Raw genomic sequence first — 115,343 nt, forward strand, 5'->3', positions numbered from 1 at the left:
CAAAGGCCTTTTTTCTAATCCTATTCGGAACGCAAAAAACCTGTAACGGACGGACCATAAAAAAGGCCGCCCGAAACCGCAATATGAAATTGCGCATCTGTACTACTTCTCTCTGTCTCAGTCTTTCAAAGAACTCTTTATCATATATGCCAAACAGGCGACTCACCTGAAAAGCGAGTGCAAAGGTAACAACTTTAAAACAAACGACAAAGAGGGAGATGGAAAATGTTTATAAAATTAACAAATATTTAGAAAACAAACGGAAAATGGAGGGAAGAGAGAAACGCGAAGGAAGAGGAAGGATGACGGACCGAAGGAGGGCATACTATAGGAAAAGGGAACACATATATTATAGGAGAAGGATATATATCAGGAGAAGGAAACATATATATAATGTACGCGAGGAGGAGCGGGACGGAGACGGGGGCGCGGCAGGCCGAGAGGACGACGAAGGACGAAAGCGAGGGGAGACGGAGGGAGGCGCGGGGACAACGAAGGAGGGGAAGGAGACGGCGGAAAGGGCGCACGGGCACCGGAAGGACAAGAGACGGCACCGGCGGGATTTTTAAAAAAAACATTACACAGACAAGCGCATGTAATATTCTCTTACGGTGAATGGCATGTTCATCGCCAGAGAACATGCCATTCACCGGTCATGAACAGGCCATTCACTGAAAGAGAATGACACCCCCTTTTCCGGACCCTGTTTCAACGGACACGAACATCCTGTATATCAGATGGTTACAAAATTCAAGGAAACCACGAAAAGGAAGCTAAGGATATAATAGGATTTTTTATTACAAAACAAAAGGGAAAATGTAGGTTATAAGAAAAACATTCAAGTATTACAAAACGAACAGTCTTCATTTTGCTTATCATGATGACACTCATAAATGCCATATACTGTCATTCGCATAACGGACATTTTCATCAAACCAATGTTTATCGGCATAAGAAAGCAAAGAAATAATGTTTTTAAAGAATGTTGTTGGGATTTAAGAATTAAAACATTAACTTTGCAAATTCAACGCACACACATTTTACATGCGAGATATGCGTGACTATGATTGTAACAACGTCCGAATACTAAAACAAGCAGCAAGCCGAATGCAGAAGCCGGAGGCATCTTGACTATGCAGAGGCAAAACGTTTATTCAAAAACGAAGTTTAAAATAAAAAATCTATGAAGAAAAGTTATCTCAAAGCATTACTGACAACAGCATTTACAATAACATCCGCATCCGGCATGGCACAAATACCGGAAGGATACTACTCTTCACTGAAAGGGAAAAAAGGTGCAGAACTTAAAACCGCCATACACAATATCATAAAAAACGCGAAAGTTCTGGACTACGGCAGCGGGCAAAACCACACATGGTGGGGATTCTATGTCACAGACATGGATGATGACGGCTATGTGATAGACAGATACAGCAACATAAAAACAATGTTCGGAAACAGAGGCTCGGCAGCAGACGGAAAGAACATAGAACACTCCTTTCCCAAAAGCTGGTGGGGGGGCTCTACGCGACAGGCATATAAAGATCTTTTCAACCTTATGCCAAGCGACTCAAAGGCCAACTCATCGAAAAGCAACTACGGCATGGGAGTGGTCAAGGGAAATCCTTCATACGACAACGGATGTATAAAAGTAGGCAACGGAACAGAAGGTTTCAGAGTATGGCAGCCCAACAACCGGTGGAAAGGCGATTTTGCACGTGGGTACATGTATATGGCCACAGCATATCAGGATTATACATGGGAAAACGCAGAAGCCCTGCATTCACTTCAACAGGGCAGCTACCCTACTCTAAAGAAATGGGCATACGAACTGTATATAAAATGGGCAAAGGAGGACTTTGTAGACGAAGTGGAAATAAAACGCAACAACGAAGTGTATAAGATACAGGGCAACCGCAATCCGTACATTGACTTCCCCAACCTGATGGAATACGTATGGGGAGACAGCGTGGACTACGCCTTCGATCCTGCAACTACAATGAAGTCGTCTGATTATAATGGAGGCAGCGGAGAAACTCCGGACGAACCTACAGAGAAAACGGTATATTCATACAGATTCACGGCAGAAAACGGAAACTGTACAAGCGAGACCCAAATACAACCGTCAACGGTGGACGAAGTGTGGACACGCAGCACAAGTTACGGATGGACCGCAACATCATACAACGGCTCCACAAAGAAACGTTCTGAGGCCGATGCCACACTATATACTCCTGAAATAGACCTTACCAACATGCAATCGGCAACAATGAATATAGAGCATGCCGTAAACTTCGCATCGCCAAACACACCGGCACAGATATTATCTATAACCGTGAGCTACAATGGAACGAAAACCGAACTCGACGGGGACATCTGGCCGGACGGCAAATCATGGACATTCAGGAAAGTTGAAGACATAGACCTGTCGTCGTTCTGCGGCCAAAAGGTAAAAATCGGCTTCCGGTACACAAGCACATCAAGCGTGGCATGCACATGGGAGATAAGGAGCATGACTGTAAAAGGCATTACCAAGGGAACAGGCATAGAGTCTGCCGAACAGGATATTGACATGTCAAAGCCATACGAGACCTATTCTCTTGACGGAAAAAAGCTCGACAACGGCAGCCCATACAAGGGCATAGTGATAATAAGGCAAGACGGCAAGAACAAAAAAGCCGTGATGAATAACAGACAGTGACAACAACGACACATACGAAAACAATAATGCCCTGATTCCTGCATGATTAGGAATCAGGGCATTATCATTTATAACCGAAAACAACAGAATCATTCTGCGTCAGGAGCCTTGTCAATCAAATCCATAAACTGGTCGAGTTTCGGTGTGATGATAATCTGTGTGCGGCGGTTACGCTGCCTTGCCACATCGGAACTGTTGTTTGTAACAGGATTATACTCTCCACGTCCACCGGCTGTAAGACGCTTTGGATCCACGCCATACTGGTTTTGCAACGCCTGCACTACGCTTGACGCACGCAAACAGGAGAGGTCCCAGTTGTTGCGTATATTCTTCATTGAAGCGGCAGAAGCGTTCACAGGAACATTATCAGTATTACCTTCGATAAGAACATCGTAGTCCTTGTAGTCCTTGATAATCTTCGCAATTTTGCTCAATGTCTCGGCAGCGCGGTCATTAATCTCATAGCTTCCGCTTCTATAAAGCATATTGTCGGCAAGCGAAATATATACGACTCCCTTAAGCACCTGTACATCCACTTCCTTCATTTCCTCCCTGCTCAAAGAACGGGTAAGGTTATTTGTAAGCACCATATTAAGAGAATCACTCTTGCTCTTCACCTCAACAAGATGCCGGATGTACTGGTTTGACTCATTTATCTGGTCAACAAGCTTCTCTATGCTGATATTATTCTGGCTTGCGTTCGTAAGACTCTTGTCAAGAGAATTCTGCAATGACGCATAGGCCTTTTTCTGCGCCGCAAGCAATTCCTTTTGCGCCGCAAGCTGCTCTTCAAGGCTAACCACACGTGCCTTGCTGGCCGCAAGCTGTTCCTTGGCATCCTGATAGTTGCGCGTAAGTTCCTTGTTCTCTGTCTGACAATTCACCAAATCTTTCTTGCTGGCACAACCTGTAGCCAACAAACATGCTGCCAAAAGAGGCAGAACCATTGTTTTTTTATTCATCTCTTTATACTTTATTGTTATCTTAAATTCATTTAAATTATCCCTTTGAATTTGCAAAGTTATTTATATGACGAACAAAAACATAGAAAGTGATAGCAAATTAATCTTATTTAACGGGAATCAACACAATCATCAATATCGTTGCCTTTATAGGACAATATATACACTGTTATCAGACACCTGTCTTTTAACAACTATAAAGTTGCCTGATACAACAACATGGCATGGATTGCATCCGTGATATAGGAATTTTCCTTTGGCACGCGACAGCCGGAAAACATACATTCTAATAAACAGCTCAGTTGTAATATACATTGTACACATCGCAAAGCGATGTCCCTACTTGTTGGATAAGCATTTTCATACACCCCTAACACCTCCACATTCGCTTCCTGTCTCTCCCCTTTGGGGATTTGGAAGGGCTCTTCCATACACGCTTCCTTTCTGCTCCTATTTTCTGAGGGAGACGGAGGGTGTCTTAGCGATGTCTTACATTTACTGATGAGTCATACATTTATCCGTTGGCCCATCTTTTTCAAATCCATCATCTTGCCGACGAATCGTTTGAATATAAATAATATGGAAAGGCATTATATAAAATAACGCTTCTTTCATATATCAAAAAAATATATTCTTCTTATGCTCTAAAACTGAAATATCTGAAGAACCTTTGCTATTGTTTTGGAATGCTTTATCTTCCACGCGCCATAAAGCTGCCTTATGTTCTGAGGCAACTTGTTCGCATCACGTAAAGCACTGAGAAATTCTCTCAACGGACGCCCCGGTTTTGAATTATCATCACTCATCAATCCGGCACGCTCCAATTCCTTGTTGGCCTCAATCTCATCTATTTCCACTTTACCTGTTCTAAGCATATATGAATCAAGGCAATCCTGGATATTCTGAACATTAATACTACAATTTAACATAAGCCTTTATTTTTAAAATGATTCGATAATAAGTTTATGCAAATATACTCATAAACAGAACACATAACAACTATATTTTTCATATTTGTGAAACATTAACACATTTATTAACAAAAAGTCTTCAAATTGTTATTTATCGAACAATAAACATATACAATAGAACAACAGCACCGGCAAAATATAATATCATTGATTTCATTTAATCGGATTTTTGTATTAACTTTGCAGCAGAAAATTCATAATAATATATAAAAGGTATGATACTTTTTTTCAAGACTCCCCAAAAGAGCGTGATAGCAACTGAGACCAACCATCAGCTGACTCACGAAGAGATTAATGAACTTTGTTGGCTTTATGGAGACGCGACCCTTGTAGAAAGCGATACTATCAACGGTTTCTTCATAGGTCCTCGCCGTGAGATGATCACTCCTTGGAGTACGAATGCCGTAGAGATTACCCAGAACATGAGTCTCAACGGCATTTCACGCATAGAAGAATATTTCCCCGTAAATTCAAAGGACGCGGATCACGATCCTATGCTTCAAAGAATGTACGAGGGTCTTGACCAGGATATCTTTACGATAAACCACCAGCCGGAACCAATCAAGCATGTCGATAACCTTGAGGAATATAACGAGCAGGAAGGTCTCGCATTGTCTAAAGAAGAAATAGAATATCTGCACAAGATAGAGAAAGAGTTGGGACGTCCGCTCACAGACTCTGAAATCTTCGGTTTTGCACAGATAAACTCCGAGCACTGCCGCCACAAGATTTTCGGAGGAACATTTATTATCGACGGACAGGAAATGGAATCAAGCCTGTTTGCAATGATAAAGAAAACCACGAACGAGAATCCCAACAAGATTCTGTCGGCGTACAAAGATAATGTGGCGTTTGCCCAGGGGCCGGTGGTGGAACAGTTTGCTCCAAGCGACCAAAGCACAAGCGACTATTTTGTAATCAAAGACATAGAAAGCGTTATATCGCTTAAAGCCGAGACACACAACTTCCCGACAACTGTAGAACCTTTCAACGGAGCAGCAACAGGCACCGGAGGTGAAATACGCGACAGAATGGGTGGCGGAACCGGTTCGTGGCCCATAGCGGGAACAGCCGTTTACATGACAGCCTATCCGAGACTGCACGACAACGGTTCCGACAGCACAAGAGACTGGGAGGATATCCTGCCCGTGCGTCAATGGCTGTATCAGACACCGGAGCAAATCCTTATAAAGGCATCAAACGGTGCGAGCGACTTCGGCAACAAGTTCGGGCAACCGCTCATCTGCGGTTCTGTGCTCACATTCGAACATAAAGAGAGCAATGAAAAATACGCATACGACAAAGTCATCATGCTTGCCGGAGGCGTGGGCTACGGCACCAAACGCGACTGTCTGAAGAAAGAGCCGCAGACAGGCAACAAAGTTGTTGTCGTTGGCGGTGACAACTACCGCATAGGACTTGGCGGCGGCTCCGTATCCTCCGTCGACACCGGCCGTTACTCAAACGGCATCGAGCTAAACGCCGTTCAGCGTGCAAATCCGGAAATGCAGAAACGGGCATACAACCTTGTACGCGCATTATGCGAGGAAGATACAAATCCTGTGGTAAGTATTCACGACCATGGTTCTGCCGGTCATCTGAACTGCCTGTCAGAGCTTGTCGAGGAATGCGGAGGACGCATAGACATGACAAAGTTGCCTATAGGCGACAAGACCCTCAGTTCCAAGGAAATCATTGCCAATGAAAGTCAGGAACGAATGGGGCTCCTTATCGACGAGAAGCATATAGACCATGTGCGCATGATAGCAGAACGCGAGCGCGCCCCGATGTATGTAGTCGGTGAGACTACCGGTGACGCCCACTTCTCTTTCGTACAGGGTGACGGTGTGAAACCGTTCGACCTTGACGTGGCACAGATGTTCGGACACTCTCCCAAAACCATAATGACAGACGAGACAGTGGAACGCCATTATGAGGACGTAACATATTCATACGACCCCTCCACCGATTTCGGTTCACAACTCGACAACTATGTTGAGCGCGTATTACAGCTGGAGGCCGTAGCCTGCAAAGACTGGCTTACAAACAAGGTCGACCGCTCGGTTACCGGAAAGATCGCACGTCAGCAGTGTCAGGGACGCATCCAGTTGCCTCTCAGCGACTGCGGTGTAGTGGCATTGGACTACCGTGGGAAAAAAGGTATAGCGACATCAATAGGCCATGCCCCACAAGCCGGACTGGCATCTCCCGAGGCAGGCAGCGTACTTTCAGTAGCCGAGGCTCTCACCAATATTGTATGGGCTCCTCTTGCCGACGGAATGGACAGTCTGAGTCTTTCTGCAAACTGGATGTGGCCGTGCCGCTCACAGAAAGGCGAGGACGCACGCCTTTATACGGCAGTAAAAGCCCTGTCTGATTTCTGTTGCGCAATACAAGTGAATGTGCCGACAGGCAAAGATTCCCTCTCACTCTCTCAGCAGTATCCCAACGGAGAGAAAATAATATCTCCGGGAACAGTTATAGTAAGCGCCGGAGGTGAAGTTTCAGATATAAGAAAAGTAGTGTCACCTGTGCTCGTCAACGACAAGAACACATCCATATACCACATAGACTTCTCTTTCGACAAGCAACGCCTCGGTGGCAGTGCGTTTGCACAAAGCCTTGGAAAGATTGGCGATGATGTGCCGACAGTGAAAAATCCCGAATACTTCCGCGATGCGTTCCACGCTGTTCAGGAACTTGTAAAGCGCGGATGGATAATGGCCGGCCACGACATCTCTGCCGGTGGTATGATAACCGCCCTTCTTGAAATGTGCTTCGCCAATACTGCAGGTGGCGCAAGCATAAACCTTTACAACATCTGCAGCGACGGAGATATTGTGAAAACGCTGATGGCTGAGAATCCGGGAGTCATCGTTGAAATCAGCGACAAGCATAAGGACGATTTCTACGCGTTCATGGAAGATACCGGTGTAGGCTTTGCAAAAATAGGATACCCAACCCCCGATAACCGCACAATAACGGTTAAGCTGGACAACTTCGAACACGAATTTGATATAGACAAGCTCCGCGACGTATGGTACAGGACATCATATCTGCTCGACAGGAAACAAAGCATGAACGGATGTGCTGAGGAACGATTTGCAAACTATAAGCGTCAACCTGTTGAAATGAAGTTCAGCAACGGTTTCACAGGCAAGCTCGCACAATACGGCATCAGTGCGGAGCGCCGCAAACCAAGCGGAATAAAGGCCGCCATCATCCGCGAAAAGGGCACAAACGGAGAACGCGAAATGGCATATTCTCTTTATCTTGCCGGCTTTGACGTTAAAGATGTTATGATGACCGATCTCATAAGCGGACGTGAGACTCTTGAGGACATCAATATGATTGTGTTCTGCGGAGGATTCTCAAACAGCGATGTATTAGGCTCTGCAAAAGGATGGGCCGGAGCATTCCTTTATAACCCGAAAGCCAAGGAAGCCCTTGACAAATTCTACGCCCGTAAGGACACCCTATCACTGGGTATATGCAATGGTTGTCAGCTGATGGTTGAGCTTAATCTTCTCAATCCGGAACATGAAAACCGTGCAAGAATGCAGCACAACAACTCCCGCAAGTTTGAAAGCGAGTTTATCAGCCTGAGGATTCCACAAAACAACAGTGTCATGTTCGGTTCATTGGGAGGATGCAAGCTCGGTCTGTGGGTTGCCCACGGTGAAGGCAAGTTCTCACTTCCCGAACCGGAGGATAAATACAACGTAATTGCCAAATACAACTATGAAGGATATCCGGGAAATCCTAACGGTTCCGACTACAATGTCGCAGGTATATGCAGTGCGGACGGCCGTCATCTGGCAATGATGCCTCACCTTGAACGTGCAATATTCCCCTGGCAGAACGCATGGTATCCTGACAACCGCCGCGATGACGAAGTGACTCCATGGATTGAGGCTTTCGTAAATGCGCGCAAATGGGTTGAAAGGAAAATAAGCCAGTAACGGAACCATACTAAAAACAAAATACACATTTTCTTATTAATCTTTAATGCTGCGCCACTGTTCTTATGAACTTCCGGCGCAGCTTTTTCAATTAACAGCACATCGTGAAAGACAATATATACACAGACTGTTTCAAGACATTCTTCAAGATAGGATTGTTTACTCTTGGGGGCGGGTACGCCATGATACCCATTATAGAGTCTGAGATTGTTGATAAACGGAAATGGGTGACAAAGGAAGATTTCATAGATATTCTTGCCATCTCACAAAGCTGTCCGGGCGTGTTTGCCATAAATATAAGCACCTTTATAGGCTACAAGCTCAGAAAAACACGCGGAGCAATATGCGCTACAATAGGTACAGCACTCCCGTCGTTCATCATCATACTGCTTATAGCAATGTTTTTCCGCCAGTTTCAAGACAATAAAGCCGTGGCGGCAATGTTCCGTGGAATACGTCCGGCCGTGGTGGCACTCATTGCCGTTCCAACATTCAATCTTGCTAAAAGTGCAAAAATAGGACTGGCAAACTGTTGGATACCTATCATGTCCGCTCTTGCCATCTGGGCTTTCGGAGTATCTCCGATACTCATAATACTACTTGCTGCCATAGGAGGCTATGTGTACGGCAAATTTATAAAACCAACAGAATAAAAAACGATTCTGCAATTATGATCTATATCTATCTTTTCATAACATTCTTCCAAATAGGGCTTTTCGGATTCGGAGGTGGCTACGGCATGCTTTCATTAATCCAAACCGAAGTGGTACACCGCTGGCACTGGCTCTCCACAAGTGAGTTCACGGATATTGTGGCAATCAGCCAGATGACACCAGGACCAATAGGAATAAACAGTGCCACCTACTGTGGCTATACAGCCATACATAATGCCGGTATGAGCAACACCATGGCCATTCTTGGAAGCGCCACCGCCACGTTCGCCCTCGTACTCCCCTCTCTTATCCTCATGATTATCATAAGCAAAATGTTTATGAAATATATGAACACCCCGGCCGTACAAAGCATATTCACCGGTCTCCGCCCTGCCGTTGCCGGTCTCCTCGGAGCCGCAACACTTCTACTTATGACTCCCGAAAACTTTTCCACTCCAAGTGAAAGTCCATGGCAGTTCTGGATAAGCTGCGCATTGTTTGCAGCAACATTCATCGGCACGATGTTCCTTAAAATCAATCCTATAAAAATGATTGGCTACTGTGCTGCGGCCGGTCTATTGCTATTATACTGAATAAAAAAACTCCAAAACATAACGCATTATGAACATAAAAACCATTATACTGACAACGGCAACAGTACTGTCAGTAAACATACAAGCCCAATCACTCCGCCACACAGACATACCGGCAACAGACACACTAATGGTGCACGATCCTGTGATGGCATTCGACGGAAAACGATATCATGTATTCAGCACCGGACACGGCATACAACACGCCATTTCCAACAACAGGAAGAGTTGGACGCTTGCCGGTCCTGTAATGAGTGTCATACCTCAATGGACACACGACTCTGTGCCCGGATTCAAAAAACACGTATGGGCACCGGACATTATCCGCCACCGAGGCAAATGGTGGATGGCCTACAGCTGCTCCACCTTCGGCAAAAACACATCGGCAATCGGACTGATGTCCGCCGACAGACTTGAGCCCGGCACAATATGGAATGACCACGGTGCAATAGTATGTTCAAAGGGAAAACGGGACAACTGGAACGCCATCGATCCTAATTTCGTTATCGACGGCAACGGTGAGGCATGGCTTGCCTACGGCTCTTTTTGGGACGGCATACAGATTGTGAGGCTCGACACTTCCATGCACATTGCAAAGGGTGAAAAACCGCACACTATCGCAAGACGCAAGACTGACGGGAATGCCAATCCAGTGGAAGCACCTTTCATTTTCAAACATGACGGTTATTATTATCTGTTTGTATCTTGGGACTACTGTTGTCGTGGAATGGAAAGCACCTATAAAGTGGCTGTAGGACGAAGCCGCCATGTTGCAGGCCCGTATACCGGCCCCGACGGAAAGGACATGAACGAAGGAGGAGGTCTTGTAATATTTGAAGGAGACAAGAAAAAACTTGAGGCCGCCGGCCATTGTGCCGTATACCGTTTTGACAATGAAGACATTTTTATATGCCACGGATACAGCATCGCACGCAACGGAGCTTCCATCCTCATAGAAAAAACCATCACCTGGGACGACAAGGGGTGGCCGGTGCTCAAATAACAACGGCATATACTAACCGATTCCTTTATACATAAAACGGTAAATTATCAAATATACTACTGACTTACAATAAAAAAAATGAAAACTTCCGATCTGACAAAGAACATAATAATCGCACTGACACTGGGAATCACGGCAACAGCCAATGCTTATGCAGAAAAAAGCATAGGGAGGGCACAATGGATAACCGGCAACAAACACGCCGTAATGAATGCTGGCAAAGCGAAAGAAGACATGGGTATGCCTCTGTTCCGTAAAACAATTATAATAGATACGAATGTGGAAAATGCCGTGATAAGGGCCTCCGCACTGGGTATCTACGACATTATTGTAAACGGAAAGCATATCGACGGACATCAACTGAAACCGGGATGGACAGACTACCGGAAAGAAGTGACATATCAGTCAACCGACCTCACTCCATATCTTCACAAAGGAAAAAACGAGATACAGGCACAACTCAGCCACGGGTGGTGGAGCGGAGGCATCAGCCGTGGCGTTTACGGCAATAACCCACAGATGGCATTCATGGCCGAAATAGAAATAAACGGCAATATTGTCGCATCGACAGACACCACATGGGAATACACCAATGAGGGACCGCTTATATCTGGTGACATATACAACGGAGAAATCTATGACGCACGCCGTATTCCGTCAAACTGGCTGGCTGCCGACACCATTTGTGACATAAATGCAAATATCATTCCGTTTGAAGGACCGGAAGTGCGCATACGCGACAAACGGCTGTGGCGTCATCCGCAGTCGATAACAGTATACAGCAGCACCATTCCCACAGGAACGGCCTTCGGAATGATAAAAACAGACAGGGTCATCAAAAACAAGAAATTCACACTTCACAAAGGAGAGACCGCCGTGGTAGACCTCGGCCAGAACATGGTAGGCTGGATTGCCTTTGAGGCCAAAGCGCAAAAGGGAGTTACAATGGAGCTTTGTCATGGTGAGATGCTCAACGACAACGGTGACCAAAAAGGACGTCTCGACGACGGACCCGGCGGCAGCGTATGGACATATAATCTTAGAAAAGCACAATCAAGAATATCATATACCTTCAACGGCAACAGCAAAGGAGAGAAATACCATCCGCGACACACGTTCATGGGATTCAGATATGTATCAATAAAAGCCACAGACGATGTCGAGATACGCAGCATAACGGGACAGGTGGTAGGCTCGGAAATAACGGAATGGGGAGAATTCGAATGCTCCGATACTGATATCAACCGCCTTTACAGAAATATATGGTGGGGCCAAAGAGGCAATTTTCTAAGCATACCCACCGACTGTCCTCAACGCGACGAACGGCTTGGATGGACCGGTGACACCCATATCTTTGCCCGCACAGCGTTATACAACTCCGACGTGAAGGATTTCTACCGAAAATGGATGCGGGACATGCGTAACTCACAGCGCGAAGACGGAGCATATCCCGACATAGCCCCGTTTCCGAATTTTTGGGGCTTCGGTACGGGAGCATGGGGAGACGCGGGAGTGATTGTGCCATGGGTCGTATACGACATGACAGGCGACAGAAAGATTCTGGAAGAAAACTACGAGAGTATGACCCGATGGATGGAGTGGCTCGCGACACAGAAAGAAACCGTTCCTGAAAAGAAAGGCTCAACAGATTCAGTAACATACAATTACATAGGCGGAGAACCGAAGACCGGTGACTGGCTTGCATACGACGAACTGGAACGACGCTTCGTGAACATGGCATATTATGCCTATTCCGCACAACTGATGGACAGTATAAGCCGTACACTTGGCAAACGACAGGAAATGATGCGCTACAGAAAACTGTATGACAACATTGCTGAAGAATTCAGAAGAAGATATATGGAAGCCAACGGCGAACTACGGGAAAAAACGCAGACAGCATACATTCTTGCACTCAACATGAATCTGCTGCCCGAACAGTACAGAGAGGCAGCAAAGGATTCACTGCGGATGAAGATTGAGACAAACGGCTACAAACTGTCAACAGGATTCATCGGCACAGGTCTTTTATGCACCACCCTCTCAAAACTCGACATGGACGACCTCGCCTATTCACTTCTCCTGCAACGTAAAAACCCATCATGGCTGTACAGTATAGACCAAGGTGCAACCACTGTATGGGAACGGTGGGACTCATACACCAAAGAAGACGGTTTCCATAAACACCACTGGAACATGAACTCTTTCAACCACTACGCATACGGTGCCGTGGCTGAATGGATGTATGCCTACATGGCCGGCATACGGCCCGGAAAATCAGGATTCAGCCATGTAATACTGAGTCCGCATGCAGACAGACGTCCGGCAGACCATCCCACCATGGCATACCAACCGCGCATCACCTGGGCGCGTGCAAAGACACACACGCCATACGGAGACATAGAGGCATCATGGAAACTAACCTCCAAAGGCCACTATGAATACACATTCCTTATTCCTAACGGAGTTACATACAATGTTGACATACCGGGACTGACTGCCAATGACAAAGTGATTGTAAGACAAAGGAAGAAATAACAGACACAAACTCATTACGACACCATGCACACTGAAAATGACATTTTCAACAGAACAGAACTGCTTGTCGGCAGCGAGACGATGAATGCCCTCAAAGAAAAACGGGTTATAATAATAGGTATAGGAGGCGTGGGAAGCTGGTGTGCCGAATGTCTTGTACGCTCAGGCATACACAACATGACCATTGCCGACTTCGACAACGTCGCCATTACAAACGTCAACCGCCAGCTTATGGCCGTCCAATCCACGGTAGGCCTCCCAAAGGTGGAGGTGCTCAGACAACGGCTGCTTGAGATTAACCCGAACGCAAACATTACGGCCATGCATAAGGCATTCAACGAGGATACTGCGGAAAGTTTCCGTCTCGATGGCTACGACTACATAATAGACGCCATAGACAGCCTGAAAGACAAAGTGCTGCTAATACGCCTTGCCTGCGCTACCAAAGCCAAATTCTTTTCATCCATGGGCGCGGCACTGAAAATGGACCCGCAGAAGATACAGGTCGCAGAGTTCTGGAAAGTAAGGGGATGCCCGCTCGGAGCAGCATTGAGAAGGAAGTTCAAACAGACGAACATGCGTCCGGCAAGAAAATTCAAGTGTGTGTTCAGCGAAGAACTTCTGAAAAACAAAGGAACGACAGACGAACAATGCGACTACAAAGCACAGATAAACGGTTCTGTCGCCCACATCACCGGCATATTCGGCCTCACCTTGGCCGGAATGGTGATAAGCGACATTTACAACAAAAACAAAGAGGAGGAAAAACAACAATGAACAAAAAAGAACTTATGATGAGAGCCATACGCTTGTCGGAAGAAAGCGTAAGAAACGGAGGCGGCCCATTTGGAGCCGTCATAGCAAAGAACGGTGAGATTGTGGCGGAAGCGTCAAACTGCGTCACAATCAATTGTGACCCTACGGCACATGCCGAGGTGAGCGCAATAAGAGCCGCTGCAAAAAAGATGGGTACATTCAACCTCAGCGGATGCGAGATCTTCACCTCATGCGAGCCGTGCCCGATGTGTCTCGGTGCCATCTACTGGGCACATATCGACAAGATATACTATGGCAACAACCGCAAGGATGCGGCCGAAATCGGATTTGACGATGAGTTTATTTATCAGGAACTTGAACTGAAACCGGAAAACAGAAAGAAGCCGTCTGAGATTTTCATGCCAGAAGAAGCAAGGAAAGCATTCGAATTATGGAAGGACAGCGACAGCAAGACTCTATATTGACCTCTACATATATGTGTACGATAACAATAGTTTTGACTTAGGTCAAGAATAAAGGATTTTTCATTATTTCATAGTGGAAATATATTGCAGGTTTAACGCAAACTTCATACCTTTGCAACGTCAAAAGGTTAATAGATTGTTTTAGGTTAGTAGTAATATTTATAGTTTTAGGTTTTAGTTTTTGGTAGAAAGAAAGTTTTCATTAAACGGATAACGCGAGCAGCCGTGAGGCTCCTTGGAAAACAAAAAGGTTAGTATTAGTTATGAAGCCCTGTCCGCTATACTTATAGCGGCGGGTCTCAGACTAAGAAGGCAAAATAAGAATTAGAAAGGATTTTTAGTTAAACATAGGCTTGAACGTCACCGCTCGTAGAGAGTAGTGGCGTTTTTTTACATATACGTACTAAAGGAAGATCCCGCTTTTCCGCCTGACACGTGCCAAAGGCACGTCCCTACATGGAGGATGAAAGCAACAAACGGACGTTTCCGTTGAGCCCAGTTATTCATAGCCTGCGGGTTTGCGTGTCAGCCGATTTTCTACTGCCCCTTTTTCGCTTGGCAAACTTATTTGCTTTCCCCCCTGATTTTCTACTGAGCCGAAATTCTTAATCAGATATATTATAAAAGCGGGCAACATACTATCCGCATGCTGCCCGCAACAATCAGAAAAATGTTGTCTGTCTCCTGCCTATAACAATCTTTTTACCATCAACTACATATAATCATTCTTGTCTGCCGGCCCCGACATGCGGTTCTACGGCTGCGGCATGTACATTCTACGCCTTTGTTCCGGCATTTTTCAACATCAGAATGCGGGATACCCCGGATTTTGAACATATATTCCACCCGAGAAATTATATTGTGCCACAGGTATAGGAAAGTATTCCTCACCTGTCTCAAACGAAGCGTTACCGTAATATATTCGGTTATCCTTCTCAACTTCAAAATATCTGTTCATGGTTTCCTTTGCTATGCCCCAACGGACGAGGTCAAAAAAACGCTCACCTTCCATCGCCTTTTCAAGACGCATTTCGGTCCTCAGAGCCTTACGGGCATAATCCTGATTCCATCCGTCGGCAGGATACAGCCCAATCTTATAATTGGCCGCATACTTTGAAGGATCATCAAAATCTCTCACATAAGCACTGTTCATCGCACGCTGACGGACACGGTTGATAAGCCTGCGGGCCTCCTCAAGACCGTCTCCGCCTATCTCTATCAACGCCTCGGCCTTATAGAGAAGAAGATCCGCATAGCGTATAATCTGCCAGTTGAGCGCAGACGCTCCCCATGGCCATCCGTGAGTGGCCTCTTTCGACTCAGGAGAGAGCCAGAAACGCTTGGTATTATTATACCCATAGACATCGCTGTTGCGTACCCAAAGCCCACATGGCGCTTCCACATAAGTCTTGTAGCGTATTGTAGGGCGTCCCGTAACGAAGTCAAGACGCGGATCCACACAGCCTCCGACATTCTCAAGGGTATATTCCTCACCGTCTTCACTGAAAACCACCTTGCCGTAATCCGGCATACTCTGATAGTCAAATACCGGCAATCCGTCGGCATCAGTCTGATAAGCGTTTATAAGGTCCTGAGAAGGAAGGAAAAAGCCGTCGCCCTGCCACGGGCAGCCCGGCCCCGTCATGGAATTGAGAAGCATGCTCCAATTCACGCGGCCGACACCCCCGGAACCGTCATCTTTTGAAAACTGAATTGCAAACACCGATTCCGGACCATTCTCATATTCCAAAAGGTCCAGTTGCTGAAAATCATCAAGAAGCCTGTAGCCCTGCACACGATCAATAAGTTCCACAACTTCCTTAAGAAGTCCCTTATTTATATTGACCACCATGTTTGTCTGAGGGTCCTGTTCATAAGCCTGATACAATTTCACCTTAGCCGCATAGGCAAGTGCAATACGCCGGTTTATGCGGCCGGTTTCCGTCTGTGACTCAGGCAGGACTTTTGCAGCATCAACAAGGTCACCGGCAATGCGGGCCAAATGCTGCTCACGGGTAAACTCATCATTACGTACCGACGGGTAGTCGCTTTCCGGCAGCCCGACCTCCATATACGGGATACGGTTGAAAAGCCGGACAAGTTCAAAATACCAATGGTCGCGGATGACGCGTATTTCCGCTATCCTGACATTCTTCTCCTTGATTACGTCTTCATCAACATTGCCGAGAGCACGTATAGCTGAATTACAACGTGAAATACCACAGTATACATTAAACCATTTACCGTCGAGGAAACCGTTATCGGGATTGATTCTGGCTGTTTCCATATCATGCACTTCCCATAAATCAGTCTCTCCGCCTCCTCCCTTATAGGCATTGTCCGCACGCACTTCCCCATAGCTCCAGTTAGTAACGGGAAAAAGATGCGGATCGTTCGAATCGGCATAGCGGCATCCGAAAGTGGCATAGGCACTGTTCACGAGCAGGTCTACCGCCTCCGGGTCGTTCATGTTTCCGTCTGATATAATACCCTGTGGCTTATTCTCAAGAAAATCATTGCTGCACGCACTCAAAACCAGACCTGCGACGGCAGCTGTAATCATATTTTTAAGTTTCATTTATTTTATTTTTAAACGTTATTAGAAACCGACTTGAATACCAAATGTATACTGCTTCGGCATGGCATACGGATAGCCGAGACCTTCCGGATCCGCTCCACTGTATGAGGTTATTGTAAATAAGTTCTGTGCCTGGAAATATATACGTGCGTTCTTGATATACAGCTTCTCACGGATTTTCTCCGGAAGAGTGTAGCCAAGCGTAAGTGTCTTCAGACGCAGGAAAGAACCGTTCTCTATATAGTATTCCGACCCCTTGTCCTCATTGTTTGTATTGTCTACCGATGGAGCCGGAATATCAGAACTGTAATATCCCGTACGGAGATAATCGTCATAGGCAGCAGCAGCTTCGAGAAGTTTGGTTCCATGATTGCCGGTCCACAACGGGAAGAAATCGGTATAGTACTTTGAATTGTTCCATGCATCACGTATTATACTGTTGAAGAACATACTGAGGTCGAAGCCTTTCCAATTTGCACCGAGACTGATTCCAAACTGAGCCTTAGGAAGATCGCAGCCTAACCATGTACGGTCGCGGTCGCTGATCTCACCGTCACCGTCGGCATCGGCATACCGTATGCGACCCACAGCCGGAGAACCGAAGCTGACCTTATATTTAGCCTTATACTCATCAACTTCCTCCTGAGTACGGAATATCCCGTCGGTCTTATATCCCATCCATGAGCCGAGAGACTGTCCGACAATGCTCTTGTCCCTGCCGTTTCCTCCGCCCCATGTGTAATATATATCCTCCATGAGATCCGTCACCTCATTCTTCATTGCGGTGACATTCAATCCTATATTATAGCTGAGTCCGTTGGCGAGCGAATGTCGCCATTCCACAGACACTTCCACTCCCTTATTAACCATTGAGCCGCCGTTATACCAACAGTAGCCTCCCTCTCCTATTGTCGCGATATACGGCTTTTCCACAAGCATATTATCCGTTTTCTTATAGAAATAGTCAAACGAAAGCAACAGACGGCTGCTAAAAAACGATGCGTCAAAGCCGAAATTTGTCTGATATGTCTTTTCCCACGTCAGGTCAGGATTAGTGCTGCGCAGGCGCAAGGCGCCCGGCGAGAGAGTATTGCCGCCTCCCATGGCATACGCGGCGCGGTCGAGATCCATCGAGTACTTGGCATAAAAGGCGTCATTGGCTATTATGTCATTACCGTTCACACCGTATGCGCCACGTATTTTCAAGTCTGTGAGCCATGAGCGTGCGGATTCCATGAAGCTTTCCTGAGAAATGCGCCAGCCGGCCGACACCGACGGGAACCAGTCGTAGTTATGCCCGGATGAAAGACGTGATGAAGCGTCCCGGCGAAGCGTAAAGGAAACGAGGTATCTGTTGTCCCAGGCATAGTTCATCTTTCCGAAGACCGAGAACATCGAATAGTTTGAGGCTCCGGAACCGACATTCTTGTTTGCCGTCACATTAGAAAGATATATATAGTCTGTATTTTCAAGCTCAAGTCCCTTACCCTCACCGAACATATCTTCAAAGTGATTGCGCTTGGCTTCAATTCCGAGCAATGCCATGAATGAATTTTTGCCTGAATCAAGATTATACTGTGCGGTATTGGTCCATACCCAGTCCACAGTCTTGCTTGAATACTGGCGCAGATAGTTCGTCTTGTCACGAAGATTCGCAGGCGTAAAAGTCTTGTCTGTACCGTTATGATAGTTCACACCGAAGTTTGTCTTCAATATAAGGTTCTTTACCGGCTCTACAGACATATATACATTACCGAACACCCTCCAGTATTCATGCCCGTTGTTCTTCTCCTCATTAATCTGGCGCATTATGTTCGGAGTGTCGTTAAGTCCGAACGCCACCTGATCGTTATAGTTGCCTTCAGAGTCATAAACCGTTCTTGCAGGATGCATCCTGATTGCATTCTCCTCTATCCCGCCCGGAGCGTTATGCTGGCGCCACCAGTTCACAGTAGCATTTCCTCCCGCACGCAACCGGCTGTCAAGAAAAGCATAGTCCGAACTGAAACGGGCATTGGCTTTCTGAAAATCAGAGCCCTTTATTATACCGTCGTGATCAAGCCAGCTCAATGAGAGTGACGAAGACCCGTTCTCTTCCCCTTTCGAAAGCCCTATACTATAGGTCTGCATCAATGCCGTACGGTGTATTTCTTTCTCCCAATCGGTATTCTGCGGATTCACTGGAACCCCGTTTAGATTGACATACGGCTGCAGTTCCGGTGTCGCCCCGTTGCCGTACAGTTCCGAATTCGGAGTTGTACCATAAGAATACTTATATGCAGACCAATACACCTCGCCCCACTGTGCCGCACTCAGCATATCAAGACCGCTATGGTATGTCTGCAAAGTAAGCGTTGCATCAAAAGTAACCCTGCATTCACCCTTTTTCGCACGCTTGGTAGTGATGATTATGACACCATTCGCCGCCTGGGCTCCATATATTGAGGCGGAAGCCGCATCCTTTAGAACCTGTATGGACTCAACGTCATTACTGTTGAGGATAGTGCCGGGATTCTCGCGGGTCATTACTCCGTCAATGACATAAAGCGGGCCGTTGGCCTCGCCACGGAAAGAAGACGCGCCACGTATGGAAGTTCCTGTGCCGAGACCTCCCGGTGTACCGTCTGTCGTAATACTCACACCGGCCACCCTACCCTGCAGCGCCTGTATTACGTTACCTGTAGGAGTATCCGCCACATCTTTCATCTTCACCACAGATACAGAACCGGTAAGATCCGCCTTTTTCTCGGCGGAATATCCCACGACAACCACCTCATTGAGAAGTTCCTCATTCTCCTTCAGATGTATTGTCATCTGCGGTTCTGCCTTGACACTCGCCTGCACGAATCCCATGTAGGACACTTTCAAGGCCGAGCCTTCGGGAACTGAGATCTTAAAATTGCCGTCAATGTCGGTTGTGGCTCCCGTCTTCGTTGATTCACAAAGAACCGATGCCCCTATTAACGGTTCGCCATCCGTCTTCGAGAGCACCTTTCCGTGCACAGTGATGTTCTGTGCCTGCACTGCAATTGTAATAACGAACAGCAAGATTGCACTGAGGATTGTTTGTTTCATGTTTTCGGTTTTATATTTTTGGTATTGTTAATTTTACAACGCAAAATTAACGCATATAATGAAGGATAAGTATAAAATATACTGCACAGGCTATTAAAAATCAAGCCATGACGAATATTTTATAACGGATGCCGGATTTATAATAGCAAAAAGCAGGAAACGACACGGAATTCTGCAAACCGGCAGGTCTTAAATTTGAAAACGCACGGAAACAAACCGCAATAGGTATGCTTTCAAACTGCGCACAGGCCGTCGGCAACGTCCGTACAGGCTGTTTGCAATACTGTCGGCTATAGTCAGCACATCCGTCGGCTCCAGTCGACATATCAGCCGACTCCAGTCGGCAACTCTGTCGGCTTAAGCCGACAGGATTACAAATAACGGGATTGCGGTTTGAGAATGGCATGATTGGACATTGACATCAGCCTGTTCACGATAAAAGAACAACCTGCTCCCCAAAGAGAACAGGTTGCTTGTCAATATACGTCGGTCTACTATATGTGAATGTCCATACGGCAATGGGAACACGTCTAAGCCTTGTGCCCTATACGCCCGCGCAAGTCAGTGGGAGTTTCACCGAAAGCGCTTCTATAGCATTTTGTGAAATATGCAGGATTGGAGAATCCGACCTTATATGCCACTTCGCTCACCGACATGCCGGTGGTTGTGAGAAGCATGCGCGCATGCTTAAGCCTCAACTGCCTCATCAGCTCTACAGGCGAATAGTTGGTGAGGGCCTTTATCTTCCTGTAGAACTGCGAATGACCCAGTCCCATGCTTGAGGCAATCTGCTCCACACTCAGGTCGGAATTGCCCATCTCCGCCTGAAACACCTTTATAAACGAATCATAGAAACAGCTGTCTATATCCGAAACAGGCATTGCACGGTCCGGCTCTTCGGTTTCGCCAGCGGCCACACCGCCTGCCACGCCACTCTGCCACAAGTCTTTTATACGTTTGCGGTTGGCAATAAGGCTCCGGCATCTTGCCTTCAGCACATCAGCACCGAACGGCTTCGACAAATAGCCGTCGGCACCATTGTCATAACCCTCCGCGCGCTGCTCGTCCATTGAACAGGCCGTAAGCAAAAGAACGGGAATATGTGAAGTGGAGATCTCCTCCTTTATTTTCCTGCAACACTCCAGGCCATCCATTACCGGCATCATTATATCGCAAATCACGAGATCGGGCACATATTTGGCAGAAAGCCTCATACCCTCACGGCCGTCAGGCGCGGTGATAACATTATAGTCATCCGCCAGCAGACTCCGCACAAGGGCCAGCATATCCGCATTATCGTCAACGACAAGCACAAGAGGCTTGCCGGAATCAAAGCCGGCATCTGCCTCAACTGTGTCAAGCTCAATCTCAACATCACGCGTAACGACACTCTTTGACGCCACGGCAGGCGTATCGGCCACATGTCTTACAGGAAGCGTGACAGTAAACACCGAACCTTTATTAATGGCACTTTCCACAGAAATATTGCCGTCGTGCAATTCTACAAACGCCTTTACAAGGGACAGCCCTATGCCGGAACCCTTTGGACGTACACGGTCCGCCTGAAAGAAACGGTCAAAAATATTACCGATGTCGCGGCCGCTTATTCCCTCACCGGTATCCGCCACGCTGAATACGAGACTGTCGCCGTCTGTGGTATATGACACACGTATGGAGCCGTTGTCGGGAGTATATTTAAAAGCATTTGAGATAAGATTGAAGAACACGCGCTCAATCTTCTCTACGTCAATGGCGAGAAAGACACTTCCGCCCTGAGGTGTATCAAGCGTCAGCTTCATGTCACGCTTACGCGCAACGGCATAGAAAGCCTCCATCCATTCAGCCACGACTGCACCGAAATCAACCTCCGAAAGTTTCAGGTCGAGCTTTCCGCTCTCATATTTTCTGAAGTCCAGTATCTGGTTGATAAGTCTTTGAAGTATTCTCACATTCTTGTCGGCAATCCTCACCATGACAGCCTGCTGCTGTGTCAGGTTTGCGGCAGATGCCAGCTGCGCCACAGGCTCCGATATGAGTGTAAGCGGTGTGCGCAGGTCATGCGAGACATTGGTAAAGAATGCAAGTTTGGAGCGCGTCGCCTCCTGAAATTTCTCATTAAGCAGTGCCTGCATGTCACGCTGCTCTTCCAAAAGGCGATTCTGTTCCATCAGTGCTTTCTGATGCCTCTTGCGTTGCCAGAAGGCTCTCAACACAAGGAACAGAACTCCGCAAAGAAGTATCATTATAACTATTGTGGCATAAAAAAGCGATGTCTGCGACGAATGTTTTGTCCAGTAGTCATCTATGCGCATTTTAAGAATATGCATTTTCTCTGTCTCGTCTCTAAGCGTTTCGTTCTGGAGAAGCAGAATGTCGGCATTGGTGTGGTCGACAGCCGACGATACAGGAAAACACACCTCGCGCTTATATGGCTCGCCCTTCAATATGGCCAATGCCGTGCGTATAAGGCGATGCCCTTCGGTAGGATAGAGAAACGTTGCATCGAGCACACCGTCGGCCACAGCCTTTATACCGATGTCGGGCGCGGCATCTATTCCTATTATCTTTATATCACGCCCAAGCTTCCGCGCCACCTCGGACGCACCTATGGCCATACGGTCGTTATGGGCATATATCAGGTCTACATCGTCGTGTATCCTCAGCAGCGAATCGACCAGCGGCACGGCATCCTCCTTATTCCAGTCGGCCGCCGCGCTCTCCAAGATCTCGCCTCCGCCTTTAATGAACTCCTTGGTAAAGCCCGTGTGTCTGTCTTCGGCAGGAGTGGAGCCTTTCAGGCCGAATATCTCTATCGCCTTAGGATGATTTCCGAGCATCTGCAGGGCATAATGTGCCGCCGAGCGACCGATCCCCACATCATCCACACCGAGACGGGCGGTATAGGTGTCTCCAATAATATTACGGTCAAAGATAATGACAGGCAGACCTCTCTCATACACCTCTTTTATTATAGGAGTGAGCGTGGCAGCCTCATTCGGTGAGACAATGATGATATCAAAACCACTGTCGGCAAAATACTTTATATCGGCAATCTGCTTCTTGCTGTCGTCATCGGCAGAGCGTATCTCCACCACAGCGTCTTCATGAAACATTATCTCACGCTTAATCTCGTCATTCATCTTCGTGCGCCAGTCGTCACTGCTGCATTGTGACACTCCTATTCTATAAATCCTGTCTTCGGAACATCCGGACATGACCAGCAAAAAGGCCGCAAAAAGGCCGCATACAAAAAGTCTGTACATTATGTTTTTATTATTTCTCAGGTTTCTACTTGTCTTAGGTGTGTGCAAAGATAATACCGGCCGAACGCAATAAAGCTTATCGGAAATTTCCGGATGAAGTTTATCTTCATGCAAAGATAGTAATACAGGCATAAAAAAGATTGCCTTTAACTATAAAAAATCATCCATGACAGTTTTTTTATAGCCTGTGCAGAATTAATTATAGCCTTTATTGTACTAATATTGTAAAAGACCGCCGTGGCTCCAAGATAGAGAAAGAGGATATCATCATAGACCTGTTCAGGAGAGCCGACGAAGCCGACGGGGAAATCTGCGACACAGACACTTACCGCCGCTGGTTGAAAAGTGTAGAAAGGAAGCCCCTTTCCGCACTATGGCTTCAGGCAGCCGATAGGCACGACGTATATTCCGTCTTCCGGACGGCGATAGGCGTATTCTCCCGTAGCAGTCAAAATCATTTTGAATGCCGGAACTTTCATGCGGGAGGTGTCGATTTGCGCTGCCAGCGCATTGAGCGTCACCGAGCCTTCGTTTATCAGAGATTGTCCGCCGAGTTTTATTTCAATCAGTCCGTATTGCCCGTTACGCAAATGCACCACTGCATCGCACTCCAATCCGTTCTTGTCCCGGTAATGATAGACCTTGCCGTTCAGAGCTTCGGCAAAAACGCGCAAATCCCTTACGCACATCGCTTCAAAGAAAAAGCCCATCGTGTTCAGATCGTTCACGAGGTCGGAAGGGCCTATGCCTAATGCCGCTGTAGCAATCGACGGATCGACAAAATATCGGGTATCGCCGGTGCGTATAGCGGTCTTCGAGCGCAGATTGGGATTCCACGCAGGCATATCCTCCACCACGAAAATCTTTCGCAACGCTTCGAGATATGAAATGATGGTATCGTCGTCGAGTGTTGCCGTGTCGTTGTTCTTCAAATCCTCGCGCAGCGTGGCAATCGAGACCTGCGTACCCTGATGACGCGCGTATGCCCGCATCAGACGTTGTACCCGTTCCGAAGCCCGTTTTACACCGTCCACTTTCGTAATATCTTCTTTCGTCACCGCATCGTAATAGTCGAAAGCCTGCTCCAAAGCCACCTCTTCAGGAAGCCCTACGGCCATCGGCCATCCTCCACGGCAAATCAGAAAAGCGATATCCTGCAATTTTAATGCGTTCCTTTCCAGTATCTTTTCCGGGGCTGTGAACAATGCGGCCAGACTTACACTTCCATTCGATTCACCTGATTCGAACAGGCTCATCGGACGCATTGTGAGCCACGCGAACCGCCCCGTACCCGAATGTTCCCTCTCTTCTTCCGCCTCTTTGTCAGGTACGGCGGAACCGGTCAGGATGAACTGTCCCATTTTACGGCGGTGATCGACGGTATAGCGCACCGCATCCCACAGTTTGGGAACGGTCTGCCATTCGTCTATCAGCATCGGAGATTCACCGGAAAGGGCGGTATCCATGTCGATTTGCAAAAGATTTTTAAAATGCTCTTTCGTGTCGCTTCTTGACAGCAATACCTTACTGGCTGCGATTTCTTCCGCCGTCGTCGTCTTTCCGCACCACTTCGGCCCTTCAATAAGCACCGCACCTTTGGCCTGCAACTTTTTGGCCAGCAGGCCGTCCATTATTCTATGTCTATAACCTTCCATATACCAATTGTTTGTGCTGCAAAGATACGCATATTTTTGCATATTCGGTAATTCGGCTTATATATATTCGGTAATTTGGCGTTAATTTATTCGGATAAATGGCGTTTTTGGTAACCAAGTAAACACCGGCAATCTGCTACTTGAATAATTGGTATTTGGATGTTCCTTGAAAGTTAAACAGACAGGCTTACACCGTAAGAAATATAACATAAAAAGATTGCCTTTAACTATAAAAAATCATCCATGACCGTTTTTTTATAGCCTGTGCAGAATTAATTATAGCCTTTATTGTACTAATATTGTAAATTTGCAGACACAAAGAACAACATCGGTGATGACTCATCAGTGCCATAACCTTTATAAAAACGGTATATGGCCGCAAAAGGAGACATCAACCGGCGGAACCTGAAAACAACCGGTTTGGATTATATAATAAACAAATAAAACCTATTTAAATCATGAACTTATTAAAAAAAGCAGGAATCACAACTATAATGGCGGGGGCGCTGGCTCTATCGGTCAATGCCGGCCCGACAGAGGATATCGAGATTAATCATCTCGGTGTGAACAACACCTTGGTGCGCATAAACGGCAAAGCGCACTATCTGCTTATGCCAGTACAGGAAGCTAACGACGATGCCACCGTGAATGTATTGGTAGACGGGAATACGGCCAAGACCATTTATGTGCGCCTGGCAAAGTCGAAGGTTGACTATACCGTTCCGCTCGACCTCAGCGAATATGCCGGACACGACGTGACGCTGAATATTGTAACATCGCAGAGCCGTTCCACTGTACGCGAGGCAAAAGAGGATGCCTGTTGGAAAAGCCTGAAACTTTCCGACAGCTTCGACACCGCCAACAGTGAAAGATACAGACCGGCATTCCACCATACGCCGCTGTACGGATGGATGAACGACCCTAACGGCATGGTTTACAAGGACGGTGTATGGCATCTGTATTACCAATATAACCCCTACGGATCAAAATGGCAGAACCTGTCATGGGGACACTCATCATCCTCAGACCTTGTAAACTGGAAGCATCATCCTACAGCCATCAGGCCAAACGGTCTCGGCTACGTGTTCAGCGGAAGCTCTGTGATCGACAAAGACAACACCGCAGGATTCGGCAACAACACTATCGTTTCGCTTTACACTTCAGCAGGAACAAACCAGATGCAGAGCCTCGCATGGAGCACAGACAACGGGGAGACATTCAACATTTATCCCGGGAACCCCATAATAACTCTTGAGAGCGAAGCCCGAGACCCAAATATGTTCTACAACAAGTATACAGGCGAATGGAATCTGTTGCTCGCACACGCCCTTGAACACGAAATGCTTATATTCACCTCACCGGATCTGAAGGAATGGACATTGAAAAGCGCGTTCGGCAAGGGACTTGGCTCACAGGAGGGAGTATGGGAATGTCCCGACTTATTTGAACTGAAAGTAAGGGGAAGCGATGAAAAGAAATGGATGCTTATATGCAGCATCAACCCGGGAGGCCCGTTCGGCGGAAGCGCCACACAGTATTTCATAGGCGACTTCGACGGCACTACATTCACTCCTGATAAGGATATGGAGGGAAACGTACCGACAAAATGGATGGACTACGGCAAGGACCACTACGCCACGGTGAGCTGGAGCAACGCACCGGCAAACAGACGCATCGCAATAGGATGGATGAGCAACTGGCAGTATGCGGCGGAAGTGCCGACAAGGCAATTCCGTAGTGCGAACACACTTCCGCGCGATATAGAACTGTTCAAGGCTGAAGACGGACAGGTATATGCGGCATCGGCACCTTCTCCGGAAGTGGCGAAACTACGCGACAAGGTGTTCATAAAAACCGGCAGGACATCCGTCACAAAGAAACCGCGCACATTCGACTTGCCGGCAGCCAACGACGGCATTTGCGAAATACAGATGGATATCGCAGCCAAAAAGGCAGGTAAAGTGACACTGACACTGAAGAACGATACCGGAGACAATGTCGTGATGCAATACGATGTGGCAGCAAACACTGTGTCTTTCGACAGAAGAAACAGCGGAATAACAGACTTCAGCCAGGATTTTCCCGCTGTCACCACGGCACCGGCATTCTCCTCGGGAAACAAAATCGGCTTGCGTATATTTATAGACAGATCAAGCATCGAGATGTTTGAGAAAAGCGGAAAATTTGCAATGACAAACCTTGTTTTCCCCAACAAGCCCTATAATTCCATCACAGTATGCACAGACAAAGGGCGTGCACAAATAGAGAATCTTGTCATTTACACACTTAAAGGAACAAAATAAATACAACCACAGACATGAACACATCACAGAATCATACCACGATACAAAAGACTTCATTAATGCAGATAATACCTGTCATGCTGTGTTTCTTCACCATGGGATTCGTAGACCTCGTGGGAACGGCATCCAACTATGTACAGAAAGACCTTCAGCTCACAGACTCACAGGCCAATCTGTTTCCGTCGCTCGTTTTCTTTTGGTTTCTGATATTCTCCGTGCCCACGGGAATGGTGATGAACAAGATCGGCCGCAAAAAAACCGTACTCATCAGCATCGCAATCACCGCGCTATCGCTCTTCATCCCCGTCTTCGGCAACGGATATTTCATAATGCTCACGGCATTCTCGCTGCTCGGAATAGGAAACGCCATAATGCAGACATCGCTTAACCCTCTCGTCACAAATCTGATAAGCGGTGACAAACTCGCATCGACACTCACCTTCGGACAGTTTGTAAAGGCCATAGCCTCGTTTCTCGCTCCGATACTTGCCGCATGGGGAGCTACAACACTGACACCCACCTTCGGCCTTGGATGGCGCATACTGTTCGTTATATACGCGCTGACAAGCATTATGGCCGTATCCGCACTCGGAGCCACACCCATCGAAGAGGAAAATACGGAAAGGGCATCGGGCACAATGGAATGCCTGAAACTGCTCGGACGACCGTTTATCCTGCTGTGTTTCCTCGGGATAATGTGCCACGTGGGAATCGACGTAGGTACAAACACCATTGCACCGAAAATCATAATGGAACGCATAGGATTACCCCTTGAAGAGGCCGGATTCGCAACGAGCGTCTACTTTATATTCCGCACTGCCGGATGTTTTCTCGGAGCATTCATCCTGCGGTCCGTATCCCCAAAAATCTTTCTCGGGATAAGTTCCGTGACAATGCTTGCCGCAATGCTCATGCTGCTTACATGCGACAGCCTCGGAGCCATCTATACAGGAATAGCGCTCATAGGCTTCGGCAACTCCAACGTGTTCCCCATCATATTCGCACAAGCCCTGACATCGTCACCGAAAGAGAAAAACGAAGTTTCCGGCCTTATGATTATGGGACTGTTCGGAGGAACAGTGTTCCCTTTAGCAATGGGATACGCAGCCGATGCCGCAGGACAAGCCGGAGCCATCGGTATAATGACCGCCGGAGTCATCTATCTGATATATTACACTCTGAAAACAAAAACCTCAAAATAACTTATCGATATGAATGAATTTGTAGTAGGAATGGGTGAGGCGCTGTGGGATGTCCTCCCCGAAGGAAAGAAAATAGGAGGCGCACCGGCAAACTTCGCCTATCATGTGTCACAGTTCGGACTTCCCGGCCGCGTAATAAGCGCTGTCGGCAACGATGCCCTTGGAAACGAGATTATTGAAAACTTCACATCAAAGGGACTGAACCATCTTATAGAAAGAGTGCCATATCCCACAGGAACAGTACAGGTGGAGATAGACCAGGCCGGAATACCTCAATACGACATAAAGGAAAACGTGGCATGGGACAACATTCCATGTACCGATGCAGTAATGAACATTGCAAAAAACACTAAGGCTGTATGTTTCGGGTCACTGGCACAGCGCAACGTGGTGTCACGCAATACAATAAACAGTTTTCTCGATGCCATGCCATCCACGGAAGACAATCTCGTGGTGTTCGATGTAAACCTGCGTCAGGGATTCTACAACAAGGAGATACTGTGCAGCTCGATGAGACGGTGCAACATCCTGAAAATAAACGATGAGGAACTTGTTACCGTAAGCCGCATGTTCGGATATCCCGGCATAGACCTTCAGGACAAATGCTGGATTCTGTTAGGAAAATACAACCTGAAAATGCTTATCCTCACCTGTGGGATAAACGGAAGCTATGTATTCACGCCAGGAAACGTCTCGTTCCAACCGACACCGAAGGTAGAAGTGGCAGACACCGTAGGAGCAGGCGACTCTTTCACCGCCGCCTTCATCGCGTCTGTACTCAAAGGCAAGACCGTTGGCGATGCCCACAGATGCGCTGTAACGACATCCGCCTTTGTATGCACTAAGAAAGGTGCTATGCCTATACTTCCGGATGAGATAAAAGAAATGTAGGCTAATCAGAGAAAGCATAAAGCCGCTTTTACAAACGGCACACATCAAAAAAGTATGGGCAAAGCCAAATATCCGGCTATGCCCATACTTTATTCTTTATATCAGAAATCCCATGCACTGTCATCGGTCGTGTTGAATGCCTCGCTCTCAACTTCTTTCTTGATGTCAGCCGCAGTCATTGTCATGGCATTGCCATCGTCAAGATTGAGATCCAAACCGTCTATTTTAGATAAATCCACCTTCGCATCGACAGGTTTTCCCTCATCTGTGAAGTTTACGGAATAGCTTTCCAACAGCTTCTTCTGCTGTTTCAACGATTTCTTCTGCTTATATGCCATCTCAATATCTTCAGCACTGAGCAGAAGGCCTGCTCCGGCTCCTGTGGCAATGCTTTTGACATCTCCCTTACCGATAAGCCCTCCCAACAAGGCTCCTCCACCAACCTTGGCAATTATCAGCCCTATGGCCTTGTTCAACTTCTTTTGCTGGGCAGCCACCGCCTCCTTGCTTCTCTTATTGCCGAACTGGTCGAAGAGGAACACATGATACTGCTCCGTGCCGTCTTCGTTGAGAACAGGCTTCCCGCTACCATCTACAACCATAACCTTCTTGGCCGTATACACCGGTATGTCTTCCCACTTTATCTTTTTTTTCAAAGAATCGGAAACAACAGAATCTCCTGTCGCAGACAAAGCGGCGGCATCCGGCTTTTTCACAGCAGCGGTATCCGTTGCCGCATCTATTGACTTCAGCGCCTTGTCAAATTTCCTTGTGGCCTTATCCACCTCCTTTGAAGCATTCTCCACTGTTTTTGTGAGTTTCTTAAAGAATCCCTGGGCAGAAACTCCTGTCGCCGTTCCTAACAAACAGAATACAAACAGGACTTTGATGATGTTTAGATTTCTCATTTTCTTTATTATTTAATGACTACTTGACTATTTTCCCGAAACATACATTTTCAGTCGGAACTGCCGCTTGTTATATTCTCCCTCCGACTTGCTCATTATATCCTTCACGTCCATATACATTATCTGTATATCATTGCCATATCCCACAGGACGGAAGAATATCGCCTTAGGAAGATTCTTACGCACAAGATGCAGCTCCAGTTCACCGTCATTCCCCGTTGTCCCAAGCTTCTTGTAACGCGCCGGGGCTTCACTGATAAGTGAACGGAAACGCTTGTCGGTCTGATAACCCTTATATGCCGGTTCGTCTTTGCCATAGTCGGCCCACAACTCCACATTCGCCAACCGTCCCTTCTCGGAGAATCCGGAAAAGTCCTTCACCCATTTAGTCACGGTAAACTTCATATCAAGAGGCATTTCCTCCACAATCTTCTCAAGCGCATCTATACGGCCGGAATAAAAGTCGCAGGGATTATAATTGTTGAGCACTTTCAGAAACTCTATTGCACCGGAAGCATATTTCATCACTTCAGCCTGACTGCCACTACCCTGTGCCTTCATCTGCTTCATACGGCTGAGCGAAAACTTCGCATAGTTCTCATACACAAGACAGGTGTCACAGTCGGCAATGTTGCGTGACACAGAAGGCATAAGCTCTGCCGGAGCGTCCTTGGCCGCCTTGGCCGCAAGAAAATTACGACGTGCGTTGTCGTATTCGCGCAACCCGTACAGACGTGCCCCTTCGCTGAACTTTGCATTAAAATCGGTGACATGCTTCTCTACTATAACCTCACGCAACAGTACTCCCCACACAAACTTTGAGCGCGGACGGGCCTCGCTGACATCTATGGACAACCGGTTGGTACCGGTGGCGAAAAGCTCGATATTAGTCATATCGGCAAACCTTGTTCTCGCTGTGTCCAAATCATTATTCACTTTATCATAATCCACCTGAAGGTCTTCACGCTGCCTGTCATTAAGCGTAGGGGTCTCATATTCTTTCTTTATACTGTCGTTAAGCTTATCAAGCTCTCCCTGCAACCGTTCTATCTCTTTTCTCAAATCCATAATAGGCTTTACCGGAAAGACAATAGAAGTCACGGTTATGCTCTTGTCGGTGGTTTTTCTTGAAGTCTTCACTGTTGCTCCCAATCCTTTCGGACAGTTTATCTGCAGGTCTGCTATCGGCGAGTTTATCTCAACCTCCGCCAGTTCCTGATTTGTTATGACATCATTGGGTGTCGTCTGGTCTTCCATACGTATGGGTTTTTCCACATCCTCAACGATATATGTACGCCAATAATCCGCCGTGGTGCTCGCCACAAAATCTATCTTATCGATGTCTCCGCGCTTGCTTATCTCCACTTTGGGATTTTTTGTCTCCTTACGGTCTACAACGACCTCATATACATACAGTCCGTCTCCATTCTTTCCCTTAGGGGCTATCTGCGGATTTTTAGCATTAGTGATTGTCACTATGAGATCCGCACGCTTCGACAGGATACGGATGCCTCCGGCACCATCGAGATTTACAATCCCGACATCATCCTTCATATCCTTCAGTTCCCTGAACGACATATATTCCGACTGCGCTGCAACAAATTGCACCGACAAGAAAGCGAACAAAGCAAAAATAACTCTTATACGTTTCATTTGTACCTATTGTTTCTTCGGATTCCGCCCCGTATGTATCAAACTGACATTATACTACGGATTACCTGTTCCTTTTATATTGCCTTCAGTTAATAAACAAAAAAACGGTTAAAGATCGAAACCGCCAAGTGTGGAAATATCATCATCAGGCTGTTGCCTCTGACCTCCGACCCATTCCGGTTGCCATGTACGGACGTGAATGATTGGAGTTCCGCCATCCTCGGGAAACTCCCAAAGAAGGAAAAGATATCCCTCGTCACTGTAGTTGCTCGATTTCCACGACTGCCTCATGCGCACGCCATATTTCGTGGGATCGATGTTCGAACGTGTTATACCGGCACACCCTCCTGCCTCACCGTTCTCACCTATCTGGCTGAATTTGACGTCAATCCACTTGTTACGCAGGAACGCACGGCGAAGGTTTGCTATATATTGCTCCTTGTTCTGCTTAGTATATTTCACCTTTGGCGCGTAGCGGTTTCCATCACCGGGCTCACGGCGCTGCACCACAGAACCTGTGATGATAAGGGCATCATCACTGAACATCGCCTCGATGGTGCTGATGTCTTTCATGTTGTAAGCGGTGCGGAATTTCTCTATCTCTTTCAGAATTATCATCTGCTTTTCCTTTTCCACCACAGAGCCGCAACGCTCCATGCTCTCTGCCGTCTGTGCGTCAAGAGCAAAGCGGAAGTCAGTAATGCCACCGTTCCTGTCGAACTCCACGACTGCTTCCTGATATGTGCCCATGCCGAAGGTCTCACCCTCGGGCGTTATTATAAGCGGAATATGGCTCACCATCATTGTTCCGTTGGCAAACACCCAGCAGCGTTCCACCACCTCCTCGTCATCGCAATAAAACGGTGTCACGGCCCAAAGACGCGCCAACGACTTTTTAGAAAAGTCATCCATCTTCAAATCCTTCACCGAAACCACCTGTTTGGCATTCTGGGCCCTGTTTATCTCGGTAAGTACCTTTGATAAATTACGGGCGGCAGCATCTATGGCTGCGGGACGCTCAGTAAACTCGTCAACGGTAAGCGTCACCTCCACAGCTCTTGCCTCTTCCATTCCCGCCCACAACAGGCATAAAGTCATTTGTATAAAAAAGAGTATTCTCTTGTTCATATATTAATATTACATTATTATTAATTATTCACCTTAAACCCTATAGCTCCGCATCCGCTATAGTTCGTCAGTCTGTCGGCATTGCCGGTCTTCACGTTCACACGGTTGTCACCCGGTGTAAGAACTGCCACCACACGTCCGTCCTTGTTGTATATTGCAAGATAATAGATCTCAGGATTGCTCAAAGAGGCATATCGCCCATAATGCACGATCTTTCCTTCTTCCTTAAGACGTTTCACCAACTCGGCCATATCCGCATACTCGGTACATGCAGCCACACTTTCCACTGCCTCGGGATACAGCTGACGCACTGTTGCCGGCTTTACCTCAGCGACCTCAGACGCCTTGTTCTCTATAACCTCCACATTCTTCACAGCCTGTATATCGCTTTTCCTGACGTATAAGAAGCTTCTGAACATATTGCCCCGTGGAAGCTCCATTGCCGTCCAAAGCGAATTGCGGTTGTTTATCACGATATTGGAACCGCGCATCCTGTTCTTTGTAGCCACATAGCTGTTAATCTCTTCGTGAAGCATCTCTTCTGCCAAAGCCTTCGCCTCATCGACCGTTGCGGCAGTAGCCTCGGCATAGATATACTGATTGCTTTTCTTTATACTGCTGATAACCTTCTTTGTCTCAGCATCTGTCTGTGCCGTTATCTCACAAACATAAAAGAGTGTCGCCACTATGGTAACAAGAATTTTAAATGTACTCATATATCAATCTATTTTAAACTGTGTTTTCAATAAACGCTGCGCCTCGGCATGGTCTGAACCGGTTCTGCCTCCGTATACGGCCTGCGGCTTATTCTATGTCCTGAATAAAGAATCTCTCTGTCACGTTCTGCAACGGTATATATGGATAAACAACAGCCTTCACTTCTTCACGCTCACCGCTGAGAATGCCCAGCGGGAAGTCCACAGACAACACATGATTATAGGCCATCCTTTCGTTCAGGGCAAACAAGGTGCCTGTCAGCCTACGGCCATCCGTTTTCTTTATTCCAAAATACAGTTTACAGCCTTGAGCACGGCAAAACGCGACAAACTGCCTGACAGTAACACCGGAAAGCACCGTGTCATCACCATATTTGACTATGGAAAGTCTCATTGGCAACTCTTTGACAGAATGACCTGTAAGCATTATATTCCCCACACTGCGCGAAGGATTCTTCCTGTCGCAATACAGTTCTTTCTCTCCGTTCCTCACCGTAAGATAAATATCACCCCGTATAAGCTCGCTCAGATATTTTCCACCATCCACTATAATAACATTGTCGCCCGCAGACAATTCCTTCCCGTTTAAAGCCTGTTTCCAACCATTTTCCAAAGGCTTCATTCTCATCACATCGCGTTCAAGCATATTCTCCAGCTCCAGGACATCGGCCCCAAGCATAAGCTGACAATCTGCCGGAAATGTCAGGCAAAGTTCTTCCCGTCCTACATTCCATTTCAGCCGGTACATCCGTCTTGTTATCTCTTCGATTGTAAAAGGAGTCTGCGGTGTGACGCTACGCAACATTTGCATGTCACCGCGCACTATCTTCACGTTATCGACGTCCATCCTCAAAGCCGCGGAGCGGCCGTCAAGTTTAAGGTCGAGTTCAAGCACATACCTTTCTATGAAATCAAACACATCCGTACTGCCGTATGAGCCGATAACCCTGTCGTCAAAAATCTTATAACCTATATGCGACACGTCACCGTTTGCATTCGTGCGCACACGGAGCGGCCGGCCGCCATGGCTGACAACACCCGTAGTGTCGATGCCCGGCGGCATGACAACAGACATGTCGAATCCCACCGCGCGGGCTATCTTCTCAAGACGCGAAGTGTAGAAAGCTGTGGCGGCAAATGAGTATGCCGCCATTGCAAATGATATTATAACGGTGAGGACTCTCATGGTTTGACACCGGTGACATCTCCGTCATGATACCAGTAACCCATGCCGCCTGACACACGGCCGTCACGGAAGTCACCTTCAAACTTATCGCCCGGAGAAGCGACAAAATCCTTTGAGGCCACAATCCTGTGCGACTTGGTATATGTGATGGTGCCATGTCCGTGAGGCTTTCCGTTTTTAAGGTCACCGGTATACTTACCGTATCCAAGGTTCACCGTGCCGTAACCGTTCTGAACGCCCGGTGTCTTTGGCTGCTTGGTTTGTCCATTACCGCCATTTGTCCCAACACCGTCCTTCGGATTTTCCTTATCATCTTCCTTTGACAGTCCTTTTCCGTTGTCAACAGGCTTCAACGCGACGGTATCCTTATCTTGAGGCTTTACCGTATCCTTGTCAAGATTGTCCTTTATGACAGTCTCCGGTTCCTGAACCGGAGGCTTTACCTCAGAATCGCCTCCGCCAAGAACAAAGCCTGCCACGGCTCCGGCCACCAGAAGTGCTCCGACACCGGCATATATTTTCGTGCCATGCTTCTGCATGAACGACTTCGGAGGCGGACAGTCCGACAGTTTCTTCTTACACTCCTCACATATAAATTCGTGAAGGGCATCAACCTTTTGTACTTCCTTTGTCTTTCCCTTAGAGCAATTCTGGTTCAGGCATATACCATACCTGAACTGAATTCCTCCCTTATTCATCTTCGTTGCCATTTCTTTTATGAATATTGAATGTTTCTTACTTTAGTTACACATTACATTGTCGGTGGAAGCGGAGGCATAGCCGGTCCTGCCGGTGGCAACGGAGGCATCTGCAGCGTTGCCGGTGCAAACAGTGTCTGCAATGCCGGCACCTGTTCTGCCGGAGTCCATGCCGGCATGCCTTCCATCCATACCAAAGTCCGTGGAGTCAGCTGTCCGTTGGCCACAAGCTGCTTGCAAATGTCCCGTCCGTAAGGTCCATACTGCTGTCCTCCTATAAACAGACGTACCTGTATCTCAGGCTCTACCGGAGGAGGAGGAGGGAGTACGACATCTCCGGGAGGCGGGGGTGGCGTCACATTTCCGATCGGTGGCAATTGCACACCTTGTCCCAATCCCGTTACATCCTGCCCGGACGTAACCTGCGCCTTTCTTTTCTCTTCCTCCACCTTTGCTTTCTCCGCTGCTACAGCCGCTGCATTTTCCACGGCAAACAAAGGCGGCAAACCGCACCCGTCGCCCTCGCTATGCAACAATATGGCGTTACCCAAATCCGTGTTTGGATTACCCGTATGCAGGAACCGCTCATACCTGTCCTTGTAAGTCTTCATCCAGTCTATGCACCGCATCGGATAGCAATATGATATGGTGACAATGGACATTTCATTCTTTCGCGGGCTCTCGGTATTAAATGTCACCTCGGTAAGAGCCGAGCCTTGTGAAAACGAGTTCTTTATCGCATTGTAAAGCTTGTCGGCAAACTTCTTCTGCCCTTCATTCTTGTCGGGCGAAGGAATCGACACCAATATCACCTTCTTATTTATACTTGCCGGATTAGTCGGGCTAAGCAAGTCTTCATTGTTACGCAGACACTGCTTCAGTTCCGATTCGTTGAGTTTCAGATAAACACCGCTCTACTTTACAATTTTCGATGCGAATTCCTTTATGTCGTCATCAGAACGCAACTTCTGCTGTAGTTGCGATATTATATCAAGCCCAAGCACACGGCTTTCGTTGCTCGTCATATTCTCATGTGCCTTCTTGACAAGTTCCACTAATTTCACATCAAACGCATCAATGATTGCTTCTACGTCCAACTCCTCAGCAAGACGTCCGAAACTGATAAACTCGGACGGAGGCAGAATCATCTCACGCAGCTGACGCGACATTTCACCCATTGTGGTCTTGTCAACCTTCATTCCTACCTCAAACTCATCCATAGCCTCTTCCTCACATACCTCAACAATGGCTCCCTTGGGATTATCAAGACCGTTGTTGACTCTGCGCTGCGCCGTTACAAGACGCTCTGTCTCATCAATGGCATCGTTGACCTTCTGAGCAAACGACGCTATGTCCGCATCCATCTTTCCAAGCTCCACAAACACTTTTGCAAGCAGTTTCTTTGCAAACTCGAAAGCCACAAGGCGCGTCTTGCTCACATACAGGTTTGCAAGGTAGCCCTGATGCTCGGCATAGCGGCGCGCTCCCACGTTCACCATTCGCTGAAGGATGCCAAGATGACTCCACTCCGACACATTGGCCTCGCAGAGCTGCATGTATGCCTCATGGTTTTTCTTCTCGGCAACCGAGTTCTTCTCATAGTCTGTGCGCATTGCACCCACACGCTCGAGTAGACGCCTTGAAAGGCTCTGAAGTTCCTGAAGCGAAACATCTCCCAACTTCCATTTATCAAAAAGTCCCGACTCTATATTATGCCTGATCTCTTTTGCCAATGCAGGAATCGCACGCTCCTTGCCTTCATAATACCCCTTTACACCTTTATCGCGGAAAAACTCATCGAAAAGGTTACCCATCAGACGGTCGAGGTCTGTAAGCGGACAGTCCGCCTCCTTGGCCTGATCGGCATAGTTCTGGGCCATCAGATTCCAGTAATTTGCAAAACTCTCATGCTCCTCATCTGTTTTCAACACACGTTCTTCAAGCATAAGGTGCGGCTCGTCAAGCATCCATGCGGCAAGATGCTCCGCCTTGAGATACTTTTCATCATAGTCGATATTCCGCTCTTCATCCACATACCCCTGGCTCTCACGCCAATTGTTGTACTTAAACTGGTAGAGCACGCTTTCTCCCACGGTATATGTAATATGCTTCAGCACACGCAACTCGGGATACACAATACGCTTTATTCCGAAAGAATTTATTTTCTTTGTCCTCGCCACAGGTTTCTGTCCGCTCTCATCCGTATTTTCCGCCTCGCTGAACTCGTATGAGAAATCGTCCATGTTCTCAAAGTTATAGGCACGTATGATATCTTCGTTCACCTTATTCTCGCTGTTGATGAGGAATATTCTGGCAAACACATAGTCACTCACAAGCTTTGGCAGCTCTGTGAACGAGTTTATGGACAGACCGTTGTCGTTCACGTTACTATATATGGTAAGTCCGTCGGCCACTCCCTTGACCCGATCATTATGCAGACGCGCCTCACCGCCTCCTGTAACATCCTGCGGATACCAGCGTCCGGACTGCAGGGCATTAAGTTCGTTCATCGCGGCATAGCCGTTGGGATAGTATCGTCCCTGGTCCATGTCGGCCTTAGGCAGGTTCATTTCCGGCATCATGGCATATACAAGAACCTTTGAGCCGGGGAACGTCTTTCGTGTCTGCACAATGGCGTCGACGATGGATCCCGAACCTGTGCCACCACTGAGTCCGGCAAAGATATGGAAGCATACATGACTTTCATCCTCCGAAGCTTCGCGGCAACGTGCGAATGCATTACGCAAAGCATTGACATACGATGATGCGTTGGCGGCAAAAAGCAGACGGCCGGCACGCCGCTTCTGTCCGGCGGCCTGACCGAGCGAACCGATGGCTGATTTTACAGCCTGCACATTGTTCACTATACCTTTGACCGTAGGAAAACTTTCTATATGATCGAGAATATAGCTGGTGTCTACAGCCTTGATGTTAAGAAACTCATTGTTGGTAAACGAGGCGTCCTGCCCCATCACACGAAAGTCGGCTCTTGCACGCCCGTCCTTGGGCATCATCTCGTCAGTCGAGTCCACATAAAGAAGAGCCACCGGAAATTTACTGCGTTCTTCCTGCGTGGGAAACTCCTCATACATTCGCATCTTGAACGCGCGGAGAATCTTTCCGCCCGTTCCTCCTAAGCCTACCAGAATATGATAGCCGTTACTGAAAGGTTTGTTTGCCATATCATTTCTTAATTATATTATTATCAAAAATACAAAATCACATCTGTACCGGCTACCACACCAAGAACAGGATACTACAGTCTTCTGCGGGAAGAACCCGGCATACGCGGCCCCTTTCCTCCATAAATTCTCGGAATATTGCCTGTACCGACACCCGTTCCTGGCATCACAGGCCTACGATGTCGTACCGTTGTCTTTACCGCAACAGCCATACCTACAACAATAAAGCCCAATATCCACCATACACGGCGGACCATATATGACTTTACGCCTTCACTAACGCTATCGGCAATAATCTGCGGCATGGCTGACAGACTGCCGGCATCAAGCGAACCGACATCCACGAATCTTTTTATAACAGGATATTCGTCCGATATATGCCCGGCTATCTGTTCGGGAGACACACCGGCATTCCTGCCTGCCTCAACACCGGCATCTATAAGTTCTGTGACTTCAACACGAATGTCATCCACATAGCCAAGCACCTTGAAACCACCACATATAAGTATGCACTGCGATGTAATCAACAGTCCAAGCACACCGCATGCAATATATGTGAGAGGAGAGAAACGGGAATTCGAACAAATGACACTTAACAACACAAAGAACAGAGCCATTATTACAATGGCCATGAGCAATCCCCAAATAAAACTGCCAAAAGAGAATTTTATCAGTTCAAAGATTGTCAGCATAATGTATTATTGTAGTTTTTTATTATCAGGTGATTTTGAACAAAGGTAAATAAAAGGTTTTAATATTGTTTAAATAATCATCGTTTAAGATTAGTTTTTAACTTTTAATAATTTACCCCCCCCGAATTAACTTTTAATAACTTTTAAAGTTCATTGAATTTTATCCGTTTTTCTCATCGTGTCAATATTAAAGCAAGTTTGACATTGCACATTTGGTCTATCGAAAACATTGGATTCATTGCTTTCATCCCATGAGTAGGGACGTGCCTTTGGCACGTGTCAGGCGGAAAACATACCACAATGAATAACCCTTAATATGCATTATATATATGTGGTTGTTTTTCTGAAGAGTCTGTTATATAGGCGTTCACCGCTTGACACATGCCAAAGACATGTCCATAATGAAAAAAGATACGTCATACAAAAATTGTTTTTCCTTAAAAACATTTGGAAGTTTAAAATAAAGTATGTATTTTTGCAGCCACTTTTGTTCAAGGCATACGCCATATAACATTAATTTATAAACAAACATTTCAACAGGCCAAGTAGACGATTATGTTTCATTCAATAATTGTCATGGCAAAAAGAAAGGGCATTATGCCCGACAATTAAAAGTCAAAGATGCAAACAAACCGATTTGTAATGTCTGGTCCGCCCCGTATGGGTCAACGGCACTAAAACGTGGAGAAACTGCGGCATTTTATCCGCAGGCTGTTCCGCATGCACATGACATTACATTATCGCGGCATTACGCAGCGATGGTTTATTGCGTTCTTTGACATTTTTGTACCCACACCTGTCTTTTCCAACGGTTGGATTTCCGGTAAGCCAAACAAGCAATGTGACTATCATATTTTCCACGAGTATGGACATTGCTTTGCGATGTAGAAGGCACATCTCTCCCGTATAACGGGACTATACAATCACCACCCTCTTAATGTTTATTTTAAAACCCAATTGTTTTTTATGAAGAAGAATAATACCACCGGTGCAAAACGCGCCACATCAATGCCAGACATTATTCCGGCATACAATTACCCGAACACAGTAAACAATTTCTGCAAAACAAACGAAGACGAAAGCCCTATGGATGACGATGAATTCGAAAGACGTCTTAATGAGTTTATAAAACAGGAATGCGAATCCTTAAAGGACTACATCTCCAATAACGATGATGACAGATATTCAGAAGATGACACCGGCAATGAAGCACAAGACCCAACGACAGAGCATTCCACCGATATCGAAACCGATGACATGTCTGCCGCACAGCGCCTGAAAGCCATGATAGGCCTGGAAAGAGTAAAACGGGAAATTGACGAAGCCTGCACAATGGCAATGTTCATGAACGAACGGAAAAAACTCGGACTTGATAAAAACGGGGAAAACCGCAATCACATGATTTTCCTCGGCAATCCCGGCACAGGCAAGACCACAGTGGCAAAACTCATCGGTGAGATGTATCACGAAATGGGACTGCTGTCTATCGGACATACAATCGAGACAAACCGCTCTAAGCTCATAGGAGAATTTATCGGCCAGACAGAAAAGAACACCACTGAAGCGATAGAGAAAGCACGCGGAGGAGTGTTGTTTATCGATGAAGCATACACTCTTATAAAATCGGAGGAGAATACAAAAGATTTCGGTATCGAGGTTATAAATACGCTCCTCCCTGTTCTTTCCGAACCGGAACCGGACATGATTGTGATACTCGCCGGATATGACGACAAGATGGAACAACTCCTGAAAGCCAATAGCGGACTTAACGACCGTTTCCCAGTCAAACTCCACTTCGATGACTACTCCTCCTACGAGCTGACGGAAATAGCATGCCGAACCCTGTCAGAACGCAACTTCACGCTCACACCCGATGCCGTTTCAGGACTCCGGCAACTGATGGACAAAGCATGTGCCACACGTGACAGATATTTCGGCAACGGCCGCTGGGTGATAAACCTCATAGACCATGGTATAATGAAGAGCATGGCCGCAAGGGTGATGTCAAAGCCACGTAACGGTGACTGCCGCAATCTGTTCAGTGTCATTGAAAAGACAGACATAGAAGAAGCCGAGAAAAACATGCCGGACAACAGAAAAATAAGAATAGCCACGCCAAGACGCATCGGATTCTCCGCATGACAGAATCATTACCCGCTTACAATTCCCGAATGATATCTGCATATAAAAAGAGAGGTTGTGCTTTCCGGCACAACCTCTCCAATAAATCATGAAAACATTATTTCATTTTACATATACGTTATTTCACAACAACTTTCCTTGTCTTTACAACACCGTTGGCATAAACTTCCTTGATGATGTTTATACCCTTGACTGTACCGCTGAGCTGAGTACCGTTGATACTGTAAACCATTGTACGTACAACGTTGCCTGCAGCCTCGCTGCCATTCATAACATCTTCGATGCCTGTTACGTACTTCTCAGACTCTTCGCCATGGTTGAGAATCATGATATCGAATACGTTCACACCAGAACCTTTTGCGGCAAGTTTCACAAATACCTTGTCAGTACCTTCGTAAGAAAGAAGGTTCTTGCGCCATATACGGCTGCTGCCGTCCTTACCGTTATCACCCTTACCGGAGATTGTACCTGTGCTCATGTCACCGATAAGCTGCCACTTGTCTGAATCAACCTTGTCTGCATCGATAGTATCTGTAGCAACGTATAGAGCTGCCGACTTATTGTATCCGCCAAGCAAGGCAACAACGTCAAAAGGACCCTGTATAGCCTCTGTTGTATACAGGCATGCAGACATAGGCTCACTCTTGCCATTACCATCGGAAGCTACACTTGAGAACTGTACGAGATAGTTTGTCGCACGGTCGTCATCATCCTCTGCCGTCTGAGGATTGTAAGCGTTGAAGTCTGCAGGGTTGTGGCTGATAGTAGTGTTCTGCCAGTTACCAGCCTGACCGTATGTCTTATATGCCCATCCCTTACCCGGGTTATGATATGTTGCCTTGTAGGCCGGGTTGTAAATCATATTGCCTTCTTCATCCTCACCTACAGGATTGTCTATATCGTAGAAGTTATATGCGTTCTTAGAACCTCCATAGTATGTAGGCGACTTGCCGTCAATACACCAGTCATCCTTGTTTGCATCGAAATGGGAAACAATGTCGATACGTACCACCTCATCGTCTATATCAACAAACTGGGAAACAGGCTCAGACTGAAGCTTGCCGTTGCCCTCGGCTGTGAAGAATGTGATTGTGGCGTGCTTTGTAAGAACGATAGGCTCTGTATAATTTGAGCAACGCATGCTGTCGGCACTTCCTACATAGTTATACTTGATTACATCGCCTTCGTTTGCAGGGATAAGAGTTACGGTTGTCTTACCGCTCTCTTTGCTCAAAGATACAGAAGGAGCGTCGGCAAGCTCATTGATGGCGATAGTCTTCTCAACAACATCAGCCGCATAATAGCCGTCACCGATTGCAAGTGCCTTCACAACGAGGCTTTCCTTAAGATCGAAAGGCTCTGTATAGAGTGTGCTCTCTGTTGTAGGCTCGCTGCCATCGAGAGTATAGTAGATCTTTGAACGCTTTGTTGAAGTCTTGATAGATACAGTGGTATACTTGTGGTGATACTCCTCTGTAATAGCCGGCTTGTTTGTCTTTGAAACAGCGGCCTTTGTTTCATTCAGCGTCACGATAGCGTTAATAGCGACACTTGTAACACTCTCGTCCGTATCTATATTTGGAGCATAAGCCATCATCATATAGGCATTACGGTCGAGATTGTGTGCATGGAAGACATTGATATCGCCAACCTTTGCAATAATGGAGTCGTTGTAGAAATATGATCCCGGCTCGGCTGTATAGCCTGTTATGTTGCCTTCATACGTCATTGTGAGATAACCATCCTCTAAGATAGAGAAACCGTCTGACTTGAACATATCATTTTCACGTGCGCCCTCTCCTACAAGTGCGCGTTTTGACGTGCTTTCCACCACATTGCCGTAGCCCCATGTCGGATATAAAGCCGGAGTGAAGTTAAGCATAGGAACAAACGCTATCGCGCTCTTTATTGTGCCTACATACGGATTGGTTGCGGGAATAAGGTCGCTGAGAACAACAACGCTATATGTCGCCAGAGAGTCAACAGTTACATTGGCCAGGTCTGTGTTGCTTGCGTTGATGTTTATCGGAACTATCTTAACGTTGCTTATCTTCTCGGGAAGGTTGCTCAGAATTGCAGTCGTGATAACATCCTCATCGGGATTTGTCGTCTCCGAGTCATAGAGGAACGCAACCTGTGTGGCTGTCGGCTCATCTTCCGGCATGTCGCCCACACAAATAATGTGATAGTGCATACCGCTTGTTGCCGTGAGTTTCACGTCAACCGCCTTATCGTTGTTGTTGATAAGCACAACGGTGTCTTTACCCATCGTCTTGAATGTTGTCTCACCATTCTCATCGGCAACACCAGCAGGAGAAACCTTGAAGCCGCGTGCTTCAGTGTCTTTGTGAGAACTGTAGATTATGGTCATCTTCTCTCCCGCGGGAACTTCCTTTATGGTAACGCAGTCTTCTGCCTTACCACCGTTCAACCATACGTGAGGACCGAGTGTGGCATGTTCATACTGCAGACAAAGGTGCTTTGCGGATTTGGCGCCAAACTCAAGACCGGCTGTCTCCGGAATAATCCAGTCTTCACCGTTTAACTTGCACTTCGCCTCACCGGCAGTACGTGCCTTTGACTCGAAGAAGTTGGTCTGTGAAGTCCAATAGCCCACACCAGATGCGGCATCAGCTGCAAGGTTGTCGAGCGTCTCTTGGCTGAATCCCTTTGTGAAATTCCAATACTTAATGGGTTCAGCTGCGTTTATTCCTAATGCGGCAATCAGGAATAACCCTAAAGTAAATAGTTTTTTCATAAAATATTATTTTTGTTTTTAGTAAGACCAGTTATGGTCATCATTAATGATAAATCTACAGTAGAAGTCAAAAACAGATGATAAAAAGGTTAGCCGTTTATGAAAAGCGATGCAAAATTAATAATTTACCAAAAATAAAACAACCCCTCAATGCATATATATTTGATATAAATACATTGTTTTATGATATTCGGATATAAATACGAACAGGCCTGTCAGACAAATACATTTGCTCCCATACAAAGGATTGACAGGTTGTAACAAGGATAGGAGTCCAAAGCATTCGGACAGGTATGTATAAAAACCAGTAGGGAGAAAACACAGGAAAATGGAGAGAAAGGAAGGGTATGTGGAAGCATCAGGCGTGTATGCCTGACACGTGCCAAAAGCACATCTCTCCATGTCGGATGGATACAATGAAATCCAACGTTTCCGTTAGGCCTAATTGGCAATGTAATATATCTGTTCTTCCACTGTACATGAACATCACTTCACGATGTATATATGCCAGGCGTTTGCATTGTGTCATTAACATATTCGGGTGAGCACCGCTATCGCAATGCCCACCCGAATAACATCTTTATGTTTTAAACAGAGCTGTCTGTATTATTTCACAACAACTTTCCTTGTCTTTACAACACCGTTGGCATAAACTTCCTTAACGATGTTTATACCCTTGGCTGTACCGCTGAGCTGAGTGCCGTTGATACTGTAAACCATGGTACGCACCACATCGCCTGCCGCATCGCTGCCGTTCATAACGTCTTCGATACCTGTCACATACTCTTCCGACTTCTCACCGTGATTGAGTATCAATACATCCAACACGTTCCCTGAAGTAGCGGCGGCGGCAACTTTTACAAACACTTTGTCCGTGCCTTCATAAGAAAGAAGAGTCTTACGCCATATACGGCTGCTGCCGTCCTTGCCGTTATCGCCATTGCCTTTGATTGTACCGCTGCTCATATTGCCGATGAGTTGCCATTTATCAGAACCCACCTTGTCTGCGTCAATAGTGTCTGTAGCCACATAAAGTGCTACCTCCGTATTATATCCGCCGATGAATCCGACAACATCAAACGGACCTTGGATAGCCTCTGTTGTATACAGACATGCTGAATACGGGTCTTTAGCACCGTTGGGATCTGTCTCCACACTGCTGAAACTTACAAAATAGTTGCTTACCCTGTCATCATCATCCTCTGCTGTCTGAGGGTTATATCCGTTGAAGTCACCGGGGTTATGGCCTATTGATGTGCTCTGCCATAAAGCCATCTGGCCGTAGGTCTTGAATGCCCAACCCTTGCCCGGGTTATGGTATGTAGCCTTATACATAGGATTATAAATCAGGTTGCCTTCCGCATCCTCACCTACAGGATTGTCTATATCGTAGAAGCTGTACGGATTCTTTCCTATATAATATGACGGTGACGCACCGGCAAGGCTCCAGTCTTCCTTATTTGCATTGAATGATGAAACAACGTCGATACGCACCACCTCATCGTCTATGTCAACAAACTGAGAAACCGGCTCAGACTGAAGCTTGCCGTTGCCCTCGGCTGTAAAGAATGTGATTGTGGCGTGCTTTGTGAGAACAATAGGCTCCACATAGTTTGAACAACGCATGCTGTCTGTGCTTCCCATATAGTTATACTTGATTACATCGCCTTCGTTTGCAGGGATAAGGGTAACGGTTGTCTTACCGCTCTCTTTGCTCAAAGATATTGTAGGAGCACCGGCAAGTTCGTTGATGGTGATGGTCTTCTCAACGACATCAGCATTGTAGTAGCCGTCGGCAACGACAAGCGCCTTCACAACGAGACTTTCCTTAAGGTCGAAAGGCTCTGTATAGAGTGTGCTCTCTGTGGTAGGCTCACTACCGTCAAGAGTATAGTAGATATTTGAACGCTTTGTGGAAGACTTCAATGACACGGTAGTATACTTATGATGATACTCCTCTGATATTGTAGCTTTGGAAGCCTTTGAAACGGCAACTTTGGTATCGTTAAGCATTTCGACGGCATTTATGAACACATCAATGACATTCTCGTCCGGAGCGACGTTCGGAGCATACGGAATCATCATGTAGGCATTGCGGTCGATATTATGTGCATGAATTGCATTGATATCGCCTGTCTTTGCAATGATAGAGTCGTTATAGAAGTATGAGCCGGGCTCGGCTGTATAGCCCAACACATTGCCTTCAGACACAAGTGAAAGCATTCCGTCTTCACCTACATACGAGCCTACAGCCACATCGGATGAGAGGAACAGTTTGCTGCCGCGTGCAGCCTCGCCTACCAAAACGCTACCGGAAGCACCTTCCGCCACGTTGCCGTAACCCCATGCGGGATAAAGACCTGGAGTGAGATTCAGCATCGGAACAAACGCTATCGCACTCTTTATCGTGCTTACATACGGATTGGTTGCGGGAATAAGGTCGCTGAGAACAACAACGCTATAAGTCTGCAAGGAATCGGAAGTCACGTTTGCAAGGTCGGCATTGCCTGCATTGATGTCTATAGGAGTGATTTTCACACCGCCCATTTTTTCAACAAGCTCGGGAAATATCGCAGTCGTGACAACATCATTATCTGGATTTGTCGTCTCAGAATCATAAAGATAGGCTATCTTCACCCTGTCGTCTGCAGGATTATCACCCTCATCAATCTGTACAAGGACAATGTCGCAGCCGCCTCCGACAACTCTCAGCTTCACATCGACAGAGTCTTCGCCTTCACCGACAACTTTCCAAACCAAGGTGTAGTTGCCGTCCTGCTCGGGAGCGGCACCTTCAAGTTTGTTTCCAAGACAAATACCGCCTTCCGGACCGGAGATATACTCCAGATTGCCGTTTCCGGCAACGAATCCTCGTCCTGTAGCCGTAGCGTTTGCCGACTGTGCTCTAAGTGTCACTGTCTGGCCCGGAGCCAGTTTCGGAAGGATAAGCTCCATCTTGGCACGGCTCATACGGAATCCTTTGGCACGCACAAGCATATTGTTGTTCTTGCTGAGTCCGGCAGTACCGATTTCAAGTCCTTCAAGTTCCTTGATTGGAATACCGTTGGCCATGATCTTTCCGGACAGCTTTTTGTTGTCCTTCCATTCTGTAATGACTCCGTCGACCTCCTTACTCATTATCCAGTTCTGCGGACCGGCGACATCGGCATTAAGGTTTTCCTTTGTCTCATCACTGAAAGTCGTGAAGTCCCAGGTTTTCCTTACCTGAGAATTTACTGCGCCCACAGACAATATGAGCGTCAGCCCCAAAGTAAATAGTTTCTTCATAAAAAAAATCAATTATACATTAGTTTTGATTATACCCGTTACGGTATGAATTAATAAATTACATAACAAACAAGTGAACAATAGATTAATCTGTCAGTAGTTTTCTTAAATAAAACCTTTAAATCGCTGCAAAATTAATCATAATATATAAAAAAGGCGTTGCCAAACACAATATATATTTGACAAACGCCTTTATTTTTTGATACAGTCTAAAAAACAGAAATACCGCTACTTCCCTTTATGACGGTTGGCACGCTGCTCACGGTATTTGGCCTTCTGACGCGCGGAGCCGCTGCCATGAGCACCGGTGATATACTGCTTTTTCTTAGCCTTGGTCTTCACCTTCCCACTGTTGCCATTGTCCTTCGGGGCACTGCGGAACACTATGCCTCCACCTGCAATTATATCATCTATGTCACTCATAATCCTTGACTGTCAAAAATTAATTCCATAACAAGAACAGGCAAGGACATCAATGATGAAACAGGCGCACACCTGTGAATGCCATTGCTATATCATATTTATTACATGTGTCGATAACATTATCGTCGCGCACCGAACCGCCTGCCTGCGCTATATATTTGACACCGCTCTTGCGGGCACGCTCGATGTTGTCGCCAAAGGGGAAGAATGCATCACTGCCAAGTGCCACATCCGTGTTCTTAGCTATCCACTCTTTCTTCTCCTCCTTTGTCAGCGGCTCAGGTTTCTCCTTAAAGAACATATGCCATGTTCCGTCACGCAACACATCATCGTAATCCTCGCTTATATACACGTCTATGGTATTGTCGCGGTCGGCACGGCGTATGCCGTCTATAAACGGAAGCGACATCACTTTCGGATGCTGTCGCAGCCACCATATATCCGCCTTGTTTCCTGCAAGACGCGTACAATGGATACGGCTCTGCTGCCCGGCACCGATACCGATGGCCTGGCCGTCCTTCACATAGCATACGGAATTGCTCTGTGTGTACTTAAGGGTGATAAGCGCGATAATAAGATCGCGCCTTGCAGCCTCCGTGAATGTCTTGTTGTCGGTCGGTATATTCTCAAACAAGGCAGGATCGTCAAGCCTTACCTCGTTGCGTCCCTGCTCAAATGTCACTCCGAACACCTGCTTGCGCTCTATAGGCTCGGGAATATAATCCGGATCTATCTTTATCACGTTGTATGTTCCCTTACGCTTGTCTTTAAGTATTTCAAGAGCTTCGGGAGTATAGCCGGGAGCAATCACGCCATCGCTGACCTCACGCTTTATAAGCGTTGCCGTAGCTGCGTCGCAAGTATCGCTCAAAGCCACGAAATCTCCGTATGAGCTCATCCTGTCCGCACCGCGGGCCCGTGCGTATGCACATGCCAAAGGTGAAAGTCCTATATTCACGTCGTCTACGAAATACACCTTCTTCAATGTATCATTCAACGGCAGTCCCACAGCCGCACCCGCAGGAGATACATGCTTGAACGACGCTGCGGCGGGAAGGCCCGTAGCAGCTTTCAGCTCCCTGACAAGCTGCCAGCTGTTAAGCGCGTCGAGGAAATTGATATATCCGGGACGGCCGTTGATCACTTCAATGGGCAGTTCGCCCCCGGTCATATAAATACGTGAAGGCTTCTGGTTTGGATTGCAACCATACTTTAACGCTAATTCTTTCATTTCTATACAGATATAAATTATTTCGGTGCAAAATTAATATAAATATGCGAGATATGCAACTAATGGTTTGCCAAACAATGTCATTCTCCCAATTTCAGTGTCTTGTCGCAATATCCGATAACGGCCGGACGGTGGGTAATAAATATTATTGTCTTGTCATTGTCGCCGAGAATGTTCTTAAGAAGCCTTTTCTCCGTTTCCGCATCAAGCGCACTCGTCGCCTCGTCAAACAGCATGATGCTCCTGCCTCTCAACAGGGCACGGGCCACGGCTATGCGTTGCGCCTGCCCTTCGCTCAGACCGCCCCCGCCCTCGGATGTTTCCGTGTCGAGACCGTCAGGCAGACTCATCACAAAGTCCGCACAGGCCTTTACAAGAACCTCCTTCATTTCCAGCTCCGTGGCGTCAGGCTTTGCAAGAAGAAGATTGTCGCGTATCGTGCCGCTGAGCAGCGTATTTCCCTGTGGAACATAAACGAAATTCCCACGCAGCAACGGTGATGCCTCAGCCGTCCGGCCTGTGGCATCGTAGACGGATATGTCACCGCTTACAGGGCGCACAAGCGCAAGAAGCAGACGTATAAGGGTGGTCTTTCCCGCTCCTGTCTCACCGAGAATAGCGGTACAGCTTCCCGGAGTGAAATCGAACGACAATCCGTCTATCACCTTACGAGAACCGTTATCATATATATATGTGACATTCTCAAGCCTTACACCGCACGGGCTGTCCATCATCACGGGCGCGCCCTGCTCTTCCTCCGGTATTTCCTCAAGCTCCATCAGCCTCTCCGCCGCCGTGAACACACCAACGAAAGCCGGTGCGAGACGTGTAAGGTCACGGGCCGGAGACTGTATCCTGTAAACCAGCTGAAGAAAAGCCGTCATAGCCCCGAAAGTTATCACACCGTCGGCAAGACGCACCGCACTCCACAGAAAGGCGACAAGATATCCTATGGAAAAACCGGAATTGAGAAAAAGATTCGAATAAACAGAGAACTTAGTACGCCTGCGCACATGATTACGCAAAGTGCTCTGCCCGCTATCGAGACGCGACACCATAAGACGGCCACATTCAAGGGTCTTTATCAGCATCCTGTGCTGGACGGTTTCCTGAAGCATGCTTTGCACATGGCTGTCGCTGTGGCGCACACGGCGTGAGAACTTCCGCATCCTCGAAATATAGAAACGGCTTGCAAAAATGAACACCGGCAATATGGCAACGGTCACAACCGCAAGAAAAGAATCCATCTGCAAAAGATAGAGAAAAGCTCCGGCAAACAATGCCGCCACAGAAACGGTATTCGGAACAGTCTCGGTGAGAAATACTACGACAGTGTTCACGTCAAACTCAAGCCTGTTTATCACATCACCGCTATGATAGCGCTCACGCCCCCTCCACTCAGAACGCAACAGCCGGCCGAGCATCTGCCTCTGCATGCGGTTTTGGGCCTTGATACCCAATATGTTCTTAATCCATACACCGGATATATGAATGGCAAAATCGCAAAGTATCAAGACAGCCATAAACCCGACAGCAAAATACAGCGAGCCGGAAGACGCCCCCGACGCAATGTCTATGGCATGCTGCATTGCCCATACCGTGGCAAGGCTCACGGCTACGCCCGCCAGTCCGAGCACGGCATTAAGCAAAGCCTGCCGGCGGTTGCCGCGCCATGCCCTCCACAGCCACCTTAGAGTGACACGTGCCGAATACCGGTGATTGTCCGGCATACGAAAAAGCTTCTTCAAACCGAGCGTCCACATACCTTATATAATATTATATCCTTTAAAAAAGCTCCACTGCAGTAACACATTTATTATATATTCCTGCTGTCAGCACCCCACATCATTTTCTCACGTATGGTACTGAAATACTTCTGACCGCTTCTTTTCACTATGTTCACATTATATGATGCCCTCCGCAATATCAGGCTTGTACCCTCCTTGCACTTCGTCGAACGCCCGTCGATCGCAACAAGGAAGCTGTGGCTGCGACTTTCCACGTCGAGCCTTATCTCAGCACTGTCCGGAATAACAATCGGACGTGTGTTCAGGCTATGCGGCGCCACGGCCGTCAACGCGAATACATTTGTTCCCGGCACTATTATCGGACCGCCGTTTGACAGAGAATAGGCCGTTGACCCGGTGGGAGTGCTGACGATAAGCCCGTCGGCCTGATATGTGGTGAGATATTCTCCTCCGATTGACGTATGTATGGAAATCATCGAGGCACTGTCGCGCTTAAGTATCGCCACATCGTTAAGGGCGTAAACAGAACCATTGAATGCCACATCTGCGTCTGCAGACACATGGATTGCCTTACGGCTGTCTATCATATAGTCTCCACTGTATAAAGAGCGTATACATTCCTCTATCTCGGCAGGACATACATCGGCAAGGAATCCCAAACGTCCCATATTCACTCCGACAATAGGAATCTCCTTATCCCCGACACGACCGGCCGCCTTAAGAAACGTACCGTCACCGCCCATGGAGATTACGAAATCGGCATCAAAGCCATCACCGTCAAACATACGGCCGGAAGATGTGCCCACCATGCCCGTATCCATGAGAAAAGTGTAATATTCCCTGTCTATATATACCTCTGCCCCATACCTTGAAAGGCATGAGATTATTTTCTGTATTGAAGAAGACTTCTTAACCTGATATGTGTTGCCGAAAATAGCAAATCTTAGTTTCCCGGATGTCATAAAAAATACCTTTTTTTTAATATCTTTTCGATTTGCCTTTCATTTATTCGGCAAACATTTAGTAACTTTGCGAAAATTCTTTCCAACAAAGAAAAACAGCCATAAAATCCCACTCTTAGGGCGCAAAGATAGTACAATTAAAAGAGAATACAAAATAAAAGCAAACGAAATATGACAAAGTTAAGCGTTAACATCAACAAGGTGGCGACAATACGCAACGCCAGAGGAGCCAACAATCCCGACATACTGAAGGTGGCGTCAGACTGCGAATTGTTCGGAGCACAAGGAATAACCGTACATCCCCGCCCTGATGAACGCCACATCAGATATCAGGATGTAAGAGACATCCGCCCTATGATAAAAACAGAACTGAACATCGAAGGCAACCCCATAGCCAAGTATATAGACCTGGTACTTGAGGTGAGACCAGCGCAGGTGACACTCGTTCCTGACTCCCACGACCAGATTACATCAAACCACGGATGGGACACGAAAAACAACATCACATTCCTAACTGATGTCATCGGCAGATTCAAGGAGGCCGGCATACGCACTTCAATATTTGTCGACGCAGATGCGGAAATGGTAGGATACGCAAAGAAATGCGGTACAGACAGGGTGGAGCTCTACACGGAGCCGTATGCCGCAAACTACCGCAACGGCCGGGCGGAAGCCATTGCTCCGTTCACCGATGCGGCCATGGCGGCACGCGAGCTGGGTCTCGGCCTGAATGCTGGCCATGACCTGAGCCTTGAAAACCTTCACTATTTCCATCAAAACATTCCGTGGATTGACGAGGTGAGCATCGGCCATGCCATCATCTGCGACGCCCTGTACATGGGCTTGCGGAACACTATCGGGAAATATCTTGAGGCCCTGAAATGACGGCACAAAAAAACAAAGGGAAGCAGAATCCGCCATACAGACAACAATAGAAATACAAAAAAACAACAGCGACAATGAGCAAAGCATTAGTATTCATGGCCGACGGCTTCGAAGACATCGAAGCACTGGCGACAGTCGATATCCTCCGCCGCGGAGGAATAGACGTGACAACCGTAAGCATAACAGGACACAAAGACGTGGAGAGTGCCCACGGAGTGAAAATAACAGCCGACGCGACATTCGAAGAGACGGACACCGGTGAGGCCACACTGCTGATACTGCCGGGAGGGATGCCCGGAGCAGCCAACCTTAACGCACACGAGGGACTGAAGAAAGCCCTCATCGAGCATAACAGACAGAACAGGATGATCGCCGCCATCTGTGCCGCACCGATGGTGCTCGGAGGGCTCGGACTTCTTGACGGCCGGCGCGCTACATGCTACCCCGGATTCGAACAGTATCTCGGCAGCGCGGCATACACAGGAGAGCTGTGCACCACCGACGGCAACATCACGACAGGTGAGGGACCGGCAGCTACTTTCCCGTTTGCATACGCATTGCTCGAACAGCTGACAGACAGCGACAAAACGGCCCAAATTGCAGACGGTATGATGTTTACACATCTGATGAAGACAAAATAACAAGGAATGACCCGCGATTACATAATAATTGTCGCCGGAGGAAAAGGACTGCGCATGGAAAGCGACATTCCGAAACAGTTTCTTCCAATAATGGGAACACCGGTGCTCATGCGCACCATGAAGCGGTTTCACGACTACAGCAACAAGCTTCAAATAATACTTGTGCTGCCTGAAAGCCAACAGGAATATTGGACAGGACTGTGCAAAAGCCATTCCTTCGACATTCCCTATACCCTCGCCACCGGAGGACCGACGAGATTTCACTCTGTGAAAAACGGTCTCGACATGATTCCCGCCGATGCGGAGGGAACCGTCGGGGTGCATGACGGAGTAAGGCCGTTTCCCGACATAGAAGTTATAAGACGGTGCTATGATGCCGCAAGAACAACCGGAGCCGCAATACCTGTGACACCGGTTGTGGAAACACTAAGGCATATCACCTCCGGAACCGCCGACCGCAGTGCATACAGACTCGTACAAACCCCACAGGTTTTCACCGTCGATGTGCTTCGCAAGGCCTACATGCAGGAATATACGGAAACATTCACAGACGATGCCTCGGTGGTGGAACATGCCGGACACCGCGTCACCATGATTGACGGCAACAGGGAAAATATAAAAATCACCACCCCGTTTGACATAGCCGTTGCCGAAGCGATAATAAAAAAGGCATCCTCCACACATTAATATATAGTATACCTCCGGGAACCGGACAAGCCGTAGGACATCACCAATGCATGAATATACTGCAGCAATCAGACAAAAGGCTTTTCTGTGACGGACGAAGTTCGTTAATTTATCTTAAACGGACGATACACCGTAAAATTTTGAAATCTATTTACAGTTTTAATGTATGTAAAATTCTCTTCCGATGAACATGCTATTCATGCTCGATGAATAGCATGTTCATCGCCCGTGAATGGCCTATTCATCAAACGAGAATAGGCCATTCTTTTTGGCACACTTTTTATCAGCCGATAACACACTATATATCAATTCGTTACGTTTATATAAAAACTCACGGAACTCATTTATTTTTACTCTGTGAATTTTTATTACATATCACATCAGTAAATATATATTGCGTTTGACATATACAGCAACATTTTATTCATTTTACCCCGGATTTCCCGTCATGGCAATATTCAAGCAGGATTGACATCGCCCATTTGGATAGCCGAAGAAGTTGGATTGCAGCATTCATCCAACATGTAGGGACATGCCTTTGGCATGTGTCGGAGGGGAAAGACAGATGTTTTACACATGACACGTGCCAAAGGCATGCCCCTCACCATGTATGAGCATTTCCATTTGCAGACACACCTGATGCCTCCACACACCCTCTTACTTTCTCTCCCCTTCTGGGAATCGAAAAGGCTCATTCTCTTTTCTGGGAACCGAAAAGGCTCATCCTTCTTTTTTCATGGGAACCGTAGGAAACTCTTTCACAATATTTTGCGGAATTTGTTTGTATATCTCAGGTATTTTGACGAATTTTGTATATAGAATCGCACATATAATACAACAACTTATATACATTACATAAATCTACAATATAAAGACAATAAATGCCTGACATACTTGAATCGGAAATAAAATACCTACCAGGAGTAGGCCCGCAAAGGAAAAAGATACTGAGCACCGAGCTTGATATCCACACCTTTGAAGACCTGCTGCAGAACTTTCCATATAAGTATGTTGACCGTAGCCGGATATACCGAATAAGAGAAATAACGGGCGAGATGCCGTTCGTGCAGATTGCCGGACAAATTCTAAGCTTCGAGTCGTTCGACATGGGAGCATACAAGAAAAGAGTCGTGGCGCATTTCACCGACGGAGAAAAAATAATGGACCTCACATGGTTCAACGGCGGCAGATATGCCATGAAGACATATAAACCAAGAACAAACTATATCGTTTTCGGCAAGCCGACCGTATTCAACGGACGCATAAACATTGTGCATCCGGAAATAGACCCGGTGGAAGAGACACAAACATCAGGCATGGGCATGCAGCCCTATTACTCCACTACGGAGAAGATGAAAAAACAGGGACTGACCTCACGCTCTATAGAAAAACTCACAAAAAACCTTCTCGACAGACTTAAGAACCCTATTCCGGAGACCATTTGCTGCGATATCCTGTCACGCCTGCATCTCATCTCGCGGGACGAGGCTTTAAGAACCATACACTATCCGAAAAACACGAAGCTCCTGGAACAGGCACGCATAAGACTAAAGTTCGAGGAACTGTTTTTCGTGCAGCTTAATATCGTCAGATATGCCAGCGACCACAGACGCAAGTTCCGCGGCTACACATTCAACCATATCGGTGATATTTTCAACGGTTTCTACCACAATTGCCTGCCGTTCCAACTTACCGAAGCCCAAAAACGTGTGATACGCGAGATAAGGCAGGACGTAGGCTCGGGACGTCAGATGAACCGTCTGCTGCAGGGAGACGTAGGCTCGGGAAAGACACTGGTGGCCCTGATGACCATGCTGATAGCGCTCGACAACGGTTTCCAGGCATGCATAATGGCACCTACAGAGATTCTCGCAGAACAACATCTTGCCACCATAAGACAGTTGCTCGGTGGCATGAACATCACCACCGAACTGCTTACGGGCATGGTGAAGGGCAAGAAACGCAAAGAAGTGCTCGACAGACTTGAAAACGGGGAGATAAATATACTCGTAGGCACACACGCAATTATAGAGGACACCGTACGCTTCTCGCGCCTCGGCCTCGTGGTTGTGGACGAACAACACAGATTCGGTGTGGAACAACGGGCAAGACTGTGGAGCAAAAGCGAGAATCCGCCACACGTACTCGTCATGACTGCCACTCCGATACCGCGAACACTGGCAATGACCCTATACGGTGATCTGGACGTGAGCGTAATAGACGAGCTTCCGCCCGGACGCAAACCCATAGTCACACGACACTTCTACGACAACGGCATGGCAAGCCTTTACAGCGGCATACGCCAACAGATAAATCTCGGAAGACAGGCCTATATAGTATTTCCACTAATAGAAGAAAGCGAGAAAACCGACCTGAAGAATCTTGAGGACGGATATGAAATCCTGTGCCATACTTTTCCGGAATTCAAACTCAGCAAGGTACACGGCCGGATGAAGCCACGTGACAAGGAAGAGGAAATGAATAAGTTTGTATGCGGCGAGACACAGATTCTCGTTGCCACCACGGTGATAGAAGTCGGTGTAAACGTCCCGAACGCATCCGTGATGGTCATCCTTGACGCACAACGTTTCGGACTCTCCCAATTACACCAGCTGCGCGGACGAGTCGGACGCGGTGCCGAACAGTCTTTCTGCATTCTCGTGACAAACAGCAAGATGAGCGACGACACCCGCAAGCGTATTGATATAATGTGTGATACGAACGACGGATTCCGCATAGCCGAGGCAGACCTGAAACTGCGCGGACCAGGCGACCTCGAAGGAACACAACAAAGCGGAATGGCCTTCGACCTTAAGATAGCCGATATAGCACGCGACGGACAAATAGTGCAAATGGCACGTGATGAGGCACAGAGAATAATCGAAGACGATCCGGAATGCAACAGTCAGAAATACGCAATGTTGTGGGACAGATTAAGGCAACTGAAGAAGAATGACATCAACTGGGCGGCCATATCATGACTCCCAATAAAAAGACCTATATAATCAGATTCTGGAAGAATAAAAAAACGAAAGGTAAGGGGCTTACTGTTAAATATCCTTTAGATTGTGTTAATAATACACTTACTTCGGATTATTTTTATTATCTTTGCAAACGTTGATATATTAATGTGAAAACATAATCAAGCATAATTGGATTATTAATTATCTGATTGCTTTCACAACCGAACCTAAGGGCAACTAACCCTGACCAAAATTGTAAATATGAATTTTAAGAAACTTAAAACAATAGCGTTTTTGGCGTTCATGTCTATTTCAACCATCCCCATGTCGGGACAAGACCTCTTGGCACGTCAGGCTCCTATTGACAAAAAAATGAAAGCAGTTGACTCCGTGGCATTACACAGGCTCATTCAGGCCGAACAAATGGAGACACCGTCCGCTGACCTGTATGAGGACTGGAACAACAGATATGCACACCGTGCAACAGCCCTTCCCGACTCATTCAGAATAAATCTGAAGAATTTCTGCATGCCGACACCGAGCCGCGTCATCACTTCCAACTTCGGAAGCCGTTGGGGACGACAGCATAAAGGAATTGACGTAAAAGTATACACAGGAGATACAATACGTGCCGCATTCAACGGAAAGGTGCGAATAGTAAGATACGAAGCCGCAGGATATGGCAAATATGTCGTGATAAGGCACAACAACGGTTTGGAGACCATCTACGGCCACATGTCAAAACATCTGGTGGCAGAGAACGATGAGGTGCGTGCAGGCGATCCGATAGGACTTGGAGGCAACACCGGACGAAGCACCGGTTCACACCTGCACTTTGAGACACGCCTGTGCGGAGTGGCGCTCAATCCGGCACTGATGTTCGATTTCAGAAATCAGGATGTGGTGGACGACTATTACATGTTCCGTAAAAACACATACGAGGGTGAATCAATTGCCGCAAACCGTCTGCGCGGTACAGGCAGCAGAAAATACGGCTCTGACGAGGATGTGGAACTGGCAACAGCCGCCCCGGCAGCAACATACAGCACTTCCGTGCGTTTCCACAAGGTGAAATCAGGAGAGACCCTTTCAAGCATTGCAAAGAAGCGCAAGACGACTGTAAACGCAATATGCAAGTTGAACAGAATCGGGAAGAATATCAGACTAATGCCCGGACAGATACTGAAATACAAATAAAAACTAATTCTACACACAAAATAGACTGTCATACGAGGCTGCGCCCGAGACAGAACTGAGCCTTGAAGGTCCGTACAAAACCTTCAAGGCTCAGTTCTTTGTATGCCCGGCAAAAACCACTCACACACTCATATATTGGCGGCCCGCCTATAAATCAAGGGCTCAGTTCCCACTCCGGGATGAGCTTTTTATTTGCATAAACACATGTGCTTCCACATTCCCGTCCTTTCTCTCCCCTTCGGGGAACCGGAGGAGCTCCTTCCAACATGTAGGGACATCGCTTTGCGATGTGTCAAGCGCGTATAATGAATCAGGATAATGACGCAGTTGCGAAAACTGCCATTACGCCAACAACAAGCTTTTTCATTATGGCATTACCGCCTTAACGGTATCCCGTCTGTATTGAAGTTGCTCCTCAAGCTGTCTGAGAACATTCTCCGCCTCTCCGGCATATCGTCCTTTTTCCTTTTTTAAATCCCTGAGCTGTATTACAGCCTCTTCAATACGTCCGGCTCCTATAAAAACATGTATGCGTAACCATGTGAGGCTATAGATATCGTTTTTGTTAAGATCTTGCATAAGAAGAAGTCTGTCAATGCTGTTCAACGCCTGCCGATACTTACCTTTCTCTATCGATGTAAATATGCCTTGCATAGTATCAACAGGGACTGACGTTCCGCATTCCGCGCCATGATTGCCGGTAAAAGTAATCATACCCTGCCCGTACCTTCGCATCGGGACCAACAAGATCAATGCGACAATGAAACATGCGGCAATGCCTGCAACAGTAGATACGAGCCATATTTTTTTATTCTTGCGTGCGGTGATGTCATGCTCCCATTGACGCATTTTCCGTTTCTTATCAGCCATCGAACAGATATTGTCGGATATGCTCATTTCAAGAAGCACCTCTTCCATTAATTCCGGACTTTTATCCATCTCAGCCTTAAAGTTCCTCTCCTCTTTGTATGTCATCTCACCGCGTACATAGCGGTCGACAACATCCTGTTTTTCAATGTCGTATTCCATATTCCTGCCATTTTTATATGTCTGACGGAACTTTCAGTCCCGCCATTGAAAAAGCCTCTCTTATTCTTGTCTTCAGTTTCTTTACGCACTTATACTTACTTGTTTTCAGTCCGTCGTAAGACGAGTTATTCATGCGTTCCACGAGTATCTCTTCGAGTGTTTTCTTCTCATAGTAGAACATTGTGAGTATCTCCACGCACCGTTGGGGCATTGTCTTTACACATTGTCCCACAATTTTGTCGCGTGTAATGTCGGGATCATCATCGGGAAATATCACTATGTCGGTATAAGAGTCCAATTCAACCGTATTACGGCACTGTCTCAGCCGGTCGTGGTATTTATTAGATACTGTCTGCATGAAAAATCCGGCTATTCCGGTAGGATATACTGTACCGTCCGTTCTTCTGGCGAAGACTCCGTCAGCATCGGAAAAGATGTCTCCTCTCTCCATCTTCTCCCACATTATAATATATGCCTCCTGAAACAGGTCCTTCATGTCGTCAAATGAAAGACCTCCGTATTTTGACGTGTTTTTAAGAAACATCTCGCGACATTTCTCATATAATGAGCATTGTATACGGCTGTCGCGCGCCTTTATGCCCTCAACATATTCGGAATCGGTAAACCCTTTCCGTCGTATTTTAAAAAAATCTGTCATCTCCTTCCCTAAACTGTTGTATGATGCTCCATTATTTCAGACCAATGACGCAATGATATATGCCTGCTTAATATTTGTCGTCCATCATAATCAGACACGACATTACATTCTATATATTAGAGCATTACCTACGGCCTTATATATCATATAAAACGTTTTTATGATTCTATTTATTGTACAGGCCTGTAAACATTTTATTGCCCTACAACTGATATTGCAGACGTCTGTGATGTTTGTATGTCACATACGTGCCACATTCTTCCCTGCAAACATCATTTCCGCACAAGCAACCTGAATGTTACGGAATAACTGTGGTCAGACATATTCAACACCTTTCATTGAATCATCCATATTCATTATGCTTTCCGATAAAGGATTGTAACCCACAACATAAAAAAACCGTGCTTATCCTTTTTCGATAAGCACGGTTGCGTATGCACTGATACCCTCCTCTCGGCCGGTAAATCCAAGCTTTTCCGTTGTTGTCGCCTTTATTGATATATTATCTTCATCTGTCTGAAGAATATCGGCAAGACAAGCTTTCATGGCAGGCACATGAGGGTTTATTTTCGGACGCTCCGCACATACGGTGGCATCGATATTTCCAATCCTGTAGCCCTTAGCGGAAATCAGCCCGTTTGTTTTCCTGAGCAAAATCTTACTGTCTATATTTAACGTGTCGGCCGATGTGTCTGGGAAATGATATCCTATGTCCCGCATATTGGCCGCCCCGAGCATTGCATCACAGATGGCATGTATGAGCACATCCGCATCGCTGTGTCCCAAAAGGCCCATGACATGGTCTATCCTTATACCTCCAAGCCACAGTTCACGTCCTTCCACAAGCTTGTGGACATCAAATCCGAAACCAACTCTTATTTTCATCTTCTGAACAGATCCTTTATTCCATCCATATCAAAGGCAAGAGAAAAACGCAGGGTCTGGTCAAGAGGATTGCTCTGAGCCGTAGATATCACATAGCCCACATCTAACGAGAACACATTCATGCGGAATCCGCCGCCGACAGTGAAATACTTACGGTTACCCTTGCTCTGACTCTCATGGTGATAGCCGGCACGGAGCGAGAACTGGTCGTGATAGACATACTCTGCACCGACACTCCACTGTATCTCCTCAAGTTCTTCCTTGAAACCGCCAGGAGCATCTCCGAAACTCTTGAAAATACCGGTAATAGCTCCCATGTCACCGTATTCCTTTATCACACGGGCTCTATAATCGGCGGAAGTCTCTCCTTCTTCCTGCTTCGGAACAGTGGGCACAAGAAGCTTGTTGGCGTCGGCAGCTATGGAAAAGCGGTTGTACTCATCTACAGGAATCATCAGCGAGGCTCCGATACGCAGGTTCGCAGGCAGAAACTGGCTTGACTCAGCCCCGAAATAAGATATCTTACTTCCCACATTGCTTATATTCATGCCAAGACCGAGCTGACACTCCCGATTGCCCATGTTGAAATAATTATTGTAGTACATGGCCAAGTCAGCGGCAAAAGCCGATGCCGGTGACGAATCGTCCCTATAGTCATAGCGCAAATCGGAATATATCCAACGTATGCCTGCGGCAATGGAAAATGTCTCGCTAAGCATAAGCGAGTATGCCACGTCTAACGACATCTCGTATGGATTTACCGTCATGGCATTAGCTTCAGTGGATGTAGAGACTTCGCCAAGAGAGAAATAACGCAACGAACCGGAAACGGCACTGTAGTCGCCTATTCGGTAGTATCCGGCAACATAGGCGAGGTCGATGTCGTCCACCAACTGCCTTAGCCACGGAGTGTAGTTCAAAGCCACACCGGCACGGCTTATACAAAACGGGTATTTTGCCGGGTTCCAATATTGTGAATTCACATCCGGATCTGTGGCTACACCGACATCACCCATACCGGCCGAACGTGCATCAGGGGCAATAGTCTGCGAGATGACCGCATGCTCCACCGGATTGAACTCGGTAAGCTTGTCATCCTGTCCATACATGGCAACAGTAAGGCTCAGGCACAAAGCAACGGCAGAGAGCCTTTTATAAAAGAATTTATTCATCTGCTTTATTTTGATTTTAAAAACGCAAGTTAAGTTTTAAACGCGAAACATGCGTCATTTATTGCTTAAGACTATCAATTTCTTGGCCTTCGACGTATAAGATCCGTCACCGTTTTCTATTGTGGCACGATACAGGTATACGCCTGTGCCAACACGACGGCCTCCGCCAACGGTCAGATTCCAGTCAACGGTTATGGTATTCATATCAGGAACGACAGAGTCGGAATGCTTCCAGACAGGACGCCCAGACATGTCAAACACCTCAACAGTGACAGCCACCTCCTCACCGATACGGTCCTGAACTATCATAAACGATGTATGCGTCGTTGCAGGATTATTCGTACACTCGACATTCATTATAGTAGCCTCGGCCTTTGACGACACATTGAAGTCAAGCTCCACCGAAGACGAATTGTTGAGCACGTCCCATGCACGGAAAAGCAACCTGTGGGGACCGTCGGACAACTGTGGCAGACGGAAACCTACATTTCCTGATGTATAACTGCCGAAGTCAAAAGTGAAATAATCATTCAACACGAAGGTAGAGGCCATCTTTCCGTCTATCACCAACAGCATGTCATGACCGATGCTGCCGCCCGAAGCATTAATTCCGTCCTCATCGCTTACCTCCGCCATGAAATACGGTGTGGAATTCACTACGTCTCCGTTGCAGAATGCCGAGGAATTGAGATAGCAGTATATCGACGGGCCTATAGAATCATTGCCTATATCACCCGTACCGTTAAGAACAAAACTGTTGTCCACACCGTTTGCTGTCCTTGTCTTGTCCGCATTCACGGCATAAATGCTTATCTGTCCGGTTCCGTCACTATATGTTATATCCTTTGGCACAATGAACTCAAACCTGAAATCACCGCCACGTATGCTGTCGGTTCCGCTGAATACAATGTTCTGACGGTCATAGTAGGAAAACGGCACAGAGGAGCTCTCACTCTCACCCGCATCGTTATGCTTGCATCTTATCAGTTGCCGCACACCTTTTACCTGTGCCGTCACAAGCCCGCTGAATTCGCTGTCCTTCACACCTCCGTCAAGAACGCGCCCAGACACAGCCACCTTCGTACCGGCCTTGAGAAGTATTTCCCTGCCACTGTCGGTGGCTATTCCGTTGATGGTATCGACAACCGCCTTCATCGTGGGGGCGGCCAGAACCAACGCCGGGTCACCAAGAAGTGTGAACTGCAACTTGTTGGCTGTCTTATCTCTCTTAAGTGTATCCAACGGATCTTTCGGAGCATACGAACTTACAAGTGAATCCTTTGCAAGACGTACTGCCTCACCGATGGAAATAGGCTTGCCGTTCCTTTTTGAAAACACGTTCTTCATGAACTCATAGTTCATCTTCTCATTCTCGGAAGCATATACCGTGCGGGTAGTCCCAAAAAACGCCACAGCTCCGCCGGAAGGATTAAGAACCGCCGCCTCTCCTATATTTTCTGTCTGTCCGTCAAACGGTAGGATGTCGCATGCCGCTGTCACCCACAAAGGCAAACGTTTGGTCTTGATGTCTCTGAAATCAGCCAGTTTAAGAACCATCTCATGAGATATGGCATACTCGACACCATGACCGGTATAATTCATAACAAGAGCACCGTTGCTCATATATTGCCGGGCAAGCTTGGTCACCTCCGGATACGTCTTGCCGGTAGACGACGACTCACGTGTATAAGCGTCCCACATTATGCGCTTGATATCAAGTGAGGGATACTTCTTTTCTATCATCTGAGCTATGCCTTCAGCCTGTTTCATGTGAGTATTGTAGTTTCCGTCATCGGCCATGAACACCACAGTATTCTGCCATGCTCCGGCATCAGCATTACTCATATATGCCTCCACCTTATCCACCATTATCCTTGCCTCATCCGGCGTTCTAACAGGAAAACGTCCGACAGCGATGTCCGGCTGACCGAAGAAACGGTTCAAGCCTCCGGTAGTATTCTCGATACGCTCACCGTCATCAAGCAGACAAAAGAAATCGTCCGACACATAACAGTCTGTGGCACTGAAAGAGTTCTCACTCTCAAAACAAGGCAGGAAATCGTCCGGAGAATAACCTTTCCATGCCGGTGAGAGCATCCTGTTGTCCCATGCTCCGTCGCCAAACATCACAAGATATTTAGGCATTTCCTCTTCTGTAGAAGCACGGTCGTAAAGCATCTTCATGTAACGCCGTATGGCGGTGGCGTCAGGTGTCCCGCTGGAAAACTCATTATACAGTTCATCCAAAGGTACTATCCTCACCTTCATATTGTCATGCTTCTCATGCAATGCCTTAAGACGTTCCGCCTGCGGCATGAGCTTTTGGGTGGTAGGCACAACAATCACCATATCTACGCTCGTATCAGCATGATGATTCTGGTTTGTTATGACATAGACATAAGACGGAGACGGGAAAGTGCCGTTCTCCAAATCAGGAAGCGGTGCAGACTCCGATGAATGCAATGTAATATAGTCAAGACGCATGTTGCTTCCATTGACCTGTGTTACGGTCACCTTATTGGATGCCTGCAAATTCTTGACCACAAAAAGACCGGTAGCCACTTCAGCCCTGTCGTATTTCGTATTCGGTGGATTTGCGATACGTATTGTTCCTACCACGCTGTCGTTAATGCTTACCTCAGCCTCTGAACGCAAGTCAGAAGTAAGAACAACCCTCAGCCTGCCGGGACCGGAGGCTGCCGCAGGAACAGTGTAATCATTAGGAACACCAATCTTATACAACCGTGAGTCATACAGATTTCTTCCTCCTGCAAACCATGCGTAATTATCCACCTCATACAAGGTGTTATGATTCTCGGATGCATATTTCAACTCTGTCAGGAAATCATCTTTATCTACTGTCAGAGGCCCTGCATCATCCGATGTAAGAAAATAATATCCGTTATTTGAATAAGGATTCCTCACCCTGTTGTTACTGCTGTCCCAAGATACTGGCCCCCTGGCATAAAAAAGATATTTCCCACCGACAATACATACAGGAACTTCAGGCAGGTCCTTTACCGAACGCATATAGGCATCCGTAAGAACTTCCGGCTGCAAGGCACCTCCGTATCCGTATATCTTCACCTTTGACAAATCCTTGAAACCTGCCCGGCGTATCAATTCATCGGTAATCTGATATACACCGGAAGCAGGTACGCTTATTTTCACCCAACGCCCTGAACGCAATACTGATTCTGACGGATAACGCTCGGTGACAGACGCCTTTCCTTTAAAGCCTGCTCCAGACACACGTACACTGTTTTTAGAACATTGTCCGTTTCCAGAAAAATTACCATCTCCTGGAAAAACGTCACTTATATGGCGTGCCTTCACCGAAAGCTTAAAACTCACAAGTTTCTGATACTTGCCTTCACGGAAAACAAGAGGTACAAAAGAAACACACAACGACCCTACTTTCCTGGCAACAGCCATATCGGAATACACCACAGGCATCTCAGGAAGCGAATCTCGTGTTATATTCTTATATCTTCTGATATCGGTATCGCTCATATCGATAAACTCCGGATAGTCTATCGATACGCTATAAACAGAATCTGCATAGTCGACACCGACCCTATGCATATATGTAAAATATGGCAAATCACCATCTATCCTGACCTGCTGCGCGGTCAGGTTGAAAAAACCTTGGGCTGATGAGTTCACGGCAACGGAAAGCGCCATGATTAAAGTCAGGATAAATCTTATGCTCATTTACAATTAAACTCTAATACTTTACGGTCTTCAAGAAAACCGGTAATATGGTCATCAATATGCACCGGACCGACTCCTGCCGGAGTACCGGTATAAATAATATCACCGGTTTTAAGGGTGAAAAAACGACTTATATATGAAACTAAATAGTCCACCTTGAAAAGCATATCACTCGTACATCCCTCCTGAACAGTGCTGCCGTTTATGTCAAGGCGGAAATGGATAGCCTGAATATCACGGAACTTTTCCACGCCAACCCACTCTCCTATGGCTGCAGAACCGTCAAACCCTTTTGAAAGTTCCCAGGGCTGTCCGGCAGCCCTCAGTTTCCTCTGAATATCGCGTGCCGTAAAATCCACTCCGACCGTCACCGCATCATAATATCTGTGGGCAAAACGTTCCGGTATGCTCTTTCCCAAACGGCATATACGCACAACCAGTTCCGTCTCATAATCTACCTGTTTACTCCAGTCTGGAATAAAAAAAGGCTTATGGTCCTTGAGCAGCGCCGAGTCTGCTTTAGTGAAGACAACAGGCTCCTCTGTCTTATATAACGTTCCGTCAAGCTCTTTATTGTGCAAGAGATAGTTCATTCCTATTGCAAAAATCTTCATCTGTATGATATTTGGATAGACAAAAAGAGTCAAGAAGCAGGAATATCCGACTACTTGACTCTATAAACAATCATTAATAAAACCGAAAGACTTATCGTCTCTGCCTTATCAATATTAATACTTTATTTCCGTAAAATAATTACTCGGCACGAAGTGTGAAACGCTTGAATGCAACAACTGTAAGGTCCTTGTCGGCAGCCTTAAGATAATCTGTTACAGTCTGCTTGCTGTCCTGAATGAACTCCTGATTGAGAAGACAAGACTCCTTGAAGAATTTTGCCATACGACCCTTAGCGATGTTCTGTATCATCTGCTCAGGCAGATTGGCTGCTTTCTGCTCGGCTGTGGTCTTCTTCAACTCACGGATTTCCTCAGCCTGGGCTTCTGTTATAGAGCCTTTCATCACACCCTCGTTGAGGTGCTCCTCATTCTCTGCTATATAAAGGTTGAAACCGGCTTTCTTTAAAGCTGCCTCAACAGCCTTCTGTACCTGCTCCTCCTTAGTCTTCTCAATGGCAACCTTCAGCTCATTGTCCTTCACTTCCTGAGGAACCGAAGCTTCATCAAGAGCAACAGGATTCATAGCAGCAACCTGCATGGCGATGGCATGTGCCTGCTCTTCTGCCGGTTTGCTTGTCTGTACCATTGTGCAAAGTAAGTGGTTGTTCATGTGGTCGTATACAGAAACGTTCTCACCCTCAATGAAACTGTAGCCGTCAAGTTCCATTTTCTCACCGGTGATACCGGAACGTGCCACAACAGCATCCTGCACCTTTGTGCCGTCAGCGAGTGTCAGTTCCTTTACCTCATCGATAGTCTTAGCCTTTGCGGCAACAGCAGCGTTGAGAATATCCTCTGTGAGTTTTATATAATCAGCACCGTTGGCAACAAAGTCTGTCTCGCACTTCAAGGCGATGATAGCGGCAAAACCGTTCTCTGCCTTTACAAGCACACAACCGTTTGAAGTTTCACGGTCACTGCGCTTCGCTGCGATAGCCTGACCCTTCTCACGGATAATATCCATTGCCTTGTCGAAATCACCTTCAGCGTCGGTGAGTGCCTTTTTACAGTCGGAAAGACCGGCACCGCTCATTTTGCGAAGTTTCTGGATGTCTGCTATTGATATAGCCATAATTGTATTTTTATTTTTTTGGTTCGTGAAAATAAATACTTTTGTAAGATGCCGGATTAAGCCTCTGCCGGAGTCTCTTCCTCAGCAACAGTCTCCTGTGCAGGCGTCTCAGAAGCCTTAGGAGCTTCCTTGCGGGCCTTACGCGCACCGCGCTTCTTGCCCTCTGCAGCCTCATCTGACTGTGCTTCCGCAGCTTTCTCGTCAGCCTTCTCAGCCTTACGTTCCTCAAGTCCCTCTGCAATAGCGGCGCAGCAAGCATTCAAGATTACCTCAACGCTATCCTTGGCATCATCGTTTGCAGGAATTACATAATCGACATTCTTAGGATTGGAGTTGGTATCAACAATAGCAAATACCGGTATGCCCAGACGGTTGGCTTCCTTAACCGCAATAGCTTCTTTACATACATCCACTACAAAGAGTGCAGAAGGCAGACGTGTAAGATCAGCTATAGAACCAAGGTTCTTCTCCAATTTAGCACGCTGGCGTGTAATCTGCAGCAACTCGCGCTTAGAAAGGTTTGAGTATGTGCCATCGGCCATAAGTCTGTCGATGTTCGCCATTTTCTTTATTGCCTTACGGATTGTAGGGAAGTTGGTGAGCATACCGCCCGGCCAACGCTCGATAACGAAAGGCATGTTTACGCTTGAAGCCTTTTCGGCAACAACGTCCTTTGTCTGTTTTTTAGTAGCGACGAACAGAATCTTCTTTCCTGATTTTGCAATCTGCTTAAGAGCCTCGGCTGTCTCGTCAATCTTCACTACTGTTTTGTGAAGGTCGATAATATGAATACCGTTACGTTCTGTATAGATGTACGGAGCCATTGCAGGGTTCCATTTACGGCGCAGGTGTCCGAAATGGCAACCAGCCTGCAGCAACATATCAAAATTTGTTCTTGACATTTTCTAATTACTTAAATTGTTGTTTACTTTCTTTTTTATTCTTGTTAGAATCAGCCAACAGGTAATCAGCATAGATATATATAATGTGAGTCCTGAAGGTTTAGATGCTAAACATTGTCCGGCTATCCTATGGATTAACGCTTGCTGAACTGGAAACGACGACGTGCCTTCGGCTGACCCGGCTTCTTACGCTCAACAGCACGTGCATCACGTGTGAGGAAGCCCTGCTTCTTAAGGCTTTTCTTGTCCTCTTCATTGATTTTAACCAATGCACGGGCAATGGCCATACGCAGAGCCTGACTCTGACCTGTAAAACCGCCACCGTCAAGATTTGCCTTTATATCATACTTCTCAACAGAATCGAGCAGCAACAACGGCTGCTTTACAACATACTGAAGTATTGCTGAAGGAAAATATTCCGTTATATCTTTCTTATTGATCGTAATCTTGCCTGTACCTTCGCTTACGTAAACACGTGCAACAGCACTCTTACGACGACCAATTGCATTAATAACTTCCATCATCTTATTTATTTATACTGGTTAATATCTATTGTCTTTGGTTTCTGAGCCTCATGTTTGTGCTCCGTTCCCTCATATACATAGAGGTTTGTCAACAACTTACGGCCTAAAGGACCTTTTGGCAACATTCCCTTTACAGCGTGACGGATAATCTTGTCTACGCCGCCTTCACGCTTGCGAAGTTCCGCAGGAGTGTTGAAACGCTGACCGCCAGGATAACCAGTATAGCGGGTGTAAACCTTGTCTGTCTCCTTCTTGCCTGAGAAAACGACTTTTGCTGCATTGATAATGATTACGTTGTCTCCACAATCCACATGAGGAGTGAAATTGGGTTTGTACTTTCCGCGGATAAGCTTAGCAACCTTAGAGCATAGACGACCTACAATCTGATCGCTGGCATCAATAACGACCCACTCTTTCTTTGCTGTTTCCTTGTTGGCGGAAATAGTCTTGTAACTTAAAGTGTTCATTTTAAATTTTAAATTTTACTACTAAAAAACATGTTTATTTCTTCATACAGCAAACATGCCAAAGACTCATCACCCAAGGCATCACTCACTGTTCGGACAATGATTCACTAACCGCCGCATCCGGCCAAAGATACAACTATTAACACAAAGTCCATGGGGTTCTAAGAATTCCCCGAAATAATCGGACTGCAAAATTATTAATTTTCTCATTATTATAAAAGTCCTTAACACAGGTCTATTCGTTTTTTACGCTTATTTAACAATGAGAAATAAAAAAAGCTTTTTCCTTTATACATTTTTAATATGCAATTCCACGCCTGCACCTTTGCTGTCGGCTCCCATAGGAGGATTGTCTTTTGTAATGATGATATCTATTGAATTGACCTCAGGATAAACAGACAAAATCCGCCGGCTTATCCTTCCGGCCACATGCTCAACAAGTTTTGAGGGTATAGACATCTCGTCTTTTAAAATACAGAATAAATCCGCATAACTTATCGTATGCTCCAAATCATCGTCGACAGCTGCAACGGAAAAATCATACCCTATACGTAAATCAACGGTGAAGTCCGCCCCCACTCTACGTTCCTGAGGCATAACCCCATGGAAAGAGTGAAAACGGACCCCACTTAAAAATATATAACTTGAACTTATTTCCATCATATCACGATTATCCACAACGTGATGCTCCGCAACTAGTACATATCAGGCATCCCTCCTGATAAACCAAAGTCTCATGTCCGCAATTCGGGCATTTCTGTCCCTTAGCCTCCGTCCCGTCAACAATATACTTTTTCAATGCTCTCTCCACACCATTCTTCCAAGTGTTGATACTTTCGCTCTTCAACTGCAAGGAACCGACTAACTTTATAACATGAACAATAGGCATGCGGTAACGAAGCACTCCACTGATTAACTTTGCATAGTTCCAATATTCGGGATTGAACTTCTCGCTCAGTCCCTCAACGGTTGTCTTATATCCACGCTTGTTCTCAAACTGGAAATCATAACGTTTTTTCCCATTTTCGTCAAGTTGCTTTATAATCTTTCCCTTTGTCACTGTCTTTGGCAATACAATGCCCTCCTCATCGTCTTGTAATCCCGTAAATATCTCGTATGGATATCCATTAAGCAAGCCGACGAAAGCAACCCACTTTTCTTTATTATTCTGGAAACGCACCACATCACAGTCGAGCACCTGAGGACGTACTTCCGTCACCTCAGGATGTTTGCACGGAGTGACGGAATCAGATGCCTTCACATCATTCTTTTTATCTTTCTTCTCTACAGCCACCATCACTCCAGAACGGCTTCCGTCACGGTATATCGTACATCCCTTGCAACCTGAGCGCCAGGCCTCAACATACAGCTTGTTCACAAGAGTCTCGTCCACATCGTTAGGAAGATTAACGGTTACACTGATAGAGTGGTCGACCCATTTCTGAATAGCTCCCTGCATACGCACCTTCATAAGCCAGTCAACATCATTTGCCGTTGCCTTGTAATACGGAGACTTTGCCACGAGCTGGTCTATCTCTTCCTGAGTGTATTTCTTTTTAGTGTCTATGCCGTTTACCTCCATCCACTTTATAAACTTATTGTGATAAACGATATATTCCTCAAAACTGTCCCCTACCTCATCAGTAAAGTCAACATGTACTTCTGTATCATTGGGATTAACCTTACGCCTGCGCTTATACACAGGCATGAAAACCGGCTCGATGCCGCTTGTTGTCTGTGTCATAAGACTTGTTGTGCCAGTTGGTGCAATCGTAAGACACGCAATATTTCTACGTCCATACTTCACCATATCATCATAAAGTTGCGGATCGGCTTCCTTGATTCTGTTAATAAAGGGATTGTTCGCCTCACGCCCTGCGTCAAACACTTCAAACGCTCCGCGTTCACGTGCCATATTCACTGACGAGCGGTAGGCTGCAAGCGCAAGAGTTTTATGAATACCAACAGAAAAATCCGTAGCTTCCTGTGTACCGTAGGTATATCCAAGCGCAGCAAGCATATCACCCTCAGCGGTTATACCGACACCGGTACGACGACCCATGCCGCTCTTACGCTGTATTTTTTCCCATAAATGATATTCTGCACCTCTCACCTCCTCACTCTGCGGATCGGCATTTATCTTTTCCATTATCTTCTCGATCTTTTCAAGTTCGAGGTCTACGATGTCGTCCATTATACGCTGTGCCGCCGCAACGTGGCTTTTAAACAGTTCGTAATCAAAACGGGCTTCCTTTGTAAATGGATTCACGACATACGAATACAGGTTTATACTTAGCAGACGACATGAGTCATACGGGCAAAGCGGAATCTCACCGCATGGATTGGTGGATACTGTACGAAAGCCGAGATCGGAATAACAGTCAGGAATACTCTCACGTATTATAGTATCCCAGAAAAGCACTCCGGGTTCTGCACTTTTCCATGCATTGTGTACTATTTTCCCCCAAAGTTTACTCGCGTCAATCTCTCTTGTACACTTCGGAGCCTCACTGTCTATCGGAAACTTCTGCACATACGGCTGGCCGTTGACAGCAGCCTCCATAAACGCATCGTCTATCTTCACAGACACATTTGCTCCGGTCACCCTGCCCTCCGTCATCTTCGCATCTATAAACGCCTCGCTGTCAGGATGCTTGATACTCACCGACAGCATCAAAGCACCACGGCGGCCGTCCTGGGCTACCTCCCGGGTAGAATTGCTATAGCGCTCCATAAACGGCACAAGACCTGTGGATGTAAGGGCCGAATTGTTCACAGGTGAGCCTTTCGGACGTATGTGCGACAGGTCATGTCCTACTCCGCCACGGCGTTTCATCAACTGCACCTGCTCCTCATCTATACGCATTATGGCTCCGTATGAATCGGCATCACCGTCAAGCCCCACCACGAAACAGTTGCTAAGTGAGGCAATCTGATACTCATTTCCTATACCGGTCATAGGGCTTCCTGCAGGAATAATATATCTGAAATGATCAAGCAGGTCGAACACCTGTTTTGCTGTCATCGGATTCTCATACTTCTCTTCTATACGCGCTATCTCATTGGCAATGCGCCAATGCATGTCTGACGGAGACTTCTCGTATATATTGCCGAAGCTGTCCTTCATAGCATACTTATTCACCCACACACGAGCAGCAAGTTCGTCACCGCCAAAATAAGGCAAGGAGGCTTCAAAAGCCTCCTCAAATGTGTATATCTTATCAGAATTCATCGTTAAATTAAAAGGGGAGTTTTTATTAATTGTGTACAAAGTTATATTATTTCCATGATATGAGGAAATATTTCAGAGAAAAAAGTTCACGGCTCATATTCCGTCAGTCCGGACAGTTTCTCGCACATAAGACTTCCACTCACCCTACGTCCCCTTAGTGTACGCACAACAGAAAATCCCTCGAAATAGGCATCATACCCTACATACCATCCATGCCATGGAAGACCTATCCTACGGATTTGCATCTCAATCGTCTTATAATACTTCGGATTGACAACAGTTATCATACACTTGCCGTCTTTCAATTTAAGTGCAAGAACAAGAAACTTATCATTATGTCCCATATTCTTCAGGTCAAGGCTTCCAGCTTTTCCACGTACGGTTATCCGCCATCCGAAGCTGTTTATACGCTCCATTTCCTTTCGGAACACTTCCCCATGCGGAGACGTGTCCTTTATTCTCTTATAAGCTATATAATAGTGTATCATCTCATGAAGAAGTACATTCTGATAGTCTTTCTCTGTCATACGGTAGGCCGAGGACAATCTTATCACACAATCACACAGTCTGGTACCTCCCAATAGCCATGTCTTCTTACGACGGCATGAAAATGTCCCCAAAGCTGAGCGCGCCTTGCCTATCTTCAATACCGGCACAGGAAGACAACCGTCAAAGTACATGGCATTGAACCTGTTGAATTCCTGTAACATATAGCCAACAGTTATCTCAAACGACATAATCATAATTCTTTTTCTATGTTCTGCATATAACTGAACCTGTTAGTCATTACACGGTATATACAAAACAGCAAAACAATAAAAACCCATATATTAAACCACATACATTAAATCCGACAAGTCCTTGGATTTCATCAGCGTTCATCCGACATGTAGAGACGTGCCTTTGACACGTGTCATACATATTTTCACGGATATATGACAAAACACTGTACACATCGCAAAACGATGTCACTACCCGTGACATCGTTTTATCATCCGACTTGACGGAAACGTACAGGAAACATGATTCTTAATCTTTATCCCCGCCTGTAATCTTCAATATTCACGTCAACACGGTCTGCCTCTGTCACCTTCCGAATCGGGCGGCATGGATTTCCTGCCGCAAGAGTATAAGGAGGTATATCGCGGGTTACAACGCTTCCGGCACCAATTACCGCCCCATCACCGATGGTAACACCGGGAAGTACGGTCACATTAGCGGCAAGCCACACATTATCGCCTATCGTGACAGGAGACGCTTTCATTACTCCTTTATTACGCTGATCTGGCAGAAGAGCATGCCTGACAGTATAGACACCGCAGTTAGGCCCGATGAACACGTTGTCACCTATTGTCACAATAGCCTCATCCAATATTGTAAGGTTGAAATTTGAAACAAAGTTGTCTCCAATAAAAATATGCTTTCCAAAATCGCAACGGAAAGGAGAATGAACGGTAAAATTCTTGCCTATACGGCCTAAAATTCCACGTACAAGTTCTTCACGCTCCTCTTCGCAATCAGGAGAAATGGCATTAAGCCGGAAACAAAGAGTTTCCGTTGTCCGCAGCATTTCCCTTATCTCGGTAGAAAAGCCATAGACCCATTTACCGGCATGTAAATCGTCAAGAAGTTTCATAAACAGATATCTTATATAGTGTTTAACATCACCATTCAAGCACAAGTGTTTGGCGCGGACGCAACCGCACATCGGCAGACAGGTCGTAATACCGTCCCGTAAGCACATCCTTCACTTTGGCGGCATCCCCGATTATCTCGGCATAGCGTCTCACTGTCATAACAGCCGGTTTGCGAGTACCGTTAAGAACAGTCATAACGGTGCGTCCGTTATAAGTTCTGGCTATTACATATACACCGTTAAACGGAATGAATTGGGTCTGCTTTCCCTTCACAACCACATCGTTGCCCTGACGCCAATGCAAGAGACGACTAATCCAGTTAAACATTGCATTCTCCTGTTTCGTACGTCCCTCCGGTGTAAATGCGTTATGGGAATCGCCATCGAATCCTCCGGGGAAATCCTTGCGTACATTGCCGTCAGTAACGGCCTTTGTCCCGTTCATCATAATCTCCGTTCCATAATACAACTGTGGGGTACGGTTTACGGTCAGAAGTAATGCAAGAGCCTGCTTAAGGGCTGTCGAATCATGCCCGTCACCAAGAAAACGGTCTGTATCGTGATTCTCGATAAACGCCATCACCCCCGACGGGTTGGGATACAGATAGTCATAAACAAAACTGTTGTATATCCGGTTAAGACCGTTCCACCATGCATCCGTTTCCTCATTCTTGGCCATATTTATCTTTTCAAAGAAGCTGAAGTCCATCACTGTTTTCAGATTGCTGTTTATCTTCGCCACCTTTGAATCCCTTTGCCATGCGGCAGTATAGGCCGGCTCTGTGACCCATATCTCACCGACAACGTTGAAATTAGGATATTCACTGTTTATCTCTTTCATCCATCCGGCCATAGCCTCCGCATACGCATACGGATATGTATCCATACGGATACCGTCTATACCGACAGTCTCTATCCACCACATACTGTTCTGTATGAGATATTTCATTAAGTGGCCGTTACGCTGGTTCAAATCCGGCATTGTCGGCACAAACCATCCGTCAACAGTCTCACTCATATCCACCTTGCTGGCATACGGATCGAGCACAGGCGTAAGTTTATAGCTGGTCTGCAGATAATCCCCGTTTTTCGATGCCGCTACATCAGGAGCCTCCCCACCCTTCACTGCCGCAAGCCATTCCGGCTTATTGAACCAATCCTTTGAAGGCATGTCAGCAACCCACGGGTGGTCGTATCCGCAATGATTGAATATCATATCCATAACCACTTTAAGTCCTTTTGAATGAGCTTCGTCTATAAGCCGGCGATACTCCTCATTGGTACCAAAACGTGGATCTACCTTATAATAATCCGTCGTCGCATAGCCATGATATGTGCTTTTTCCGTTATTATCCGGTGAATCATTCTCAAGAACGGGAGTAAACCACAAAGCCGTCACGCCAAGTTCTGTGAAATAATCCAAATGCTGGCGTATGCCCTCCAGATTTCCTCCATGACGCAATGAAGGCTGCGTGCGGTCAACAACATATTCGGTCTTCATAGGTATTATTCTCCCACGCATTTTCTTTGTCGGACTTACCGCTGAGGCAAAACGGTCGGGCATAAGCATATAAAGTACATCTGCATTGGTAAAACCAATACGCTTCTCACCGCTCATCTCACGCCTTTTCAACTCATACTTTATTTTCTTTCCTGAAAAGTCGATGGTCATTTTGCCCGGCTGTGCACCGGCAACATCAAGGTATACAAGAAGATAGTTCGGGCTGTCAAGACGTACCAGACTGTCTACTTTCACACCCGGATAATCTATAGTGACATCGTAAGATGCGATATTCTTACCGTAAACCATCAGTTGAAGAACCGGATTTTTCATTCCCGCATACCAGCAGGCAGGCTCTATACGGTCGATATTCACTGTTGCTGCTCTCATAACAAATATCTGTAACACAAGTGTCACAAGAAATATAACTCGTTTCATACTGCTTATATTGTATTCTATCAATTCAATAATAAGCTTATGCGTTTCATCACTGTTCTATATATTCAAAATCATTCAAGACGTATTCTGCGACCCCACTTTGTGGCTTATTCTCTTCCGCTGTTTTTTATAAGCGACGTAATGTTCTCATTGAATCCGTCTGCCGCCATAAGCTGCTCCAATGTAAGATGCATCCTATAACGCCAATAGTGGCGTGGATTTGCAGGGATATTTATACGTTCCGCATCTGCATCCGCCAGACGTATGCTCTCGTCAATGGAAAGCCAGTCCTGCAAGGACAGCAGACATAGCATCGACGGACAGCTGAGATGCCGTGATACAATTTCGCCTGCCAGCCATCCCGGCAGCGGATGTGGTGCACTGCCACTACGATGCAGCATGGTATTGAAAAAGTCCTGAGCACGTGCCGCATCCTCGTCCCACCACTGCCTTAGGGTTGCCATGTCATGAGTTGATATTGTACACACCGACCGATAGGGATTACGCGACAGATGACCGAACCTTACAGACGGATCTTTCGGCATCGACTGTATCTCAAGGCTCAAGATCCTAAGTTCATTCATCACCGGGGCCACACATCCGGGAACCATTCCCAAATCCTCCGCACATACAAGCATTCTTGTCGCCTGTGTGAGTTTCGGAAGCTTCTTCATTGCCTCACGATACCAGAAGTCATCGTTTCTACGATAGAAATAATCATTATACAGACGGTTGAAGGCAGCTTTGTCCGAATCCCATAACGATTCGTATATATAATCAAACTGAACGGCAATACGCGGATGGAACAGGCTGTCATTCTTGTGGTCACGCACAAACAGCACATCGCTTATAAGTGCATAAAGTCCGTTGCGAAGCCATATATCCCTCTCATCCGTCTTTCCCTTAAAGGCAGCCTCTACCTTTCGCTGTGTATCATATTCTGGCTTCATCTCATAATTGTCACCGCGACGGTTAAGATAAAGCTCCTTTACTTCAGCGGTGCGGCCGGGAAACATTCTGTCAAGAACCCATTCTGTGATAAAAGGTCGTGTGAACAGCTCTTCCCTGAACTGCAATCCGTAACTCTCTATCTCTTCACGCGTCATACCTTGCGACGGAGAGAACTGTCCGAGAAGTCCGTGTATAGCATTCACCGGAATTTCCCATATACGGAAAAATCCCAAGACATGGTCTATACGGTAGGCATCGAAATATTCCGCCATTTTTCTGAAACGGCGCACCCACCACGAACATCCGTCTTTCATCATCTCATCCCAGTTATAGGTAGGGAATCCCCAGTTCTGTCCGTCTGTTGAAAAAGCATCCGGTGGCGCACCGGCCTGTCCGTTAAGGTTGAAGTATTTGGGATCCACCCATGCCTCTACACTCTCGCGGCTTATGCCAATCGGGATGTCTCCTTTCAATACCACGCCTTTTTGAAGCGCATGATTGTGGGCGGCACGCATCTGCCTGTCGAGATTAAACTGTACATAATACCAGAAAACCGCATTGGAATACATATCAGTGGACGGGTCGGCAAAACTCTCACGCTCCTTTTCCGAAAGACTTCTGTGATCCGGCCAGTCATTAAAATTTGCCGTACCATACAGGTCTCTGTAATAACAGAACGCGGCGTATGGCACGAGCCAGTCTTTGTTTGATTCAAAAAACGCCTTGAACTCCGCACTGCTTACAGTCTCACTGCCTTTTTCCTCAAACAATTCTTTTAGGAATCCTGTCTTTGCGTCATTAACACGTTCATAGTCTATCCGGGGCAGTGCGTTCAGTTCCTTTGCCAGATCATCATAGTATTTCTGACGTTCCGGACTTTCAAGAGCCGGCAACTGGCGCAAGTCGGTATACTGAGGATGCAAGGCAAAGATGCTTATACTGTTATACGGATATGAATCCTGCCATGTATGGTTTATCGTAGTATCATTTATCGGGAGCACCTGTATTATGCTCTGATGTGTTTCCGCAGCCCAGTCAACAAGCATTTTAAGGTCACCGAAATCACCCACGCCGAAACTTCCCTCAGAACGTAAAGAGAATACAGGAATCACCGTGCCGGCTCCACGCCACGGATATACCGGCATGACCGCCTGATGAACACTTATAACAGCCGCACTGCAGGGGGGTATCTCAGGCAAATGCAACGTACGGTTGAAACACGACTCCCACTTGGGAGCAGTCTCATTGTCAGAAGGCAACGCCACAAACTTAAATTCCATATCCCGACAGGTGAAAGCGGCCGCATCAAGACAAGCCATCCACTCATTGACCGAATGTTCGGTCATCGGTACGGCACGTCTTGTGTCCCATCCACCGAGAACCGAACCGTCGCCTACCAAAGCAAGCCTCTCACCCTTACACAACTGGGGGGCACGCACCTTAATGCAAAGGGTTCTGGAAAAATCCACCGGCATGCAGTCTGTTATCTTATGACCGGCAACGGCATCGGTGAAGGCGGAACTATACAGATATGCATCTTCGGGCATGTCAATCCAATAATCCGACACGCTGTAGTAATCTGCCTTAGCCGGCAAATCAAGACGATGGGGAGCCACCAGCCACTCTGTACGCAGAACATCATCACCGCAAACAACGGAATAATAATACTCTATAAAATCTCCCTGAGACAACGGTACGTCAATCCTGCACGACCAGTTAAAGCCGTCTGACGTAGACAGTACATATTGGGAATCAAGTGATTTTGAGCTCGAACCTGTTATGTTAACCACTAATATTTCACCGTATTTTGTCGTATATGACAAATTGAAATCTATATTCATAGGAATAAGTTGATTGAATTTATGCGGGTAAAATTACAAAAATATATCTTTTAGGCCAAATAATAGATAAAAAAACAGGCGGAGTGCCGTGCAAAACGTTTGCACACATGACAGTTCGCACCTACACCACACCGTATACTCCCTCCTGTTACCGATCCCTTATTATAGAAAGCATTTCGGATGAAAGCAATGAAATCCGACGTTTTCGATAAGCCAGGCGAGCAACATCAAACATGTTTGAACACTTAAATGGAATACTGATAATAAAGAGTCCGCGCCATAATCTCCAAAGGAATTATGGCGAGGACTCTTTATTGTTATATTTCTGTTATTGCTTATTATTCATTAACTACCGGTTTGTACTTTGGAACGAGAGTCTTCATGATTGTCCAACCTATAAGGTAAGCAACGGCACAGAAGCAGAATACAATCATGTAGCTTGCAGGCTTTCCTTCAAAACCGAAGAATGTGAATGCGCTTCCCTGATTCTCTGCGTATGTGAACAGCTTGCCGGAACCGTAATTAATTAAGAATGATGCGATACCGCCCACCATTGCGCCTATACCTGTGATTGTCGCGATGGTGCTCTTCGGGAACATGTCACCGACGGTGGAGAAGAGGTTTGCCGACCACGCCTGGTGTCCGGCTCCTGCAAGTCCGATGATTATTGCAGGCCACCATGCCGGATCAATCGGAGAGCCGCTCCAGTCAGCCAACGGCTGGGCGAACATTGCAAATATGGGGAAGAACGCAAACAGAAGCATGGCGCGCATACGGCCCGCATAGGCTCCCATCCCTTTTTTCTCTACAAAGTATTTTGGCAGGTAACCACCGAAAATAGACAGAACGGTTACGATGGCGTAAAGCACGAATATAAGCGCCTGCCCCATTGTTGACGATGATTTATAGCCAAACTGGTCTGAGAAATATGCAGGAGCCCAAAACAGGTAGAACCACCATACACCATCGGTCATGAACTTTCCTGCCACGAACGCCCATGTCTGACGGAAAGTAAAGCATTTTACAAAGCTTATCTGCGGACCTTCATCGTTGGCATCTTTCGGATTGATATCTTCCTCTGTGTCCTGATTGATATATGTAAGCTCTGCATCATTTACATGTGAAGACTTGTTTGGCTTTTCATACAAGAACACCCATCCGGCCATCCATACAAAGCCAAGGGCACCTATAATGATGAATGCCATTTCCCATCCGAACTTCTCTGCAAGAGGCGGAATGGTGACAGGAGCTGCCAAGGCACCTACAGATGCACCTGCATTGAAAATCGATGTGGCAAAGGCACGGTCTTTTTTCGGGAAATACTCTGCCGTAACCTTGATGGCTGCAGGGAAGTTTCCTGCCTCACCGGCAGCAAGCACACTCCGGCAAAAAAGGAACAGGTAAACACTCATCGTGGCAATGGCCAAGGCCGTGGCCGAGCCTGCCTCAACGGCACGGAGGGCCTCGATGGAATCAAGTCCTTCATATTTCATTGTCACCCAACCGCAGCCGGCATGGAGACATGCGCCTAAAGACCAGATGAAGATTGCCCAAAGATAACCTTTCTTTGTGCCCATCCAGTCGATGAACTTTCCTGCGAAAAGGCAGAATACCGCATAGAGAATCGAGAAAACACCGGTGATAATGCCGTAATCCTCGTCTGTCCAATGGAACTCAGGTGCGATGAAGTCCTTCCATGTCAAGGACAGAACCTGACGGTCCATGTAATTCACTGTTGTTGCAAAGAACAACATTGCACAAATGACCCATCTGTAATTGGTCATTTTAGTTGTTTTTAATGAATTCATTTGCTATAAAGATTGTTTTTTAATATGTTTTCAGTCTATCAGTATGCTTGCAAAGTTAATGTTTTTTTCTTGTTTTTCAAAAAGATGGCTTTGATATTTTGAGGCAAAGACCTATAAAACGTGTTTTTTACACCTGTCACGACATGAATTTAATGATGGATAATCAAAAAGAAGAGCCTGCCGGGCATATTTGCAAATCCCGTCAGGCTTCACTGCCATATCCTTCTAAAATCATTTGTTGCATTCATCCAACATGTAGGGACGTGCCTTTGGCACGTGTCAGGCGGGAATCACCATCCAATGAATAAGCCCTGTTTGTAATATACACTGTAAACATCGCAAAACGATACCCCTACTCCGAGGAAGAACCAAGACATCACATAGCCCGTCTGTTTATACCGGAAACGTCCGCTTTTCTTCCTGTGGGTACAATATATGTCAGTCCTGATAATACACTTTTTTCACACGGCTGCTTACACCTGTGAAGACCTCGTATGGTATTGTATCAAGCGCATCTGACAGAACTGTAACAGGAAGATTGGCTCCGAAAATCTCAACCATGTCACCTTCCTTGCAGTCAATGCCTGTTACATCCACCATGGCCACGTCCATACATATATTCCCAATGTAAGGGGCTTTCTTACCGTTCACTATACAGTAGCACCGGCCGTTGCCGAGCTTCCGGTTCAGTCCGTCGGCATATCCGATTGGTATTGCGGCGATGACACTGTCGCGGTGGAGTTTTCCCTTCCGGCTGTAACCCACGGTATCTTCCTTAGGTACGTTTCGCATTTGAAGAATCGTAGTCTTAAGTGTACTCACTGTGCTGAGTATTCTGTTGTCGCGGCTGTCCACTCCATATAGTCCCAGCCCCAGACGGCACATGTCAAGCTGCCGTTCCGGAAAATGTTCTATTCCCGCAGAATTTGATATATGACGCAGTATCTTGTGGCTGAATGCAGCCTGAAGCCTTTCGGCTCCTGTTATGAAACGTTTGAACTGGCACTCGGAAAACGTATCGAAGTCATCACTGTCTGCCCCCACGAAGTGCGAGAACACCGAGCGTGGTATTATGGCATTCTGATGTTTGAGCCTGTTTATAACCTCATCGATATCCGTTTCGGGATTGAAGCCGAGACGATGCATGCCCGTATCAAGCTTTATATGTACCGGGAAACCTGTCAGTCCTTCTCTTTCAGCTGCTTTTATCAAGGCTTCCATGAGTCTGAAACTGTATACTTCCGGTTCGAGGTCATAGTCAAACATGGTCTTGAAGGCAGTCATCTCCGGGTTCATTATTATGATATTACAGGTTATGCCGTTCTTTCTTAACGTCACACCCTCATCGGCCACTGCCACTGCAAGATAGTCCACTCGGTGGTCTTGAAGGGTTTTTGCCACTTCCACGGCTCCGGCTCCGTATGCGTCGGCTTTCACCATGCACACTATTTTTGTGGAAGGTTTCATAAATGAGCGGTAGTAGTTGAGATTGTCAACCACCGCATTGAGATTTACTTCAAGTATGGTTTCATGCACTTTTTGTTCAAGCAGCTCTGTTATACGGTCGAAACCAAATGCACGGGCACCTTTTATGAGAATCACCTCATTATGAAGCTCCATGAACACATCGCTTCTCACAAACTCCTCAACAGTGTCGAAGAAATACTTCTCGTCCACCTTTATCATTTCCTTTTGTGATGCAAGCCGGCCGCCTATGCCCACAAACTTTTCCACTCCGCGTTTTACGGCAAGATCTGAGACTGTACGGCACAATATGTCGTACTGCATTCCGCTTTGACAAATGTCGCTGAGGATGAGTGTGCGACGGCGTCCTTTGTGGTCGGGACGTCTGTTCATAAAGTCGAGTGCGATGCCGAGTGAGCTGATGTCGGAATTATAAGAGTCGTTTATAAGTGTGCATCCGTGTCTTCCTTCTTTCACCTCAAGACGCATTGCCACCGGCTCAAGCCCCGACATGCGCCGGGCAAGGCTGTCTGCATCCACACCGAGGGTAAGGGCCGTACAGGCACATGCCAAAGAACATTCCACAGAGGCTTTGTCGATGAAAGGAAGCTCGTATGCTCCTGCCGTACCTTTATATATATAATGTATTAGCGTAGACGCATCTTCAGTTGTGACTGATTCGACAAACATCGCCGATTGTCTGTTCTCACGGCTCCATCCAATCTTTTCCCCCTTGAATCCCGAACATCTGAGGCAACGGCCTGCTGTATCGTCGTCAGCGTTATATACAATCACGTCTGCATCATGAAAGAGTGTAATCTTTTCCATGCATTTTTCATCTATGGAACGGAAGTTTTCCTGATGTGCCGCACCGAGCGAGGTGAGAACCCCCACAGTAGGCTGTATGATGTCGTGTAATGCCTGCATTTCCCCGGGTTTGCTTATTCCGGCCTCAAACAGTCCTACCTCCGTGTGCTCATCGAGTAGCCATACCGACAGCGGCACGCCTATCTGCGAATTATAGCTGCGCGGTGAACGGCTGACCACCATTTGCGGTGACAACAGCTGATAGAGCCATTCCTTGACCATTGTCTTGCCGTTTGAGCCTGTTATGCCCACTATTGGAATGTCAAACTCGTCGCGATGACGTTCTGCGAGTCTTTGCAGGGCTGCAAGTGTATCTACAACCTTTAGGAAATTTGCATCCGGATAGTCTGCGGAGGGATTTTCAGGAAGATGCGTAACAACAAAGCTACGTACTCCGCGACGGTAAAGTTCGGGGATATATCGGTGTCCGTCATTGCGTTCCGAAGTAAGGGAGAAAAATAAAGTCTCCTCCGGAAAGCAAAGTGAGCGGCTATCGGTAAGTATCCATCTTATATCAGCATCGGTATCTCCGATACGTCGCGCTCCGATGAGCGTGGCAACTTTCTCGATAGTATATTTCATTTCTGAATATTTTTACAATGCAAAGTTAGGGTATTTTTCTGATAAATCAGCCACTTTACGCATAGTTTTATCCCAAAAGGCCTTATACTCTTCCGACTCCGCATTGAAAGGTTTGTGCCCGATGGCATCCTTTATCGGACGCCATTCATTGATGAAGCATCTGGCGGCATCGCTGAAATATGCCTCTGAGAACAGCTGCCATATATATTCCACCGCCTGGTCCGACGGATGAAGCATATCCTCACGATAGAAACGGTAGTCGCGCAGTTCGTCGTTCATGATTTCGTATGCGGGAAAATATGTGCAGGCAGGATTCTCCTTCACGAGCATATCGGCAGCGAGAAGCAGTGTCGCCTTTGACAGCCGGCTTCCGTGAAATCCGTATTTCGCATATCGGATGGGGCTTACCGTTATTATTATCCGGATATTGCTATTGCGGTTCTGCAATATCTCAACAGCCTTTAAAAGGCATTTCACGCATTCATCTATCGTAAGTTCCTCCTCATTAAAAAGCTTTTGCGGACGTTTGCGGCAATTGTCCACAATCTCACCGGTTTCCTTAAGCCTGTATATATGGTTTGTACCAAGTGTGAATATGGCTGTCTCAGGCATAAATTCCGTGTCGTCTGTCATTATCCGCTCAACGGTGTGCATTATACTTACAGGATTATACATCACACCATACGGATTCACCTTTGCACGGAACTTATCCTCTTGAAACCTTTTTCCGAGACTGTCAGCGAAGCATGAACCTACAAAAAGCATTTCTATGTTCGGCCCTATACTGAATGTCGGCCGGGGAATGTCTACCTTTGTTCTGAATTCCATTGTTCTGCCTATAATGTCAGCTTCTGCTTACCTGAAGTCCGGTCTTACTTAGCGACATATCCACAAATCTTGCATTAGGATTGTTGCGGTTGTTGTTTATTATTTGTCTTATACGCGCGGCGGCTTCAGGATCTTTTGCCACCATGTAAAGATAGCCGCCTCCCCCGGCTCCAGGCAGTTTATAGCCGAGACAAAGGTCATCGACCAGATCTGTTATGTTTTTCACTGCTACAGGATTTGTGCCCTTGTCGAGAGACTGATTCTGTGCCCATGTTCGTCTCACAAGCTGTCCCATTCTGTTGAAGTCGTTGCGCTGTATGGCCTCATACATATCCATAGTATGTGCTTTCATGTCGCGTAGCATCTCGAGCTGTGCGTTGTGGTTGAGAAACATTCTGCGCACTATTTCCGAAAGAATGTTCTTTGCGGTACGTGTTATTCCGGTATAGTACAGCAGATGACACTGGGCATATTCCTGATTGGTGTATATGTCATCCGGAAGCCATCTTACGAGTGGTGTCTGTTCGAAACCCTTGTTGGTCTGAAGCAGTTTCACACCTCCGAGGACGCCTCCGAACTGGTCTTGCCATCCGCCTCCGGTGGTCAGCAGCTGTTCGAGAATAAGCGTGCGTTTGCATATTTCGCTTTTGTCCCAAGCCAATGAACAGAAGTCGTTGAGTGCTCCCAGCACAGTGGATGCAAGGATGCTGCTTGTGCCGAGACCGCTGCCCGCAGGTATTGCCGACAGTAGAGTGAGTTCTATTCCGCAACCGAAGTTCATCAGTTGTTCTTTCAACGACGGGTACGTGGTCTTGCAGAATTCGGGAAGGAAACCGGCCAGAACGAGTGCGGCCTTTGGTATTGAGAACGGGCTTCCCACGTGCATGAAATCGGCAAGCTGCTCGTAGGTGTCGACAACCTCAACAGCCCCGAGGTCGATGCTTCTGAGTATGATGTGATGGTCTGCACACGGGCGTATGTATGTCTGCAACGGTGGCTGTCCGTTGAGTTCTATTGCGAGGTTTATCACGTTGCCACCCTCCATCAGGCTGTAGGGCGGTGTGTCTGTCCATCCTCCGGCAATATCGATGCGCACAGGGCTGCGTCCCCATACAATCTGGTCGGCATATACCGACATGCGCGGTTCCTGGCGTTCGGAGTGTATGGTTTCGGTAAGTCCTTCACGTAAGAGTGCAAACGCTTTCTTTTCCTCATCTTTTCCATCACCTCCGTTAAGACGGTGCAGTTCCGATCGGAACATGGCGTCGTGTATGCGCTTGAGCAGCGGGGCGTCGTCAGCCAAAGGAGCCGGTTCGGCCACCGCTGCTGCGGCAAATTGCCGTGCCGCATCGTCAAGGTCAGTCTGATAGAACACACTGTGTTCATGGTTTGCCGCAAGCTCGGCCCAGTTTCTTTTGCGGAATGCCTTGCGCTGTGCGACAAGTCTCGGCAGGTTGGCCTCGTTGGATATGTCTTCCGCACTCATCATTGTATAGCCTTCGGGTGTATTCCCACTGAGCATGCATGCAAGAACAGTTTCTATTTCTTCGATGCCGTTTACCACAGGGAAACGTTTGTCCTGCTGTTCTGCACCGGCAAACTTGTCGTCAATCATGTAGGGACGTACTATATATGAAGTGCGGCCATAAGGAATGATGTCTATACATTGTCCCGGGCTCAACCTTATATTGAAGTCGTTTTCCGGCATTCCGGTTATTATATTGTCATGAGTGACGGTCCATCCTTTTCCGACGTTACTGTTTTCTATCCATAGGTTTTTGGTTTCCGAATCAAACTTAATGTCGGTGACGGAGTTTTGTATGAATATCGAAGGATGTGGCTTCCTGCCGTGATGCATTATCTCACGTTGATCGTTGACAATGTTCTGCACCGCAAGTGTGGATGAAATCATCTCATGGCTTGTGCCGTAATGATAGAATTCTCCTCCGGGCAGGGGAACAATCTCAACTTTCAGTTCCTTCAATTCAGGATCGTCAATCAGCGGATCGGTTCCGAGACAGCATCCGAATTCCGAATACAAGTCATAGTTTATTATGTTTCCGTCTTTTTTCGAACGCTTCATGAGAAGTTCCATTGCCTTGTCGCTAAGCATCCATACCCCGATATCGGTAAGATAGAATCCTTTCTGCAATACACCGTTGAGTGTTTCCACAGAAGGCTTCTGCAGCATTTGCTTGAGTACATTTGGCGAATGACGGTCGGAAACGAACACTCCGTGGTCGGTGGCGACAGATGCATCAAGCCATAGACCGTAGCATACCACATCCGCCTCAGGCACTGCCGGAAGTTGCTGTGCGGCGCGTATCAGGACGTCACCGCTTACTATCATGGTATTGATATTGTCGGGTGCCAGCCTCATCATTCTGTCGAACAGCGGAAGCTGAAGGTCGAGAAGGGTCTGGGACAGTTTCTGACCGCGCTCCCACCTGAACACCGGCACCGGTGTCAGTATCTTGCCAGACGGGGCGTATGCCGGCAGACGACGGCTTTGTCCTCCCGCATGGAGAATGAGACGCCGTTCGGAACTTATCCAATCCGACATGCTCATCCCCTGACTCCTGCCCCATGCCTCATAGCACTGTTCCATTAGCCATGTAGTGCCACCGCCGCTGCCCAGTTTGCGGCCCACGGGGTCGTTGGTGCAAAAGTATTCTTCGCGTGACGTTCCTGTTATTTCGTGAAAGCACCCCACGAGGTTGGGGGGAAGTGATAATAGTTTTTTCATAATTTGTTGCTAAAATCTGTCTTTTCCTTAAGTTGTATTTCTATACGGATATCGCATATATTTACAGATTGCAAATATACTCAAAAATCTTTGTTTTTACCGCAGTACAACCCTAAAATGTTGAATTTCATCCTACCTTTTTCGCCATGGCAACATTCAAACATGTTTGATATTGCCCACCCGGCTTATCGAAAACGTGCAGCAACACTATCTCACATAAACTTCTGCCTCTTCAATGCCTCAATGAATCCCTCCGACATCGCCTCACAGTCTTTCTTCGTATATCTTATATCGGTAAAAATCTGCGCAAGCGTCTCCTTATTGTTTATTCTCACAAACTCCTGATTTTCCGGAAGCGCCTCTTTTGGAGAATAATACTTATCTATATCCGCGGCAGAATAGTTTGAATATTTCTCACTGTGTATGAAAGACTCCTCGGGCAGGCGGTCGGAAAGAGCAGGTTCCTCGGCAGGCCATCCGAGAGTGATTGTAGCCACAGGCATGACAAGCTCGGGAAGCTGTAAAGTATCTATAATCATCTGCGGCATATACACCGTTGTACCAAGAAAACAAAGTCCGAGACCTTCCTCTTCAGCCAGATTACAGAACGTCTGCGTATAAAGCAGCGCGTCTGTGGCCGCATTTATGAACGACAGCATATTGTCGTAACCCGGTTCTGCCTTACGGTTTCTGCACCAGATGCTCGTGCGGTTGTAGTCCGCACATATTGTAAGCACTACGGGAGCCTCTGTCACCATCGGCTGATTGAAATGTGCCGGTGCAAGCCTGGCTTTCATCTCATCCGAACGAGTCACCACCACGCTATACAGCTGCAGGTTACCCATTGTCTGTGTGCGTGCGGCCTCTGAAAGCAACTTGTTCAGCAACTCTTCGCCAACCTCTTTCTTTGCATATTTACGTATGCTACGTCTTGTGTTTATTGTTTTCATTGTGTATGCTTTTTAATGTTTATCAAATAATATTCCCTGCCGGCAGAGAACACTCCACTCCTTTTGCCATGCAAACTTACGGAAAAAAAGCGAGAATGACAGTCTGATAATAATGTTTTTAATTCTCAAATGTCTGTTTACCGGCTTTTTTACTACCTTTGCATAGGATAAGCTGCACCCCAGCAATTTGAAGCAAGCTTCATTGCACCCGCCATACTTTATTACACATACAGCAATATCATACTATAAAAACGGAAGAATTGAATGAAAGTTCTGATTGTAAACACAAGTGAGAATACCGGAGGAGCCGCCGTTGCAGCCAACCGCCTGACGGAGGCCCTGAACAACAACGGGGTGAAGGCGAAGATGCTCGTACGGGACAAGGAAACCGATGACATCACCGTTACCGGTCTTCCCAAAAGTATCCGCACAAAGTGGAATTTCCTATGGGAACGCTTAGTGATATTCATCCGGCTTCACTTCTCAAGGAAAAACCTTTTTGCCGTAGACATTGCCAACTGTGGCACAGACATAACAAAACTGCGTGAATTCAAGGAAGCCGACATTATACATCTGCACTGGATAAACCAAGGCATGCTTTCCCTGAAAGGCATACGCAAGATTCTCGGCAGCGGCAAGCCCGTTGTATGGACCATGCACGACATGTGGGAATGCACGGCAATATGCCACCATGCACACTCGTGCATGAAATATACCACAACATGTGAGAAATGTCCGCTGACGTCCGAAATCTCCATTGGCGACATGGCCAAAGGCGTGTTCAGGAAAAAGATGCGGATGATGGAATCCTCACGAATACATTTTGTGGCGGTCAGCACATGGCTGGCCGGCAAGGCACGCTCAAGCTCACTGCTGCGAAACCAGCCCATAGAAACAATACCCAACTCTCTGTCGCTTTCAAAATTCAAGCTTCTCGACCGCAACGACTCACGGTCGTCCCTCTCCATAACGGAAAAATATGTCATCGCCTTCGGAGCCGCACGCATAGATTTCCCGGTAAAGGGCTTTTCCTATCTGAAAGAGGCTCTTGGATATCTCGTAGGCGAGATGGGGTATTGTACGGATGATGTCCGCCTGCTGCTTTTCGGAGCAGTAAGGAATGCCGACACACTCACAGGAATCCCTGTCAAGTATACCCACTTAGGAGTTGTAAAGGACGACCATACCCTGTCGCAGATATATTCGGCGGCAAATGTTCTTGTATCGTCATCTTTATATGAAACTTTCGGGCAGACGCTGATAGAGGCCCAGGCATGCGGATGCATACCCGTGTCGTTCAACAACAGCGGACAAACAGACATCATAACACACGAAAAGAACGGCTATCTTGCGGAATATCTTTCCGCCAAAGACCTTGCCGCAGGCATCGGCTGGGCATTCAACACGAACGTTTCAAGAAGAGAACTGCGCAAAGAAGTGCTCGGAAAATATTCGGAAAGCAACGTGGCAAACAAATATATAAAGCTTTACGAGAGAATAAAAAACGAAAAAACACTTCCATGACATGGTGAAAATCACTTACGTTACAATAACGTTCAACGCCGCACACTGCCTTGAACGGACACTCAACAGCGTGCTCCGTCTTGAATACAGGCATGTAGAGCACATAATTGTAGACGGTGCCTCAACCGACAATACGCTGCGCATGGCGGAAGACTATAAAACCGTATCCGACAATGCGGATAACGGACACACAGTGAAAATCATATCCGAACCCGACAACGGACTTTACGATGCCATGAACAAAGGACTCGGCGCAGCAACAGGCGACTATATATGTTTCCTCAACGCAGGTGACTTCCTGCCGAAGGCTGACCTTATAGACACCATTATAAAAAACAGCCGGATGGAGGAAAGCGTGTCACAGATGTGGCCGGGAGTGATCTACGGCAATACCGACATTGTGGACAATAACGGAAACTTCATACGCCACCGCCGCCTTTCACCTCCCGAGAAACTGTCGTGGCGTTCGTTTATCCATGGAATGCTTGTCTGCCATCAGGCTTTCTATGCCCGCACCGACATCGCCCGCAAATTCAGATACGACATGCGATACCGCTACTCTGCCGATGTTGACTGGTGCATACGTGTGATGAAAGAGTGTGCCAGGCTGCATCTTCCGCTATCAAACACACATGCGCTGCTTGTATGCTATACAGAAGAGGGACAATCCACAGTCCATCACACGGATTCACTAAAGGAAAGATACAGGGTCATGTCAAGACACTACGGCCACATTCCTACTTTTCTGATGCACTGCTGGTTTGCCCTGAGACAACTGCTGAAGCGATAAACGCACCTACCCTTCCGGCATATTCCTCCGGATGGTCAAGACAAGCCCTTGCATGTTCCGTTCCAGGAGCAACCCAAAGAACTTTATTGCCCGGCTTTGCCTCATAGAGCCTATATACCATCCATGTGGGCACAAATGTATCCTTGTCGCCATGGATGAACATCATCGGACGCCTGCATTTCCTTACCTGGCTTACCGGTGACGCCTCTGTGAAGCCCCATCCGTATTTCATCCTGCAAAGCATATCGGCAGTATACATAAGCGGGAACGAGGGAAGCGAGAATTCGTCATGAAGCTCATTCCTGAACTCATCCCACACACTTGTATATCCACAATCTTCCACAAAACATTTTATGTATTCGGGAAGATTCTCGCCTGACACGCACATTGTCGTGGCAGCTCCCATGGACACTCCGTGTATTACAATCTGCGATTTTCCTGTACTGTCACGGAACATCTCTTCGGCCACCTCGGCCCAGCGTATCACATCCTTTCTGTCTTTCCATCCCATCTGTATGCTTTCTCCGTCACTCAGGCCATGGGCGTTCAAATCGGGCAACAATATATTGTAGCCCATCCGCTCCTGATACATCCTGCCGATATAAAGGAATGTGACATGACAGTCCTTATATCCATGAACCACTATTGCCGTACGGCCGCATGCAGAGTCGCCTCTCATATAAACGGCATGCATACGCCGGCCGTCAACGGAAGTTATGAATGTGTCACGCAACAGACCGTTGCCCCTGACGCTGTCTGTCCATGCCTTCATAAACGGGGCACGCCCATACAACACCTGCAACGCGCTGTCTATATCACGACGGTTGGGATCAGGGTCAAGCGAATAACCGAGCATATAAAAACTACCTCCCATTATTACCGAGACTATAATAACGGCTAAAGCCGATATAGCAATATATGTCTTCCTTTTCATAAATTCCTTCATTTAGTATAAAATTCCACGTCCGTCCATAAACCAATACAAATTTAAACAAAACGACGGAATTATCTGCGGCATGAAAAACAATTTAACGCAAGTTCCGGCAAATTCAGAGTTCACTCCATAATTAGAATCCAGCGTTTGCGACCAAACGGATAACATGAAGTATTAGGTTCTTACCTGAGTATGGACATGCCTTTGGCATGTTTCAGGCCGCAAAGTGCCTGTCCGCAAACCTTCCGACTTAAGTCAGACGGGTTTCCGACTTAAGTCAGACACCCTTCCGACTATAGTCAGAAAGCTTTCCGACTTAAGTCGGAAAGTTGAACATTATGCTCTTCTGGGTTTGAAAACAGCCGCTTTAAAATAAAAAAACGTGTAGTTTCCAGTTTGAAAACGCCTCTCCTAAAGAAAGAAACGATTATAAAAAACATCATTCTTAAATATTTTTATTACTTTTGCGGAATAAAAAACCTACTAACAAAAAAATGATGAACAAAGAAAACGGTTTACTGACCAAGAACGGTGTCAGCCTTTTGATTCCCTTTATTATGATAACATCATGCTTTGCCTTATGGGGCTTTGCAAATGACGTGACAAGTCCTATGGTGAAAGCATTCTCGAAAATATTCAGAATGAGTGTCACCGAAGGAGCCTTAGTGCAGGTGGCCTTTTATCTCGGCTATTTCGTTATGGCATTCCCTGCCGCACTGTTCATTCAGAAATATTCGTTCAAGGCAGGCGTACTCACAGGCCTGGGCCTGTATGCCACCGGTGCACTGCTGTTCATTCCTGCAAAATTCGCAGGAATATACTATCCGTTCCTGCTTGCATATTTCATCATGACCTGCGGCCTGTCATTTCTCGAAACAAGCTGCAACCCGTACATCTACTGTATGGGAAGCGATGAAACCGCCACACAGCGACTTAATCTCGCACAGGCATTCAATCCTATAGGTGCCGTATCGGGAATGTATGTGGCAATGTACTGTGTACAGGCAAGGATTAATCCGTTGAGTTCGGCAGAAAGGGCCACCCTGCCTGCCGAAGAGTTCAACGCGATAAAAGACGCAGACCTTGGCGTGCTCATCCAGCCATACGTATTTATAGGACTGTTCATTGTGTTGCTGTTCTTCGCAATAAAATTCACAAAAATGCCAATGACCGGCGACACACACACCGGGAAAAAACTCACACAGTCGCTCAAAGAACTCTTCAGGATGAAGAACTACCGTGAGGGAGTGGTTGCACAGTTTTTCTATATCGGGGCACAGGTGACATGCTGGACATTCATTATCCAATACGGCACACACATACTGATGAGCGAGGGCATGGGCGAGACCGAGGCGGAAATCCTGTCCCAGAAATTCAACATCGCGGCGCTTCTGCTCTTTACCTTCAGCCGCTTCATCTGCACATGGTTTCTCAAATACATTCAGCCCGGACGCCTGCTTTCCATTCTTGCCGTGCTCGGAACAATAGCCACAGCGGGTGTCATCCTGCTCACAAACCGTGGCGGACTGTATTGTCTGGTGATTATCAGCGGATGCATGTCGCTCATGTTCCCCACGATATACGGCATTGCGTTGCGTGGAGTGGGCGACAACGTCAAAATAGGAGGTGCGGGACTCATTATGTCTATTCTCGGAGGTTCAGTATTTCCTCCGGTCCAGGCCGGAATAATCGACTGGGGAGGCACGCTTCTCGGTCTGCCGGCCACAAACATCTCGTTTGTCATTCCATTAATATGCTTCATCGTTGTGGCCGCATACGGCCACAGGGCTTACATCAGACATAACATCAAACACGACTACAACGTATAAGCACGGCTTTCATACACCGTGACATGAAAATCCCCCGAAGGTTGAGTGGGTTCAACCTTCGGGGGATTATTCTTTCCTTTGTTTTCACCAAACAGGACTGACAACGGGTCACCCGACAAACCAGGGGGAGTTTCGGCTCAACAGATAAGTCAGGGGCATTCTTTGTTCACCCGATAATCGGCAGACACGCAACCCCGCCGGCTTTGAATCATTTGGCTTAACGAAAACGTCCGTTTGTTGCTTTCATCCTCCATGCAGGGACATGCCTTTGGCACGTGTCAAGCGGCAAACAATCACACCCTCAGTTCATTATAAACTATTGTACACATCGCAAAACGATGTCCCTACTCGGGGAAGAAATGAACGCCTATCAGGCGTTGCCTCCGTCAACCGGCTTCTGTGCCTTACGCTTTCTAATCTCGAAGAACACCAGCAGCACAATGACGGCCAACAGAAACGCATAAGCAACGTATGCAACGGTTTCCGTAATGTCTATGGACTTAGGCTTAAACGTGAGCACAACCGTGTGACGGCCAGGCTTCACCTTCAAAGCGCGCAGAATATAGTTCACACGTCCCAACTCTGCCTCCTCACCGTCTACCGTGGCCGTCCATCCCGGATAATATATCTCCGAGAACACCACCACTCCGCCTTTACGTGAGTCCACATCGTAGGTAAGCTTGTTCGGCTCGTATGCCGTAATCCTCACAACGCTTCCGCCTTCCTGAGTGTCGCTCTCTCCAAGCACTCCGGCAAATTTCCTGTCAGCCACAGCCTCATGGCGCAAGTCAAGCCTGCCGACCATGTCTATCTCACCATTGGCATTATCCGCATAATGGACCTTATCCACCATCCAGGCATTGCCGTATGTGTAAGGATTCATTATCGGAACTGTCTGTCCGGACTGTAAGGGCAGAATAAAATATTTTGTATTAAGCATATTCAGTACAGGATAAATGCTGTCGCCGTTGACTTTTGTCATATCGCCCTGAGCCTCGGCAATGGCCGGGAAAAGCTTCTGCATCTCAGGCGAAATGTATGCCTCTATCATTTCCTGATAACGACGGAGCTTAGCCGCATGGTATCCGCCGATGCTCTTCAGATAATATGAGGTCTCATTCTCGTTGAATGTGTTTGTTGAAAGGTTCAGCACACGATAGTCAAGCGATTTGTCAAGCAGGATCTGCCGCTCGGCGGGTGACATTTCCACCGGCTGTTCGCGCACGCTCTTCTCAACAAACATCCCATCATTGAGATAGCGTTTGTTTACCTGCCACATGTCTGCCAGACATAATACCGTCAGGACTACTATCATCGGCAAAGCCTTCAACTTCCGGGCCTTGAACAGCAACAGGCAGGATGTGCCGGCAAGAATTATAAAGAAAGAACGCCAGCTGTCGGCTGAAACAACGGCCTTACGCATATCGGTAAGGTTTGCAAGCAACGGCTGAAGATGCTCTGAAGGTATCTGGCTCAATGCCTGCATCTCCGAAGATGACACGAATGAAGAGAAAAACGCCCCGGGCATAACGGCAAAAAGAAAAGACACACCGCCTGTAAGGGCAAACGCTGCATATACGTATCTTATATTTGCAGTAAGTATCTCCGGCCCGTCAACAATCTTCTTCAGAGCAAGCATGGCAAGAAGAGGTATTGTAAACTCGGCAATGACAAGTATGGAAGACACCGTACGGAACTTGGCATACATCGGCATATAGTCGATGAACAAATCAGTAAACCACATGAAGTTATGCCCCCACGACAAAAACACAGAAAGCACCGTGGCTGCAAGAAGGCCCCACTTCAAAGGTCCCTTAACGATAAACAGCCCCAATACAAACAGCATCAACACAAAGGCACCTACATAAACAGGGCCGCTGGTCATAGGCTGCTCGCCAAAATACTGGGTAATCTGCTGGTATACCGGCAGATATGTATTATCGGCATGCTTCATCGCAACCTCGCTTTGCGACATCGGCACCGATGCCCCGCCCTTAACATTAGGAACAAGCAAGGTCCAGGTCTCGTCGATACCGTAACTCCACTGAGTTATATAATCGCGTTCAAGGCCGCTGTTAGTCTGATTGGCTGAATTCTGCTTCACAAGCTCACTCTTTCCACGCATAGACTCCTTGCTATACTGCCACGTATGATACAGGTTTGACAGATTAAGACAAATGCCTATCGCCGCACCGGCCAGGCAAACACCCGTAGCCTTAAGGAAATGCTTCATGCGCTTCTCACGCACAGCCTCCCAAAGATATGCCAACACTATGAAGAACAATACAAACAGATAATAATACGTCATCTGTACATGATTGGCAAGCACCTCAAATGCAGTGAAAACAGCCGTCATGGCAAGACCCCAAAGATACTTACCGCGATATGCCAGCACTACACCGGCTATCATTGGCGGTAGATATGCCAGGGCCATGACCTTCCACAGGTGTCCGGCAGCTATGATAATGAAGAAATAACTGCTGAATGCCCATATCACCGAGCCAAGCACTGCAAGGGAATGACGGAAATCAAAAGCCCTGAGGAGTATATAGAATCCGAGAAGATAGGCAAATACATACCATACATTCTCCGGAAGCCATAGATGATAGAAACTCACAGCGGTATTGAGAGTGTCGCTGCTGCCATAGGATGGAGCTGTCTGATAAGTGGGCATGCCTCCGAACAGAGAGTTTGTCCAGCGTGTTCTTTCACCGGTACGCTCCAGATACTCTTTCTGCTCCTGACCGGAACCGCGCCCGGCAGAATGGTCTTCACGATAAAGAATGCGCCCCTCTGTAGCTGCCGGGAAAAAATAGGCAAACGAGATAACTGCAAACATAAGCACTGCCAGCAAGTCCGGCAGACATTTCTTGAATATATTCATCTTTATATGTAAATGTTTATAAATTTTCCGCATGCAAAGTTAATGTAAGTTGAAGACAATACATAATTTACAAAGACAAGAATTACATATTGTTACAACTTTTAACCCAAACAACACGGCACAGGCGGGGATAAATTGCAGCACGCCTTTCTTTGTTGAATGAAAAGTGTATTAATTCAAAACATTATTTGTAATTTTGCATTCAAACAATATATAGAAACAACATGCGCATAGGAATTATCGTTGCGATGGAGAAAGAATTCTCGCAACTTCAGTCAACAATAAACAATCTGGAACATGAATGCCGCAACGGCATCGGTTTCGCGACAGGAAACATTGGCAACAATGACATAATAATACAGCAATGCGGTATCGGCAAGGTAAATTCCGCAATCGGTGCCGTGGAAATGATTAACAACTACCGTCCGGACATCGTAATATCCACAGGCGTGGCAGGGGGAGCCGACACGTCACTGAACGTCACAGAGGTTGTAGTGAGCACCGAATGCAGGTATCATGACGCATACTGCGGAAAAGAATGTGAGCCTGGACAGATACTCGGACAGCCCGCCGCATTCATTTCACCGAATGAACTCGTAGAAAAGGCCGCATCGCTAAACTGCACGACACGGATACATCCCGGACTGATTGTGAGCGGAGAATGGTTTGTGGATACGAAAGAGAAAATGCGGTCGATACTTGACACATTTCCCGATGCAAAAGCCGTGGATATGGAAAGCTGCTCCATAGCACAGACATGCCACAGATACGGTATTCCTTTTATAAGTTTCAGAATAATAAGCGACATCCCGCTGAAAGACAATAAGGCGAAAATGTATTACGACTTCTGGAAGACAATGGCCGACGGTTCGTTCAATGTGACAAAGGCTTTCCTCGAAAGTCTGTAAATAAGAAAAAATACTTATCTGATTATAACACAGGAAACAAGAGTCTATATCAATAATATAATAAGCAAATATGAACAAGATACCAAGCTTCACTATAAATCACAACAAGTTGCTGAGAGGAATCTACGTTTCACGCAAAGACAACATAGGCAACGACACAGTGACAACATTCGACATAAGAATGAAAGAGCCTAACCGTGAACCGGCACTGCATCCCGGAGCACTCCACACCATCGAACATCTTGCAGCCACATACCTGCGGAATGATGCGGAATGGAAAGACCGCATCGTATATTGGGGCCCGATGGGATGCCTCACCGGAAACTATCTGCTAATACGAGGCGACTATGAAAGCCGCGATATTGTGGAACTGATGAAGCGCACATTCAGCTTCGTGGCCGGATTTGACGGTGATATTCCTGGTGCGGCACCGGAAGACTGCGGCAACTGGCTGCTTCATGACCTGCCGATGGCACGGTGGGAAGCAGGGAAATATGTTACGGAAGTCCTTGACTGTATCACCGACGACAATATGGTTTACCCGGAAAGCATCTGATTTCCGGATAATATCTTAGTAATTCTAATATTAAACCCTTTCACGGATTAAGGATATCAATATCCTTAATCCGTGAAAGGGTTTGTCATGAACCATCCACAGGTAGGAACAGCCTTTTTCACGAGCAATATCAAACTTGTTTGAATACTATCGCTCCCCATAAAAACCGCGACATACGGCACCGGGCACAAAGACATTATTCTTTGTTTGCCTTCTTACGTTCGTTGTGGTCGAGAATAATCTTACGCATGCGCATGCTCTTAGGAGTAACCTCTACAAGCTCGTCCTCCTTTATATACTCCAGAGCCTCTTCAAGAGACAATACCGTACGCGGAACAATTCTTGCCTTGTCATCAGAACCGCTGGCACGCGTATTGGTAAGCTGCTTGGCCTTGGTAACATTAATAACAAGGTCGTTGTCATGGACATGTTCACCCACAACTTCACCAAAATAAACTTCTTCACCCGGGTCTATAAAGAACTTGCCCCGATCCTGAAGCTTATCTATCGAGTAGGCAAACGAAGTGCCTGTCTCCATGGCAATCATCGAACCGTTGACACGGCGGGTGATGTCTCCCTTATATGGCTGATACTCCTTGAAACGGTGAGCCATTATAGCCTCACCCTGACTGGCAGTGAGAACGTTGGTACGCAAACCAATAATACCACGTGAAGGGACGCTGAACTCAATGTTCACGCGCTCTGCCTGGCTCTCCATTGAAGTCATCTCACCCTTACGGCGCGTCACCATATCAATCATCTTGCTGGCAAACTCTTCCGGAACATTAATCGTAAGCTCCTCTATAGGCTCACACTTAACCCCGTCAATCTCCTTATAAATAACCTGAGGCTGACCGACCTGCAACTCATATCCTTCACGCCTCATCGTCTCTATAAGCACTGACAGATGAAGCACACCACGGCCACTGACAATCCATTTGTCGGTGTAATCCTCAAACGGGCGAACACGCAGGGCAAGGTTCTTCTCAAGCTCCTTGACAAGACGGTCGTTGATATGGCGGCTTGTCACATACTTGCCTTCGCGGCCGAAAAACGGAGAATCGTTGATAGTAAACAACATACTCATCGTCGGTTCATCGATGGCAATGGTGGGAAGGGGCTCAGGATTCTCGAAATCACAGATAGTATCACCAATCTCAAAACGCTCAAGACCTATAACGGCACATATATCCCCACTGCCGACCTCGGCAGTCTTGGAATGTCCCATGCCGTCAAAAGTATGAAGTTCCTTTATTCTTGTCTTCTCCTTTGTTCCGTCACGATGGACTATGGTGACATTCATTCCGTCACGCAAAGTACCGCGATGAACACGTCCCACGGCAATACGGCCAGTATAGCTTGAATAGTCAAGTGACGTTATAAGCATCTGGGGAGTACCTTCTAACATTTTCGGTGCGGGAATGACCTCCACAATCTTATCGAGAAGATATGTTATGTCATCAGTCGGGTTCCTATAGTCCTCGCTCATCCACCCGTTCTTTGCAGAACCGTAGACAACAGGAAAATCCAACTGGTCTTCTGTTGCATTGAGCGAAAACATAAGGTCAAACACCATTTCATAGACTTCCTCCGGACGGCAGTTCGGCTTATCCACCTTATTCACCACCACGATTGGCTTGAGTCCTATCTGGAGTGCTTTCTGCAGTACGAAACGTGTCTGCGGCATAGGGCCTTCAAACGCATCGACAAGCAAAAGACACCCGTCCGCCATGTTGAGCACACGCTCCACCTCACCTCCGAAATCGGAGTGCCCGGGAGTATCAATAATGTTTATCTTTACTCCTTTCCAATCTATTGAAACGTTTTTGGAAAGGATGGTTATGCCTCGTTCGCGCTCCAAATCGTTGCTGTCCAGTACTTGGCCGCTAAGATCCTGTCCGTCACGGAAAAGGTTTCCGGCCAACATCATTTTGTCCACAAGTGTTGTCTTACCATGGTCAACGTGGGCAATAATCGCTATGTTTCTGATGTTTTGCATTGATAATTATCTTAAAAACGGGTGCAAAGTTACAAATAAAAGTTGAAATATCACCGCGTTTAATACCTCTTTTAGGATTTACACATGACATTGATTTCCAAACAGCAACAATAATGTTGTTTTCAAGAAAACTACTCCATGCTCCGGCATATCCTCTCCCAATAAAAAGGCAATGCCTGCCACATTCACATGCAACAGGCATTTTCTTATATACAAAGTCTTAACTAAAAACCATAATAACAAATACGGCACATTCCCTCTAATAAGGGAAAAACCTAACTGCCGAAACGGCATCCAACGGAAAACATTGGCATATTCTACTTATGACTTCGATATATATACGCATAAAAGCAGCAAATGTTAATCACAAAAAACAAACTATTTCACACATTACGAACCTGTAAATAAAAAAAATAGTTAAATATCACTCGGTTTATATACATATATTAATAGTATATGAATTATTATGTGTACCTTTGCAGCCGGATTTTTACAAAACAACATTTAATTAATTAACAACATCTATGTATTTAGATCAAGCAAAAAAACAAGAGATCTTTGGACAATACGGAAAGTCCAACACTGATACTGGTTCAGCAGAAAGCCAGATAGCATTGTTCTCATACCGTATTTCCCATTTGACGGAACATCTCAAGCAGAACCGTAAAGATTATACTACAGCAAGAGCTTTGACTCAGTTGGTAGGTAAGCGTCGTGCTTTGCTTAACTATCTGTACGACCGCGACATCAATCGCTACCGTGCCATCATCAAGGCTCTGGGTCTCCGCAAATAATAACGAGACTCTTTGCTTAGGAAATTCAAATCCCGCATATCATACGATATACGGGATTTTTTATATCCTAAATATCTATATATTTACCGTATGATTTTCTAAGTTTATCCCTTTCTATCTTGTCCACGATTTTCCTGTCCATCACCGGTCTGATATAGGCAGCACGATAACGCAACATCTTCCCAAGCCTTATCTTCTTTGCGAGGGTGTCAACCTGAAAACAATAAGCTCTCTCCGAGTCGCCCACACACGCATTGGCAGTCCAATAGAATCCATTCCGCACTGTTATCATCTTTCCCGTTCTGCGGCTTTTGAGCAGAGCGTAGTCATGCTTATATTTTGCCGGATGGAATTCCGAAACTCTCAACAGCTCATCAACCTCCTCTTTCGTGGGCATACGCCACAGTTTATAGTTTTTCACACGGGCCAAATCATATTTCGTCGCATTGATTCGCATACCTATATACTTGCACTTAAACTCTCCGTCGGCATCAGGAATGGCATAGAGATAGTTTGAGGGTGTATAAAAAGTCTTTGGCTCTGTTTCTCCCCAAGCCACGGAATCAGGTGGAAGTTTCGAATAAGGATTAACCTTGACATCCTCAACGGCCCATAATACAGATGTGCCCATATCCGAATATTCCGGTGGGAAATGCCTCTTCGGCAACGGCAGGATGATCTCTTTATCAACTTCGCCATCCACCAATATATTAGGATTAATGCCTAAAAGTGTTTTAAGGTTGTCAAACAGTCCCGAAAACCATCCGACAACATCAACATTTCCGGAAGTGCTTCCGGCATCTTTATCTGCGGAACCGTTCTTTTTATCAAAACCGGAATCCGTTTTCCTGGCATTGTCTGCATTTGCCTCAGAATTCAAGACCTTATTTTCCGATAACTCAAGCCCGTCGTCTTCTGGATTGGTACTATTTGACAATCCCATTTCCGTCACAAATAATTCCGCCGCATTATAACATACGACAATAACGGCGGTCACGGCCATACCGATTAAAAGAGAAACAATGGCAGCCAATAAAAAATCTTTCTTCATACTACATACTATATTTATCTTTCATGTATCAATATCATCTGCCATACAACGTCACACACCGCCAATCTCCTTTAACGGCAACATGACAAAATCACGCTCATACATCAGAGGATGGGGTATCTTCAATTCCGGCTCATCCACCACAATATCATCATAAAGCAATATGTCTATATCTATCAGCCGGTCATCATAGTGTCCTTCAATGGATTTTGAAGTCCTGCCTAACTCCCTTTCTATCTTCTGAGTAATACTGAGAATATCATGCGGAGACTTATCTGTGACACAACATACGGCTGCATTGACAAACATATTTTCAGAATCGAATCCCCACGGCTTAGTGACAAAAAGAGTTGACCGGCGTTCAACAACACCAATCAACTCTTCTATTCTTTCTATTGCATTGCAGATATTAGCCTCCTTGTTGCCAAGATTAGAACCCAGGCCCAAATAAACTTTGTGCATCAGTCATTCAATATCAACAGGGCATCACCATAGCAGCCGAACATATAACCGTTCTTTACAGCCATATCGTATGCCTCCATGACTATATCATATCCACCGAATGCTGCTGTTGTCATAAGCATTGTAGACTCCGGATGATAAAAATTTGTAACCATACAGTTTGCCATACCGAAATCATAAGGAGGGAAAATAAACTTGTTTGTCCATCCGTCAAATTCCTTAAGAAGCCCGTCTGTACCTACGGCTGTCTCTGTGGCCCGCATGGTGCTCACCCCTACCGCACATACACGATGCTCGGAAGACTTTGCCTCATTCACTATCCTGCAGGCTTCCGCACCTACATTCATCTGCTCTGAATTCATCTTATGCTTTGTAAGATCCTCAACCTCTATAGGCTCAAAATTACCAAGCCCGCAATGAACCGTGATAAATGCGAAATTGATACCGCGTATCTCCATTATCTTCATCAGCTCGCGACTGAAATGAAGCCCTGTCGCCGGAGCGGTGACAGCTCCTTCATTCCTTGCAAAGATTGTCTGGAAATTCTCCATATCATCAGGCGTTGCAGGACGGCGGTCAACTATATAACGTGGTAAAGGAGCCTCACCAAGAGCAAAAAGCTCACGTTTAAACTCTTCATGCGGACAATCATACAGAAAGCGCAATGTGCGGCCTCGGCTCGTCGTATTATCTATAACCTCTGCCACCATCGGTCCGTCCTCGTCAAAGAAAAGCTTGTTGCCTATGCGTATCTTTCTGGCCGGCTCAACGAGCACGTCCCAAAGACGAAGTTCCTCATTAAGCTCGCGTAACAGAAAGACCTCAATCTTCGCATCGGTCTTCTCCTTTGTGCCATAAAGACGTGCCGGGAACACCTTTGTATCATTGAATATGAAGACATCACCATCATCGAAATAGTTAACCACATCACGGAATCCCATATAAACAGAATTTCCGTCCGCATCCTTTATCTCGTTGCCTTCATCGTCTTTCTTAAACATTTCGATTGTCCCGCTCTTGCGGTGAACAACCATCAGACGGCATTCATCACGACGGTAAATCTTATCTATCGTTCCGTCCGGATTATCAAAAGCACGGAAAGAAGGCTCCAGAGCCACCTGTGTGTCAGGCAACTTGAATCTAAATTGTGATAATTTCATATATAAATCAGTCTTCTTTATTAAATTTTATCTTCTATAGTCTGCATATCAAGCCAATCGGAAAACCCGTCAAGACTGACACAGTCTTCCACACGTATGTCACCAAGCCGCGTACGACACAACGAAGTGAGAAATGCGCCACTGCCAAGAGCCACACCGATATCTCTCGCCAAAGCACGTATATATGTGCCTTTTCCACATACAACCCTTATGCTCATCTGCATTTTCTCACGTGAGAATCCTGTAAGCTCTATCTCGTCTATCCGCAAGGTCTTGGGCTTCAACTCAACGTCATGACCCGAACGCATCAGCTTATAAGCTCTGTGACCGCCAATCTTACAGGCTGAATATGAAGGCGGCACCTGCTGTATCTCTCCCATAAACCGCGGCAGCGTATCCTCTATCAGCTCACGGGTTATATGGGCAGTAGGATAAGTAAAGTCTACCGTGTGCTCACAGTCGAAACTGGGAGTAGTCGCACCAAGCTGCAATGTGGCTGTATATTCTTTTGTGTGATACTGAAGATTCTCTATTTCCTTTGTCTTCTTCCCTGTGCAAAGCAACAGCACACCGGTGGCAAGAGGATCCAACGTTCCGGCATGACCTGTTTTAAGGCGTTTAACCCCTAAGCGCTGCGATAAAAGATACCTCACCCTTGCCAACGCGCCGAAACTCGACATACGATAGGGCTTGTCAAGACATATTATCTCTCCTTCTGTGAAGTTCATATAAAACAGGAATATTTATAAAAATGAGAAGATTATGGTAGCGACACCGGCAACAGCACAATAAATACCGAAATATACCAGTTTGCCTTTCTTCACGATGTTTATCATCCATTTACATGCAAGGCACCCTGATACAAATGCGGCAAAAAAACCAACCACAAGGGGTAATGTATCAATGCCTCCGAAAGCGGCCTCACCCTTAAAGCCTTTTATTACATCAAGCAAAGCCTCACCGAGAATAGGAGGTATCACCATCAGAAATGAGAACTGGGCAAGTTTTTCTTTTCTATTCCCTAAAAGCAGGCCCGTGGCAATGGTACTGCCGGAACGGGAAAGTCCGGGAAGAACGGCGCAAGCCTGTGCAACACCTATCACAAAAGCGTCTTTCCATCCTATCTTTTCCTTTGTACGCGGTCTTGCATAATAGGAAAAAGTAAGCAAAGCGGCAGTAACAAGAAGCATACATCCCACAATAAGAAGGCCGGAACCGAAGATCTCCTCTACCGTATCCTTAAAAAATACTCCTACAATACCCACCGGTATCATAGAAATTATAATATTTAACGCATATCTTGTCTCATCGTTAAGCTCAAACTTGAACAATCCTCTGAATATCCAGCTAATCTCACTCCACAATATCACAAGGGTACTGAGAACCGTAGCCACATGCACAAGTACCGTAAATGCAAGATTATCCTCTCCTTCTATCCCGAAAAGATATGAACCAATGGCCAAATGCCCGCTGCTGCTTACCGGCAAATATTCAGTCAGTCCCTGAACAAGACCGAGAATCAATGCTTCAAACCAACTCATAATTGCCTATTCTTCCGTCTGTGTTCCGTTTTTCTTAATGTCTGTATCTTCAATATGGACATCGTTCTTCGGTTTACGCAATATGGCATACACCATTGATACAAATCCAAAAAGACATACCACCGGAGCAACCTTTATCCTCCGCACACTAAAAACATCTGGATTATAAACGGTGTCGGTAGAGCCTGGACCGCTCATCAGGATAAATCCTAAAACTACAATCGCCATACCTGCCGCCAACAGGATATAGTTAACTCTGTCGAATGCTAAATTTCTTTTGTCCATGTTATTTAAAATCAATTATATTTACGTTTAACAATTCACTCCAATGCATATTTCCACAGCCATACATACCATATAGCCGAATTATATTTTATAAAGGTCACCGGCCTTCATTTTAAGAAACCTGTTCACCGAAAAATAAGAGCACAACAGCGTGATGACAATGCCAAAGGCAAATACCGAAGCACCGGTAACGGCAAGTTCTTCCCAAGTAACCACCATAAGCATATTTGGCTCATACCCAACCAGCACATATATGCCGGCACCAAGCACGACACATGCCAAGAAAGCGGCAACCACACCTACTCCAACGGCATTACGGATGAACGGCCGACGGATAAATCCCCATGACGCCCCAACAAGCTTCATTGTATGTATGGCAAAACGGCGCGAATATATGCTCAGCCTGACCGTATTGTTTATAAGTGAGAACGACACACAGGTAAGAAGTACGGCAAGAACGAGCAAAATGATGTTCAACTTGTTCAGATTATCGTTGACTTTGTCCATAAGGTCTTCCTGATAAGCCACATCCGTCACATCCGGAATCTTACGCAATTCGGATGAAATCCATTTCAAGGAATCACAGTTTGCATAATCGGATTTCAACTGTATTTCAAATGTTGCGGAAAAAGGATTGAAACCAAGAAACTCCGACGGATCAGATCCCATAGCCTCAGCCTGCTCCTTTTGAGCCTGCTTTTTACTTATGTAGTCTATGTGGCGGGTATATGGTCTTTTATAAAGACTGCGGCAAAGTTTGTTCGTCTTATTAACAGTCATCGTATCACTCAGCATTACTGTCACGGTGAGGTTTTCCTTAACATAAGCCGAAAGATTGCGGGCCATAAGAACAGAGAACACCACAATACCCAATAAAATAAGCACCATCGTCGTACTGATACACAATGTTATCATCTGCAAACCATGACGATGGCCGGCAGTTTTTCTTTTTTTTCCCATTTACTAACGGATGTAATACACCTAATTTGTTGCAAAGTAACAAAAAAATCCACGAACAGGCAACTCTTTTAACAAGTATTAACCGCACATTAATAATAGAATATTTCAAATATTCAAACGCAGTGGCATTCATTCTTAAAGCCGACAACTCCTGTATAAGAAACAGTAGATTATTTGTTTAATCACAAAATTATATTACCTTTGCATCGGACTGTATGAAATAATTGAAAATTACACAATACAACAAAAACATTCGATAACTTATGAGCACTGTTATTTATCCGTCACCGATATTCGGCCCCGTACACAGCCGGCGTCTCGGTGTTTCGCTTGGCGTAAATCTTCTTCCTCCGGACGGTAAAAGCTGCACGTTTGACTGTATATACTGCGAATGCGGTTTCAATAAGGATCACCGCCCCAAGCAAGGACTTCCTTCTCGTGAACAAGTGGCAACGGCTCTGGAAGAAAAACTCAAAGCCATGACCGCAGACGGGCTTTCACCGGATGTAATCACTTTTGCAGGAAACGGAGAGCCGACAATACATCCGCATTTCGCGGAAATAATAGACGATACCATTGCACTCAGAGACAAATATTTTCCAAACGCGAAAGTATCTGTACTCAGCAACGCCACAATGATTCATAAAAAAAATGTGCATGACGCATTGATGAAAACAGACAACAACATCCTCAAATTAGACACTGTTGACCCTGCATACATAAATGAGATAGACAGACCTTTACACACATACTGTTTAGATAGAATTATAGACGGCATGAAATCATTCAACGGTCATCTTGTAATACAGACCATGTTCATGAAAGGGACAATAGACGGAAAGGATGTCGACAACACGGGAGAAGAATATGTAGGCCCATGGATTACAGCCGTTAAGGAAATCAAACCGGAAGAGGTTATGATATATACAATAGACCGCGAGACTCCGACAGGCACCCTTGCGAAAGCGTCACCTGAAGAGCTTGACAGTATTCGCGACAGGGTCATAGCCGAAGGAATACCATGCATAGCATCATACTGACACTTACACAGCGGAAAAAGGACTTCAGTCAATAAAAAAGGCCTGTACCTCGCGGCACAGACCTTTCCTACCTGTCAAATTTAATAATAAATAGATATAAATTTAGATTTTGCTTATGATTCCCAACTGGGTATTCTCAAGGAATGAGACAATGGCATTCACTTCATCCCCCGGCGGTACCTGTTCCTTTATCTGGTTGATGGCATCAAATACAGATGTCTGCCCATGGAACACAAGACGATAGGCATTTGCAATGTGACCTATAATCTTCTCCGGTGTACCTGAAGCCCTGAGAAGCTTGTCATTTATACCTCCATATTCCACAGGGTTATGGGTTGCAACAATAAAAGGAGGAACATCACGGCTCACACGCACACCGCTTGTCAACATTGAAGCCCCTCCAATGCGGACATTCGGATTTACAATGACACCTGACGAGAATATTACACTTGTACGCACCTCGCAGTCGCCTGCAATCTTTGTTCCATAACCGAAAGTGCAATAGTCGTCCACTTTTGTATCATGAGAGATATGTACGCCTTCCATAAAGAAATTGCGGTTGCCTATCCTGGTTTCACCCGTACTATATGTGGCACGGTTTATCACAACATTCTCACGGAATATATTCTCATCGCCAATTACCAGTCGTGAAGCATCACCCTTGTAGTTGAAATCCTGAGGCTCCGCTCCCAAAACAGTGTTCTGAAACACTTTATTGCCGCGGCCCATACGTGTGCCGTTCATTATACTGGCGTATGGATATATGATGCAGTTGTCGCCAATCTCGACATCACCCTCTATATAGGCAAACGGATAAACAGTGACATTATTTCCGATTCTTGCCTTGGGGTCTACATACGCTTGCTGACTTATATTATTCATATCTTTTCTTTTTAGAAGTTAATCCCTTCCTCCACCGAGTGCATAATAGAGGTTTACAACAGCCTGCATTTTATAAAAATCATCCTGGACCTTAGACAACTGCGCATTGAGCAGGTTACTTTGAGCGGTAATCACTTCAAGATAAGTAGCCGACTTTGAATTGAACAGCTGTCTTGTCATATCCACGTTCTTTGTCAATACGTCGACACGCTTTCCGTCAAGGACAGACTTCTCTGCAGAGGAATTATAAAGCACAAGGGCATTGCTGACTTCACTGCCGGCCGAGAGCACAGCGTTCTGCCATGTATTGAACGCCTGTTCCTGTTGTGCCTTTGCCACCTTTAAACCAGCAATAAGCTGACCACGGGCAAAAATAGGCTGTGTAAGACTGCCCACTGCGCTGAGAAGCCATTTGCCAGGATTTACGATTCCCATACCGCCGTTGTTGGTATAAGCGCCGCTTCCGCTGATAGTTATATTCGGATAGAAACGTGAACGCGCATTCTGCACATCATAAAAACAGGACGCAAGATTCATTTCGGCATAATGCACGTCGGGACGATTATTAAGCATGCTTACCGCAATACCGGTACTGAAAGATGCCGGCAGGCTCTGATTCTCCAGTTTCCCTCTGGCAATCGTCTGAGCCGGCTGACCGAGAAGAAGAGACATCGAGTTTTCCGTTTCACGTATCTGGCGCTTAAGATCGGCAGCCTGAGACAACACAGAATAATAATTAGACTCCGCACTTTGAACACCCGTCTCGTTTACACGACCAAGGTCTTTCTGGAGTTTCATTATACGCCACGTGTCCTTTGTAAGCTCTGCCATACCGTTTACAATCTCCAATTGCCTGTCAAGCATCATCAGCGTATAATACATGTTGGCAACATTCGATATTATTCCTGTCTTTACTACAAGCTGGTAATCCTTGGTGGCAAGCAGCTGCATCTGTGCGCTGCGCTTGGCATTGAGAAGATTTCCGAAGAGATCTATGCTCCAGCTGGCCTGCACCGGCAAAGAATAAATCTTACTTGGGGTATTCCCGTCCCATGAAGATATTGTTCCCTGAGGCGAGAATGTGAAAGACGGGACAAAAGCCAATTTGGCTGCCGTGAGTTGCGCCTGGACCATCTTCACGTTAAGAGCCGCATTGAGCATGTTCGTATTATGCTCAAGGGCATATTCAATGAGCGACTGCAGTTGCGGATCTGTGAACACGCTGCGCCATGGCAGGTTGCCGAAGTTGGCAGTGTCGCGCACAGCAAGCGTGTCGGACACACTTGCTGAATCGCGCACCAATCCTGCCACATTGACATCAGGACGCTCATACTTATTGTATATTCCACAGCTGCTCATCACGGCGGCGGCAGATGCGAATAATATGATATTCTTTATTTTCATCGTCTGTTTTTATTTTCTTTTCAATCGTTTCTGAAGTTCGGCGGCTGCATACGGATTTGTATATTGCCTGAGCTCAGAGTCTACATGAGCCTTATCGTCACCGAATTCTATAGGCTTTATCTTCTCCTGCAAGGTCTGGAACATATAGAACAGAGCCGGAACCACCATAATCTGGCAAAGCATACCGATAAGCATACCACCGATGGCCGCTGCACCAAGTGTCATGTTTCCATTATATCCGGCACCCATCGGAACAAGCAACGGCAAAAGTCCGATAATCATGGCCAATGAGGTCATAAGGATAGGACGCAGACGGGCTGTTGCGCCCAACACTGCCGACCATGATATGGCCATACCCGTACGGCGGCGCTCAAGGGCAAACTCAACAATAAGAATAGCATTTTTTGCCAAAAGACCTATAAGCATGATAAGCGCAATCTGCATGTAGATGTCGTTCTGCTTTCCAAACATGTTGGTAAAGAGGAATGCGCCCGCAAGTCCGAACGGTATTGAGAGAATAACCGACAACGGAAGAATATAGCTCTCATACTGTGCCGAAAGGATCAGATATACGAATGTCAGACACAATACAAAGATTATTGCCGTGGAGTTGCTCGACTCCTGCTCTGAACGGGTAAGTCCTGAGAATTCGTATGAATACCCGTCCGGAAGACTTGTAGCTGCCACTTCCTCCATCGCCTTGATAACGTCACCGGTCGAATATCCTTCCGAAGGAGAGGCGTTGACGTTGATGGAAGTGAAGAGGTTGAAACGGTCTATTTCCTGAGGAGCATATATCTTTGTCAGATTCACGTATGCCTTTATAGGACTCATACCTGCCGGAGTACGCACATATATATTGTCAAGACTCTTTATATCACCGCGGAACTCATGGGAAGCCTGTATCATAACACGGTAGAGCTTACCGTAGCTGTTGAAGTTCGAGGCATAGAGACCTCCGAAGTATCCCTGCATTGTCGACAGCACCACAGACGGGTCAATACCGCTCTGCTTACATTTCGCGACATCAACATCCATCATATACTGAGGATACTTTGAGTTATACTGTGTCATGGCATTGGTTACCTCCGGACGCTTGTTAAGTTCTCCGAGGAACTTCTGGGTTACATCGAAGAATTTATTGACATCTCCTCCGGTACGGTCCTGCATAGAGAATGTCAGACCGTTGGTGGCCGAGAATCCCTGTACCATAGGGGGCTGGAAAGCAAGTATCTGCGCGCCCTTGATCGTTGCTGTCTGCTTGTATATCATGCCAAGCACCATAGACGATCCGAGATTGTGCACACCGATATATTTCAACGGTCCCTCTGCCTTATTACGTTCCTCGAAACTCTTCAGTTTAACGATAAACGTACCCTGATTTGAGCCCTGGCCTCCGATAAAGCTATAACCGGTAATACGCAGAGTGTTTGACACAGCCGGGTTGGCCTTCAGCATATTGTCAACCTGATCCATCACGGCATCGGTCTTTGTAAGACCTGTACCCGGAGGCGTTGCCACGGTGACGAAGAGTGTACCGGTATCCTCATCGGGCACAAGACCGGTACGCGTGTTGGCCATCATCAGTCCCATTGCCGCAATGCCGACAATAACGGATATAACAGCAATCACCGGACGCTCTACAATACGGCGGACACCGTTCTGGTATTTGCCCTGCACCTTACCGTATGCCGTATTGAACGCCACATGGAAGCGGTCTATCACGGACATCTTGCGCTCGGTTCCGTCCGCATTATGCGGTTTAAGCAGCATGGCGCAAAGAGCCGGTGACAATGTCAGGGCGTTAAGAGCCGAAATGACGATTGATATAGCCATTGTCACACCGAACTCACGATAGAATGTTCCGCTCGTACCTCCAAGGAATGACACTGGAACAAACACGGCAGCCATAACGAGCGTTATGGAGATGATGGCTCCGGAAATCTCGCTCATGGCGTCTTTCGACGCTGTCATGGCACTCTTGTATCCAAGGTCAAGCTTCGCATGCACGGCCTCGACCACCACTATGGCATCATCGACCACAATCGCAATGGCAAGCACGAGGGCTGCCAGCGTAAGGAGGTTGAGCGAGAAGCCGAACACATAAAGGAAGAAGAACGTACCCACCAACGATACCGGAACGGCTATAAGCGGGATAAGCGTCGAGCGGAAATCCTGCAGGAAGATATAAACCACGATAAACACGAGAACGAATGCCTCTACAAGAGTCTTGATAAGCTCGTCGATAGATGCATTGAGAAACTCTGACACATCCTGCATTATACGTATTTCAAGCCCGGGAGGCAGAGATTTCTCCGCTTCTGCAAGCACAGCCTTTACATCCTTTATAATCTGGGTGGCATTACTTCCGGCAGTCTGCGTAACCATCATCATACATGATGACAATCCGTCAACATTCTGCATAAACGAGTAATAAAGACCTCCAAGCTCCACATTGGCCACATCTTTTATACGTACGGTCTGGCCATTGGTGTCACTTGTTATAATCATATTCTGAAACTCCTCAGGAGTCTTCAGACGGCCTTTATAACGGATTGTATACTCATATTGGTTATCAGTCTGCTCACCGAACTTACCCGGAGCTGCCTCAATATTCTGTTGGGCCAGGATTCCCGTAATATCGCTGGGCATAAGGTTATGGCTCTTCATTTTTATAGGGTCAAGCCACAAACGCATCGTATAAGACTGCAGACCCATCGCCTGACACTCACCGACACCCTTCACACGCTTGATGGCGGGAATGATATTGATATCGGCATAGTTGCCTATGAACTTGTTGTCATACTTCTTAGGGTCACCTGTAAGTGCGAAAATAATCACATTACTGTTCTGGCGCTTCATAACCTGCACACCGGCACGCGTCACCTCAGCAGGAAGCAATGCGGAAGCCTGCGACACGCGGTTCTGAACATTCACCTGAGCCATGTCGGCATTCGCGCCTTGCTGGAAATATACGGTGATGGAAGCGGAACCGTCATTGGTAGCAGCCGAGGTCATGTAAGTCATTCCCTCAACACCGTTTATCTGCTCCTCAAGCGGAGCAATCACAGAATTAAGCACTGTCTCCGCATTGGCACCGCTATATGAAGCACGCACCATAACCGTTGGCGGAGCGATGTCAGGATACTGCTCTATAGGCAGCGACACCAATCCTATGAAACCCAGGATTACTATCAGGATTGAGATAACCGTCGACAGCACCGGGCGTTCAATAAATCTATCTAATTTCATTGTATTTCAATTACTGTTTTTACATTCCCATTGCCTTCTTAAACTCTTCAAGGTCACCTTGTGCCTCACCGAGTTTCTCTGCCTTTTGAAGTTTTTCGGCATACTGCTTCTCTGACAGCTGCTTGATTTCCATCCCGTCGGTAAGACTTGTAACTCCATAAACAACGATTGTCTCACCGACCTTCAGACCGCTCTCTATAATATATGTCTTTCCGTTATTCTCCGGATTAACCGTCACAGGAGTATATTTCACCTTACTGTCTTTTCCTACGACATACACAAAGTATTTGTCCTGAACCTGTATTACGGCATCCTGAGGAACAACAATCGCATTCTGTGCCACTTGTGGAATTACAATATATCCAGATGCTCCGCTCTTAAGGAAATGCTCCGGATTATCAAAATCCGCACGCACCTGTACAGTACCTTTTGTCGCATCTATCACACCACTTACAGCAGCAATATGTCCTTCAGTAGCATAAAGGCTGCCATCAGCCAGCTGCAGCCTTACCGGAGGGAAATCCTTTATTGCCGCAGCAATTCCACCGGATGTCTTTGAAAGTCCCATAAGCTCTTTTTCCGTGAGCGAGAAATAAACCTGCATCGACTTGTTATCCGAAACTGTCGTCAGCGGCTGCTGGCTTGATGAGCTTACAAGCGCACCGACTTTATATGGCAACTCGCCTACGACTCCGTCTGCCGGACTTGACACATAACAGAAATCAAGATTCTGCTTCGCGGAAACATAGCTTGCCTCGGCCTGTGCCAAAGCTGCCTGTGCAGACTCGTATGCGTTACGGGCCGACTGCATCTCATAATCACCGATAACATTGTTTTCAAACAGCTTCTTGCTGTTCTCGAATGTAAGTTTGGATGTGTTAAGTTGTGCCTTGGCCGCATTTACCGCAGCCTTTGCCTGACGTACGGCAGCCTCATAAGTCACATTATCTATAATAAAGAGCACCTGCCCTTTCTTTACAGTCTGTCCTTCATGGACATTCAACTTTGTAATAAACCCTGCCACCTTAGGTCTGATTTCAACATCCTGAACACCTTTTACCGTTGCAGGATAAGTAGTCTGCAACAACGCCTTCTCAGCATTAATAGTTCTTACGGCATACTCATTGTCACCGAAATTCGGCTTTCCCTGTTTTCCACCGCCGCAAGAAACCAACATCACCGCAAAAGCCGCGATGAGCATCATCTTGTTCTTTCCCATCATGTTTAAATTCATATTGTAAGTTATATTTTATCTATACCCGCCACAGAAAACTAAACTATAGCAAAAAGTTTTCGCATTGCAAAATTACATTAAATAAATGTAAGGTTATTATTTCAATCAACAGATTTAACAATCTTTATTGACACAAAACATTAAATTGGAAAAATCACATTTGCGTATAACAAATTATAAGTTAAATATAGTTTACGTGCAATCATACCAACCCCATCGACTTTGCTTTTTCCATCAACAACTGCATAAGCGGCTCACGCTCATTCGCGACACGGTTGTCAAGTACGGCGTCCTTCAGGGCCTGCTTAAGCATGCCCACCTCACGGCATTGCCCCAAATCAAACATCTTCATAATCTCATGTCCGTCGATGCAGGGCTGCAAAAGACGTTTATAATCACGTTCCCTCAAATCGGTAAGCTTCTCCCGTACTATTCTGAAATTCTCTATAAATTGCTTTTTTCTCACCTCGTTCTTGCTCGTTATGTCTGCCTCGCACAAAGTCATGAGGTCGTCAATATCATCACCGGCATCGTTCATAAGCCTGCGTACGGCACTGTCTGTGACAACCTCATCTGCAATGACAATCGGACGCATGTGCAGTCCGACAAGCTTCTGCACGTATTTCATCTTGGAGTCAAGAGGCAGGGCAAGACGCCTGAATATGACAGGTACCATCTTTTCCCCCACGATATTATGGTTATGAAATGTCCATCCCGCAAGATTGTCCCACCGCTTTGAGCGTGTCTTCCCTACATCATGAAGCAACGACGCCCACCTGAGCCACAGATTATCACTCTTGCCGCAAACATTTTCCAGCACTTCAAGAGTATGGTAAAAATTATTCTTATGGGCCTTGCCCGCTCTTGTATCAACAATATCCAGGGCCGCAAGTTCGGGCAGAATCAGGTTCAGCAGCCCGGTGCGCTGCAGATAGTCAAATCCAATACTCGGATGCTTGGAAAGAATAATCTTATTCAGTTCGTCCTTTATTCGTTCCCCGCTCACAATCTTTATTCTGCCGGCATTCCGGCCAAGAGCCTTGTATGTCTCGTCCTCTATCTGAAAGTTCAGCTGTGTGGCAAAGCGTATACACCTCAGCATTCGCAAGGGATCGTCAGAAAATGTTATATCAGGATCTAACGGAGTCGCCACGATCCCGTCTTCAAGGTCATATATGCCGTCAAAAGGATCGACAAGCTCTCCGAATCTTTCATTATTAAGGCATACAGCCAT

The 115,343-nt window shown here is 46.5% G+C and carries 82 protein-coding genes (1 of these 82 running past the window's edge); 25 read left to right on the forward strand and 57 right to left on the reverse strand.

The annotated features are described in order from the left end of the window. The first annotated feature begins 266 nt into the window (after nucleotides 1-266). The gene (locus HPS56_RS05425) at nucleotides 267-569 is read left to right on the forward strand and encodes a hypothetical protein (RefSeq protein ID WP_172275142.1); all 303 of its coding nucleotides are present in this window, start codon (nucleotides 267-269) and stop codon (nucleotides 567-569) included. A gap of 614 nt (nucleotides 570-1,183) precedes the next feature. Beyond that, the gene (locus tag HPS56_RS05430) at nucleotides 1,184-2,701 is read left to right on the forward strand and encodes an endonuclease I family protein (protein WP_172275144.1); all 1,518 of its coding nucleotides are present in this window, start codon (nucleotides 1,184-1,186) and stop codon (nucleotides 2,699-2,701) included. Nucleotides 2,702-2,790: 89 nt separating this feature from the next. On the opposite strand, the gene HPS56_RS05435 is transcribed toward HPS56_RS05430, so the two are convergent. Next, complete coding sequence (locus HPS56_RS05435) at nucleotides 2,791-3,663, reverse strand: OmpA/MotB family protein (protein WP_172275147.1); 873 nt, start codon at nucleotides 3,661-3,663, stop codon at nucleotides 2,791-2,793. A gap of 644 nt (nucleotides 3,664-4,307) precedes the next feature. Further along, a complete protein-coding gene (locus HPS56_RS05440; RefSeq protein ID WP_172275149.1) occupies nucleotides 4,308-4,538 on the reverse strand; it encodes a hypothetical protein in 231 nt (76 codons plus the stop codon). A 311-nt stretch (nucleotides 4,539-4,849) separates the two neighbouring features. On the opposite strand from HPS56_RS05440, the gene purL reads away from it, so the two are divergent. From purL to HPS56_RS05475, 7 genes are all read left to right on the forward strand, one after another. Next, the gene (gene purL, locus HPS56_RS05445) at nucleotides 4,850-8,596 is read left to right on the forward strand and encodes a phosphoribosylformylglycinamidine synthase (RefSeq protein ID WP_172275152.1); all 3,747 of its coding nucleotides are present in this window, start codon (nucleotides 4,850-4,852) and stop codon (nucleotides 8,594-8,596) included. 104 nt (nucleotides 8,597-8,700) lie between these two features. Continuing rightward, nucleotides 8,701-9,249: a chromate transporter gene (locus tag HPS56_RS05450; protein ID WP_285822027.1), complete on the forward strand. Its 549-nt coding sequence runs from the start codon at nucleotides 8,701-8,703 to the stop codon at nucleotides 9,247-9,249. 17 nt (nucleotides 9,250-9,266) lie between these two features. Next, nucleotides 9,267-9,842: a chromate transporter gene (locus HPS56_RS05455; RefSeq protein WP_172275154.1), complete on the forward strand. Its 576-nt coding sequence runs from the start codon at nucleotides 9,267-9,269 to the stop codon at nucleotides 9,840-9,842. A 28-nt stretch (nucleotides 9,843-9,870) separates the two neighbouring features. Further along, entirely contained in the window at nucleotides 9,871-10,845 is a 975-nt protein-coding gene (locus tag HPS56_RS05460) for a family 43 glycosylhydrolase (RefSeq protein WP_172275156.1), read from the forward strand. Nucleotides 10,846-10,923: 78 nt separating this feature from the next. Continuing rightward, nucleotides 10,924-13,383: an alpha-L-rhamnosidase gene (locus HPS56_RS05465; RefSeq protein WP_172275158.1), complete on the forward strand. Its 2,460-nt coding sequence runs from the start codon at nucleotides 10,924-10,926 to the stop codon at nucleotides 13,381-13,383. Between the two features lie 24 nt (nucleotides 13,384-13,407). Further along, nucleotides 13,408-14,160, forward strand: a complete 753-nt coding sequence (locus HPS56_RS05470) for a tRNA threonylcarbamoyladenosine dehydratase (protein ID WP_172275159.1) — start codon at nucleotides 13,408-13,410, stop codon at nucleotides 14,158-14,160. Further along, complete coding sequence (locus tag HPS56_RS05475) at nucleotides 14,157-14,624, forward strand: nucleoside deaminase (RefSeq protein ID WP_172275160.1); 468 nt, start codon at nucleotides 14,157-14,159, stop codon at nucleotides 14,622-14,624. Before HPS56_RS05470 ends, HPS56_RS05475 begins: the two co-directional genes overlap by 4 nt. A gap of 805 nt (nucleotides 14,625-15,429) precedes the next feature. Here the strand turns inward: HPS56_RS05475 and HPS56_RS05480 are convergent. From HPS56_RS05480 to HPS56_RS05495, 4 genes are all read right to left on the reverse strand, one after another. Then, nucleotides 15,430-17,202 (reverse strand): RagB/SusD family nutrient uptake outer membrane protein, encoded by a 1,773-nt coding sequence (locus HPS56_RS05480; RefSeq protein ID WP_172275161.1) that lies wholly within the window; start codon nucleotides 17,200-17,202, stop codon nucleotides 15,430-15,432. A 21-nt stretch (nucleotides 17,203-17,223) separates the two neighbouring features. Continuing rightward, nucleotides 17,224-20,277, reverse strand: coding sequence for a SusC/RagA family TonB-linked outer membrane protein (locus tag HPS56_RS05485; protein WP_172275162.1), 3,054 nt, complete (start codon nucleotides 20,275-20,277; stop codon nucleotides 17,224-17,226). 530 nt (nucleotides 20,278-20,807) lie between these two features. Beyond that, on the reverse strand, nucleotides 20,808-23,540 hold the full coding sequence (locus tag HPS56_RS05490) for a hybrid sensor histidine kinase/response regulator transcription factor (RefSeq protein WP_172275163.1): 2,733 nt from the start codon (nucleotides 23,538-23,540) through the stop codon (nucleotides 20,808-20,810). Between the two features lie 371 nt (nucleotides 23,541-23,911). After that, nucleotides 23,912-25,195 carry an ATP-binding protein gene (locus HPS56_RS05495; protein WP_172275164.1) on the reverse strand — a complete coding sequence of 428 codons (1,284 nt, stop codon included), beginning with the start codon at nucleotides 25,193-25,195 and terminating at the stop codon, nucleotides 23,912-23,914. A 458-nt stretch (nucleotides 25,196-25,653) separates the two neighbouring features. On the opposite strand from HPS56_RS05495, the gene HPS56_RS05500 reads away from it, so the two are divergent. Genes HPS56_RS05500 through HPS56_RS05510 form a run of 3 tightly spaced genes read left to right on the forward strand, consistent with a single transcriptional unit; the run spans nucleotide 25,654 to nucleotide 29,591 of the window. Beyond that, complete coding sequence (locus HPS56_RS05500) at nucleotides 25,654-27,498, forward strand: glycoside hydrolase family 32 protein (RefSeq protein WP_172275165.1); 1,845 nt, start codon at nucleotides 25,654-25,656, stop codon at nucleotides 27,496-27,498. Nucleotides 27,499-27,512: 14 nt separating this feature from the next. Further along, a complete protein-coding gene (locus tag HPS56_RS05505) occupies nucleotides 27,513-28,700 on the forward strand; it encodes an MFS transporter (protein ID WP_253952395.1) in 1,188 nt (395 codons plus the stop codon). 9 nt (nucleotides 28,701-28,709) lie between these two features. Beyond that, a complete protein-coding gene (locus HPS56_RS05510) occupies nucleotides 28,710-29,591 on the forward strand; it encodes a carbohydrate kinase family protein (protein WP_172275166.1) in 882 nt (293 codons plus the stop codon). A gap of 101 nt (nucleotides 29,592-29,692) precedes the next feature. Here the strand turns inward: HPS56_RS05510 and HPS56_RS05515 are convergent, their stop codons facing one another. The 9 genes from HPS56_RS05515 to HPS56_RS05550 all read right to left on the reverse strand — a co-directional run bounded on the left by HPS56_RS05515 (nucleotide 29,693) and on the right by HPS56_RS05550 (nucleotide 39,754). Beyond that, nucleotides 29,693-30,499, reverse strand: a complete 807-nt coding sequence (locus HPS56_RS05515; protein WP_172275167.1) for a hypothetical protein — start codon at nucleotides 30,497-30,499, stop codon at nucleotides 29,693-29,695. A 27-nt stretch (nucleotides 30,500-30,526) separates the two neighbouring features. Further along, on the reverse strand, nucleotides 30,527-32,152 hold the full coding sequence (locus HPS56_RS05520; RefSeq protein ID WP_172275168.1) for a hypothetical protein: 1,626 nt from the start codon (nucleotides 32,150-32,152) through the stop codon (nucleotides 30,527-30,529). Nucleotides 32,153-32,260: 108 nt separating this feature from the next. Next, on the reverse strand, nucleotides 32,261-33,280 hold the full coding sequence (locus HPS56_RS05525; protein WP_172275169.1) for a hypothetical protein: 1,020 nt from the start codon (nucleotides 33,278-33,280) through the stop codon (nucleotides 32,261-32,263). 20 nt (nucleotides 33,281-33,300) lie between these two features. After that, complete coding sequence (locus HPS56_RS05530) at nucleotides 33,301-33,996, reverse strand: hypothetical protein (protein WP_216655762.1); 696 nt, start codon at nucleotides 33,994-33,996, stop codon at nucleotides 33,301-33,303. An 88-nt stretch (nucleotides 33,997-34,084) separates the two neighbouring features. After that, nucleotides 34,085-35,182: a hypothetical protein gene (locus tag HPS56_RS05535; RefSeq protein ID WP_172275170.1), complete on the reverse strand. Its 1,098-nt coding sequence runs from the start codon at nucleotides 35,180-35,182 to the stop codon at nucleotides 34,085-34,087. After that, a complete protein-coding gene (locus tag HPS56_RS05540) occupies nucleotides 35,179-35,892 on the reverse strand; it encodes an MORN repeat-containing protein (protein WP_172275171.1) in 714 nt (237 codons plus the stop codon). Before HPS56_RS05540 ends, HPS56_RS05535 begins: the two co-directional genes overlap by 4 nt. Before the next feature lie 41 nt (nucleotides 35,893-35,933). Then, complete coding sequence (locus tag HPS56_RS13310; protein WP_289704537.1) at nucleotides 35,934-36,683, reverse strand: DUF4339 domain-containing protein; 750 nt, start codon at nucleotides 36,681-36,683, stop codon at nucleotides 35,934-35,936. Nucleotides 36,684-36,794: 111 nt separating this feature from the next. After that, nucleotides 36,795-39,062: a tubulin-like doman-containing protein gene (locus HPS56_RS05545; RefSeq protein WP_253952397.1), complete on the reverse strand. Its 2,268-nt coding sequence runs from the start codon at nucleotides 39,060-39,062 to the stop codon at nucleotides 36,795-36,797. A gap of 74 nt (nucleotides 39,063-39,136) precedes the next feature. Continuing rightward, nucleotides 39,137-39,754 (reverse strand): hypothetical protein, encoded by a 618-nt coding sequence (locus HPS56_RS05550; protein ID WP_172275172.1) that lies wholly within the window; start codon nucleotides 39,752-39,754, stop codon nucleotides 39,137-39,139. 966 nt (nucleotides 39,755-40,720) lie between these two features. On the opposite strand from HPS56_RS05550, the gene HPS56_RS05555 reads away from it, so the two are divergent. Next, entirely contained in the window at nucleotides 40,721-41,896 is a 1,176-nt protein-coding gene (locus HPS56_RS05555; protein WP_172275173.1) for an AAA family ATPase, read from the forward strand. Between the two features lie 118 nt (nucleotides 41,897-42,014). On the opposite strand, the gene HPS56_RS05560 is transcribed toward HPS56_RS05555, so the two are convergent. The 6 genes from HPS56_RS05560 to HPS56_RS05585 all read right to left on the reverse strand — a co-directional run bounded on the left by HPS56_RS05560 (nucleotide 42,015) and on the right by HPS56_RS05585 (nucleotide 52,306). After that, the gene (locus HPS56_RS05560) at nucleotides 42,015-44,654 is read right to left on the reverse strand and encodes a chitobiase/beta-hexosaminidase C-terminal domain-containing protein (RefSeq protein ID WP_172275174.1); all 2,640 of its coding nucleotides are present in this window, start codon (nucleotides 44,652-44,654) and stop codon (nucleotides 42,015-42,017) included. 606 nt (nucleotides 44,655-45,260) lie between these two features. After that, nucleotides 45,261-47,942, reverse strand: coding sequence for a chitobiase/beta-hexosaminidase C-terminal domain-containing protein (locus HPS56_RS05565; RefSeq protein WP_172275175.1), 2,682 nt, complete (start codon nucleotides 47,940-47,942; stop codon nucleotides 45,261-45,263). Nucleotides 47,943-48,170: 228 nt separating this feature from the next. Further along, complete coding sequence (locus HPS56_RS05570) at nucleotides 48,171-48,365, reverse strand: hypothetical protein (RefSeq protein WP_172275176.1); 195 nt, start codon at nucleotides 48,363-48,365, stop codon at nucleotides 48,171-48,173. A 49-nt stretch (nucleotides 48,366-48,414) separates the two neighbouring features. Next, entirely contained in the window at nucleotides 48,415-49,596 is a 1,182-nt protein-coding gene (locus tag HPS56_RS05575; protein ID WP_172275177.1) for a phosphoribosylaminoimidazolecarboxamide formyltransferase, read from the reverse strand. A gap of 80 nt (nucleotides 49,597-49,676) precedes the next feature. Next, entirely contained in the window at nucleotides 49,677-51,359 is a 1,683-nt protein-coding gene (locus tag HPS56_RS05580) for an ABC transporter ATP-binding protein (protein WP_172275178.1), read from the reverse strand. A 53-nt stretch (nucleotides 51,360-51,412) separates the two neighbouring features. After that, nucleotides 51,413-52,306, reverse strand: a complete 894-nt coding sequence (locus HPS56_RS05585) for an NAD kinase (protein ID WP_172275179.1) — start codon at nucleotides 52,304-52,306, stop codon at nucleotides 51,413-51,415. 171 nt (nucleotides 52,307-52,477) lie between these two features. Between HPS56_RS05585 and HPS56_RS05590 the strand changes: the two genes are divergently transcribed. The 5 genes from HPS56_RS05590 to HPS56_RS05610 all read left to right on the forward strand — a co-directional run bounded on the left by HPS56_RS05590 (nucleotide 52,478) and on the right by HPS56_RS05610 (nucleotide 58,679). Then, the gene (locus HPS56_RS05590) at nucleotides 52,478-53,191 is read left to right on the forward strand and encodes a pyridoxine 5'-phosphate synthase (protein WP_172275180.1); all 714 of its coding nucleotides are present in this window, start codon (nucleotides 52,478-52,480) and stop codon (nucleotides 53,189-53,191) included. Nucleotides 53,192-53,265: 74 nt separating this feature from the next. Continuing rightward, nucleotides 53,266-53,832: a DJ-1 family glyoxalase III gene (locus HPS56_RS05595; protein ID WP_172275181.1), complete on the forward strand. Its 567-nt coding sequence runs from the start codon at nucleotides 53,266-53,268 to the stop codon at nucleotides 53,830-53,832. A gap of 6 nt (nucleotides 53,833-53,838) precedes the next feature. Then, nucleotides 53,839-54,519 carry a 2-C-methyl-D-erythritol 4-phosphate cytidylyltransferase gene (locus tag HPS56_RS05600; RefSeq protein ID WP_172275182.1) on the forward strand — a complete coding sequence of 227 codons (681 nt, stop codon included), beginning with the start codon at nucleotides 53,839-53,841 and terminating at the stop codon, nucleotides 54,517-54,519. 881 nt (nucleotides 54,520-55,400) lie between these two features. Next, complete coding sequence (gene recG / locus HPS56_RS05605; RefSeq protein ID WP_172275183.1) at nucleotides 55,401-57,500, forward strand: ATP-dependent DNA helicase RecG; 2,100 nt, start codon at nucleotides 55,401-55,403, stop codon at nucleotides 57,498-57,500. Between the two features lie 243 nt (nucleotides 57,501-57,743). Further along, on the forward strand, nucleotides 57,744-58,679 hold the full coding sequence (locus HPS56_RS05610) for a peptidoglycan DD-metalloendopeptidase family protein (RefSeq protein ID WP_172275184.1): 936 nt from the start codon (nucleotides 57,744-57,746) through the stop codon (nucleotides 58,677-58,679). A gap of 366 nt (nucleotides 58,680-59,045) precedes the next feature. Here the strand turns inward: HPS56_RS05610 and HPS56_RS05615 are convergent, their stop codons facing one another. The 21 genes from HPS56_RS05615 to HPS56_RS05715 all read right to left on the reverse strand — a co-directional run bounded on the left by HPS56_RS05615 (nucleotide 59,046) and on the right by HPS56_RS05715 (nucleotide 88,620). Continuing rightward, nucleotides 59,046-59,708: a hypothetical protein gene (locus tag HPS56_RS05615; protein ID WP_172275185.1), complete on the reverse strand. Its 663-nt coding sequence runs from the start codon at nucleotides 59,706-59,708 to the stop codon at nucleotides 59,046-59,048. A gap of 13 nt (nucleotides 59,709-59,721) precedes the next feature. Beyond that, nucleotides 59,722-60,366 (reverse strand): RNA polymerase sigma factor, encoded by a 645-nt coding sequence (locus HPS56_RS05620; protein ID WP_172275186.1) that lies wholly within the window; start codon nucleotides 60,364-60,366, stop codon nucleotides 59,722-59,724. Between the two features lie 405 nt (nucleotides 60,367-60,771). Beyond that, complete coding sequence (ispF, locus tag HPS56_RS05625; RefSeq protein WP_172275187.1) at nucleotides 60,772-61,251, reverse strand: 2-C-methyl-D-erythritol 2,4-cyclodiphosphate synthase; 480 nt, start codon at nucleotides 61,249-61,251, stop codon at nucleotides 60,772-60,774. Then, on the reverse strand, nucleotides 61,248-62,423 hold the full coding sequence (porV, locus tag HPS56_RS05630; protein WP_172275188.1) for a type IX secretion system outer membrane channel protein PorV: 1,176 nt from the start codon (nucleotides 62,421-62,423) through the stop codon (nucleotides 61,248-61,250). The genes ispF and porV overlap by 4 nt, the downstream gene beginning before the upstream one ends. Nucleotides 62,424-62,477: 54 nt before the next feature. Then, entirely contained in the window at nucleotides 62,478-66,137 is a 3,660-nt protein-coding gene (gene porU / locus HPS56_RS05635) for a type IX secretion system sortase PorU (protein ID WP_172275189.1), read from the reverse strand. Next, nucleotides 66,134-66,751 (reverse strand): fumarylacetoacetate hydrolase family protein, encoded by a 618-nt coding sequence (locus HPS56_RS05640; protein WP_172275190.1) that lies wholly within the window; start codon nucleotides 66,749-66,751, stop codon nucleotides 66,134-66,136. Before HPS56_RS05640 ends, porU begins: the two co-directional genes overlap by 4 nt. A gap of 139 nt (nucleotides 66,752-66,890) precedes the next feature. Further along, the gene (tsf, locus tag HPS56_RS05645) at nucleotides 66,891-67,883 is read right to left on the reverse strand and encodes a translation elongation factor Ts (protein ID WP_172275191.1); all 993 of its coding nucleotides are present in this window, start codon (nucleotides 67,881-67,883) and stop codon (nucleotides 66,891-66,893) included. 56 nt (nucleotides 67,884-67,939) lie between these two features. Beyond that, a complete protein-coding gene (rpsB, locus tag HPS56_RS05650) occupies nucleotides 67,940-68,785 on the reverse strand; it encodes a 30S ribosomal protein S2 (protein ID WP_172275192.1) in 846 nt (281 codons plus the stop codon). A 134-nt stretch (nucleotides 68,786-68,919) separates the two neighbouring features. Next, on the reverse strand, nucleotides 68,920-69,306 hold the full coding sequence (rpsI, locus tag HPS56_RS05655) for a 30S ribosomal protein S9 (RefSeq protein ID WP_172275331.1): 387 nt from the start codon (nucleotides 69,304-69,306) through the stop codon (nucleotides 68,920-68,922). An 8-nt stretch (nucleotides 69,307-69,314) separates the two neighbouring features. Further along, the gene (gene rplM, locus HPS56_RS05660; RefSeq protein ID WP_172275193.1) at nucleotides 69,315-69,776 is read right to left on the reverse strand and encodes a 50S ribosomal protein L13; all 462 of its coding nucleotides are present in this window, start codon (nucleotides 69,774-69,776) and stop codon (nucleotides 69,315-69,317) included. A gap of 288 nt (nucleotides 69,777-70,064) precedes the next feature. Next, a complete protein-coding gene (folB, locus tag HPS56_RS05665) occupies nucleotides 70,065-70,439 on the reverse strand; it encodes a dihydroneopterin aldolase (RefSeq protein WP_349665792.1) in 375 nt (124 codons plus the stop codon). 7 nt (nucleotides 70,440-70,446) lie between these two features. After that, entirely contained in the window at nucleotides 70,447-73,008 is a 2,562-nt protein-coding gene (locus HPS56_RS05670) for an adenosylcobalamin-dependent ribonucleoside-diphosphate reductase (RefSeq protein WP_172275194.1), read from the reverse strand. A gap of 86 nt (nucleotides 73,009-73,094) precedes the next feature. Further along, entirely contained in the window at nucleotides 73,095-73,745 is a 651-nt protein-coding gene (locus HPS56_RS05675) for a SprT-like domain-containing protein (RefSeq protein WP_172275195.1), read from the reverse strand. Nucleotides 73,746-74,044: 299 nt separating this feature from the next. Beyond that, nucleotides 74,045-74,644 carry a sugar O-acetyltransferase gene (locus HPS56_RS05680; RefSeq protein ID WP_172275196.1) on the reverse strand — a complete coding sequence of 200 codons (600 nt, stop codon included), beginning with the start codon at nucleotides 74,642-74,644 and terminating at the stop codon, nucleotides 74,045-74,047. Nucleotides 74,645-74,672: 28 nt separating this feature from the next. Continuing rightward, entirely contained in the window at nucleotides 74,673-76,583 is a 1,911-nt protein-coding gene (locus tag HPS56_RS05685; protein ID WP_172275197.1) for an alpha-amylase family glycosyl hydrolase, read from the reverse strand. Between the two features lie 107 nt (nucleotides 76,584-76,690). Further along, a complete protein-coding gene (locus tag HPS56_RS05690; RefSeq protein ID WP_172275198.1) occupies nucleotides 76,691-79,375 on the reverse strand; it encodes a 4-alpha-glucanotransferase in 2,685 nt (894 codons plus the stop codon). Nucleotides 79,376-79,713: 338 nt separating this feature from the next. Further along, nucleotides 79,714-81,183, reverse strand: coding sequence for an MFS transporter (locus HPS56_RS05695; protein WP_172275199.1), 1,470 nt, complete (start codon nucleotides 81,181-81,183; stop codon nucleotides 79,714-79,716). Between the two features lie 438 nt (nucleotides 81,184-81,621). After that, nucleotides 81,622-84,096 carry a bifunctional UDP-N-acetylmuramoyl-tripeptide:D-alanyl-D-alanine ligase/alanine racemase gene (locus tag HPS56_RS05700; protein ID WP_172275200.1) on the reverse strand — a complete coding sequence of 825 codons (2,475 nt, stop codon included), beginning with the start codon at nucleotides 84,094-84,096 and terminating at the stop codon, nucleotides 81,622-81,624. Nucleotides 84,097-84,108: 12 nt separating this feature from the next. After that, a complete protein-coding gene (locus HPS56_RS05705; protein ID WP_172275201.1) occupies nucleotides 84,109-84,924 on the reverse strand; it encodes a GSCFA domain-containing protein in 816 nt (271 codons plus the stop codon). Nucleotides 84,925-84,940: 16 nt separating this feature from the next. Then, nucleotides 84,941-87,670: a bifunctional fucokinase/fucose-1-phosphate guanylyltransferase gene (locus HPS56_RS05710; RefSeq protein WP_172275202.1), complete on the reverse strand. Its 2,730-nt coding sequence runs from the start codon at nucleotides 87,668-87,670 to the stop codon at nucleotides 84,941-84,943. A gap of 212 nt (nucleotides 87,671-87,882) precedes the next feature. Continuing rightward, the gene (locus HPS56_RS05715) at nucleotides 87,883-88,620 is read right to left on the reverse strand and encodes a nitroreductase family protein (RefSeq protein WP_172275203.1); all 738 of its coding nucleotides are present in this window, start codon (nucleotides 88,618-88,620) and stop codon (nucleotides 87,883-87,885) included. A 264-nt stretch (nucleotides 88,621-88,884) separates the two neighbouring features. Between HPS56_RS05715 and HPS56_RS05720 the strand changes: the two genes are divergently transcribed. Continuing rightward, the gene (locus tag HPS56_RS05720; RefSeq protein WP_172275204.1) at nucleotides 88,885-90,144 is read left to right on the forward strand and encodes a glycosyltransferase; all 1,260 of its coding nucleotides are present in this window, start codon (nucleotides 88,885-88,887) and stop codon (nucleotides 90,142-90,144) included. Between the two features lies 1 nt (nucleotide 90,145). Then, complete coding sequence (locus tag HPS56_RS05725; protein WP_172275205.1) at nucleotides 90,146-90,934, forward strand: glycosyltransferase family 2 protein; 789 nt, start codon at nucleotides 90,146-90,148, stop codon at nucleotides 90,932-90,934. Here HPS56_RS05725 and HPS56_RS05730 read toward each other — a convergent pair. Beyond that, the gene (locus tag HPS56_RS05730; RefSeq protein WP_172275206.1) at nucleotides 90,882-91,868 is read right to left on the reverse strand and encodes an alpha/beta hydrolase; all 987 of its coding nucleotides are present in this window, start codon (nucleotides 91,866-91,868) and stop codon (nucleotides 90,882-90,884) included. The genes HPS56_RS05725 and HPS56_RS05730 overlap by 53 nt on opposite strands. Nucleotides 91,869-92,362: 494 nt before the next feature. On the opposite strand from HPS56_RS05730, the gene fucP reads away from it, so the two are divergent. After that, nucleotides 92,363-93,697, forward strand: a complete 1,335-nt coding sequence (fucP, locus tag HPS56_RS05735) for an L-fucose:H+ symporter permease (RefSeq protein ID WP_369800276.1) — start codon at nucleotides 92,363-92,365, stop codon at nucleotides 93,695-93,697. Nucleotides 93,698-94,067: 370 nt separating this feature from the next. Here fucP and HPS56_RS05740 read toward each other — a convergent pair whose 3' ends face one another. Then, complete coding sequence (locus HPS56_RS05740) at nucleotides 94,068-96,581, reverse strand: YfhO family protein (RefSeq protein ID WP_172275207.1); 2,514 nt, start codon at nucleotides 96,579-96,581, stop codon at nucleotides 94,068-94,070. A 224-nt stretch (nucleotides 96,582-96,805) separates the two neighbouring features. Here HPS56_RS05740 and HPS56_RS05745 point away from each other — a divergent pair, with 224 nt between their 5' ends. Beyond that, complete coding sequence (locus HPS56_RS05745; RefSeq protein WP_172275208.1) at nucleotides 96,806-97,489, forward strand: 5'-methylthioadenosine/adenosylhomocysteine nucleosidase; 684 nt, start codon at nucleotides 96,806-96,808, stop codon at nucleotides 97,487-97,489. 70 nt (nucleotides 97,490-97,559) lie between these two features. Continuing rightward, on the forward strand, nucleotides 97,560-98,045 hold the full coding sequence (locus HPS56_RS05750; RefSeq protein ID WP_172275209.1) for an S-ribosylhomocysteine lyase: 486 nt from the start codon (nucleotides 97,560-97,562) through the stop codon (nucleotides 98,043-98,045). A gap of 196 nt (nucleotides 98,046-98,241) precedes the next feature. Here the strand turns inward: HPS56_RS05750 and typA are convergent, their stop codons facing one another. Further along, nucleotides 98,242-100,044, reverse strand: a complete 1,803-nt coding sequence (gene typA, locus HPS56_RS05755) for a translational GTPase TypA (protein WP_172275210.1) — start codon at nucleotides 100,042-100,044, stop codon at nucleotides 98,242-98,244. A gap of 524 nt (nucleotides 100,045-100,568) precedes the next feature. On the opposite strand from typA, the gene rpsO reads away from it, so the two are divergent. Next, entirely contained in the window at nucleotides 100,569-100,838 is a 270-nt protein-coding gene (gene rpsO, locus HPS56_RS05760) for a 30S ribosomal protein S15 (protein WP_172275211.1), read from the forward strand. A gap of 67 nt (nucleotides 100,839-100,905) precedes the next feature. Here the strand turns inward: rpsO and HPS56_RS05765 are convergent, their stop codons facing one another. The 7 genes from HPS56_RS05765 to HPS56_RS05795 all read right to left on the reverse strand — a co-directional run bounded on the left by HPS56_RS05765 (nucleotide 100,906) and on the right by HPS56_RS05795 (nucleotide 106,297). Beyond that, nucleotides 100,906-101,889, reverse strand: a complete 984-nt coding sequence (locus HPS56_RS05765) for an Lcl C-terminal domain-containing protein (RefSeq protein WP_172275212.1) — start codon at nucleotides 101,887-101,889, stop codon at nucleotides 100,906-100,908. 51 nt (nucleotides 101,890-101,940) lie between these two features. Then, a complete protein-coding gene (gene folK / locus HPS56_RS05770; protein ID WP_172275213.1) occupies nucleotides 101,941-102,351 on the reverse strand; it encodes a 2-amino-4-hydroxy-6-hydroxymethyldihydropteridine diphosphokinase in 411 nt (136 codons plus the stop codon). Beyond that, entirely contained in the window at nucleotides 102,351-103,511 is a 1,161-nt protein-coding gene (gene queA, locus HPS56_RS05775; protein WP_172275214.1) for a tRNA preQ1(34) S-adenosylmethionine ribosyltransferase-isomerase QueA, read from the reverse strand. The genes folK and queA overlap by 1 nt, the downstream gene beginning before the upstream one ends. Nucleotides 103,512-103,531: 20 nt before the next feature. Beyond that, nucleotides 103,532-104,239, reverse strand: coding sequence for a tRNA pseudouridine(55) synthase TruB (truB, locus tag HPS56_RS05780; protein WP_172275215.1), 708 nt, complete (start codon nucleotides 104,237-104,239; stop codon nucleotides 103,532-103,534). Between the two features lie 15 nt (nucleotides 104,240-104,254). Beyond that, nucleotides 104,255-105,052 carry an undecaprenyl-diphosphate phosphatase gene (locus HPS56_RS05785; protein ID WP_172275216.1) on the reverse strand — a complete coding sequence of 266 codons (798 nt, stop codon included), beginning with the start codon at nucleotides 105,050-105,052 and terminating at the stop codon, nucleotides 104,255-104,257. Between the two features lie 6 nt (nucleotides 105,053-105,058). Then, a complete protein-coding gene (locus tag HPS56_RS05790) occupies nucleotides 105,059-105,337 on the reverse strand; it encodes a DUF3098 domain-containing protein (RefSeq protein WP_172275217.1) in 279 nt (92 codons plus the stop codon). A gap of 81 nt (nucleotides 105,338-105,418) precedes the next feature. Then, entirely contained in the window at nucleotides 105,419-106,297 is an 879-nt protein-coding gene (locus tag HPS56_RS05795; protein ID WP_172275218.1) for a cell division protein FtsX, read from the reverse strand. Nucleotides 106,298-106,560: 263 nt separating this feature from the next. On the opposite strand from HPS56_RS05795, the gene HPS56_RS05800 reads away from it, so the two are divergent. Beyond that, nucleotides 106,561-107,337, forward strand: coding sequence for a radical SAM protein (locus HPS56_RS05800; RefSeq protein ID WP_172275219.1), 777 nt, complete (start codon nucleotides 106,561-106,563; stop codon nucleotides 107,335-107,337). Between the two features lie 102 nt (nucleotides 107,338-107,439). Here HPS56_RS05800 and lpxA read toward each other — a convergent pair whose 3' ends face one another. From lpxA to HPS56_RS05825, 5 genes are all read right to left on the reverse strand, one after another. Then, the gene (gene lpxA / locus HPS56_RS05805; RefSeq protein WP_172275220.1) at nucleotides 107,440-108,219 is read right to left on the reverse strand and encodes an acyl-ACP--UDP-N-acetylglucosamine O-acyltransferase; all 780 of its coding nucleotides are present in this window, start codon (nucleotides 108,217-108,219) and stop codon (nucleotides 107,440-107,442) included. 18 nt (nucleotides 108,220-108,237) lie between these two features. After that, nucleotides 108,238-109,623: an efflux transporter outer membrane subunit gene (locus tag HPS56_RS05810; RefSeq protein ID WP_172275221.1), complete on the reverse strand. Its 1,386-nt coding sequence runs from the start codon at nucleotides 109,621-109,623 to the stop codon at nucleotides 108,238-108,240. A 9-nt stretch (nucleotides 109,624-109,632) separates the two neighbouring features. Next, nucleotides 109,633-112,875, reverse strand: coding sequence for an efflux RND transporter permease subunit (locus tag HPS56_RS05815; RefSeq protein WP_172275222.1), 3,243 nt, complete (start codon nucleotides 112,873-112,875; stop codon nucleotides 109,633-109,635). A gap of 19 nt (nucleotides 112,876-112,894) precedes the next feature. Next, the gene (locus HPS56_RS05820) at nucleotides 112,895-114,094 is read right to left on the reverse strand and encodes an efflux RND transporter periplasmic adaptor subunit (RefSeq protein WP_172275334.1); all 1,200 of its coding nucleotides are present in this window, start codon (nucleotides 114,092-114,094) and stop codon (nucleotides 112,895-112,897) included. A 217-nt stretch (nucleotides 114,095-114,311) separates the two neighbouring features. Next, nucleotides 114,312-115,343, reverse strand: partial view of a CCA tRNA nucleotidyltransferase gene (locus tag HPS56_RS05825; protein WP_172275223.1) — the 3' portion only. 393 nt of this gene lie beyond the right edge of the window; only the last 1,032 of its 1,425 coding nucleotides appear in the window; the start codon falls outside the window, past its right edge — the gene reads right to left on this strand; its stop codon occupies nucleotides 114,312-114,314.

Origin of the sequence: Xylanibacter muris (assembly GCF_013166605.1) — a bacterium.
In the GTDB taxonomy this organism is placed as follows: Bacteria; Bacteroidota; Bacteroidia; order Bacteroidales; family Bacteroidaceae; genus Prevotella; species Prevotella muris.

Excerpts from the sequence above, each read along its gene's own strand:
- HPS56_RS05425 (WP_172275142.1), top strand. The coding sequence starts at position 267 with ATGGAGGGAAGAGAGAAACGCGAAGGAAGAGGAAGGATGACGGACCGA.
- HPS56_RS05430 (WP_172275144.1), top strand. The coding sequence starts at position 1,184 with ATGAAGAAAAGTTATCTCAAAGCATTACTGACAACAGCATTTACAATA.
- HPS56_RS05435 (WP_172275147.1), bottom strand. The coding sequence starts at position 3,663 with ATGAATAAAAAAACAATGGTTCTGCCTCTTTTGGCAGCATGTTTGTTG.
- HPS56_RS05440 (WP_172275149.1), bottom strand. The coding sequence starts at position 4,538 with ATGCTTAGAACAGGTAAAGTGGAAATAGATGAGATTGAGGCCAACAAG.
- purL (WP_172275152.1), top strand. The coding sequence starts at position 4,850 with ATGATACTTTTTTTCAAGACTCCCCAAAAGAGCGTGATAGCAACTGAG.
- HPS56_RS05455 (WP_172275154.1), top strand. The coding sequence starts at position 9,267 with ATGATCTATATCTATCTTTTCATAACATTCTTCCAAATAGGGCTTTTC.
- HPS56_RS05460 (WP_172275156.1), top strand. The coding sequence starts at position 9,871 with ATGAACATAAAAACCATTATACTGACAACGGCAACAGTACTGTCAGTA.
- HPS56_RS05465 (WP_172275158.1), top strand. The coding sequence starts at position 10,924 with ATGAAAACTTCCGATCTGACAAAGAACATAATAATCGCACTGACACTG.
- HPS56_RS05470 (WP_172275159.1), top strand. The coding sequence starts at position 13,408 with ATGCACACTGAAAATGACATTTTCAACAGAACAGAACTGCTTGTCGGC.
- HPS56_RS05475 (WP_172275160.1), top strand. The coding sequence starts at position 14,157 with ATGAACAAAAAAGAACTTATGATGAGAGCCATACGCTTGTCGGAAGAA.
- HPS56_RS05480 (WP_172275161.1), bottom strand. The coding sequence starts at position 17,202 with ATGAAACTTAAAAATATGATTACAGCTGCCGTCGCAGGTCTGGTTTTG.
- HPS56_RS05485 (WP_172275162.1), bottom strand. The coding sequence starts at position 20,277 with ATGAAACAAACAATCCTCAGTGCAATCTTGCTGTTCGTTATTACAATT.
- HPS56_RS05490 (WP_172275163.1), bottom strand. The coding sequence starts at position 23,540 with ATGTACAGACTTTTTGTATGCGGCCTTTTTGCGGCCTTTTTGCTGGTC.
- HPS56_RS05495 (WP_172275164.1), bottom strand. The coding sequence starts at position 25,195 with ATGGAAGGTTATAGACATAGAATAATGGACGGCCTGCTGGCCAAAAAG.
- HPS56_RS05500 (WP_172275165.1), top strand. The coding sequence starts at position 25,654 with ATGAACTTATTAAAAAAAGCAGGAATCACAACTATAATGGCGGGGGCG.
- HPS56_RS05505 (WP_253952395.1), top strand. The coding sequence starts at position 27,513 with ATGAACACATCACAGAATCATACCACGATACAAAAGACTTCATTAATG.
- HPS56_RS05510 (WP_172275166.1), top strand. The coding sequence starts at position 28,710 with ATGAATGAATTTGTAGTAGGAATGGGTGAGGCGCTGTGGGATGTCCTC.
- HPS56_RS05515 (WP_172275167.1), bottom strand. The coding sequence starts at position 30,499 with ATGAGAAATCTAAACATCATCAAAGTCCTGTTTGTATTCTGTTTGTTA.
- HPS56_RS05520 (WP_172275168.1), bottom strand. The coding sequence starts at position 32,152 with ATGAAACGTATAAGAGTTATTTTTGCTTTGTTCGCTTTCTTGTCGGTG.
- HPS56_RS05525 (WP_172275169.1), bottom strand. The coding sequence starts at position 33,280 with ATGAACAAGAGAATACTCTTTTTTATACAAATGACTTTATGCCTGTTG.
- HPS56_RS05530 (WP_216655762.1), bottom strand. The coding sequence starts at position 33,996 with ATGAGTACATTTAAAATTCTTGTTACCATAGTGGCGACACTCTTTTAT.
- HPS56_RS05535 (WP_172275170.1), bottom strand. The coding sequence starts at position 35,182 with ATGAGAGTCCTCACCGTTATAATATCATTTGCAATGGCGGCATACTCA.
- HPS56_RS05540 (WP_172275171.1), bottom strand. The coding sequence starts at position 35,892 with ATGGCAACGAAGATGAATAAGGGAGGAATTCAGTTCAGGTATGGTATA.
- HPS56_RS05545 (WP_253952397.1), bottom strand. The coding sequence starts at position 39,062 with ATGGCAAACAAACCTTTCAGTAACGGCTATCATATTCTGGTAGGCTTA.
- HPS56_RS05550 (WP_172275172.1), bottom strand. The coding sequence starts at position 39,754 with ATGCTGACAATCTTTGAACTGATAAAATTCTCTTTTGGCAGTTTTATT.
- HPS56_RS05555 (WP_172275173.1), top strand. The coding sequence starts at position 40,721 with ATGAAGAAGAATAATACCACCGGTGCAAAACGCGCCACATCAATGCCA.
- HPS56_RS05560 (WP_172275174.1), bottom strand. The coding sequence starts at position 44,654 with ATGAAAAAACTATTTACTTTAGGGTTATTCCTGATTGCCGCATTAGGA.
- HPS56_RS05565 (WP_172275175.1), bottom strand. The coding sequence starts at position 47,942 with ATGAAGAAACTATTTACTTTGGGGCTGACGCTCATATTGTCTGTGGGC.
- HPS56_RS05570 (WP_172275176.1), bottom strand. The coding sequence starts at position 48,365 with ATGAGTGACATAGATGATATAATTGCAGGTGGAGGCATAGTGTTCCGC.
- HPS56_RS05575 (WP_172275177.1), bottom strand. The coding sequence starts at position 49,596 with ATGAAAGAATTAGCGTTAAAGTATGGTTGCAATCCAAACCAGAAGCCT.
- HPS56_RS05580 (WP_172275178.1), bottom strand. The coding sequence starts at position 51,359 with ATGTGGACGCTCGGTTTGAAGAAGCTTTTTCGTATGCCGGACAATCAC.
- HPS56_RS05585 (WP_172275179.1), bottom strand. The coding sequence starts at position 52,306 with ATGACATCCGGGAAACTAAGATTTGCTATTTTCGGCAACACATATCAG.
- HPS56_RS05590 (WP_172275180.1), top strand. The coding sequence starts at position 52,478 with ATGACAAAGTTAAGCGTTAACATCAACAAGGTGGCGACAATACGCAAC.
- HPS56_RS05595 (WP_172275181.1), top strand. The coding sequence starts at position 53,266 with ATGAGCAAAGCATTAGTATTCATGGCCGACGGCTTCGAAGACATCGAA.
- HPS56_RS05600 (WP_172275182.1), top strand. The coding sequence starts at position 53,839 with ATGACCCGCGATTACATAATAATTGTCGCCGGAGGAAAAGGACTGCGC.
- recG (WP_172275183.1), top strand. The coding sequence starts at position 55,401 with ATGCCTGACATACTTGAATCGGAAATAAAATACCTACCAGGAGTAGGC.
- HPS56_RS05610 (WP_172275184.1), top strand. The coding sequence starts at position 57,744 with ATGAATTTTAAGAAACTTAAAACAATAGCGTTTTTGGCGTTCATGTCT.
- HPS56_RS05615 (WP_172275185.1), bottom strand. The coding sequence starts at position 59,708 with ATGGAATACGACATTGAAAAACAGGATGTTGTCGACCGCTATGTACGC.
- HPS56_RS05620 (WP_172275186.1), bottom strand. The coding sequence starts at position 60,366 with ATGACAGATTTTTTTAAAATACGACGGAAAGGGTTTACCGATTCCGAA.
- ispF (WP_172275187.1), bottom strand. The coding sequence starts at position 61,251 with ATGAAAATAAGAGTTGGTTTCGGATTTGATGTCCACAAGCTTGTGGAA.
- porV (WP_172275188.1), bottom strand. The coding sequence starts at position 62,423 with ATGAATAAATTCTTTTATAAAAGGCTCTCTGCCGTTGCTTTGTGCCTG.
- porU (WP_172275189.1), bottom strand. The coding sequence starts at position 66,137 with ATGAGCATAAGATTTATCCTGACTTTAATCATGGCGCTTTCCGTTGCC.
- HPS56_RS05640 (WP_172275190.1), bottom strand. The coding sequence starts at position 66,751 with ATGAAGATTTTTGCAATAGGAATGAACTATCTCTTGCACAATAAAGAG.
- tsf (WP_172275191.1), bottom strand. The coding sequence starts at position 67,883 with ATGGCTATATCAATAGCAGACATCCAGAAACTTCGCAAAATGAGCGGT.
- rpsB (WP_172275192.1), bottom strand. The coding sequence starts at position 68,785 with ATGTCAAGAACAAATTTTGATATGTTGCTGCAGGCTGGTTGCCATTTC.
- rpsI (WP_172275331.1), bottom strand. The coding sequence starts at position 69,306 with ATGGAAGTTATTAATGCAATTGGTCGTCGTAAGAGTGCTGTTGCACGT.
- rplM (WP_172275193.1), bottom strand. The coding sequence starts at position 69,776 with ATGAACACTTTAAGTTACAAGACTATTTCCGCCAACAAGGAAACAGCA.
- folB (WP_349665792.1), bottom strand. The coding sequence starts at position 70,439 with ATGATGGAAATAAGTTCAAGTTATATATTTTTAAGTGGGGTCCGTTTT.
- HPS56_RS05670 (WP_172275194.1), bottom strand. The coding sequence starts at position 73,008 with ATGAATTCTGATAAGATATACACATTTGAGGAGGCTTTTGAAGCCTCC.
- HPS56_RS05675 (WP_172275195.1), bottom strand. The coding sequence starts at position 73,745 with ATGTCGTTTGAGATAACTGTTGGCTATATGTTACAGGAATTCAACAGG.
- HPS56_RS05680 (WP_172275196.1), bottom strand. The coding sequence starts at position 74,644 with ATGAAACTTCTTGACGATTTACATGCCGGTAAATGGGTCTATGGCTTT.
- HPS56_RS05685 (WP_172275197.1), bottom strand. The coding sequence starts at position 76,583 with ATGAAACGAGTTATATTTCTTGTGACACTTGTGTTACAGATATTTGTT.
- HPS56_RS05690 (WP_172275198.1), bottom strand. The coding sequence starts at position 79,375 with ATGAATATAGATTTCAATTTGTCATATACGACAAAATACGGTGAAATA.
- HPS56_RS05695 (WP_172275199.1), bottom strand. The coding sequence starts at position 81,183 with ATGAATTCATTAAAAACAACTAAAATGACCAATTACAGATGGGTCATT.
- HPS56_RS05700 (WP_172275200.1), bottom strand. The coding sequence starts at position 84,096 with ATGAAATATACTATCGAGAAAGTTGCCACGCTCATCGGAGCGCGACGT.
- HPS56_RS05705 (WP_172275201.1), bottom strand. The coding sequence starts at position 84,924 with ATGGAATTCAGAACAAAGGTAGACATTCCCCGGCCGACATTCAGTATA.
- HPS56_RS05710 (WP_172275202.1), bottom strand. The coding sequence starts at position 87,670 with ATGAAAAAACTATTATCACTTCCCCCCAACCTCGTGGGGTGCTTTCAC.
- HPS56_RS05715 (WP_172275203.1), bottom strand. The coding sequence starts at position 88,620 with ATGAAAACAATAAACACAAGACGTAGCATACGTAAATATGCAAAGAAA.
- HPS56_RS05720 (WP_172275204.1), top strand. The coding sequence starts at position 88,885 with ATGAAAGTTCTGATTGTAAACACAAGTGAGAATACCGGAGGAGCCGCC.
- HPS56_RS05725 (WP_172275205.1), top strand. The coding sequence starts at position 90,146 with ATGGTGAAAATCACTTACGTTACAATAACGTTCAACGCCGCACACTGC.
- HPS56_RS05730 (WP_172275206.1), bottom strand. The coding sequence starts at position 91,868 with ATGAAAAGGAAGACATATATTGCTATATCGGCTTTAGCCGTTATTATA.
- fucP (WP_369800276.1), top strand. The coding sequence starts at position 92,363 with ATGATGAACAAAGAAAACGGTTTACTGACCAAGAACGGTGTCAGCCTT.
- HPS56_RS05740 (WP_172275207.1), bottom strand. The coding sequence starts at position 96,581 with ATGAATATATTCAAGAAATGTCTGCCGGACTTGCTGGCAGTGCTTATG.
- HPS56_RS05745 (WP_172275208.1), top strand. The coding sequence starts at position 96,806 with ATGCGCATAGGAATTATCGTTGCGATGGAGAAAGAATTCTCGCAACTT.
- HPS56_RS05750 (WP_172275209.1), top strand. The coding sequence starts at position 97,560 with ATGAACAAGATACCAAGCTTCACTATAAATCACAACAAGTTGCTGAGA.
- typA (WP_172275210.1), bottom strand. The coding sequence starts at position 100,044 with ATGCAAAACATCAGAAACATAGCGATTATTGCCCACGTTGACCATGGT.
- rpsO (WP_172275211.1), top strand. The coding sequence starts at position 100,569 with ATGTATTTAGATCAAGCAAAAAAACAAGAGATCTTTGGACAATACGGA.
- HPS56_RS05765 (WP_172275212.1), bottom strand. The coding sequence starts at position 101,889 with ATGAAGAAAGATTTTTTATTGGCTGCCATTGTTTCTCTTTTAATCGGT.
- folK (WP_172275213.1), bottom strand. The coding sequence starts at position 102,351 with ATGCACAAAGTTTATTTGGGCCTGGGTTCTAATCTTGGCAACAAGGAG.
- queA (WP_172275214.1), bottom strand. The coding sequence starts at position 103,511 with ATGAAATTATCACAATTTAGATTCAAGTTGCCTGACACACAGGTGGCT.
- truB (WP_172275215.1), bottom strand. The coding sequence starts at position 104,239 with ATGAACTTCACAGAAGGAGAGATAATATGTCTTGACAAGCCCTATCGT.
- HPS56_RS05785 (WP_172275216.1), bottom strand. The coding sequence starts at position 105,052 with ATGAGTTGGTTTGAAGCATTGATTCTCGGTCTTGTTCAGGGACTGACT.
- HPS56_RS05790 (WP_172275217.1), bottom strand. The coding sequence starts at position 105,337 with ATGGACAAAAGAAATTTAGCATTCGACAGAGTTAACTATATCCTGTTG.
- HPS56_RS05795 (WP_172275218.1), bottom strand. The coding sequence starts at position 106,297 with ATGGGAAAAAAAAGAAAAACTGCCGGCCATCGTCATGGTTTGCAGATG.
- HPS56_RS05800 (WP_172275219.1), top strand. The coding sequence starts at position 106,561 with ATGAGCACTGTTATTTATCCGTCACCGATATTCGGCCCCGTACACAGC.
- lpxA (WP_172275220.1), bottom strand. The coding sequence starts at position 108,219 with ATGAATAATATAAGTCAGCAAGCGTATGTAGACCCCAAGGCAAGAATC.
- HPS56_RS05810 (WP_172275221.1), bottom strand. The coding sequence starts at position 109,623 with ATGAAAATAAAGAATATCATATTATTCGCATCTGCCGCCGCCGTGATG.
- HPS56_RS05815 (WP_172275222.1), bottom strand. The coding sequence starts at position 112,875 with ATGAAATTAGATAGATTTATTGAACGCCCGGTGCTGTCGACGGTTATC.
- HPS56_RS05820 (WP_172275334.1), bottom strand. The coding sequence starts at position 114,094 with ATGGGAAAGAACAAGATGATGCTCATCGCGGCTTTTGCGGTGATGTTG.